67 protein-coding genes and 1 other RNA gene (1 of these 68 cut by a window edge) are annotated in these 84,862 nt (G+C 69.7%); 39 read left to right on the top strand and 29 right to left on the bottom strand.

Annotated features, from left to right (window positions below; genetic code table 11):
- Positions 1-486 precede the first annotated feature (486 nt).
- From WC326_11265 to WC326_11240, 6 genes are all read left to right on the top strand, one after another.
- The gene (locus WC326_11265; GenBank protein ID MFA7331638.1) at positions 487-1,101 is read left to right on the top strand and encodes a superoxide dismutase; all 615 of its coding nucleotides are present in this window, start codon (positions 487-489) and stop codon (positions 1,099-1,101) included.
- Positions 1,102-1,414: 313 nt separating this feature from the next.
- On the top strand, positions 1,415-1,771 hold the full coding sequence (locus WC326_11260; GenBank protein MFA7331637.1) for a DMT family protein: 357 nt from the start codon (positions 1,415-1,417) through the stop codon (positions 1,769-1,771).
- Between the two features lie 24 nt (positions 1,772-1,795).
- Positions 1,796-3,160 (top strand): dihydroorotase, encoded by a 1,365-nt coding sequence (locus WC326_11255; GenBank protein ID MFA7331636.1) that lies wholly within the window; start codon positions 1,796-1,798, stop codon positions 3,158-3,160.
- A gap of 73 nt (positions 3,161-3,233) precedes the next feature.
- A complete protein-coding gene (gene aspA, locus WC326_11250; GenBank protein ID MFA7331635.1) occupies positions 3,234-5,093 on the top strand; it encodes an aspartate ammonia-lyase in 1,860 nt (619 codons plus the stop codon).
- Positions 5,094-5,312: 219 nt separating this feature from the next.
- Positions 5,313-5,906 (top strand): CDP-diacylglycerol--glycerol-3-phosphate 3-phosphatidyltransferase, encoded by a 594-nt coding sequence (pgsA, locus tag WC326_11245; protein ID MFA7331634.1) that lies wholly within the window; start codon positions 5,313-5,315, stop codon positions 5,904-5,906.
- A complete protein-coding gene (locus WC326_11240) occupies positions 5,903-6,712 on the top strand; it encodes an HAD-IIB family hydrolase (GenBank protein ID MFA7331633.1) in 810 nt (269 codons plus the stop codon). Before pgsA ends, WC326_11240 begins: the two co-directional genes overlap by 4 nt.
- Before the next feature lie 148 nt (positions 6,713-6,860).
- Here WC326_11240 and mtgA read toward each other — a convergent pair whose 3' ends face one another.
- The 15 genes from mtgA to WC326_11165 form a co-directional block, all read right to left on the bottom strand.
- Complete coding sequence (mtgA, locus tag WC326_11235) at positions 6,861-7,598, bottom strand: monofunctional biosynthetic peptidoglycan transglycosylase (protein ID MFA7331632.1); 738 nt, start codon at positions 7,596-7,598, stop codon at positions 6,861-6,863.
- The gene (locus WC326_11230) at positions 7,595-11,263 is read right to left on the bottom strand and encodes a DUF294 nucleotidyltransferase-like domain-containing protein (protein MFA7331631.1); all 3,669 of its coding nucleotides are present in this window, start codon (positions 11,261-11,263) and stop codon (positions 7,595-7,597) included. Before WC326_11230 ends, mtgA begins: the two co-directional genes overlap by 4 nt.
- A 120-nt stretch (positions 11,264-11,383) precedes the next feature.
- On the bottom strand, positions 11,384-13,291 hold the full coding sequence (locus WC326_11225) for a cation acetate symporter (GenBank protein ID MFA7331630.1): 1,908 nt from the start codon (positions 13,289-13,291) through the stop codon (positions 11,384-11,386).
- Entirely contained in the window at positions 13,291-13,575 is a 285-nt protein-coding gene (locus tag WC326_11220; protein MFA7331629.1) for a DUF485 domain-containing protein, read from the bottom strand. Before WC326_11220 ends, WC326_11225 begins: the two co-directional genes overlap by 1 nt.
- A 297-nt stretch (positions 13,576-13,872) precedes the next feature.
- On the bottom strand, positions 13,873-16,968 hold the full coding sequence (locus WC326_11215) for an efflux RND transporter permease subunit (protein MFA7331628.1): 3,096 nt from the start codon (positions 16,966-16,968) through the stop codon (positions 13,873-13,875).
- Complete coding sequence (locus WC326_11210) at positions 16,965-18,128, bottom strand: efflux RND transporter periplasmic adaptor subunit (GenBank protein ID MFA7331627.1); 1,164 nt, start codon at positions 18,126-18,128, stop codon at positions 16,965-16,967. Before WC326_11210 ends, WC326_11215 begins: the two co-directional genes overlap by 4 nt.
- Positions 18,125-19,465 (bottom strand): TolC family protein, encoded by a 1,341-nt coding sequence (locus WC326_11205; protein ID MFA7331626.1) that lies wholly within the window; start codon positions 19,463-19,465, stop codon positions 18,125-18,127. Before WC326_11205 ends, WC326_11210 begins: the two co-directional genes overlap by 4 nt.
- A 107-nt stretch (positions 19,466-19,572) precedes the next feature.
- Positions 19,573-20,388, bottom strand: a complete 816-nt coding sequence (gene blaOXA / locus WC326_11200) for a class D beta-lactamase (protein ID MFA7331625.1) — start codon at positions 20,386-20,388, stop codon at positions 19,573-19,575.
- Between the two features lie 2 nt (positions 20,389-20,390).
- The gene (locus WC326_11195; GenBank protein MFA7331624.1) at positions 20,391-20,855 is read right to left on the bottom strand and encodes a nuclear transport factor 2 family protein; all 465 of its coding nucleotides are present in this window, start codon (positions 20,853-20,855) and stop codon (positions 20,391-20,393) included.
- A gap of 384 nt (positions 20,856-21,239) precedes the next feature.
- Positions 21,240-21,740, bottom strand: coding sequence for a DinB family protein (locus WC326_11190; GenBank protein MFA7331623.1), 501 nt, complete (start codon positions 21,738-21,740; stop codon positions 21,240-21,242).
- 640 nt (positions 21,741-22,380) lie between these two features.
- Positions 22,381-24,783 (bottom strand): sodium-translocating pyrophosphatase, encoded by a 2,403-nt coding sequence (locus WC326_11185; protein ID MFA7331622.1) that lies wholly within the window; start codon positions 24,781-24,783, stop codon positions 22,381-22,383.
- 355 nt (positions 24,784-25,138) lie between these two features.
- Positions 25,139-25,357: a hypothetical protein gene (locus WC326_11180; GenBank protein MFA7331621.1), complete on the bottom strand. Its 219-nt coding sequence runs from the start codon at positions 25,355-25,357 to the stop codon at positions 25,139-25,141.
- Between the two features lie 31 nt (positions 25,358-25,388).
- Positions 25,389-25,595 carry a hypothetical protein gene (locus tag WC326_11175; GenBank protein MFA7331620.1) on the bottom strand — a complete coding sequence of 69 codons (207 nt, stop codon included), beginning with the start codon at positions 25,593-25,595 and terminating at the stop codon, positions 25,389-25,391.
- A gap of 66 nt (positions 25,596-25,661) precedes the next feature.
- Complete coding sequence (locus WC326_11170; GenBank protein ID MFA7331619.1) at positions 25,662-27,809, bottom strand: hypothetical protein; 2,148 nt, start codon at positions 27,807-27,809, stop codon at positions 25,662-25,664.
- A 48-nt stretch (positions 27,810-27,857) separates the two neighbouring features.
- Positions 27,858-30,317: a hypothetical protein gene (locus WC326_11165; GenBank protein MFA7331618.1), complete on the bottom strand. Its 2,460-nt coding sequence runs from the start codon at positions 30,315-30,317 to the stop codon at positions 27,858-27,860.
- Positions 30,318-30,425: 108 nt separating this feature from the next.
- Between WC326_11165 and ssrA the strand changes: the two genes are divergently transcribed.
- Both ssrA and WC326_11155 read left to right on the top strand, forming a co-directional pair.
- Positions 30,426-30,781: a transfer-messenger RNA gene (gene ssrA / locus WC326_11160) on the top strand.
- Positions 30,782-30,910: 129 nt separating this feature from the next.
- Positions 30,911-32,740 carry an inositol monophosphatase family protein gene (locus WC326_11155; protein ID MFA7331617.1) on the top strand — a complete coding sequence of 610 codons (1,830 nt, stop codon included), beginning with the start codon at positions 30,911-30,913 and terminating at the stop codon, positions 32,738-32,740.
- Between the two features lie 82 nt (positions 32,741-32,822).
- Here WC326_11155 and WC326_11150 read toward each other — a convergent pair whose 3' ends face one another.
- A complete protein-coding gene (locus WC326_11150; protein ID MFA7331616.1) occupies positions 32,823-33,197 on the bottom strand; it encodes a PAS domain-containing protein in 375 nt (124 codons plus the stop codon).
- A 119-nt stretch (positions 33,198-33,316) separates the two neighbouring features.
- On the opposite strand from WC326_11150, the gene WC326_11145 reads away from it, so the two are divergent.
- From WC326_11145 to WC326_11135, 3 genes are read left to right on the top strand one after another with little or no spacing between them, the layout of a single operon-like run.
- Positions 33,317-33,790, top strand: a complete 474-nt coding sequence (locus tag WC326_11145) for a peroxiredoxin (GenBank protein MFA7331615.1) — start codon at positions 33,317-33,319, stop codon at positions 33,788-33,790.
- 7 nt (positions 33,791-33,797) lie between these two features.
- The gene (mutM, locus tag WC326_11140) at positions 33,798-34,607 is read left to right on the top strand and encodes a bifunctional DNA-formamidopyrimidine glycosylase/DNA-(apurinic or apyrimidinic site) lyase (protein ID MFA7331614.1); all 810 of its coding nucleotides are present in this window, start codon (positions 33,798-33,800) and stop codon (positions 34,605-34,607) included.
- A gap of 45 nt (positions 34,608-34,652) precedes the next feature.
- A complete protein-coding gene (locus WC326_11135; GenBank protein MFA7331613.1) occupies positions 34,653-35,669 on the top strand; it encodes a GntG family PLP-dependent aldolase in 1,017 nt (338 codons plus the stop codon).
- A 73-nt stretch (positions 35,670-35,742) separates the two neighbouring features.
- On the opposite strand, the gene WC326_11130 is transcribed toward WC326_11135, so the two are convergent.
- The 4 genes from WC326_11130 to WC326_11115 all read right to left on the bottom strand — a co-directional run bounded on the left by WC326_11130 (position 35,743) and on the right by WC326_11115 (position 41,360).
- Complete coding sequence (locus WC326_11130; protein ID MFA7331612.1) at positions 35,743-37,467, bottom strand: methyl-accepting chemotaxis protein; 1,725 nt, start codon at positions 37,465-37,467, stop codon at positions 35,743-35,745.
- A gap of 73 nt (positions 37,468-37,540) precedes the next feature.
- The gene (locus WC326_11125; protein ID MFA7331611.1) at positions 37,541-38,035 is read right to left on the bottom strand and encodes a hypothetical protein; all 495 of its coding nucleotides are present in this window, start codon (positions 38,033-38,035) and stop codon (positions 37,541-37,543) included.
- A 526-nt stretch (positions 38,036-38,561) separates the two neighbouring features.
- Positions 38,562-39,632: a branched-chain amino acid aminotransferase gene (locus WC326_11120; protein MFA7331610.1), complete on the bottom strand. Its 1,071-nt coding sequence runs from the start codon at positions 39,630-39,632 to the stop codon at positions 38,562-38,564.
- A 228-nt stretch (positions 39,633-39,860) separates the two neighbouring features.
- Entirely contained in the window at positions 39,861-41,360 is a 1,500-nt protein-coding gene (locus WC326_11115; GenBank protein MFA7331609.1) for a carboxypeptidase M32, read from the bottom strand.
- Positions 41,361-41,602: 242 nt separating this feature from the next.
- On the opposite strand from WC326_11115, the gene WC326_11110 reads away from it, so the two are divergent.
- Positions 41,603-42,370, top strand: a complete 768-nt coding sequence (locus tag WC326_11110; GenBank protein ID MFA7331608.1) for an SDR family NAD(P)-dependent oxidoreductase — start codon at positions 41,603-41,605, stop codon at positions 42,368-42,370.
- Positions 42,367-43,590, top strand: coding sequence for an RsmB/NOP family class I SAM-dependent RNA methyltransferase (locus WC326_11105; GenBank protein ID MFA7331607.1), 1,224 nt, complete (start codon positions 42,367-42,369; stop codon positions 43,588-43,590). The genes WC326_11110 and WC326_11105 overlap by 4 nt, the downstream gene beginning before the upstream one ends.
- Positions 43,591-43,603: 13 nt before the next feature.
- Here the strand turns inward: WC326_11105 and WC326_11100 are convergent, their stop codons facing one another.
- Positions 43,604-44,356 (bottom strand): hypothetical protein, encoded by a 753-nt coding sequence (locus WC326_11100; GenBank protein MFA7331606.1) that lies wholly within the window; start codon positions 44,354-44,356, stop codon positions 43,604-43,606.
- 86 nt (positions 44,357-44,442) lie between these two features.
- Between WC326_11100 and WC326_11095 the strand changes: the two genes are divergently transcribed.
- From WC326_11095 to WC326_11055, 9 genes are all read left to right on the top strand, one after another.
- Positions 44,443-45,156, top strand: a complete 714-nt coding sequence (locus tag WC326_11095) for a YggS family pyridoxal phosphate-dependent enzyme (GenBank protein ID MFA7331605.1) — start codon at positions 44,443-44,445, stop codon at positions 45,154-45,156.
- Positions 45,156-45,398, top strand: a complete 243-nt coding sequence (locus WC326_11090) for a YggT family protein (GenBank protein ID MFA7331604.1) — start codon at positions 45,156-45,158, stop codon at positions 45,396-45,398. Before WC326_11095 ends, WC326_11090 begins: the two co-directional genes overlap by 1 nt.
- A 12-nt stretch (positions 45,399-45,410) precedes the next feature.
- Complete coding sequence (locus WC326_11085; protein ID MFA7331603.1) at positions 45,411-45,923, top strand: DivIVA domain-containing protein; 513 nt, start codon at positions 45,411-45,413, stop codon at positions 45,921-45,923.
- Positions 45,924-45,927: 4 nt separating this feature from the next.
- Positions 45,928-46,755, top strand: a complete 828-nt coding sequence (locus tag WC326_11080) for a purine-nucleoside phosphorylase (GenBank protein ID MFA7331602.1) — start codon at positions 45,928-45,930, stop codon at positions 46,753-46,755.
- Between the two features lie 14 nt (positions 46,756-46,769).
- On the top strand, positions 46,770-49,931 hold the full coding sequence (gene ileS, locus WC326_11075) for an isoleucine--tRNA ligase (GenBank protein ID MFA7331601.1): 3,162 nt from the start codon (positions 46,770-46,772) through the stop codon (positions 49,929-49,931).
- Between the two features lie 34 nt (positions 49,932-49,965).
- On the top strand, positions 49,966-50,346 hold the full coding sequence (locus tag WC326_11070) for a TraR/DksA family transcriptional regulator (GenBank protein ID MFA7331600.1): 381 nt from the start codon (positions 49,966-49,968) through the stop codon (positions 50,344-50,346).
- 13 nt (positions 50,347-50,359) lie between these two features.
- On the top strand, positions 50,360-50,926 hold the full coding sequence (locus WC326_11065) for a signal peptidase II (GenBank protein MFA7331599.1): 567 nt from the start codon (positions 50,360-50,362) through the stop codon (positions 50,924-50,926).
- Complete coding sequence (locus WC326_11060) at positions 50,923-52,113, top strand: RluA family pseudouridine synthase (protein MFA7331598.1); 1,191 nt, start codon at positions 50,923-50,925, stop codon at positions 52,111-52,113. Before WC326_11065 ends, WC326_11060 begins: the two co-directional genes overlap by 4 nt.
- Positions 52,114-52,198: 85 nt before the next feature.
- A complete protein-coding gene (locus WC326_11055; protein MFA7331597.1) occupies positions 52,199-52,969 on the top strand; it encodes an NYN domain-containing protein in 771 nt (256 codons plus the stop codon).
- A gap of 475 nt (positions 52,970-53,444) precedes the next feature.
- On the opposite strand, the gene WC326_11050 is transcribed toward WC326_11055, so the two are convergent.
- Both WC326_11050 and WC326_11045 read right to left on the bottom strand, forming a co-directional pair.
- Entirely contained in the window at positions 53,445-54,884 is a 1,440-nt protein-coding gene (locus tag WC326_11050) for a hypothetical protein (GenBank protein MFA7331596.1), read from the bottom strand.
- 204 nt (positions 54,885-55,088) lie between these two features.
- Positions 55,089-55,403 (bottom strand): hypothetical protein, encoded by a 315-nt coding sequence (locus WC326_11045; protein ID MFA7331595.1) that lies wholly within the window; start codon positions 55,401-55,403, stop codon positions 55,089-55,091.
- Between the two features lie 337 nt (positions 55,404-55,740).
- On the opposite strand from WC326_11045, the gene WC326_11040 reads away from it, so the two are divergent.
- A complete protein-coding gene (locus WC326_11040) occupies positions 55,741-56,628 on the top strand; it encodes a DnaJ domain-containing protein (protein ID MFA7331594.1) in 888 nt (295 codons plus the stop codon).
- A gap of 36 nt (positions 56,629-56,664) precedes the next feature.
- Here WC326_11040 and WC326_11035 read toward each other — a convergent pair whose 3' ends face one another.
- Entirely contained in the window at positions 56,665-56,967 is a 303-nt protein-coding gene (locus WC326_11035) for a hypothetical protein (GenBank protein ID MFA7331593.1), read from the bottom strand.
- Positions 56,968-57,143: 176 nt separating this feature from the next.
- Between WC326_11035 and WC326_11030 the strand changes: the two genes are divergently transcribed.
- The 6 genes from WC326_11030 to lon all read left to right on the top strand — a co-directional run bounded on the left by WC326_11030 (position 57,144) and on the right by lon (position 64,824).
- The gene (locus WC326_11030; GenBank protein ID MFA7331592.1) at positions 57,144-58,580 is read left to right on the top strand and encodes a sigma-54 dependent transcriptional regulator; all 1,437 of its coding nucleotides are present in this window, start codon (positions 57,144-57,146) and stop codon (positions 58,578-58,580) included.
- 74 nt (positions 58,581-58,654) lie between these two features.
- Entirely contained in the window at positions 58,655-59,923 is a 1,269-nt protein-coding gene (locus WC326_11025; protein ID MFA7331591.1) for a response regulator, read from the top strand.
- The gene (locus tag WC326_11020) at positions 59,920-60,840 is read left to right on the top strand and encodes an HDOD domain-containing protein (GenBank protein ID MFA7331590.1); all 921 of its coding nucleotides are present in this window, start codon (positions 59,920-59,922) and stop codon (positions 60,838-60,840) included. Before WC326_11025 ends, WC326_11020 begins: the two co-directional genes overlap by 4 nt.
- An 82-nt stretch (positions 60,841-60,922) precedes the next feature.
- Positions 60,923-61,891, top strand: a complete 969-nt coding sequence (locus WC326_11015; GenBank protein MFA7331589.1) for a tRNA-dihydrouridine synthase family protein — start codon at positions 60,923-60,925, stop codon at positions 61,889-61,891.
- Between the two features lie 120 nt (positions 61,892-62,011).
- Complete coding sequence (locus WC326_11010; protein ID MFA7331588.1) at positions 62,012-62,455, top strand: Hsp20/alpha crystallin family protein; 444 nt, start codon at positions 62,012-62,014, stop codon at positions 62,453-62,455.
- The gene (gene lon, locus WC326_11005; GenBank protein MFA7331587.1) at positions 62,452-64,824 is read left to right on the top strand and encodes an endopeptidase La; all 2,373 of its coding nucleotides are present in this window, start codon (positions 62,452-62,454) and stop codon (positions 64,822-64,824) included. The genes WC326_11010 and lon overlap by 4 nt, the downstream gene beginning before the upstream one ends.
- A gap of 80 nt (positions 64,825-64,904) precedes the next feature.
- Here the strand turns inward: lon and WC326_11000 are convergent, their stop codons facing one another.
- From WC326_11000 to WC326_10980, 5 genes are all read right to left on the bottom strand, one after another.
- Complete coding sequence (locus WC326_11000; protein ID MFA7331586.1) at positions 64,905-67,568, bottom strand: ATP-binding protein; 2,664 nt, start codon at positions 67,566-67,568, stop codon at positions 64,905-64,907.
- Between the two features lie 343 nt (positions 67,569-67,911).
- A complete protein-coding gene (gene metG / locus WC326_10995) occupies positions 67,912-69,861 on the bottom strand; it encodes a methionine--tRNA ligase (GenBank protein MFA7331585.1) in 1,950 nt (649 codons plus the stop codon).
- Positions 69,862-69,919: 58 nt separating this feature from the next.
- Entirely contained in the window at positions 69,920-71,035 is a 1,116-nt protein-coding gene (gene ricT / locus WC326_10990) for a regulatory iron-sulfur-containing complex subunit RicT (protein MFA7331584.1), read from the bottom strand.
- Entirely contained in the window at positions 71,032-72,216 is a 1,185-nt protein-coding gene (locus WC326_10985) for a hypothetical protein (protein ID MFA7331583.1), read from the bottom strand. Before WC326_10985 ends, ricT begins: the two co-directional genes overlap by 4 nt.
- A gap of 180 nt (positions 72,217-72,396) precedes the next feature.
- A complete protein-coding gene (locus WC326_10980; protein MFA7331582.1) occupies positions 72,397-73,836 on the bottom strand; it encodes a peptidoglycan DD-metalloendopeptidase family protein in 1,440 nt (479 codons plus the stop codon).
- A 68-nt stretch (positions 73,837-73,904) separates the two neighbouring features.
- On the opposite strand from WC326_10980, the gene gcvT reads away from it, so the two are divergent.
- The 10 genes from gcvT to WC326_10930 form a co-directional block, all read left to right on the top strand.
- Entirely contained in the window at positions 73,905-75,008 is a 1,104-nt protein-coding gene (gene gcvT, locus WC326_10975) for a glycine cleavage system aminomethyltransferase GcvT (protein ID MFA7331581.1), read from the top strand.
- Complete coding sequence (locus WC326_10970) at positions 74,999-75,823, top strand: 2-phosphosulfolactate phosphatase (protein ID MFA7331580.1); 825 nt, start codon at positions 74,999-75,001, stop codon at positions 75,821-75,823. Before gcvT ends, WC326_10970 begins: the two co-directional genes overlap by 10 nt.
- Positions 75,820-78,231, top strand: a complete 2,412-nt coding sequence (locus WC326_10965) for a DNA translocase FtsK (GenBank protein ID MFA7331579.1) — start codon at positions 75,820-75,822, stop codon at positions 78,229-78,231. Before WC326_10970 ends, WC326_10965 begins: the two co-directional genes overlap by 4 nt.
- Positions 78,228-78,881: an outer membrane lipoprotein carrier protein LolA gene (locus WC326_10960; GenBank protein ID MFA7331578.1), complete on the top strand. Its 654-nt coding sequence runs from the start codon at positions 78,228-78,230 to the stop codon at positions 78,879-78,881. Before WC326_10965 ends, WC326_10960 begins: the two co-directional genes overlap by 4 nt.
- Positions 78,868-79,983 (top strand): lysylphosphatidylglycerol synthase transmembrane domain-containing protein, encoded by a 1,116-nt coding sequence (locus WC326_10955; protein MFA7331577.1) that lies wholly within the window; start codon positions 78,868-78,870, stop codon positions 79,981-79,983. The genes WC326_10960 and WC326_10955 overlap by 14 nt, the downstream gene beginning before the upstream one ends.
- Positions 79,980-82,319 carry a polysaccharide biosynthesis tyrosine autokinase gene (locus WC326_10950; protein MFA7331576.1) on the top strand — a complete coding sequence of 780 codons (2,340 nt, stop codon included), beginning with the start codon at positions 79,980-79,982 and terminating at the stop codon, positions 82,317-82,319. The genes WC326_10955 and WC326_10950 overlap by 4 nt, the downstream gene beginning before the upstream one ends.
- Positions 82,320-82,341: 22 nt before the next feature.
- On the top strand, positions 82,342-83,229 hold the full coding sequence (gene ispE, locus WC326_10945) for a 4-(cytidine 5'-diphospho)-2-C-methyl-D-erythritol kinase (GenBank protein MFA7331575.1): 888 nt from the start codon (positions 82,342-82,344) through the stop codon (positions 83,227-83,229).
- Between the two features lie 22 nt (positions 83,230-83,251).
- On the top strand, positions 83,252-83,557 hold the full coding sequence (locus WC326_10940; protein MFA7331574.1) for a SpoVG family protein: 306 nt from the start codon (positions 83,252-83,254) through the stop codon (positions 83,555-83,557).
- A 72-nt stretch (positions 83,558-83,629) separates the two neighbouring features.
- Complete coding sequence (locus WC326_10935; protein MFA7331573.1) at positions 83,630-84,562, top strand: ribose-phosphate pyrophosphokinase; 933 nt, start codon at positions 83,630-83,632, stop codon at positions 84,560-84,562.
- 29 nt (positions 84,563-84,591) lie between these two features.
- Positions 84,592-84,862, top strand: partial view of a 50S ribosomal protein L25 gene (locus WC326_10930; protein ID MFA7331572.1) — the start only. It continues 281 nt past the right edge of the window; only the first 271 of its 552 coding nucleotides appear in the window; it begins with the start codon at positions 84,592-84,594; its stop codon lies off the right edge, out of view.

Genomic DNA, 84,862 nt, shown 5'->3' with positions numbered 1-84,862 from the left:
GCCAGGTCGGTGCCAGGCCGGTGCCAGGTCGGTGCCAGGACGGTGCCAGGTCGGTGCCAGGTCGGTGCCAGGCCAGTGCCAGACCGGTGCCAGGCCGGTGCCAGGTCGATGCCAGGTCGGTGCCAGGCCGGTGCCAGGTCGGTGCCAGAGTACGCATTCAACACAGAGTCACGGAGACACAGAGATGGATCTTTATGAGAACGTTTGATGATCGCTATTTAGTCAGTTATATATAATGACAAGGCAAGAAGTAATTATTAACTGATTAGACATCAAATCAGATAGTAATTCAGCATAAAATCTCTTCTGGCAACTGTGCCTCTGTGTCTCTGTGTTGACTCACCTCCCCCCTCACGAGAAACAAGACGAAATTCGTCCGCAAACTTCTTGTTCTGCCAGCCAAACTTTGATACTCTTGCGCCCGAGTCCCGCGCCGGCGATTGGCGCGGACGGTGATTGGCCATTGTTCAAGAGGAGAGCGCCTGCATGTTCACCCTGCCTGACCTGAGATACGATTTCAGCGCCCTGGAGCCCTACATCGACGGGCGCACCATGGAGATCCACCATGGCAAGCACCACGCGGCCTACGTGGCCAACCTGAATGCGGCGCTGGAGGCGGCGGGGAGCGGCGCGGCGGGCCAAAGCCTGGAGGAGCTGTTGGGCAAGCTGGGCCAAATCCCCGAGGCCCAGCGCACGGCCGTGCGCAACAACGGCGGCGGCCATTGGAACCACAGCCTGTTCTGGAACCTCATGTGCGCGGGCGGCAACGACGGGATCAGCGCCGATCTGGCGACGGCCCTGGAGCGCGATCTGGGCGGACCCGCCGCTTTCCGCGAGGCCTTCGCCAAGGCGGCCACCACGCGTTTCGGCAGCGGCTGGGCCTGGCTGGTGGTGGACCAGGGCAAGTTGAAAGTGCTGAGCACGCCCAACCAGGACAATCCCCTGATGGACGCCAGCGGCACGCCCATCCTGGCCCTGGACGTCTGGGAGCACGCCTACTATCTCAAGTATCAAAACCGGCGCCCGGAATACATCGAGAACTGGTGGAAGGTGGTGGACTGGTCGGAGGTCTCCCGCCTGTACCGGAGCGCCCTGGCGTAAGCAAGGACCTCCTGTCTGGCGCGGTCGGAGTCGCGACTGGCCGCGCATCTTGTCTCTTTGCTGGTGCGGAGCGGGTCGTCCTCGGACGGCCCGCTCTCGTTTTTGGCGAGTGTGTTGGGGGGGAAGCAACACAGAGACACAGAGGCACAGAGTCTGATTAGGAGAGTCATCCGCCCGGTCACAAACCAACTCTCAATGTCTCTGTGCCTCTGTGTCTCTGTGGTGAGTTCTGCGGTGGGTTCCCCGTCTTCTGCCAAGGTTTGCGGGCCGGGGCGCATGCGCCACATTGCCTGCGGCACTGGAGGGAGACGGGATGAGCATGATCTGGCGAAGCATCGGCCTGCTGGCGCTGAGCAACATCTTCATGACCTTTGCTTGGTACGCCCACCTGAAGAACCTCAGCCACAAGCCTTGGATCGTGGCCGCGCTGCTGAGCTGGGGAATCGCGCTGTTCGAGTACCTGCTGCAGGTGCCGGCCAATCGCATCGGCCACCAGGTGCTCAGCGTTCCGCAGTTGAAAATCCTCCAGGAGGTCATCACGCTGACGGTCTTCGTGCCCTTCTCGCTGTTCTACCTGAAAGAGCCCGTCAAGCTGGACTACCTCTGGGCCGCCCTCTGCATCCTGGGCGCCGTGTTCTTCATGTTCCGCGAGCGGCTGTTCAGCGCCTGAGGCCGCGCAATTTCCGGAGTCACCATGCCCGATCTCCACGGACAGGACCTGTTGCTCAGCGGCCGCCAGATCTGGCTGGACGGCGCGCTGCAGCCCGCCGAGCTGGAGGTGCGCGCCGGCCGCGTGATCCGTGTCGGCCGGCCGGGCGAAGGAGCGGCTACCGACCTGCCGCGGCTGGAACTGGGGGATCTCTGGGTGCTGCCCGGGCTGGTGGACACCCAGGTGCACTTCCGCGAGCCGGGTCACCCGGAGAAGGAAGACCTGGAGAGTGGCAGCCGCGCGGCGGTGGCCGGCGGGATGACGGCCTTCCTGGAAATGCCCAACACCAAGCCCCTCACCATCACGGCCGAGACGCTGGCGGACAAGGTGGCCCGTGCCACCCAGCGCTGCTGGTGCGACTTCGGCTTCTTCATGGGCGCCTCGCCCGAGAACGTGGAGCAGTTGGCGGAACTGGAGCGGTTGCCCGGCTGCTGCGGCGTGAAGATCTTCATGGGTTCCTCCACGGGCGCGCTGCTGCTGCCCGACGACGACGGCCTGCGGCGGGCCCTCGCCCACGGTGTCTCACGCGTGTCCGTGCACGCGGAGGACGAGCCGCGCCTGAAGGCACTGAAGGCCGCCCATTCGGAGGCGGACCACCCGCGCTGGCATCCCGTGCTGCGCGATCCCGAGAGTGCCCGGCTGGCCGTGGCCCGGCTGCTGGCCGCCTCGGAGGCGACTGGCCGGCCCGTGCACATCCTGCACATGAACAGCGCCGAAGAGATGGACCTGCTGCGCGCCCTGCCCGCGGGCGTGCTGGGTGGGCGGGTCACGGCCGAATTGACTCCCCAGCACCTGCTGCTGGCCGCGCCGGACTGCTATGAGGAACTGGGCTGGCGGGCGGTGATGAACCCGCCGATCCGCGAGGAGCGGCACCGGGCGGCGCTCTGGCAGGCCTTCCAGGACGGGTTGATCCACGTGCTGGGCAGCGATCACGCGCCGCACACGCGGACCCAGAAAGCCCTGCCCTACCCGGGCGCGCCCAGCGGCATGCCGGGCACGGAAACCCTGCTGCCCCTCCTGTTGGATCAGGTGCTGCGGGGTGCCATCGGCCTGGAGCGTTTGGTGGCCGTGCTGGGGGAAGGCCCCGCCCGGGCCTTCGGAATGGAGGGCAAGGGTCGCATCGAGCCGGGCGCGCGGGGCGATTTCACCGTGCTGGACCCGGCCGCCGAGTGGGTCTTGGATGAGGAGAACCTGCAGAGCCGCTGCGGCTGGAGCTCCTTCCACGGCCGGCGGCTGCGCGGCCGCGTCTCACGCACCATCATCCGCGGCCGCGTGGTCTACGCGGAGGGCGCCCTGCTGGGGCCGCCCCGGGGCGCGCCACTGGTCTTTGCCCATGGCGCTGAAGCCTGAGCTTGGCTCCGCCGTTCCAAGCGGCGGGCAGGCAACCTGATCTACTGATGCAACTTTTGTTGGAGACCGAGCCATGACTGAATTGCTGCAACGCAACGAGATATTCCAGGTGCTCACGCCCGAGGAAGCCGTGCTGCTGGCCGCCCTGCTCAAGGAGGAGCGCCTGCACGCCGGCGACGTGGTTTTCCGGCAGGGCGAGAAGCGCCGGCGCCTGATCCTGGTGCAGAGCGGGGCCATCCGGGTAAGCGAGCGCACGCCCCGGGGCGAGCAGGTGCTGGTCACCTACCACGCCGGCCACTTCCTGGGCGAGGCGGCGCTGCTGGACGACACGCCGCACAGCACCACGGCGACGGCCGCGCTGGATTCGGTGCTGCTCACGCTGGAGCGCGGGCGGTTCCAGGAATTCCTGGAGGGACATCCGCAGCTGGCCGCCAGGGTGCTGGGACAGGTGGCCCGCGTGGTGTTCGGGCGCATGAAGCTCGGGCTGGCCGCGGCGGGCGGGGCCGCCCAGTACCGCACCGGCGCCGTGCGCGTGGAACACGACCTGCTGGGGGACCGCGAGGTGCCGCGCGACGTGTATTACGGCGTGCAGACCCTGCGGGCGCTGGAGAACTTCGACATCACGGGGATCCCCCTGCACCACTTCCCCTTTTTCATCAAGGCGCTGGCCATGGTGAAAAAGGCCGCGGCCCAGGCCAACACGCGGCTGGGCCTGCTGCCGGAGGACCTCTCCACCGCGATCCAGCAGGCGTGCGACGAGATCATCGACGGCCAGCTCCACAACCAGTTCGTGGTGGACATGGTGCAGGGCGGGGCGGGCACCAGCACCAACATGAACGCCAACGAGGTGATCGCCAACCGCGCGCTGGAGCTGCTGGGCGAGGAGATGGGCTGTCACACGCGCCTGCACCCCAACGACCACGTCAACCTCTCCCAGAGCACCAACGACGCCTATCCCACCGCCATCCACCTGGCCATGCTGCTCAGCGTGCGGCCCCTGGTCTCGGAGATGGAGGAACTGGTGGAGGCCCTGCGGGCCAAGGCGCGGGAGTTCTCGCGGGTCATCAAGATGGGCCGCACCCAGCTGCAGGACGCAGTGCCCATGACCCTGGGGCAGGAGTTCGCCGCCTGGGCCCAGTCGGTCGAGGAGGACATCGACCGCCTGAAGGAAAACGCCCTGCTCTTCCTGGAAGTGAACCTGGGCGGCACGGCCATCGGCACGGGCATCTGCGCCGATCCCTCCTATCCGCGGGAGGCCATCAAGGCCCTGCGCCGGGTGTCGGGCTTTGAGTTCATCCTGGCCAAGGACCTGGTGGAGGCCTCCAGCGACACGGGCAGCCTGCTGATCTTCAGCGGCATTCTGAAGCGCGTGGCCGTCAAGACCAGCAAGATCTGCAACGACCTGCGCCTGCTCTCCAGCGGCCCGCGCTGCGGCTTCGGGGAGATCAACCTGCCGGCGCGTCAGCCGGGCAGCAGCATCATGCCCGGCAAGGTCAACCCGGTGATCCCCGAGGTGATGAATCAGGTGGCCTTCCAGGTGATCGGCAACGATTTGACCGTGACCATGGCCGCCGAGGCGGGCCAGCTGGAGCTGAACGTGATGGAGCCGGTCATCGTGTTCAACCTCTTCCAGAGCATGAGCATGCTCGAACGGGGCTTCCGCACGCTGCGCCGCTTCTGCGTGGAGGGGATCACGGCCAACGAGGAGCGCTGCCGCAGCCTGGTGGACAACTCCATCGGGATCGTGACAGCCCTGCTGCCCTGGATCGGCTACACGGCGGCCACCACGGTGGCGCGCCGGGCGCAGGAGTCGGGCATTCCGGTGCGCGACATCGTGCTTGAGATGGGCCTGCTCTCCCCGGCAGAGCTGGAGGACGTGCTGCAGCCCGAGCGGATGGTGGCCCCGGTGCGGCTCTCGGCGGACCGCGGCTGATCTCTCTCATGCTGAATCTCAACACAGAGGCACAGAGGCACAGAGGCACAGAGATTGAACTGGATCAAGTCAGGAAATCGTTGAGCGGCGTTTGATCAATCCATAATGATCTCTGTGTCTCTGTGCCTCTGTGTTCTTTGGTTCCCCTCTCCGGAGGGCGCAGGTTGCACCCGGGCCGGGATTGTTCGATTTTTGGGCGGTCACACAAGGAAGCTCTCCATGACCCTCGCCAACTGGCTGACCTCCGTGCGCCTGCTGCTCAGTCCCGTGTTCGTCCTCGTCTTTCTTCAGGAGGGACTGTGGGCGCGCATCGCGGCGCTGGCCATCGTGGTGGTGTCGGAGTTGACGGACGCCTTCGACGGCCACTTGGCCCGCTCCCGGGGCGAGGTGACAGATTTCGGCAAGCTGCTGGATCCCCTGGCCGACTCCGTCAGCCGGATCAGCGTGTTCGTGGCCTTCCTGGTGCAGGGCCTGATTCCCTGGTGGATGCTGGTGGTCTTCATCTACCGGGACAGCCTGATCAGCACCATGCGCACGGTCTGCGCCTATCGCGGCGAAGTGGTGGCTGCGCGCTCCAGCGGTAAGATCAAGGCCATCATCCAGGCCACGGCGATCATCACCATCCTGGTGGGCCGCATCGCCAGCGCGCTGTTTCCAAGCCTGCTGCCCGAGCCCCTGCTGAACCAGATCGCCTGGTGGCTGGTGTTGGTGGCGGCCGTTTACACCTTCTACTCCCTCTACGAGTACCTCTCCGCCAACTGGGACATCGTCTCCAGCGCCGGGCGCGGCAAGCCGAGGCGCGAGGCGGCGTGACCGGGCGTCTGAAACCCCTGGTCCACTGGCCGGGGGAACTGGCCCGCGGGCTCAAGGTCCTGTTCACCGACATCGACGACACGGTCTCCAGCGAGGGCCGCATTCCGGCGGAGGCCTACGCAGCGCTCTGGCAGGCCCGGGAGTGCGGCTTGCGCGTGGTCCCCGTCACCGGCCGACCGGCGGGCTGGTGCGACTTGATCGGCCGGATGTGGCCCGTGGACGGAGTGATCGGCGAAAACGGCGGCCTGGTCTTTCGGATGGAACACGGCCGGCTGGCCCACCACTTCCTCTACGACGACGCCACCCGGGCCGGCTTCCGGGCCCGCCTGGAAGCCGTGCGGGCGGAGATCCTGCGCCGCGTGCCGGGCGCGGGCATCGCCAGCGACCAGGCCTACCGCGAATACGACCTGGCCGTGGACTTCTGCGAGGACGTGCCGCGGCTGCCCCTGCAAGAGGCCCAGCGCATCCAGGCCATCTTCGAGGAGCACGGCGCCACGGCCAAGATCAGCTCCATCCACGTGAACGGCTGGTTCGGGGATTTCGACAAGGTGCGCGCCGCGCGCGCCTACCTGCGGGACTTCCTGGACCTGGATCCCGAGCGCGACCGCGAGTGCTGTGCGTTCTGCGGGGACAGCCCCAACGACGAGCCCATGTTCGGCTGGCTGGAGGAGACCAGCGTGGGGGTGGCCAACCTGCGCGACTTCCTGCAGCTGGTCCAGCGCCAGCCGGCCTTCCTCACCCAGGCCCGCAGCGGCGCGGGCTTCGCCGAGTTCGTCGCGCGCCTTGCGGAGCTGCGGGGATCCTGAGAATCTCTCTCAACACAGAGTCACAGAGGCACAGAGAATTTTTGGTGGATTTGTCCGCCGGCCTCAATTCTCTGGATCACGCGCTGTCCTTGTCAATCCCTCCCACTGTGTCTCTGTGTCTCCGTGGTGAGAATCCACTCCATCGGCGTCAGGGGGCGAGGTCGCCCAGGAAGGCGGGGCCGCCCAGCCGGCCCATCTGCCACTGGATCCAGGCGGCCCGCTCCTGGACGTAGGGTCCCGGGCGCGCCGCCGAGTACCGGCGCGGCGAGGGCAGCACGGCGGCCAGCCGCGCGGCCTGGGAGCGCGAGACCCGCTCGGGACTCGTGCGCAGCAGGTGGCGCGAGGCCGCGCCCACCCCGTAGACGCCGTCGCCGAACTGGGCGATGTTGAGGTAGACCTCCAGGATCCGCCGCTTGGGCCAGGCCAGTTCGAGCACCACGGTGATCCCGGCCTCCAGCCCCTTGCGCAGCCAGTTGCGGCCCGGCCAGAGGAAGAGGTTCTTGGCCACCTGCTGGCTCAGCGTGCTGGCCCCGCGGATCCGGCGGCTGCGACCGTTGTGCTGCAGGGCCTTGCCGATGGACTCCAGGTCGAAGCCCCAGTGGTCGGGGAAGCGCTGGTCCTCCGCGGCGATCACGGCCAGGGGCAGCTGGGCGGACATGTCGTCCAGGTCCACCCACTGATAGCGCAGCGGCGGTGCGTCCTCCCGGAACAGGCCTTCCACCCGGCGCTGGAGCATGATGGAGCTGGTGGGCGGCGGGGCCCAGCGCAGCACCAGCACGAGCAGCAGCAGCAGGGCCGTCAGGGCCCCCAGCACGTAGAGGGTCCGGCGCAGCCAGCGCCGCGCCCAGTCCAGCCGTCCGCCGGCCGGCTTCCGTTCTTGTCTCACGCCATCCCCAGGAAATCGTAACTGGTCTTCTTGCGCAGGTTCCCCAGCAGCGTGAAGAAGCGCTTGAGCAGGGCCTCCTCGGGCGCGCTCCACTCCTGGGGTGTGATCAGGTTCGATGGATCCCGGCCCTCCAGCACGGCCGCCGTCTGCCGGGAGAGGCGCAGCCGCAGGATCTCCTCGTAGTCCTGCGCCAATTGCGAGTGGCTCTCCTGGCTCAGGCCGCCCAGCTCGTGCAGCCGGGCCAGCCGGTCCAGCGTGTGGGTCTCCTCGAGGCCGTGCTTGAGCGCGTAGAGGCGCCCCGTGTTGACCACGGGCAGCAGGGCCTCCTTCAGGTCCAGGGCCCGGACCCCTGCCGGCGTGGTGGCGGCGAGCAGCAGGTTGCCGCGCAATCCCAGCGCCGGCTTGCCCAGCAGCGTGTTCTGGGCCAGGTGCAGCAGGAAGGGCGGATGCTGGCGGATCTCGTCCAGCACGAAACGGCGCAGTTCGTGGGCCAGGGCGGGATCGCCGCCCACGGCACGGAAATCGAAGGCGATGTTCAAGTCGAGCAGCTCCTGGGGGCCGGCCTCGCGGATCCAGCGCGAGAAGCGCGCGCGCCAGTCCGCGGCGGACTGGTTCCAGCGCGGCTGGGAGGCCATCACGCCACCCGTGCACTCGCGGTAGCCGGCCGTGGCCAGTCCGGCGCAGACCCGGCGGCCCAGCTCCAGGAAGTAGGCGGCGCAGGCCTCGCGTTCGTCGGCGGGCGGATCCTCGTAGAGCAGGCCGTTGTCCTGGTCGGTGAGCAGCGTCTGCTCCTGGCGGCCCTCGCTGCCCATGGCCAGGAAGACGAAGCGCGCCGGCGGCGGGCCCATCTGCTCCACTGCCAGGGCCAGCAGGCGCTGGAGCGCGCCGTCCGCCACGCTGCTGATCAGGCGGTTGATGGCCCGCATGCGCGTGCCCGAGACCAGCAGGGCCTGGACCAGCCGGGGCAGGCGGCCCACGGCCTCGGCCAGCTCCGCGGCGTCGGCGGCCTGGCTCAGCGAGTGGGTCAGGATCACGGCGCTGTAGTGGCGGAAGTGCACCAGGTTGCGGTCGCGCAGCACGCCCGCCAGCCGGCCCGCGTCGTCCAAGGCCACCAGGTGGCCGATGTGCCGGTTCTGCATCTGCAGGATGGCCTCGTAGACCAGGGCGTGGACGGAGATGGTGGCCAGCGGCGCGCTCATGATCTCGCGCACGGGCCGCGAGGCCTCCAGTCGTCCAGCGGTGACCCGGGCGCGGAAGTCGCGGTCCGTCACCAGCCCGATGGGCTCGCCCTGCTCCGTCACCACCACCAGGGCGCTGGACTCCGCCAGACTCATGCGCTGGGCGGCCTCGGCGATGGAGCGCCCCGGCGTGAGCGCAGGCACGGGCCGCACGGCGGGCGTGACCGGCTCCTGCAGGTAGAAGAGCGAACTCTGCAGCTGGCCGATGAGCTCTTCGCGCCGGGCTTCCTCGCGCACCTGCTCGCTCAGATCCTCGAGCACGCCGTCGCAGACCGTCCGGCCCTCCTCGCGCACCAGCACGGCGAAGAGCCGCACCTCGGCGCGCGAGCCGTCGGCGCGGCGCAGGGCCAGCCGCGGCCACTCGGCGCTCTCCTCGCGCTCCAGGCGCTCCACCAGCTCGCGCCGGACCGGCTCCTCGGCCACGTGTTCCAGCCAGTCCACGCCGTCCACGGCGGCCTCGGGTTCCAGGCCCAGCAGGCGGCGCATGGCCGGGTTGGCCTCCAGCAGGAGCGCGCCGTCCTGCCAGGCGCTGCGGAAAACGCCCATCCGGATGGAGCGAGTGAGCTTGCGGTAGTGCCCGCGGCTGCGGCGCAGCGCGGCGGCCAATTCCTTGTGGCGGCCGATGTCCCGGGCCACCAGGATGAATCCGCGCCGGCCCTCGAAGGCGATGGGCGAGGCGGAGAGCAGGACCTCGGCGTGTCCGCCGTCCGGTCGCTTCAGCCGCGCCTCGCCGCCCGGGGGGACGGCGCCGCCCTGCAACAGCGCTTCCAGCCACTCCAGGGCGCGCCGGTCGGCCGGGCGGTCGTCGGCGAACAGATCGCGCACGTGCCGGCCGGCCAGTTCGCCCACGCCCGCTCCGCAGAGCTGTTCCATGGGCCGGTTGGCATAGGCGCAGTCCCCGTCCAGCACCATCAGCGTGCCTTCGCTGCCGGCCTCCGCCAGGGAGCGGTACTTCTCGCGGCTGCTCTTGAGCTCGCGCTCAGCCCGGGCCCGGCGGGTCTCCAGGGCCAGGCTTTGGCGCATCACGTAGAGCATCAGCAGGCCCACCAGGGCGGCGATGAGCAGCGTGATCCAGACCAGCCGGCCGCGGACCCGGGCCATCTCGGCCTGCACGTCCTGGGTGTAGATGCCCGTGCCGATCACCCAGCCCCAGGGCCGGAAGGCCTGCACGTAGGAGAGCTTGGGGACGATCTGACCGGGGTTGTCCTTCCACTGCCAGTCGTATTCCACGTAGCCGGCGTCGCGCTCGCGCACGGCCTCCACGAACTCCACGAACACACGCCGGCCGTGGGGGTCGCGGAAGTCCGAGACGTCGCAGCCGTTCAGGTCCGTGCGCCAGGGGTGCATGATCATCACGGGACGCAGGTCGGTGATCCAGAAGTAGTCCTTGCCCTCCGGCCCGTAGCGCAGCCGCTCGATGCGGCCGGCGGCCTCCCGGCGGGCGCGCCCCGGCTCCAGGTGCCCCGTGGCGGCCTCGTCCGCGTACTCCTGCAGGATGCTGGCCGCCGTGCGCGTCAGCTCGCGGATGGTCTCCTTCTTCCGCTCCAGCAGCTGGGCCTCCATCATGGGGATGAAGACGCCGAAGATGGCCAAGAGGAAGAGCACGCCGGCCAGCGCCGCGGGCAGCCCGATGTGGAGCAGGAAGCCGCGCCAGTTGCGCTCGCCGTCCGGGGATTTCCGGCCCCGGCCCACGCGCAGGAAATCGCGGCCCGCCCAGCCCAGCACGCGCGCCAGGGGCAGCCAGGCTTCCTCGGGCAGCTCCAGGCCCGGGGCGGGGGCGCCCAGGCCGCTGCCCGGACCGTGATAATCGCTGCCGCCGCTCACCAGCAGATCGTGCTGCGCGGCCAGCCCGGCCAGCTCCGCGCGGGTCGCCTCGTCGTAACTGAGGTAGTGGGCCTCCAGCCCGTCCAGGCCGCAGGCCTTCCAGTCGGGCAGGCGGGCCGCCAGCTCCTCGAGTCCGGCCAGCCCGGCCAGCGGGTGGGCGGCGAAGGTCAGCCCGCCGGCCTCGCGCACCAGCCTGCAGACGGTCTCCAGGGGCAGCGCACCCTGACCAGGTCCCAGGGCGACGGCGCCCGGCTGCCGGCCGCCGCGCAGCGCGCCGGCCACCTGGGCCACGTGCGGATGCCGGTTGGAGTCCAGCGCCTGCAGCAGGGCCGGGTTGCGCTCGTCGAAGCGGTAGGCCAGCACGTGCAGGGTGCCGGCGGGGGTCAGGGCGTCGATCTCCGCGCCGCTGACCACGTGGATGCCGCGGGGCTCCAGGGCGCCGCGGAAGCGCTCCAGGCCGGCGACGGTGTTGTGGTCGGTGAGGGCCGCGTAGCGCACGCCGGCCTCCGCCAGCTCCTCCGCCAGCTGCTCGGGCGAGAGCACGCCGTCGCTGAAGGAGCTGTGGCAGTGCAGGTCGATGCGCCAGGCGCGTGCCGGACTCATGCGGGATCCTCCGGGTGTGTGCGGGGCCAACTTCGGAAACCACGGGGTCACCCAGCCCGCAAAGGGCCGGCGCAGCTCGCAGACCGCGCCGGCCCTTACGATGTCACACGGGTCCTGCGACTAGTGTTCCACCCCCGTCGTGGTGCGCGTGGTCAGCAGCGAGACCACGATCAGGGCCAGGAAACTCAGCGGGATGGAGATCACGCCGGGGTTGTCCAGCGGGAAGGGGGCGGTGGCCGGGTCCAGTCCGTACTTCTCGTACAGGCTGGGGGAGAAGAGGATCAGGCCCACCGAGCTTACGATGCCCACCGTGATGCCCGCGGTGATCCCCTTGGCCGTGGTGCGTTTCCAGAACAGCATCATCAGGATGGCCGGCAGGTTGGCGCTGGCCGCCACGGCGAAGGCCAGACCCACCAGGAAGGAGACGTTCATGCCTTTGAACAGGATGCCCAGCATGATGGCCAAGAGTCCCACGGCGAAGGCGGCCACTTTGCCGGCGTGGACCTTCTGCGTCTCGTTCATGTTGCGGCCCGCGTAGCGGTCCATCAGGTCGTGGGCCACGGCGCCCGAGGCGGCGATGATCAGCCCGCTCACGGTGCCCAGCACGGTGGAGAAGGCGATGGCCGAGATGACCGCGAAGAGCAGTTCGCCGAAGGAGCGCGCCAGGAGCGGCGCCGACATGTTGTTGTCCAGCGGATTCACCACGCCGCTGGTCATGGCGCCCAGGCCCATGTAGAGCGTCAGCACGTAGAAGGCGCCGATGGCCGCGATGGCCACGATGGTGGACTTGCGCGCCGAGGTGGGGCTGGGAACCGTGTAGTAGCGAATGAGGATGTGGGGCAGCGCGGCGGTGCCGAAGAAGAGGGCCAGCATCAGCGAGATGAAGTCCAGCCTCTCCAGCGGAGTGCCTTCCACCTTGAACTTGAGGCCGGGTCGCATCACGCGGTTGCCCGGAGTCTCCTGGGGGTAGATCACCTTGACCTTGGCGCCGTCCTCCGCCGTGAAGGAGACATCCTTCCAGCGGCGCACCACGGTCTCCTTGTCCGACATCAGCGAGAGATACTCGAGGGGACCCACCGGGCCGGTCAGCGCCGCCCCGCCCGTGCGGCCGGCCACGCGGACCAGATTGCCCACCTGGCGCAGTTTGTTCTCCGGCGAGGCGGGCGCGCCGTTGATCACGTGCGTGCCGTCGGCGCCCTTGGCCTCCCACTGGGCCTGGGTCAGCGTCACAGCGGCACCGTCGCCCTCCTCCACGTGCCACCAGCCTTCGCCGGCGGGGCCGGCAAGGCGCACGAAGCGCGCCTTCTTCACCACGGCGCTCTCCAGCACGGCGTAGGTGCTGTCCAGGGGCAGCACGCCGTCACCGGCCAGCGTGGCCTGCAGCACGGCGGGCTCCACGAAGGGCACCTTGCCGCCCTGGTCGGGGGCCGGGTTGAATCCGCGCACCAGCACGGCGATCACCAGCGCCAGGGAGAAGACCACCAGCAGGGCGCCCTTGATGAACTGCACGTAGGTGGTGGAGGTCATGCCGGCGGTGGCCACGATGGTGATCACGATGGCACCGACCATGATCACGCCCCAGGCGTGGGGGATGCCCAGCAGGGGCTCCACCAGCACGCCGGCGCCCACCATCTGCGGGATCAGGTAGAAGATCGAGACGATCAGCGTGCTGATGGCCGCGGCCAGTTTGATCCCGCGGGAGTCGAACTTGGCGTCCAGCGCGTCGGTGAACGTGTACTTGCCCAGCCGCTTCATGGGCTCGGCCACGATGAACAGCGCCACGATCCAGCCGGCCAGGTAGCCGATGGAATAGAGGAAGCCGTCGTAGCCGGCGGTGGCGATCATGCCGCAGATGCCCAGGAAGGACGCGGCGCTTAAGTAGTCGCCGGCGAAAGCGATGCCGTTCACCGACCAGTGGATGGTGCCGCCGGCCGCGTAGTAGGCGCTGGCCGAGGTCGTGCGACGGGCGAGCCAGAACGAGAGCCCCAGCACGCTGGCCACGAAGACGAGGAAGACCGTGATCGCCATCAGTTCCTCCCCTCTTTGGACGCCAGCAGCCGCTCGCGCACGGAGCAGACCCGGTCGTAGACCAGCGCCAGCACCAGGGCCACCAGGATCAGACCCATGCCGTAGACCACCGCCAGGTTGAGCCCGGCGAAGACCGTGTGCTCCATGGCCAGGGGGTCGGCGATGTTGATGGCCACGAACCCGACGTAGATCAGGGCGTAGACGGCGAACATCCAGACGCCCAGGCGGGCCTTGAAGGCGGAGCTTGGATCCTTGCCCGTGGGGGCAGCCGGTTTGTGCAGCATGGAGACCTCCCTGTCCTGGTTGACGGCGCGAGTGTATTGGGTGAAGACAATTGGTGAATCGGGGCGTCACACGACGCCGCCGGGAACGGGTGCTGGAAATCCATTGTGACAAGCGAACGGCGCGGATCGGCCGATTACAGCCGAATCGCGTTCAGCACCAAAATAGGAGAGGCATCCCCGGGCGACAACGGAATTTTGCGGCGCCGACATCACGCCCGGACAGCAGGACGGGGAGCGGACGCGAGGCTCTGCGCCCTGCGTCCGCTCCCCGGCAGGGGTCGCGAATGACTCGATGGACTACGCCCCGGGCGGTGTGGGCGGCAACTTTGCCAGCCAGCGTCGGCGGCGCCACTCGCGGACCCCGTCCAGCCACTGGTCGGCCTTCAGGTGGAAGGCCGGCACCACCAGCAGGCTGAGCGCCGTGGAGACCGCGAGACCCGTCAGGATGCCGATGGCCATGGGCGAGCGGATCTCCGAGCCCGGGCCCAGACCCAGGGCCGAGGGCAGCGCGGCCATCATGGTGGCCGTGCTCGTCATCAGGATGGGCCGCAGACGCTTGGGTCCGGCTTCCAGCAGGGCGTCCCGGGCCGCCAGTCCACGCGCCTGGGCCTGGCGCGCGTAGTCCACCAGGATGATGGAGTTCTTCTTGACGATGCCCAGCAGCAGCAGCAGGCCGATCATCGAGAAGATGTTCAGGCTCTTGCCCGCCAGCCAGAGCCCGCCCGCCGCGCCCGCCACGGAGAGCGGCAGGATGGTGAGCACGGTGACGGGGTGCAGCAGGGAGTTGAACTGCGAGGCCAGCACCATGTAGGCCACGGCGATGCCCAGGAAGAGCGTCATCAGCAGGCTGCCCATGGATTCCTTGAAGGCCACGCTGGCTCCACCCAGCACCAGCCGGTGCCCGCCGGGCAGGTCGCGGCCCATTTCCTCCACCGCGGCCAGCACCTCCTGCTGGGCGTGGCCGGGCGCCACGTTGGCCGTGATGGTGATGGCGCGCTCGCGGTCCCGGCGCGTGATGGCCTGGAGGGCGGGGCGCTCCTCGGTGACCACCACGCTGGAGAGCGGCACCAGCTCGCCGGCCGCTGTGCGGACCCGCAGGCGCATCAAGTCCTCGGGGCGCGAGCGCTGGCCGGCCAGCAGGCGCATGCGCACGTCCAGGCGCCGGCCGCCCTCGCTGTACTTGCCCACCCGCAGGCCGCCCACCAGCGCGTTGATGGCGCCGGCCACGTCCTCCACGGGAATGCCCAGGTCGGCGCAGCGCGCCCGGTCCGGTGTGACACGCAGCTCGGGCATGCCCACCTGGTAGTCCGTGTCCACGTCCACGGCCAGGCCACTGGCCTCCAACTCCTTCTTCAGGCCGCCTGAGACGAGCACCAGGTCGTCCCAGTCCGAGCCGCGCACGGAGAATTCGATGGGGAAGCCGCGCCGGGCCGTGAAGCCCTGCTGGCTGGGGTCCTGCACCATGGCGCGCACACCGGGGATGGAGTTGAGCTCCTTGCGCAGCACGCCGGCGAAGTCCAGGTGCGTGAAGGTCCGCTCCCCGGGTTCCACCAGCGTCACGAACAGGAAGGCCGAGTTCACCTGGCCGGAGCCCATCCCGCCCACCACGCCGAAACAGCGCAGCACCTCGGGGTGGGCCAGCACGCGCGCCTCCACCTTGGTCATCAGCTGGTCGGTCTCGTTGATGTTGGCGCCCACGGCGGTCTGCACGCGGACCATCAGGCGGCTCTGGTCCTGGGTGGGGACGAACTCACCGGGCAGGGATCGCAGCACGGCGATGGCGCCCACGGTGAGCAGCAGCGCGCCCACGAGCACCTTGCCCGGGTGGGTCAGCACGTGGCCCAGGGTGGTGTGATACGCGCGCTCGATGCGCGAGAAGACGCGGTCCGCGAGCCGTCCCACGCCGCCGCGGCCCTCGCGGCTGGTGTCCAGCAGCTGGGCGCAGCGGGCCGGGGCCAGGGTGACGGCCTCCACGTAGCTGAACAGCACGGCCACGCAGAGCGTGACGCCGAACTGCATGAAGAAGCGCCCCACCACGCCCTTCATGAAGATCACGGGCAGGAAGATGGCCACCACGGCGATGGTGGCGGAGAGCGCCGCGAAGGTGATCTCCGCCGTGCCCTCGCGGGCGGCCGTGACCTTGTCCTTGCCCATCTCCCCGTGCCGGAAGATGTTCTCCATGACCATGATGGCGTCATCCACCACGATGCCCACCGCCAGCGCCATGGCCAGCAGCGTGAAGGTGTTGAAGGTGTAACCGAGGAAGTAGATCACGGCCACGGTCCCCAGCAGGGACATGGGAATGGCCAGGATCACGTTGAGCGTGCTGGAGAGCGAACCCAGGAAGATCCAGCAGACCAGCGCCGTGAGCAGCACGGAGAGCACCAGCTCGAACTGGATCTCGTGGACCGAGTCCGCGATGAACTGGGTGGAGTCGAAGTTGATGGCCAGTTCCATGCCCTCGGGCAGGGTGGTCTGCAGCTGGGCCATGGCGGTCTTGACATGGGCGGCCACCTCCACGGCGTTGGCGCCCCGCTGTTTGCGGATGCCCAGTCCCATGGCGGGCTGGCCGTTGACCCGGGCCATGCTGCGCACATCCTCGAAGCCGTCCTCCACCAGCGCCACGTCGCGCAGGTAAACGGGCGTGCCGCGCTGGTTGCCCACTTCCAAGTTGCGGAAGGACTCCAGGTCCAGGGCCTCGCCCAGCACGCGCACGTTGATCTCGCGGCCCTCGGTCTCCAGGCGGCCGGCGGGCAGCTCCACGTGGCCGGCCTGCAGGGCGCGCGTCACCTCGCCCACCGTGAGGCCGCGTTCGTCCAGCCGCTCGCCGTCCAGCCAGATGCGCACGTTGCGCTCCAGGTAGCCGCCCATGGTGATCTCGCCCACGCCGGGCAGGGTCTGGAGCTTCTCTTTGACCTGGTAACGCGCGATGTCGGTCAGCCGCTGGCGCGGGAAGGGACCGGAGAGTCCCAGCCAGAGGATGGGCTGGTCCTCGGGGTTGGTCTTGGAGACGGTGGCCGGGTCCATGTCCCGGGGCAGGCGGCGCTGGGACTGCGCGATGCGCGTCTGCACGTCCTGCAGCGCCAGGTCCACGTCGCGCTCCATGGCCAGCTCCAAAGTGAGGCTGGCGCCGCCCTGGCGGGCCGAAGAGGTGATGGACTGCACGCCCTCCACCTGCACCAGGGCCTCTTCGAGCACCTCCACCACCTCGCTTTCCATCGACTCGGGCGAGGCGCCCTCCCAGGACAGCGAGACGCTGATGGTGGGGAAGTCCACGTCGGGGAACTGGCTGATCCCGATGCGCCGGCCCGCCACCAGGCCGAAGAGCACGGTGGCGGAGATCATCATCCAGGCCAGCACCGGTTTGCGGATGCAGATCTCGGTGAGGTTCATGGCTTGACCTTCTCTCCCGCTCCGGGCTTGGCGCCCGCCGGGCCGCCGCCGGGCTTGCCGCCGCCCACGCGCACGGCGGATCCGTCCCGCAGGGCCTCGGCGCCGCGCACCACCAGACTCTCCGCCGGCGCCAGGCCGCTGCGCACCTCCACCAGGCCCTCGGCCGTGCGCAGGCCCAGCTCGAGCACGCGCTCCTGGGCCTTGCCGTTCTTGATCACATAGGCCAGGAAGCCGCGCTCGCTGGGCCGCACGGCGGTCTGCGGAATCACCGGGCTGTTGGCGCTGGACCCCACGGGCACGCTGATCTCGGCGAAGGAGCCAGGCCGCAGGGCGGGATCCGGGCGCAGGACCTCGGCGGTCACGTCCACCATGCGCGTGTCCTCCCGGGCGGACTCCGCCACGTGCACCAGGCGCGCCTGCCCACCGCCGGGCTGGTTGCGGACCTGGAAGCGGGCCACCAATCCGGGGCGCAGGCGCGAGGCCTCGCCCTCCGGGACCTGGAAGCGCAGCAGCAGCGGCTCGCGCCGCACCAGCGTGGCCAGCAGGGCGCCGGGCTGCACGTAGCGGCCGGTCTGCACGTCGCGGGTCTGGATGGCCCCGGCGAAGGGCGCGCAGGCGCGCGAATCGTCGGCGTTGCGGACCGTCTGGGCCAGGGTGGCCTCGCGGGAGCGCAGCTCGGCCTTGGCCGTTGCCACGCGCGTGCGCCAGCTCTCCACCTCTTCGCCGGCGATCAGCCCGGGATTGCGGTCGTTGGCGCCGTCCCGGCGGTTCAACCCCGCCTCGGCCTCGGCCAGCGCCGCCCGCGCCTTCTCCAGGGCCGCGGACGCCTCCTCCACCAGCAGGCGGTAGCGCTCGGGCTCGATCTCCACCAGCGGCTGGCCGGCCGCCACCACCTGGCCCTCGCGGAACAACACGCGCTCCACGGCGCCGGGCACGCGCGCCGTGATCTGCACGATCTCGAAGGCCTCGATGGAGCCCACGGCACTCACCAGGTATTCCACCTGCTGGCCGCTCACCAGGCTTACGTCAACGGGCATGGGCTGGGCGCCGCGCTTGCCGCCGGCGGGCGCGGCCGCCTCCTTGCCCCCCCGGGAACAGGCCACGGACAGCAACAGGGCCAGCAGGCCCACGGCCAGGCGGGCCGGGATCATGCGCATCATTCTTTCATCTCCTTCCCGTCATCCTCCAAGGGTCCCAGCCCGCGCACGGCGCGCAGATCCAGCCAGGCCAGCGCCTGGGAAACCTGGGCCCGGGTGCGTTCCACCTCCGCCTCGAAGAGCTGGACGGCGGCGTCCGTGGCCTCCAGCGCGCGGATCAGGCCCTGGCGATAGAGTTCGGTGCTTTCCTCGGAATTGCGCCGCGCGGCCCGCACGGCCGCCTCGGCGCGAGTCAGGCCCGCCTGGGCGCTCTCCAGCGCCGTGCGCGAGAGCTGCAGTTCCACGTCCAACTGGCGCTCGAGCCAGTCCGCGCGCAGGCGGGCGGAGCGCTCCAGGGCCCGGCGCTCGCCGTACTGGGCCAGGCGCAGACCGCCGTCGAAGACGGACCAGCCCAGGCTGAGGCCCCAGTTCCAGTGCTCGTCGGCCGCCCCGAAGTCTTCGGACTCGTCGGTCCAGGTGCCGGCGCCCACGCTGAGGTCGGGCACCCAGCGGGTCAGCGGCTCGCGGGCGGCGGAGCGCGCGGCCAGGGCGCGCTCGCGAGCAGCGCCCAGGTCGGGCCGCAGGGCCAAGGCTGTGTCACGCGAGTCGGGGGCGGGCACTTGGGCCGAAAGGATCAGCAGTTCTTCCGGCGTGGCCAGCGAGTCCGACTCCAACGGACCGGTGAGCGACTCCAGGCGCAGCAGGCCGCTGCGGGCCTGGCCTCGGGCCTGCACCCACTCGCGCTCGGCGCTGGCCAACTCCAGCTCGGCGCGGGTCAGATCGTTGCTGCCCACCAATCCGGCCTCGCGCCGCACCTGGATCTCCGCCAATGAGCGACGGGCCAGTTCCAGGCGTTCTGCGGCGGCCCGGGCCACCTGATGCAGGCTGTAGGCGTCCAGGAAGGCGGCGGCGCTCTCGAAGGCCAGCGCGCGCAATTCCGAGCGCTCGTCCAGCGCGGCGGCCCGGCTGCTGTGCCGGGCCTGGCCCACCAACGGCAGCGCCTGGGCGTCGAAGAGCAGCTGGCTGGCGCCCGCCCGGGCCTCCCAACCCTCGTAGCTGGAACTGCCCGAGGCGCCGCCTTCGCTGGCGTATTCGCTGCGTTCCAGGTCCAGACGCAGGCTGGGCAGCAGGACGGACCAGGCCTGGCCCACCCGTGCGGAGGCGGCCCGGCGCTCGGCCCGGGCGATGGCCGCGCGTTCGTGGTGCTCCACGGCGGCCTGGACGGCCTGTTCCAGGCTGAGGGAGGCTGCGACCTGCGCGGGCAGGGCGGCGGCCAGTCCGAGCGTGAGAAAAAGCCCCACACGGGGCCAGCAGGAGCGGCAGGGCGCGGGGCGCCCGGCTCGGTCGGATCTGGTTGTCATGGATGATCCCGGATTACTCTCGACGGGGCCAAGGTAGCACCGCGGACGCTGGGCGCCCGCGGCGGACGCGGCGCGAGCGCGGGGTGTGAAATCTTGAGCACCCGGGCTCAGCGCCCGGGCGGCGGCAGCTCTCCCAGGCCGGCCAGGGCGCGGCGGACCAGTTCCTGGCGCAGCGGCAGGTCGGCCTCGCCGCGCAGGTCCAGGTTGAGGGCGAAAACCAGCGTGCGCCCCTCGCGCTCCAGCCAGCCCACCCACCAGCCGTGGCCGGGTTCGATACGGGCGGCCCAGCCCGTCTTGGCGTGCAGCACGTAGTCCGGCGTGGCCTCCACGATCAGCGCTTCGCGCAGGATGCGCTGGCTGCGCTCCGAGAGCGGCAACTCCAGCCGGGCCAGCCGGGCCAGGAAGCGCACCTGCTCCACGGGGGAGATGGCCAAGGCGCCGTCCAGCCAGAAGTGGTCGACGCCGCCGCCGCAGTCGGCGTTGCCGTAGTCCAGCGAGTCCAGCCAGAGGCGCAGTCGACTCTCGCCGATCCGCCGGGCGAAATCCTGATAGACGGGCACGGATGAAACGGACAGCGCGCTGCGCAGCGTGTGGTCGCGGTTCCAGCCGGCGATGGGATGTGTCACGCCGTCCCAGGGGAGGACCTGGCGCTCGTCGCGCAGCACGCCGGTCTCCAGCGCGATCAGGCTGTTGGGAATCTTGAAGGTGGAGGCGGGCAGCCGGCGCTCCCGGGCCCGGACGGTGTCGCTGGCCAGCCAGTGGCCGCTCTCCAGTTCCTGCATCACCAGGGTTCCCGTCACGCCGGCCGCGCGGAAGAGCGCCAGCCAGTCCGGGCGCAGCTCGGGCGTCCAGGGCTCGGCGGCCCGCAACCCAAGGGCACAGCCACCCAGCAGCAGGAGCAGGAGTAGGAGCAGGTGTTTCACGCTCACTCCCCTTCCGGCGGACAGACGGGCCCGCCCTTGTCGAAGACCACGCGCCAGCGGCCGTCGGCCTCTTTGCGCCAGATGGACTGGAAGGTGGCGATGACCCGGCCATCGGGGTCGCGGACGGGTCCGCTGCTCAGGGCCAGCCCGCCGGAGTCCAGCGCCTCCACGGTCTCGGGCTCCCAGCTGAAGGGCGGCTGCGGGTCCTGGAAGAAGGGCTCCCAGCCCGCCACCACGGCGGCGCGTCCGCGCAGCAGCGTGCGGCCGAAGAAGAGGGCCTCTGCGGAGACGAACCCGGCAAAGGCCGAGAGATCGCGCGCGGCCATGCTGGCGGCGAAGGCCGTCTCGGCGGCCCGCACCTCCACGACCGCCCGCGCGGCGAGGTCGGGCGCCGCGCCGCCCTCCGGCTCGCCCGCCCGGGCACAGAGCGCGCCGGCGAGCAGCAGTCCCAGTTGCCAGTGGTTCATGTTCGGCCTCCGTTACTGGTGGGGCAACTTGATCTCTGGCCTGACTCAAGCGTTCTCAACACAGGGACACAGAGGCACAGAGTTTGAGAGTAGGCCTTGGTCGAGGCCGAATCGTCCTGGGGTCCAAGGTGCGCACGAAGTATGGAAGACTCAAAGACGAACTGTGTCACGTGAGGTGAAGGCCGCCGGTCTGACCGCCCGTGGCTGACCGCCCGTGGCTGACCGCCCGTGGCTGAACATAAACCTGGGTGGATGGCAGCGACCGAAAGATGCTTCACCACAGAGACACAGAGGCACAGTCGAAGCAGCATTTGGATTGGATTCGCAGACGAAGAATACTCGTTCACTACCTGGCTGTGTCTCTGTGCCCCTGTGGTGAGTCCGTTAGACACGCTCGTCGGCGCTGGGGCCGTAGATGCTGGGCAGCGGCGCATCCGTCATGCGCAGGTACACGCTGAGCTGTCCCCGGTGGTGAATCAGGTGGCTGAGGATCATCCCGCGCCAGGCTTGCTGTCGCGGCTGCGTGAAGATGATCCGCTCGCCCATGCTCAGCGTCCAGCTGGTGCGGAGCTGTTCGTCGCTCTGTGCGCTGAGGGCCGTGCGCAGGGCACCCACGTTGGCGTCGAACCGCTCCAAGGCCTCGGCCACGCTCGTCAGGGCCACGTTCCGGGGGCCGCCGTCGGCAGGCAGGGCGAAGGATTCGGTGTTGAAGATGGTCCCGCCCCAGAGCGGAATGCTCAGGATGTGCGTGGCCAGCTCGGCCAACGTCCAGGACTTGGGGTGTGGCCGCCAGTCCAGCTTGTCCTCCGGCAGGCGCTCCAGCATGCGGCGCGTGCTGGCCATCTCGTGCTCGAACTCGGGCAGCAAGGTCTCGACGAGGCTCATGGTCGCGTCCTTCAACTGAAAATGGTGGATGAATCGGCGGCAACATAAGGATGCTCGGCGCCTTCAACACAGGGACGCAGAGGCAGCACGGGTGAGTTGATTCACCACAGAAGCACAGTGGCACAGTGGCACAGGGTTTTGGATTTGGCCTTGGTCGGATCCAGATCGTCCTATGGTCCACTATGTGCACGAAGTCTCGAAGACAAATCGTGTCACGTGTGGTGAAGGCCTTCAGGCCTGAACCAATGAATGGGTGTAGTCCGAAGGACGAACCAACTACAATCGGACCAGGACTCACATGGTTCGGCCGTCTGTCCGACGCCCGCCGCGAGGCGGGCTAGTTACGGCCGCTGAAAAGAGCGCCTCTTTGGTTCCACCTTTCTGGCGCCAGCAGAAAGGTGGAAAACAAGGCTCCCGGCAAGTCACCGGGACGAGCCACGGGATCCCAGCTTTCGCTGGGATGACAGTCATTTTGCCATGGGATCCCCCGGTCAAGCCGGGGGATGACGGCTTGCGAGAATCCTGACCGGCCGTCCCCCATCCCGACCTTCCCGCTGAAGGGGGAAGCAGCTGCCCGAGCTGCCGGGATGACAGGTCTGGGAAAAAGAAAGGGGGCCTTTCGGCCCCCCTTGTCGAAGACTCAGCTGCCGATGCGCATCTTGTAGAAACTGCGCCAGACGAAGACCAGCGAGATGGCGAAGAAGATCGCCGCCAGGCTGAAGCGCAGCCCCTGGCCGAGATTGATCGCCAACTCCACGGCCAGCAGACCGAAGAGGGTGGTGAACTTGATCACCGGGTTCATGGCCACGGAGGACGTGTCCTTGAAGGGGTCGCCCACTGTGTCACCGATCACGACGGCGTCGTGCAGGGGCGTGCCCTTGGCCTTCATGTCGGTCTCGACGATCTTCTTGGCGTTGTCCCAGGCGCCGCCGGCATTGGCCATGAAGATGGCTTGGTAGAGGCCGAACAGGGCGATGGAAATCAGGTAGCCGATGAAGAAGTACTCGTCCAGGCAGGCGAAGGCCAGGGTGGAGAAGAAGACCGTCAGGAAGATGTTGAACATGCCCTTCTGCGCGTACTGCGTGCAGATGGCCACCACCTTCTTGGAGTCCTCCACGTTGGCCTTGGTGGCCCCGGTGTCCAGCTTGATGTTGCGCTTGATGAACTCCACCGCGCGGTAGGCGCCCGTGGAGACGGCCTGGGTGCTGGCCCCCGTGAACCAGTAGATCACGGCGCCGCCCATCACCAGACCCAGCAGGAAGGGCGCGTTCAAGAGCGAGAACATCCCGGCCACGCTGTCCAGCGCTTCCTGGGTGATGTCCATCCCCTCCGGCAGACCCGTCACTTTGCGGGCCAGCAGCACGATGATCGAGAAGATCAGGGTCGTGGCGCCCACCACGGCGGTGCCAATGAGCACGGGCTTGGCCGTGGCCTTGAAGGTGTTGCCCGCGCCGTCGTTCTCCTCGAGGAAGTCCTTGGCCACCTCGAAGTCCGGCTTGAAGCCGAAGTCCTTTTGGATGTTGGCTTCGATGCCCGGGATGGTTTCGATGGTTGAGAGCTCGTAGACCGACTGGGCGTTGTCTGTCACCGGGCCGTAGGAATCCACGGCAATGGTCACCGGGCCCATGCCCAGGAAGCCGAAGGCCACCAGACCGAAGGCGAAGATCGCCGGGGCCACCATGATGGCTGCCAGACCCGTGGAGGCCACGGCGTAGGCCGCGCCCATCAGGATCAGGATGGCCAGGCCCAGCCAGTACGCGCTGAAGTTGCCCGCCACGAAGCCCGAGAGGATGCCCAGGCTGGCGCCGCCCTCTTCGGCGGACTTGACCACTTCCTTCACGTGGGCCGACGAGGTGGAGGTGAAGACCTTGACCAACTCGGGGATGATGGCGCCCGCCAGGGTGCCGCAGGTGATGATGGTGGCCAGCTTCCACCAGAGCGTGCCGTCGCCCAGGGAGGCGATCAGCAGGTAGCTGATCAGGTAGGTCATGCCGATGGAGATGGCGGAGGTCAGCCAGACCAGGCTGGTGAGCGGCGCCTCGAAGTCCATCTTCTTGGCCTCGCCGTAGCGGGCCTTGGCGACCGTCTCGTTGATGTAGTACGAGGCCACGCTGGTGATGATCATCATCACGCGCATGGCGAAGATCCAGACCAGCAGATCGACGCGGAAGGTCTCCTGCACGGCCAGCAGGATGAAGGAGATCAGCGCCACGCCGGTGACGCCGTAGGTCTCGAAGCCGTCGGCCGTGGGGCCCACGCTGTCGCCCGCGTTGTCGCCCGTGCAGTCGGCGATCACGCCCGGGTTGCGCGCGTCGTCCTCCTTGATCTTGAAGACGATCTTCATCAGGTCGCTGCCGATGTCGGCGATCTTGGTGAAGATGCCGCCCGCGATGCGCAGCGCGGCCGCGCCCAGGGACTCGCCGATGGCGAAGCCGATGAAGCAGACGCCGGCCAGGTGCCCGGGCACGAAGAGCAGGATGGCGAGCATGATCAGCAGTTCGATGGAGATCAGCAGCGTGCCGATGGAGATGCCGGCCTTCAGCGGAATGGCGTAGACGGGATAGGGCTTGCCCTTCAGGCTGGCGAAGGCCGTGCGGCTGTTGGCGAAGGTGTTCACGCGGATGCCGAACCAGGCCACGCCGTAAGAGCCGGCGATGCCCACCAGGCTGAAGGCCAGGATGATGATCACGTTGCGCAGGACTTCGCCCGATGTGTCACCGATGGGATTGAGCGCGCCGAAGTAGACGGCGATGATCGCGCCGATGAAGCCCCAGAGCAGCATGATGAACTTGCCCTGCGTCACCAGGTAGGTCTTGCAGGTCTCGTAGATCAGCTCCGAGATCTCCTTCATCGAGGAGTGCACGGGCATGCTCTTCAACTGGTTGTAGACGAACCAGCCGAACAGGCAGCCCAGGGCGCAGATGATCAGGCCCAGGCCCAGCAGGCCCGTTCCGCTGATGCCGCCCAGGTAGGTGTGGCCGCTCAGGTCGGGCACCATCAGGTCCGCTTCGCTGGCCAGCGCCAGCGCGGGACTGGCGCCCATCAGGAGTAGTCGGGTCCAGGCTCTTGCGTTCACGCTTCGTGTCCTCCTTGCCCATGTTTGATGCGTTGTGAGCGGGTTCGGGAGCGGCCCGGCGCAGGCGCAGGCCTCGGTCGCCCGGCGTGGCAAAAGGAAACCGCGGAAGGCCGCGAGCCGCGGCTTCTGAAAAGCGGTGGGCGATGGCTGCCAAATCCTTGCGACGCGGCTGGGACGCCACAAGAAGTCGCTTTTCCCCTTTCAAAGCAATCAGATCGCACGCGAATGGCGGCTCAGGACGGCGATCCGGGCACGGGACGAGGCGGGTGGACCGGGGAATCCCGGCCGCCGGCGCAGGGCGGTGCGTCGAGTCGCGCGGGGTTCAGGGAGTCAGCCAGATGGCGTAATAGATCACGTAGAACCAGGAGAAGATGCCGTGCAGGATGGCCCAGAGCAGGGACTTGTTCAGGCTCCAGGAGATGGTCACCGCCAGGGCCGTGCCCAGGCCGATGCCCGCCTTGGCCGCGCCGCCGCCGCGGTTCCAACGCGAGCGGCAGGCCTCGCCGCGGGAGACTTCGACGTGGATGGTGTCGTCGCTCATGAGACCTCCGGTTTCGGCCGAAGCGGCCGGGTCAATGCTCGAGTTTCCAGGCCACTGCCCCCAGCAGCAGGCTGATCGCCACCAGCAGCAGCGCGTTGGGGACGAAGTAGGGCATCAGCATCAGGGCCACGCCGCCGATGGTGGGCACCCACTCTTTCTTCCGGCGGCCGTATCCGAACCAGAACATGCCCACCACGCTGACCAACAGCTTCCAGAGCAGGGGAAAGGGCAGCTCCATGGGTCTCCTCGCTCCGGCCGCGGGCCGGGCGGGTTGTGTGTCACGCAGCGCGCGGTCCCGGACCCGTCAACGCACCAGCAACAATTTGCGGCTTGCGCTGCGATCCCCAAGCTCCAGCCGGGCGAAATACAGGCCGCTGGGCCAGCCCTCCGCGCCCAGCTGCTGGCGGTGCGTCCCGGCGGCCAGGGGCCCCAGCTCGCGGCGCCAGCGCTCGCGGCCCGCCACGTCGTGCACGGTCAGGCGGGCGGTGGGCGCGGCCCGCTCCAGGGTGAAGGCGAGCTGCGTCGCCGGGTTGAAGGGATTGGGCGCGGCCACCAACTCCAATCTGCCGGGCCGCTGGGGGCCTGGGTCGACGCCGATCTCCCAGACCACCTCCAGGCGCAGCAGGTCGCCGTTCTCCAGGCCCAGCAGGGCGTGTCCGCAACTGCCCGTGCTGAGGCAGCGGGCCACGGCCAGCGGGGCGGCGGGCAGCGGCACCTCTCCCCAACAGCTCAGCGAACCTGAGTGATCCATGAACTCGAAGACCTCGTGGGGGTCGCGCGTCGCCGCCACGCCGTAGCCGGTGGTGGAGCAGGTGCTGACGACGCCCGCGCGCCAGACGGAGTCCGTCACCTCATAGGCGCCGGCGGCGTCGGGTTGCAGCCAATAGAGCGCGCCCGCTGCCGCCGCCACCCCGTCGCCCCAGGAACAGGCGGAGAGGTCGAGCACCGGCCCGCCCAGCTGGAGCACGCCTGCCAGGACGGGCTGGCCCAGGTTCGTGGCGTCCACGTCGAAGAGGCGGCCGTCGGCGCAGCCCACCAGCAGGTGGCGGCCCGCCCACTCGGCGCAGAGCGGCTCGGCAGCCAGGGGAATGGTGCCGTGGTGCAGCAGGAACCACGGGTTGCGGTTGGCCTGCTTGAGGGCCACGAAGGCGTCGGGCGTGACGTAGGCGATGAGGTCGTCGGGGCCCCAGGCCAACAGCTTGACGGGGTCGGTGGGATGGATGCCGCGCAGCTGCACGCCGCCGTCCGTCTCCTCGTAGAAGCGCAGGCCCGCGCCGTAGCGGCAGCCGGCGAACAGGAGCGGTTGCTCGTTCCAATGGCGCCAGGCGATGTCGCCGCCGTCCACGGGCAGGGGCAGCGCCACGTCAGCGGTCTCGATGGGCCCGGGATCCCAACCCCAACTCCAGTCCCAGTGAATGCGTCGGAAGCCCTGGCCCCCGTCCAGGCACCAGAAGGACGGTTCGTGGGGATCCACATGGGGAATGGAGAGCAGGCGGGGCCGCGTGGCGTGGCGGGCCAGCAGGTCCAGGCGCGGGGCGCCGGCCTCCTGGCGCAGCACGTGCAGGCTGACACCAGCGGCCCCCTCGGCCACCAGCAGGCTGTCGTTCCGCAGAGTCAGGCGCCGGGCGGATTCCACCGTGCGCCAGCGGCTCAGCAACAGGGGCTGGTTGACGTCGGACAGGTCCGCCAGCGCCAGCCCGCTGTCCCCGCAAGCCAGCACGAAGAGGCCGTCGCGCCAGACCGCAGCATCGTACACGGGCAGGCCCGCGGACCAAGCCGGCCCAACCGTGGGAGAAGAGGGCTCGTCCACGTTCACGGCGCGCAGTCCGTCGTCGCCCAGGCAGGCGGCCAGCCGCCCGCCGCCGCCCGCCAGCCGCGACACGCCGGGCAGCGCCGCGCGGCCCAGCGGCTGGGGCGGATTGCCCAGATCCACGCCGCGCAGGCTGTCGGCGTCCGTCCACCACGCGCCACCCGTGACGCAGAGGGCTGTCGGTGTGTGGGGCAGGCCGCCTGACCACGGCATCAGACCCGGATCCGCCAGGTCCAGACGCCCGTGCCAGAGCATGCTGTGCGTGGCGGCCACCAGCAGGTCGCCTTCCTGGGCCAGCGCTTGGAAACCCGCCTGCAGGGCCACGGGAGTCTCCCCGCCGCGCTCACGCACACGCAGCATTCCCGGCCCGGTCAACACGGCATTCAGCCGGCTGCCCGCCGCCAGCTCCACGCTTTCGGCCTCCACTTCCTGCCGCTGTTCCATAAGCAGGCCGCCCAAGGGATCCTGGCCCAGCCAGCGCAGGTCCCCTTCGCCCAGCAGACAGGGTGCGCCGGCCTGCCAGCCCACGACCCGCACGTCCACGCCGGGCAGCGTGCCGACGATCTCCACGGCCCGGGCGGGCGCGACCAAGGCCAGGGCCGCCAGGGCGGCGAAGGCCGGCAGCGGGTGATGACGTCTCATGTCGCGCCTTCCAGGTTGCGGGCCGTGTAACACGGCGGTCGATTCCACTCAGTCCAGCTTGATCCGCGCCACCAGCGAGGCGCCGGGCGCCACCTCCAGGCCCGTCAGCTCCGCCGGGTCCAGGGGCAGCACGAACTGTTCCTCCTGCGCCGTGGCCCGCAGGCTGTAGGCCGTGAAGCCCTGGGCTGTGCGGGTCAGCACGGGCAGCACGGTGGAGGGCGCCGGGGGCGCGCTCCAGCCCACGCGCAGGGCCAGCCGCGGGCCTTCCGCCGTCTCCACCCGGCCCGTGCGCACGCGGATCTCCGGCACGACGGACTCGCGCCACTGCCCGTCCAGCCAGGCCCAGAGGGCGCGGGCGTCGCCGAAGCCGCTGCTCTCCAGCAGATCGTTGGCCACCAGGAAATCGGCCAGCGCGCGTTTCACTTCCTGCAGCGGCTCGCGCGGACTGAGGGGCTCGCGCAGGCGCAGCGCCAGTTCGCGCAGGCAGAGCCGGTAGGCGCCGTCCTCCAGGCTCCGCGGATCGCGCAGCCGCCAGCGCAGGTGCTCCAGCAGCAGGGCGAAGCGCCAGGCCAGCAGGTCCTGGGTCTCGGCCGAGTGCCAGCCGCCCTCGGCCCGCTCGCCCAGCGCGGGCAGACTGGCGAACGCGTTGGGACGGAAGAGCGAGAGTTGCCGGTTGAGGGCCGCCTGGCGCAGGCGGCGCGCCCGCGGCGCCCCCTGACGCTCCTCCAGCAGCAGCAGGGCGCAGGCCCGGGCCGCGCCGTGGCGGATCCAGCGCGGCGAGGCCGCGGCCTCCGCCGGTCCCGGCCGCCACCAGCCGCGGCAGAGGATCTCCAGCCGCGCCAGACGGGCCTCCGCCGTGGCCTCGCGCAGCTCGCGCGCGCCAATCTCCAGCGGCTCGTCCGGGGCCAGATCATGGCCCAGCAGCTGATCCTCCTCCTCGCGGCGGTCGGCCGGATTCCCCGTGCGCTCCAGCAGCAGGACGGGCTCCGGCGCCGGCCCCAGCCAGGCTTCCAGCCGCGCGGCGGCGTCCGCCAGCTCCGTCAGCACCTGCTCCTCGCCCAGGATGCCCAGGCTGAGCGTGTCCTGCCCCTGGCTGAGGTCCACGGGTTCGGCGGGGTCCTCGTGCCCCGGCGTGCGCACCTCGCGCTCCCGCGGTAGGTCCAGGTTCTCGATCCCGGCGGTCTGGCGGCGCACGCGGGCCGGCTGCGGCACCTGAAAGGCCGCCCGCTGGCGCAGGGGCGTCCAGCAGAGGGCCGCGCCGCCGCCCAGCGGCAGCAGGTCGCGGGTCTCGGGCAGCAGGCGCTGGGGAGCCAGGGCGTCCAGCCGGGTCGGCGCGGGCGCCAGGCTGTCCGGCCAGGCGGGCAGCAGGTGGCCGGGATCCAGCAGCCGAGCGGGCCGGGCGGCTTCCCACCAGGGCAGGCGGGGAAACCAGTTGCCGCGCACGGCGTGGCGGGAGCCCGGCGCCTCGGCCGTCACCAGCGCGGCCGGGCTGTCGCCCTGCAGGCGCAGGAGGGTGGCCCCCGGCAGAGCTTCCAGCAGCAGCCAGGGGCCGGGGTTGGCCGAGCCGGCGCGCCGGTTGTGGGCGGCGGGCCGGCGCGTGCCGTCGGGCAGCGACCACTCGGCCGTCGTCAGGCGGGCCGCCGGGTCCAGCAACAGCCAGAGCGGTTCCACCCGCGGCGGTCCGATCAGCTCCAGTGTCCAGTGCAGGCGGCCGCCCCGCCGCTCCAGCTCCAGGACCAGACTGTCCACGGCCAGCGCGGGCGTGGCCAGGGTGGGCGGCAGCCAGGCGGGGTCCCGGGGCGGGGCCAGGGAATCTCCCCGGCAGCGCAGAACGCCGCTCAGGGGCACATGCAGGCTGCTGCCCGAGTGCAGCGAGCGCTGCCAGCGGGCGGCGTCCCCCTGCCGCTCCCAGAGCAGGCCGTCGGGCTCGGCCAGCAGCCAGCCTGGCTCCGTGCCGACGGGGGCGTGCAGCAGCGGATGATCCGGATGAAGCCGTCCCAGGGCCCGCTGCACGTCGAATCCAGGCAAGGCTAGAAAGGGCAGGCGGGGCTTGAGCGGGCGCCAGTCCAGCGTGGCCAGCTGGGGCGGCAGCTCCGCGCAGAGCCAGCTGACCTGCCGCAGCCGCTTGTCCTCCGCGTGCCGTCCCAGGGCGGCCCGGGCGGCCAGGGTTTCCAGCTCACCGGGCTGCGCCGGGTCCAGCCGGCCCCGGCCGCTCAGCTCCACCACGAAGAGGCTGTCGCCGTCCACCAGCAGCGGCAGCACGCGGCAGACGCCGCGCTCCCAGGCCAGGGTTCCCAACTGGAAGGGGAGGACCAGATCCTGCACCGGGGCGCGCCGGGCCCGGACGGGCTCGCGCAGGTCGGCCAGGGCGCGCTCCCAATCGTCCAGCACGCCGGCCCGGGCCGTGCCCCAGAGCGCCAGCAGGAGGACCAGCCAGCCCCGGGTTCGCGCCGGCACCAGGATTCGGTGGGACCATGAGTGCGGAAAAACGGGGTGGGTGCGGTTCATGCGGGGACTCCCTGGAATGGCGTGCCGCAGCAAGATGAGCGCCGGGTCCGGATGATGCAAGCAAATGCCGGTCGGTTAGCGGCGGATTCCCTATGTTGCCGGCCATTCGGGGACGTTCGTGGGATTCGACGGGATGGTCGGGACCCCGGGCTGCATGTCGTGGACGCGCCGGAGCCCCACGTTAAAAGTTTCGGCAACAACATAATCGGCAACGATTACGCTCTCGCCGCCTAGTAACTAGGCAGCCGAAGACCCTGAGCCTGCTCACGGCCCAGGGACCCTTCGTCATCTTGTGAGCTGGCCCCAAGGATGTGGTTGAGTCGGCGGGGCGAGATCTTTCAACCTGGGGGCGCCGCAGCGTGATCGTTCGCGTCGGCGTCCCAAGATCAAACAACGATCTACACATGTAGAAGCCCAGGGAAGCGCTGTTTCGGACGAGGGTTCAACTCCCTCCGTCTCCATGAACCCGGATGAGGCCGGCCTGCGGGCCGGCCTTTTTTGTCACACGCGACCGCACCGGCACTCGCTTTTGTGTCCATCACTTCAGGCCCAGCCGCCACAGCTACGGGCCCGCGACCAGTTCGGGAGTTTCCATGTCCCTTAGCGCACGTGAACTGGAGGTCCGCCTGGCGGCGGCCCGCGAGGCCGCCACGGAGGCGGCGCGCCAGCTCTGGGTGGAGTACCATCGCCCGGGCGGGCCGCGGGGCGCGGGCAGCCACGCCGACGTGGACGAGGAGGTGGAGGCGCGCATCCAGGAGATCCTGGGCCGGCATTGCCCGGGGGACGGCTGCCTGGGCGAGGAGCTGCACGCCCGCGTGCTCGGGGACGGGCCGCGCGTGGGCGGCCACCTGTGGATCGTGGATCCCAACGACGGCACCTCGCCCTACCTGAAGGGCTGCCGCGGCTCGGCGGTCTCCATCGGGCTGGTGGAGGAGGGGCGACCCGTGCTGGGCGTCGTCATGGCCTGGGACGGACCGGAGGGGGTGGGCGAGCAGCTGGCCTGGCGGGCCGGCGGACCCCTGCTGCGCAACGGCGTGGAGACGAGCCGGGAGTGGCCCGCCGGTGGGGAGGGCGCGCTGGCCCTGGTCTCCCACGAGGCCGACCGCAAGAACTCGCTGGCCAACGCCCAGGCCGTGGCGCCGCTGCGCTACGTGACCCTGCCCAGCATCGCGCTGCGCATGGCCCTGGTGGCCGCAGGCGAGGGCGACGTGACGGTCTCGCTGGGCGGGCCGGAATCCTGGGATCTGGCCGGCGGGCACGCCCTGCTGCTGGCGGTGGGCGGGGAGCTGGTGAACGGCGCCGGGGAACCCATCCGCTACGGGGCGGACGGGAGCTGCAACAACGACGGCCGGGCCTTTGGTGGGGCGCCCGCCCTGGTGCGCGAGCTGGCCGCCCGGGACTGGAGCGGCGTGGGCGCGCGGACCCCGGCGGAAGCGGGTCTGGACCTGGCCTTCCCCGTGGCGCGGGCCGTGCGTCCGGACTGGGGCCGCCTGCGGCGCGCCCAGGGCTGCCTGCTGGGGCTGCTGGCCGGGGACTCGCTGGGCGGGCTGGTGGAGTTCCGCGACCCGGCCTGGATCCGCGAGAACTTCCCCGCGGGCCTGCGCGAGCTGGAGGACGGCGGCCAGTGGAACACGCTGGCCGGCCAGCCCACTGACGACGGCGAGATGGCCCTGCACCTGGCGCGCACCCTGGTGCGGGACGGCGTCTTCACACCCGAGGCTGTGCTGGAATCCTACCGCAGCTGGCTGCACTCGGGCCCCTTCGACGTGGGAACCACCACGCGGCTGGGGCTGACGGCGCGTCCCGACGCCCAGAGCCAGGCCAACGGGGCCCTGATGCGCGTCGCGCCGCTGGGCATCTTCGTGGCGGGACAGCCGCGGGAGCGGGCCGAAGAGTGGGCCTCCCAGGACGCGGGCCTGACCCATCCGCATCCGGTCTGCCGCCAGGCCTCGGCGCTGTTCGCCGGGGCCGTCGCCTCCGCCGTGAGCCGGGGCCACGGGCCGGAGCGGATCTACGCCGGCCTGCTGGGCCGCGCCGCCGCGCTGGGCGTGGACACCTCGCTCCTGGAGGTCCTGCGCGCGGCTCGCACGGCGCCGCCCGCGGACTACCACTCCCAGATGGGGTGGGTGCTGGTGGCCTTCCAGAACGCAGTCTGGCAGCTGCTGCACGCCCCCAGCCTGGAGGAGGCCCTGGTGGACACGGTGGGGCGCGGCGGCGACACGGACACCAACGCGGCCATCGCGGGCGCGCTGCTGGGGGCCGTCCACGGCCTGGACGCGCTGCCGGCCCGCTGGCGTCTGCGCCTGATGGCCTGTCGGCCGTTGCCGGGATTGGCGGAGGTGGAGCATCCGCGGCCCCGGGCCTGCTGGCCGGTGGACGCCCTGGTGCTGGCCGAGCGGCTGCTGACGGCCGCCCGGGGCTGATGAGAGGAATGGCTCACCACAGAGTCACAGAGGCACAGAGCCAAGGGATGGATCGGCGTCGGCGGGGTGGGGGCGGAGTGAATCAGGTGGAAGACGCGCTGTCACCCCGATCCTCGTGGAACACGAAGACTGTGCCGCAGCGGAAACTCCCCTGATAGAGCGGCGAAACGCTGACCCGGCGCTCCAGGGTCTCCCCCCAGCGGGCCCGCAGGCGGCAGGGCTGGTTGACCAGGCACTCGCCGGAGTGGAGGAGTTCCTGCCAGACGGTGTCCGCCAGCACGCCTTCCGGGTCCAGGATCTCCTGCACGGGCTGGCTCACCGCCTCCCAGAGCGGCCAGCCGATCAGGCGCTCGGCCGCGGGATTCATGTACTGCACCATGCCGGTGGCGTCGCTGGCCAGGACGGGTTCCATCAGGTGGTCCAGGATGGCCCGGTGGAATTGCATCCGATCCAACATGCGCCTCCCCCCTCGTTGGGAATCAGGCCCGGCGCCGGGGAAGGGCGCCGCGCGGCTTCTCGCTTCACGCTGCATGAATCGACAAGTTGCAGCCGGATCTCAAGTGGAAGGGAAAGAAAATGGCCTTGACGCCCGGTGAACCCGTGCCTGGATTCCTGCTGGAGGACGAAGGTCAGCTGCCGCTGCGGCCGGAGGACTTTCGCGGCCGCTGGTGGGTCTGCTACGCCTACCCCAAGGACAACACCCCCGGCTGTACGCAGGAGGCGCGGGACTTCAGCGGCCTGCTGGAGGAGTTCCGGGCCCTGGGGGCCGAGGTCGTGGGCGTCAGTCCGGACAAGCCCGCCAGCCACCGCAAGTTCATCGACGGGCAGGGCCTGGGGCTGCGTTTGCTCAGCGACCCGGAGCACGTCCTGCTGGAGCCCTGGGGCGCCTGGGGCCTGAAGAAGTTCATGGGACGCGAGTACCAGGGCGTCAAGCGCAGCACGTGGCTGGTGGACCCCGCGGGCCGGCTGGCCGAGGTCTGGACGGACGTCAAGGTCAAGGGCCACGCCGAGGCCGTGCTGGCCAGCCTGCGCGCCCGGCTGGGCCGCTGAGGTCGCCGTGCCCGAGTTGCCCGAAGTCGAGACCGTCGCGCGACAGCTGGACCGGGTCCTGCCCGGCCGGATCCTGCGCGGCCTGCAGGTGCGGGACCCCAAGCTGGCCCACCTGGAGTCCTTGGCCGGCAGCCTGGGCGGCGCCCGGTTGGGGCGGATCCGGCGCAGTGGCAAGCGCGTGATCCTGCCGCTGGAGGACGAAGGGTCCGTCCGGGGCTGGCTGGCCGTGCACCTGCGCATGACCGGACGCCTGCTGCTGGTGGAGGAGGGCGCAGCCGAGCCCGCTCCCGCCCGCCTCTGCCTGGAGCTGGACCGGGGCCGGCTGCTGTTCGCGGACACGCGCCGCTTCGGCACGGTGGATTGGCTTACCCGGCCCGCCGAACTGGCCCCGCCGGGGCTGGATCCCTTCGACCCCGCCTGCACGCCCACCGCCCTGGCGGAGCTGGCCCGCGCGGCCCGCGCCCCGCTCAAGAGCTGGCTGCTGGACCAAAAGCGCGTCTGCGGGCTGGGCAACATCTACGTCTGCGAGATCCTGCACGCCTGCCGCCTCTCGCCCTGGCGCGCGGCGGGCAGCCTGGAGCCGGCGCAGTGGCGGCTCCTGCACCGGGAGATGCGGCGCATCCTGCGCCTGGCCATCGAGAACTGCGGCACCACCTTCTCGGACTTCCAGGACAGCCGCGGGCTGGAGGGCTCCTTCGGCCGGATGCTGCAGGTCTACGGCCGCGCCGGGGCGGCCTGCCCGCGCTGCGGCGCCGTGGTGCAACGCGAGACCCAGGCCCAGCGCGGCAGCTGGTGGTGCCCGGGCTGCCAGGAATAGCCTGGTTCAGCGCCGGGCGCGGCCCGGCCGGTCAAGGAGAAACGGATGGAGACACTGGACTTCCGCTCGGACACGCTGACCCGGCCGGATGAGGGCATGCGGCGCGCCATGGCCGCCGCCGAGGTGGGCGACGACGTCTTCGGCGAGGACCCCACCGTCCGCCGGCTGGAGGAGCGGGTGGCCGCGCTGTTCGGGCACGAGGCGGCCCTGCTCACGCCCAGCGGCACCATGTCCAACCTGATCGCCGTGGGCCTGCACTGCGCCCGCGGCGAGGAGGCCGTGCTGGAGCGGCGCACCCACACCTTCTTCCACGAGGCGGGTGGCATGTCCGCGTTGATGAACGTGCTGCCGTGGGTGGTGGATTGTCCGGAGGGCTGGCTCACGCCGGAGGCGCTGGACGGGGCCATCCGCGCGGACAACGTGCACTTTCCCCGCACCCGGCTGGCCATCGTGGAGAACACGGCCAACCTGGCCGGCGGCCGCGTGGTGCCTGTGGACGTGCTGACCCGCCTGCGGGGCATCTGTCGGGAGCGCGGCCTGGCCCTGCACCTGGACGGGGCGCGGATCTGGAACGCGGCCGTGGCCGCGAACCTGGCGCTGAGCGAGTACGGCGCGCTGGCGGACACTCTCAGCTGCAGCCTTGCCAAAGGCCTGGGCTGCCCGGTGGGCAGCCTGCTGGTGGGGGACCGGGAGCGGATCGACGGGGCCCGGCGGCTGCGCAAGATGCTGGGCGGCGGCATGCGCCAGGCCGGCGTGCTGGCCGCGGCGGGACTCTACGCGCTGGACCACTGGCTGCCGCGTCTGGCCGAGGACCACGAGCGGGCGCGCCAGGTGGCCCTGACCCTGCGCTGCCTGCTGGACGAATCCGTCGTCGTGCAGGAGCCCGAGAGCAACATGGTGCTGTTGCACACGGGCGAGCCCGCGCTGACGAAACACCTGCTGGCGGAGTGGGAGCGACGCGGCGTCCGCGCCCTGGCGCTGGGGGAGACGCGGATCCGGTTGGTCACCCACCACGACCTGCCACCGGACATCGGCTTCCAGCTGGAGGCCCGGCTGGGCTGACATAAAGACGCCCGGCCTGTGACTCCCCAGGGGAGCGGCCGGGCGCCGACTGCCTCGAATGTTGGCGGAGCGCTCAGATCCGGAAGCGCCGGACGGCCTCCGTCAGGCCCGCCGAGATCCGGCCCAGGCGCGTGGCCGCGTCCTGCAGTTCCTGGGCGCCCGCCGTGGTGCCCTCGGCCCCCTGGACCACCACGTCCACGCCGGTGGCGATGGAGCGCGAGCCGTCCGCCGCGCTGGTCAGGCTTTGGTTGATCTCCGAGGTGGTCACGGCCTGTTCCTCCACCGCGCCGGCGATGGTGGTCTGGATCGAACTCACCCGCGTGATGGCCTCGTTGATGCGGGCGATGGCCGCCACCGCCTGGGCCGTGTCCTGCTGGATCACGGCGATGCGCGAGCCGATGGCCTCCGTGGCCCGGGCGGTCTCCTTGGCCAGTTCCTTCACCTCGTTGGCCACCACGGCGAAGCCCCGGCCCGCGTCGCCGGCCCGGGCGGCCTCGATGGTCGCGTTCAAGGCCAGCAGGTTGGTCTGCTCGGCGATGGAGGTGATCACCTTCACTACCTCGCCGATCTCGCGGCTGCTCTCGCCCAGCTTGTCCACGGTGACGTTGGCCTGGTCGGCCAGCTGGACGGCGCTGGCGGCCGTGTTGGCCGCGTCCGTGGAGCTGCGGGCGATTTCGTTGATGGAGGCGCCCATCTCCTCGGTGGCCGTGGCCACGCTCTGGATGTGCTGGTCCACCATTTGGGTCTGTCCGGCCATCTGGCCGGCCCGCTGGGCGCTGGCCCGCGCCTCCCCCAGCATCTTGGTCGAAACCCGGGTCAGATCCGTGGCCGCGCCAGCCAGGGTCTCCCCGTCGCCGGCCAGCCCCTTCATCAATTCGCGCAGCCTGCCCACCGTGGTGTTGAAGCCCTGGGTCAAGCGGCCGATGGCGTCCTCGCGCTCGGCCTGCAGGTGCTGCGTCAGGTCGCCCTCGGCGAAGCGCTGCATGGCACCCAGCAGGACCTCCACGCTGCGGTTGAGGTAGGCCTGCTGCTCCTCCAGGCTTTGCATGGAACCGCGGATCTTGCCCAGCATGAGGTTGAAGGTCTCCGCCAGCTGGCCGATCTCGTCCCGGCTTTGGACCTGGGCCTCCACGCTGAAATCCCCCTCCACCACGCGGCGCGCCGCGGCATCCAGCTCCTGCAGCGGCCGGACGATGCGCCGGATGATCAGCGCGAACAGGAGCATGCCCACGGTCATCCCGCAGAGGGCCACGAAGAGCGTGACCGCCCGGAGCAGCAGGATGTCCCGGGCCATGTCCTCGCTGGACTGCTCGAGCACCACGCGGCCCAGGGGCTGGCCCTCGCTGAACAGGGCCATCACCGAGATGTTGTGGCCGGGCCGCTCCAGCACCACGAAGGGTTCCGCGGGACTCAGCGGCGCATCCAGGGCGCCCCGCAGGGCGCTGGGGTCGAAGTCGTCGCCCGCCCGCTTGTACACGGCGAAGGGCGTGCCGTCCGCCTGGAAGACCGCCGTGGCGTGGATGGACTCGGCGGCTTCGAGGCTGCCCAGCCGCTCCATCACGGCGCTGCTGTCCCCGAAGACCAGGCCCGTTTCCACGCCCTGGGCCAGCATGCGCGTGACGATCTCCAGCTGGCCGTGGGCCTGTTTCTCCAACTGCCAGCGCTGCACGGCCGGAAAGAAGACCACCATGAAGACGGCCGTCATGCCCAGGAGCAACAGGTTGATCCGGAACAGCTTCTGGCGGATGCGCAGGTCGTCGAAATTCCGGCTCATCAAACGGAGGAGCAACGTCATCATCAAACCCTTCCCTCAAGCCCGGGCCGGCGAGCGCCGGTGCTCCGGGCCGCTGTTTCCCAACGCGGCTGGACGATCAGCGGATGATCTTGGCCAGTCCCAGCACCTGGCTGTCGATGCTGTGGCCGCAGGCCGTGTAGGCCGACAGGCTGACCAGCAGCTTGGGTTTGGCGTCCACCATGCCCACCCCGACGGCCACGCGGTTCTGTTCCACGGCGCTGCGCGTCCCGCACAGGCTGAGCACGCCGCCGGGCAGCTTGCCCGCCGCGCTCTCCGCGCCCGGACAGAAGTAGGCCACCTTGGCGCCGGCCAGCGCTCCGGGCAGAGCGCCCACCTCGCAGACCACAGGCTTGAAGCCCGCCCCCTTGAACGCGCCGGCCAGGGCGTTGGCGGTCTTGGCGTCGCCGCTGTGCACGACCAGCACCGCGCAGTGTTCGGCGTCGGGGAGGGTGGAATCGAACTTGAGCACCTTTTTCAAGATGGAGACCTGCAGGTCGACGGGGACTTCCAGGGCCGCCAGCGCCAGAATGGGGAGCAGCAGCAGGGGCAGGAGCTTCAGGATATGTCTCATGAGGGCCTCCAAGTTCACGGGAGAACATATCGGCCCTGGGACTGGGGGAGTTTAGGAGTGGCTGGATGGAGTTCAATAAGTGAAAGGTTTTTAACGGAAGCCGTGCTTGAATCGCTGCTTTGGCGACGGATCGGGACAGGCCCGTTGCCCATCCCGGCACTGGCCGGGGCCTACGATTGCCACCTTTCTGCTGGCGCCAGAAAGGTGGCGCCAAAGAGGCGCTTTTTCTCACTCGCCAGAGTCAGCCCGCCTCCCGGCGGGCTTCCGCTGGCGGCAGCGGCTCCTTCCTGTCTCCGCGTAGTTGGTTCGCCCTTCGGGCTTCACCCAGGTTCTGGTTCAGCGCTGCGCGCTTCACCTCGCCCAGCCCGGCCACTTCCGCCTGATTTGGGAAAGCAGAGATCGGGTGAACCATCCCAACGGAGGATTCGCCAGCGAGCTTAGTTCGGCTGGAAGCCAGAACTCCCTGGTCATGACCGTAGAGTGAAAAAGGGGGCCGCGGCCCCCTGTCGTTCCTTGTGAGACGCGGTTAGCAGACCTCGACGACCCAGCCGAAGGGATCCGCCAACTCGCCGTACTGGATGCCCGTGATGGTGTCGTAGAGCTTCTGGGCCATGGGGCCGATCTGCTTGCCGTTGATCTGGATCGTCTCGTTGTTGTACTGGATCTCCCCGACCGGGCTGATCACCGCGGCCGTACCCGTGCCGAAGACCTCCTCGAGCTCACCGGAATGGGAGGCCTCGAAGAGCTGCTGGATGCTCACCCGCTGCTCGTGGACGGGCGTGCCCCAGGAGCGGCAGAGGTCGATCACGCTCATACGCGTGATGCCCGAGAGGATGGTGTCGCCATCCAGCGGCGGGGTGTAGAGTTCGCCGTTGATCTTGAAGAAGATGTTCATGGTGCCCACTTCTTCGATGTACTTGTGCTCCGTGGCGTCCAGCCAGAGCACCTGGGTGAAGCCCTTCTCCTTGGCGCGCTTGGCCGGCAGCAGGCTGGCGGCGTAGTTGGCCGGGGTCTTGGCCATGCCCAGACCGCCCTTGGCGGCGCGGCTGTGGTGCTGGGCGACGTGCAGGCTGACGGGCTTCATGCCTTCGGCGTAGTAGGCGGCCACCGGGCTGAGCAGGACGATCAGGCGGAAGCTCTGGCTGGACTGCACGCCCAGGATGTTGTCCATGGCGATGACGAAGGGCCGGACGTAGAGGCTGTGGCCGCGCTCGGCGGGCACGAAGTCGCGCTCTTCGCGGATCAGCTGGGTCAAACCGGCCAGCACCACGTCCTCGGCGATTTCCGGGATGCAGAGGGCGCGGCAGGAGCGGTTCAGGCGGGAGGCGTGGCGGTCCGGCCGGAAGAGCACGATCCGGCCGTTGGACTGGCGGAAGGCCTTCAAGCCCTCGAACACGGCCTGGCCGTAATGGAAGGTCATGTTGGCCGGCGAAATGGCCATCGGCTCGTTGGGTTCGATGCGCGGGCTGTGCCAGGCGCCGTCGCTGTAGTCCATCACGAACATGTGGTCCGTGAAGTAGACCCCGAAGCGCAGGTTGCTGTAGTCGATGCTGTCCCTGCGGCTGGTGGCGATCCGGGTGACGGGAAATGCTCCCATGCGGTCCTCCTTTATCCTGAAGTCTGCCGGGATGGCAGCCCGCGGCCCCGCTTCGGGACTCTTGCGGCGAGCGGCAATGTGTTAAAAATTCGGCGGCCCTCCCGGGGTGGAGCAGCGCCGGGGAGAATTCCCCAGCGGCCACTGGCCGGCGGGTCGTGTGTGATAGATCAGATTGATGGGCAATCTGATCCATCATGGTGCTCGTCAAACTCCCGGGGTTGGGGCGGGCTACTCCAGGCCGTAGATCTCGCCGTACTTCTCCCGCACGTACTGCAGGAAGGGTTGGGGGGAGAGCTCGCGTCCGGTGGCCTGGCGCAGGATCTCCGCCGGGTCCAGGGAGCGGCCGTGGCGGTAGACCTTGTCCGTCAGCCAGTCCTTCAGCGGAGCCAGCCGGCCGGAGGAGATCTGCTCGTCCAGGTCGGGCAGCTCGGCGCGGGCCTGGTTGAAGATCATCACGCCGTAGAGGTTGCCCAGGGCGTAGGTGGGGAAGTAGCCGACGGAGGCGTCCGCCCAGTGCATGTCCTGCATGCAGCCCTCGGCCACCGTGGGCGGGGTGAGGCCCAGGGTGTCGCGCATCTTTTGGTTCCAGGCCTCGGGCAGGTCGCGGACGGCCAACCGGCCGGAGAGCAGCTCCAGCTCCAGCTCGAAGCGCACGAAGATGTGCAGGCTGTAGGTGACCTCGTCGGCCTCGATGCGGATCAGGCTGGGCTTGACCCGGTTGATGGCCTCGTGGAAGCGCTGGAAGCCCACGCCCTCCAGCTGGGCCGGGAAGCGGTGCTTGACCTCGCCGAACCAGCGGTTCCAGAAGGGCCGGGAGCGGCCCACCAGGTTCTCCCACAGGCGGCTCTGGCTCTCGTGGATGCCCAGGCTGCTGCCCTGGGCCAGCGGTCCGCGGTCGAAGGCGGGGTTGATGTTCTGCTCGTAGAGGGCGTGTCCGCCCTCGTGCAGGCTGCCGAACAGGCCGGCGCGGAAATCGCACTCGTGGATGCGCGTGGTCACCCGCACGTCGGGGATGCCGAAGCCCGTGGTGAAGGGGTGCGGGCTCTTGTCCTGCCGGCCGTGGGCGAAGTCGTAGCCCATGGCGCCGAGAATCTCCACGGTGAAGTCCCACTGGGCCTGGGGATCGAAGGCCTGGTAGAGGAAGGCGTCGTCCACGCGCCCGGCGCGCTCGAAGAGCTGGCGCGCCAGCGGCACCAGCCCCGCGCCCAGCTCGGCGAAGATGGTCTGCAGGCGGCTGGTGAGCAGGCCGGGTTCGTAGCGGTTGAGCAGCGCGTCGTAGGGCTGCTCGGGATACCCCAGGGCGTCGGCCTCCTCGCGCACGATGGCGAAGATCTCCTCCAGGTGGGGCCGGTAGGCGTCGAAATTGTTGAGGGGTTTGTTGATCATCCAGCTGTCCAGGGCCCGTCCGGTGGCCTCGGACTTGCGCTGGACCAGCTCGCCGGGGAGGCGCAGGGCCTGGTCCAGGTCGCGCCGGGTCACCACCACCAGCCGGGCGTCCAGGGGCTCCAGCTCGCCCAGCCGGGCCTCCAGGGCGCTCACCAGCTCCGAGGTCTCCGGCGCAGCCAGCCACTCGTGGGAGAGACGCTGGAGCGTGGCCATCTGGCGCACGCGGGGTTCCAGGCCGCCCCGGGGCATGTAGGTGTGCTGATCCCAGCCCAGCAGGGCCTGCGCGGAATCCAGATCGTTGATGGTGGCCAGCCGGGCCTTGAGGCGCTTGAGCGTGTCCATGAGGAACCTCGTTGTGTTGCCGGGCTGCAAGGTAAGGATCGGCAGGGCTGGAGGGCTGGGGTTTCAGGGGTTTCAACACAGAGACACGGAGGCACAGCGGTGGAGCGGAGGAAGCTTGTGTCACGGATGGACCTGCGGACCGCCCCGGGTCCAGTTTGGTGATGGGAGTCCTGCCGGAGTGGCCGTCCTGGGGAGCTGGCGCCGGTTTTGCCTCATTGTCTTCAGCAACGAAGGAGACCCTGATGGCGATCGCCCTGGTCACCGGCGCCTCAGCCGGCATTGGACGCGAGATCTGCAGAGTGCTGGCCGAACAAGGCCTGGACATCGTGGCTCTGGCCCGGCGCGCGGAGCGGCTGGAGAGTCTGGGTGGCGAGATCCGCGCCCTGGGGCGGCGCTTTCTGCCGTTGGCCCTGGACCTGACCGACCGCGCGGCCCTGGCCGCCCTGCCGGACCGGCTGCCGGCGGAGTGGGCCGCGGTGGACCTGCTGGTGAACAACGCCGGGCTGGCCCTGGGCGTGGATCCGCTCCAGAGCGGGAATCCCGCCGAGTGGGACCAGGTGCTGGACACCAACGTGCGCGCCCTGCTGACGCTGATCCGCCACTTCGTGCCGGGCATGGTGGCCCGCGGGCGCGGGCAGGTGATCAACCTGGGCAGCGTGGCCGGGCGCCAGTCCTATCCCGGCGGCGCCGTCTACTGCGCCAGCAAGGCCGCCGAGCTGGCCCTCAGCCGCGCCCTGGCGATGGATCTGGTCAACACGCCCGTGCGGGTCTGCAGCGTCGATCCCGGGCTGGTGGAGACGGAATTTTCCGTGGTGCGCTTCCGCGGCGACGCGGCCCGGGCGGCCCAGGTCTACCAGGACATCCAGCCGCTGACGCCCCGCGACGTGGCCGAGGCCGTGGGCTGGGTGGCCGGCCGGCCCGCGCACGTGCAGGTCAGCGAGCTGGTGCTGCTGCCCACCTGCCAGGCCAGCGCGTATCACGTCCACCGCGGTCCCTTCCCCGGCGCGTGAAAGCGCCACGACCCCAGTACTCCGGCGCCCGCTTCGGGCGGCGCCCGGCCCCCGCGCCCGGCCGCGAGCAGAAGCTGGCGGCCTGGCTGCGCGAGTTGGCGCAGTCCGTCGAACGCGGCCAGCGACCCGACCTGGAGCTCTCGCGCCTGCTGCGGCGCGACCAGCCCGAACCGGCCCTGCGCCGCCGGCTGGTGGCGGCCTCGGCGGCCTGGTTCCGCTGGTCGTCCTGGCTGGGAGCCGCGGCGGATCCCCTGCGCGATCTGGCGCGCGCCACGCGGCTGGAGGAGCTGGCGGGTGGGGAGGACGGACCGGAGGCCGCGCTGCGGGAACTGGAGGCGACGGCCGGCGAAGCGCTGAGCGCGGCCGCCCACCTGCCCGGCTGGCTGCGCGCGGGCTTGCCCGCCGGACTGGACGCCGAGGGCCTGGCGCGGGCCTTCCTGCGTCCGCCCTCGCTCTGGTTGCGGGCTGTCGCTGAGGAGCAATTGCGCGAGGGGCTGGGCGATCTGGCTGCCGGACTGGAGGCGCACGCCCGGCTGGCCGGCGCTTGGCGGCTCCGGACGCGCGAGGACCTCTACGACACGCCGGGCTTCCGGCAGGGCCACTTCGTGTTGCAGGACCCGGCCAGTCAGGCCATCGGGGCCGTCTGCCAGGCGCAACCGGGCGAGCACTGGCTGGACCTCTGCGCCGGCGCGGGCGGCAAGAGCCTGCAGCTGGCGGCCGCCATGGCGGGCAAGGGGCTGGTGCACGCCTTCGACATACACCTGGGCCGGCTGGAGGAATTGAAGCGCCGCGCCCGCCGTCAGGGCGTCTTCAACCTGCAGACCCGGGCCTGGGACGGCCACGTCCTGCCCGCGCTGCCCCGGCTGGACGGCGTGCTGGTGGACGCGCCCTGCACCAACAGCGGCACGCTGCGCCGCAACCCCGACCTCTGGCGGCGCCGGGCCCCGGACCTGGCCGGCCTGGCCGAGCTGCAGGACAGCCTGCTGGATCAGGGCGCGCGCCAGCTGCGGCCCGGCGGCCGGCTGGTCTACGCCACCTGCAGCGTGCTGGAAGTGGAGAACGAGGCGCGGGTGGCGGCCTTTCTTGCGCGGCAGCCCGGGTTCCGCCCGCTGGACTTCGAGAATCCGCTGGACGGCCGGCCGGCGCCGGGCCGGCTGCGGGTCAGCCCGCTGGACGGCGACCAGGACGGCACCTTCATGGCGATCTTCCGCAAGGAGTGACGCGGACCGGCGCTCAGCCCTCGGCCAGGGTGCTGCCGCCCTCGTCGCGCAACCGGAAGTAGAGCAGCGTGCCCAGGATGCCCTGGAAGGGCCCGAGCAGTCCCATTCCCAGCAGGTAGGGCACCCACTGCACCCAGCCCGGCTCCTGCTGGGTCAGCAGGCTGCGCAAGGTGGGCAGGGCCAGCAGGACCTGGAGCAGCGCCAAGAAGAGCAGCAGCAGGGCCACGGCCAGCGGGCGGCGCCGCACCAGCCGGGTGCTGGCCCCCAGGCTGCGCAGCGGATCCTGTCCCTCCAACAGCAGGACCTGGGCCGCCACGGCGTAGAAGAGCGAGGCCGCCAGGACCAGCAGCACGCCCGGCACGGCCAGCAGGGGAATGGCCGCAGCCCAGCCCCGGGCCGTCAGCCAGGGCGCCGCGCCACTCACCAGCAGCCAGCCGGACAGTCCCAGCAAGGGCACGATCAGGGCCAGGGTGGCCAGCCCGAAGGCCCGGCGGACGCTCTGGAAGCCGCCCAGGAAGTCCTCGCGCGTGGGCCTTTCCTGCAGCAGGACGCTGCGGGTGGCCAGGATCAGGCCACCGGCCAGCGGCCCCTCCACAGCCAGCGTGAGCACCAGGCCCACCAGGGGCAGTTGGCCCACCGCGAGGCCGGCCAGCAACATGAACAGGCCGTAGAGCAGGAAGGCCGGGGACTCCAGGCTCCAGGTCTCCATGGCCTGGCGCAGCAGCGGCCGCAGCAGCGGCGGGCGGCGGGCGAAGGGGCTTTTCATCAATCATTTCCCCGTCTGTTGGTCGGCGGAGCGGATTCCCGCACGCCCTCTCCCTATATTAGCGCGTTCTATTGTGAACTGGGCACGTGCGCACAGACGCCGAACATGTCGCCACCCGGCTGGCGGCCATCCAGACCCGCATCGAAGCCGCCCGGCGGGAGGCGGAGCCCTCGGTGCGGGCCGACCGGGTGCGGGTGGTGGCGGTGACCAAGTACCTGGACGCCGAGCAGATGCTGGAGCTGCGGGCCGCCGGGTTGGAGCTGTTCGGCGAGAATCGCGCCCAGGCCGCGTTGACCAAGCTGGAGGCCTTCGCCGATCAGCCGGCGGAGCGGCGGCCGCTGGAGTGGCACTTCATCGGCACGCTGCAGGGCAACAAGGTGCGGCAGGTGGTGGGGCGCTTCCAGCTGATCCACAGCGTGGACCGGCTGGAACTGGCCGAGGAGCTGTCCCGGGAGGCCGGGAGGCGCGGACTGGTCCAGCCCGTGCTGCTGCAGGTAAACGTCTCCGGCGAGGCCAGCAAGCACGGCTTCACGGAGGCCGGGCTGACGGAGCTCTGGCCGCGGCTGGGCCGCCTGCCGGGCCTGCGCCTGGACGGCTTGATGGGCATGGCTGCGGCGGAGGGCGACGCGGGCGCGGAGTTCCGCCGCTTGCGCCGGTTGCGGGACCGGCTGGATCCGGAGCGCGGGCGGCTGCGCGAACTTTCGATGGGCATGAGCGGGGACTTTGAGGAGGCGGTCCGCGAGGGCGCCTCCCTGGTGCGCATCGGTACGTATCTCTTCAGCGAGGAAGCGGGGACCTGATGGACGAGCTGATCACCCTGGCGGCGCAGATCTACATCCTGATCATCATCGCGGCGGCCATCGTCAGTTGGATCGAGGTGGACCGGCAGCATCCGCTGGTCCAGTTCCTCCACAAGGCCACCGAGCCCGTGTTCCAGCGCATCCGCGAGCTGGTGCCGCCCATCAACGGGCTGGACCTCTCGCCGCTGTTCGCCCTGCTGCTGGTCAAGCTGGCCGAGAAACTGCTGAACCTGCTGCTCTAGGAACCGGGACCCATGAAGTACACGTCGAACGACATCCGCGGGGCGACCTTCAGCCGCCGCCTGCGGGGCGCGGACGAGGCCGAGCTGCGGGCCTTCCTGGACGGCGTGGCCGGCCAGCTGGAGCAGCTGGAGCGCGAGTTCTCCGCCTCCCAGGCCCGCTGCGCCCAGCTGGAGCGCGAACTGGAGCGCTACCGCAGCCTGGACCAGGGGCTGCGTGACACATTGCTGGAGGTGAAGACCACCAGCGAAGGCGCCCGGGAGGCGGCCCGCAAGGAGGCCGAGCTGATCGTGCGCGAGGCCGAGTTCAAGGCCGGTCAATTGTTGGCCGGCGGCCGCGAGGAGCAGCGCCGCCTGCGCTCCGATCTGGAGACGCTGCGCGAGCGCCGGGACAGTTTCACGCGGCGGATCCGCCACCTGTTGGAGCAGCAGCTGGAACTGGTGGACTTGTTGTCGCAGAGCGAACCGTCGGCGGACGCGCCGGCCGACCAGGAGGAACACCGTGCCGGACCCCCGTCCGACCTTTGAGCAGATGCGCGAATGCGCCGAGTACCTGAAGTCCTGGCTGGGCGCCCACGCGCCGCGCACGCTGGTGATCCTGGGCACGGGCCTGGGCGCGCTGGCCCGCGAGGCGGAGATCCTGGCCCGGCTGGAGTACGAGGAGATCCCCCACTTCCCCGTCAGCACCGTGGAGAGCCACCACGGCCGGCTGCTGCTGGCGCGCCTGGCGCCGGACACGGCGCCCGTGCTGGTGATGCAGGGGCGCTTCCACTACTACGAGGGGTGGAGCATGCAGCAGATCACCTTTCCCGTGCGGGTCTGCGGCCTGCTGGGGGTGGACCTGCTGGTGGTCTCCAACGCCTGCGGCTGCGTGAATCCGCAGTTCCGCAAGGGCCGGTTGATGGTGATGGAGGATCACATCAACCTGCTGGGCGACAACCCGCTCATCGGCGCCAACCTGGATGAGCTGGGTCCGCGCTTCCCCGACATGAGCGCGCCCTATGACCGCGGGCTGATCGCCCTGACCGAGGAGCTGGCCCTGGCGGCGCGCATTCCCCTGCACAAGGGCGTCTACGCCGCTGTGGCCGGACCCAACCTGGAGACCCGGGCTGAGTACCGCTTCCTGCGCGCCGTGGGCGCCGACGTGGTGGGCATGAGCACGGTGCCCGAGGTGATCGTCGCGCGGCACCAGGGCATGCGCGTGCTGGGCTTCTCCATCATCACGGACGAGGGCTTTCCCGAGGCCCTGCAGCCCGTGCGGCTGGACGAGATCCTGGCCGCCGCCGCCCTGGTGGAGCCGCAACTGACCAAGCTGGTGCGCGCCGTTCTGCGCCGCCTGGCCCCTTCCCCCGCCGCCTGAAGCCTGGAGTCCCCGTGAGCCGATTCGATCCCATCCCGCCCAACGTGAGCTTCCCCGCCCTGGAACTGGAGACCCTCCGCTTCTGGGAGGAGCGCGGGATCTTCCGCCGCAGCCTGGAGCAGCGCGCCGCCGCCCCCGACTGGGTGTTCTACGACGGCCCTCCCGGCACCAACGGCTCGCCGCACATGGGCCACATGCTGCACTCGGCCCTCAAGGACCTCTGGCCGCGCTACAAGAGCATGAAGGGCTTCCGCGTGCTGCGCCGGGCCGGCTGGGACACGCACGGGCTGCCCGTCGAGCTGGCCACGGAGAAGGCGCTGGGCCTGGCCGACAAGAGCGAGATCCCGGGCTACGGCGTGGAGGCCTTCCAGGGCAAGTGCCGGGAGACCGTGCAGCGCTTCAAGGCGGAGTGGGAGCAGAGCATCCGGCGCATCGGGCGCTTCGTGGACCTCGAGGACAACTACGCCACACTGACCCCCGACTACATCCAGAGCGACTGGTGGGTGATCCGGCAGATCTGGGACAAGGGCCTGCTCTACCGCGACGTGAAGATCATGCCCTACTGCGCGCGCTGCGGAACCAGCCTGTCCAACCACGAGGTGGCCCAGGGCTACAAGGACGTCACGGACCTGACCCTCACCGCGCGCTTCCGCCTCAAGGGCGAGGACTCCACCTACTTCCTGGCCTGGACCACCACGCCCTGGACCCTGCTGGGCAACGTGGCGCTGGCCCTGGGGCCGGAGGTGGAGTACGCCTTCGTCCGCCGCGGCGGCGACGTGCTGATCCTGGCCGTGGACCGGCTGGAGGCCGTGCTGGGCGAGGGTCCGCACGAGGTGCTGCGCCGGGTGCCCGGCCAGCAGCTGGAGGGCCTGGAGTACGAGCCGCTCTGGGACTTCTTCCAGGGACCGGACGCCGAGGGCCGCACGCCCCACTTCACCGTCGCCGACGCCTACGTCACCGCGGCGGAGGGCACGGGCATCGTGCACCTGGCGCTCTACGGCGAGGACGACTTCCGGCTGATCCGCGCCAACAACCTGCCCCGCGTGCAGCACGTGGACGACACGGGCCACTTCACGCCGGCCTGCGGGGACTACGCCGGCCGCTATTTCAAGGCCCCGGGCCTGGACGTGGAGATCATCCGCGACCTGGCCGGGCGCGGCCTGCTGCACGACAAGCACCGCCACGAGCACAGCTATCCGCACTGCTACAAGTGCGAGAACCCGCTCATGTATCACGCCAAGCCGTCCTGGTTCATCCGGACCACGGCCGTGCGCGAGGACATGCTGCGGGCCAACCGCGAGATCAACTGGATCCCGGCCAGCGCGGGCGAGGGTCGCTTCGGCGCCTGGCTGGAGAACAACGTGGACTGGGCGGTCTCCCGGGAGCGCTACTGGGGAAGCCCGCTGCCCATCTGGACCTGCGAGGAGGCCGGCGGCTGCGGACACAAGCTCTGCGTGGAGAGCCTGGCCGACCTGCAGGCCCACTGCGCCGAGCCCATCGGGACGGACTTCGATCCGCACATCCCGTGGATCGACGCGCTCGCCGTCGCCTGCCCGGCCTGCGGTCGGCCCATGAAGCGCGAGCCCTACGTGCTGGACTGCTGGTTCAACGCCGGCCTGATGCCCTGGGGCCAGTTCGGCTACCCGGCCACGCCGGGCTCCCGCGAGCGCTTCGCCAGCCAGTACCCGGCGGACTTCATCAGCGAGGGCCTGGACCAGACCCGCGGCTGGTTCTACACCATGCTGGCCGTCTCCACGATCCTCACCGGCACCAGCAGCTACCGCAACGTGATCTGCACGGGCCTGGTGGGCGACAAGGACGGCCGCAAGATGTCCAAGACGCTGGGGAACGTGATCCACCCGGCGGCGGTCATCGAGGCCTACGGCGCCGACGCCGTGCGCTGGACCTTCTACAACAGCCATCCCTGGAACTCCAAGCGCTACAGCGAGGAGGTGATCCGGGACGCCGTGAAGGAGATCCTGCTGCCCTACTGGAACATCTACTCCTTCTTCACGACCTACGCCAACCTGGACGGCTGGACGCCGGGCGCCGGCCTGAGCGAGCCCAAGAGCGAGCTGGACCGCTGGATCCTCTCCGCCACGGAGCGGCTCAACGAGCGCGTGAGCACGGCCCTGGACGCCTTCGAGGTGTTCACGGCCAGCGAGGCCATCGTGGACCACCTGGACGAGCTGTCCAACTGGTACATCCGCCGCAGCCGGGCGCGCTTCTGGAAGAGCGCGGACGACGACGACAAGCGCCGGGCCTACGACACGCTCTACCGCTGCCTGGGTGACCTGACCCGCATGCTGGCGCCCTTCCTGCCCTTCGTGACGGAGCACGTGCACCAGCACCTGCTGCGCCTGGCGGAGCCCGGGCTGCCGGAGTCCGTCCACCTTTGCGACTGGCCGGCCCTGGAGCAGGGGTGGCGCGATCCGCTGCTGGAGCGCGAGATGGACCTGGTCTACCACGCGGTGAAACTGGGCCGCACGCTGCGCTCCCAGCACCAGCTCAAGACCCGCCAGCCGCTGGCCAAGATGCTGGTGGTGGTGGGCCGCGAAGAGGACGACGGCTGCCTGCGCCGGATGGCCGAGCTGATCCGCGAGGAGCTCAACGTGCGCGACATCGAGATCAGCCGCGACGAGCACGAGCTGGTGGAGATCACGGTGAAGCCCAATTTCCGCACCCTGGGCAAGCGCTTCGGCGGGTCCATGAAGGAGGCCGCCGAGATCATCGGGGCCTGGGGCATGGCGGAGATCAGCGAGCTGGAGCACGGCCAGCTGCTGGACGTGCTGGGCCAGGAGGTGCGGCTGGAGGACCTGCTGATCCAGCGCACGGAGCGCGAGGGCCTGAAGGTCATCACCGAGCACGGCTTCACCATCGCGCTGGACACGGAGCTGACCCCCGACCTGCTGCTGGAGGGGCTGGCCCGCGAATTGATCAACCGCGTGCAGAATCTGCGCAAGGACAGCGGGCTGGAGATCAGCGACCGCATCGAACTGCTGCTCCTGGACGGCCCGGAACTGCGCGAGTTGCTGGCGGTCCACGGGGAGCGCGTGGCCCGGGAAACCCTGGCCGTGGACATCCGGCTCGTCAATGACGATACTCAGGAGCAGCTCAAAGACGTTACGTTGAACGAGGTGCGCACCGCCGTGGGCTTGCGACGGGCGGAGCGCTGAGGGTGGGTTGCCGGCAGGCGACAGGGAGGGTATGATGTCCCAGAACCAGTACTACACGACGGAGCAGCTCGAGGCCTTCCGGGAGATCCTGCTGGAGAAGCGTCGGGAAGCGTTGGAGGAATTGGACTACTGCAAGAAGGAGCTGGAGGAGGGTCTCTCCCAGGCCTCCGGCGACACCAGCACCTATTCCTTCCACATGGCCGACCAGGGCACGGACGCCCAGGAGCAGGAGAAGACCTTCATGTTCGCCTCGCGCCAGGGGAAGTTCCTGCAGACCGTGGACGCCGCCCTGGAGCGCATCGAGAAGGGCCGCTACGGAGTGTGTTCCGTCTGCAGCGGAAAGATCGACGAGGGTCGCCTGCGCATCGTGCCCACCGCCAAACTCTGCATCCACTGCAAAACCCCGGAAGAATAGTCGGAGTCGTCCCATCACACGCAGTCGAGCCCTTTGGATCCTTGGTGGCTGTTTCGTCAGCGACCAGCTTCTCAAGCTGGCCGTGCGCTCCTCCCTGTCCCCCGGGGAATCCGTCCGTGTGCTGGGGGAATTCCTGCGCTTCAGCCACGTGGAGAACCGCGCCGGCGTGATGGGCATCTCGCTGTTGCCCATGTGGGCGCTCACGCTGCTCAGCCTGCCCGCCGTGCTGTTCATGGGCTGGTGGCTCTGGCGCCAGCTGCCCTCGCAGGGCTGGCTGGCCCGCCTGCTGCCCTGGATCCTGGGCGGCGCCGCGGGGAACCTCTGGGACCGCGTGGTGCGGCACCGGGTCACTGACATGTTCGACGTGGACATCCCCGATGTGCACGTGCCGGCCTTCCAGCTGCTGGGTCTGCGCTTCGACGGCCTGTACCTGGAGCGTTGGTGGGTCTTCAACCTGGCGGACAGCTTCATTTTCGTCTGCATGATCTGGTTGCTGATCCTGGGCTTCACGGGCCGGTTGGAAGACGACACGGCCGCCGCGCCGGAGCCGGCGGAACCCGCCGACGGGAGTCAGGGGTGAGCCCGCGGGGCCGGGCATCCTTCGTGCGCTACGTCGCTTCGGGCCGCGCGCCCGTCCAGCCGGACGAGACGACGGTGGAGGAGATCCGCTTGACCATCGGCGCCAACCAGAGTCTGGAGCGCGTGGACCTCTGGCTGGCCCGCCAGATCCGCTTCGTCTCACGCACCTTCATCCAGCACATCATCGAGGAGGGCATGGTCCTGGCGGACGGCCAGCCCGTCGCCAAGCCCAGCCAGCGCATCGGCCCGGGGGACGAGTTGCTGGTGCGCGTGCCGCGGCGGCCGCGGCCGCAGATCCTGGCGGAGGACATCCCGCTCAGCGTCGTGCACGAGGATGAGCACCTGATGGTGATCGACAAGCCCACGGGCATGGTGGTGCATCCGGCGCGGGGAAATTTCAGCGGCACGCTGGTCAACGCGCTGATGAGCTACCTGGACGACCTGCCCGAGGAGGCCGGCGAGGAGTTCCGCCCGGGCATCGTTCACCGGCTGGATCGTGACACAACGGGACTGATGGTGATCGGCAAGACGCCCGAGGCCGTGCGCGAGCTGAGCCGCATGTTCCACGACCGGGAGATCCACCGCATCTACCGGGCGCTGGTCTGGGGAAGTCCGCGCCAGCTGCAGGGCACGGTGACCACGGGCATCGGGCGCGATCCGCGGGACCGGCTGAAGATGGCCGTGCTCGCGGAGCCCCTGGGCCGCCACGCCGTGACCCACTACAAGACCACGGCGCGCTTCGACTTCCTGTCCCTGCTGGAACTGAAACTGGAGACCGGGCGCACGCACCAGATCCGCGTCCACCTGCTGCATCTGGGGCACCCGGTCTTCGGCGACGCGGACTACGGCGGCCGCGACCCGCGCCGGGCCGGCTTCACGGGAGACCGCCAGAGTCGGGCCCACCGCTACCTGGATCTGATCCAGCGCCAGGCCCTCCACAGCTGGCGGATGGGCTTCCGTCATCCCATCGGCGGGCAGGAGCTGGAGTTCGAAGCCCCCTTGCCGCCGGACATGGCCGCCGTGTTGCAGGGCGAATCCCTGCAGGCCGGCCACGTGCCGGTCTCCTCAAGTTCGGCCTGGACCTGGGCGGAGGGCCACCACGGCCTGCCCGATTCCGGCCGGGCCCCGCTGCCGGACCCGGAACGGCCCAGCGAGAACCGCATCCGGGCGCGTCGCGGCCGCGTGTGAGCCGCCGGCCGCGCGCCCCTTGGCCCGCGGCACCCATTCTGTCGGCCCGGAAATCCCGCGGCCACCCATTGGAAGGAACCCAACCATGAATTTGAACCAGCGCAACCTGGCCCTCTACATCGACTTCGACAACATCGCCATCGGCTTCAAATCCAAGAACGGCGCCAAGCTGGACATCCGCATGGTGCTCAACCGCCTGCTGGAGAAGGGGCGGATCATCACCAAGCGCGCCTACGCCGACTGGCACTTCTACAGCAAGTACAAGGACGAGCTGCACGCCCATGGCATCGAGCTGATCGAGATCCCCAAGCGCAGCATGACGGGCAAGAACAGCGCGGACATCCGCCTGGTGGTGGACGCCATCGACCTGTGTCACACCAATCCGCACATCGACACCTTCGTGATCTTCTCCGGCGACAGCGACTTCAGTCCGCTGGTGAGCAAGCTGCGGGAGAACAACAAGACCATCATCGGCGTGGGCATGCGCGAGAGCAGTTCCAACCTGCTGGTGGACAACTGCGACGAATTCCTCTTCTACGAGAACCTGGGCGCCGAGGTGCAGCGCCAGGAGAGCACGCTGGGCAAGACCATCCCCAAGGACAAGCTGCCCAGCATGAAGCAGCTGGTTTCCGCCGTCAACGCGCTGCTGCGCGAGGACACGGAGGTGCTGCTGGCCAGCCTGGTCAAGGACACCATCAAGCGCAAGAACCCCTCCTTCAGCGAGAGCAGCCTGGGCTACGCCAACTTCGGCGAGTTCCTGGAAGACGCGGCGCGCTTCGACATCCTGGAGGTCACCCGCGACAAGACCCGCGGCGGCACCTGGGTGGTGACCAAGCTCAAGGGCCTCACCAAGTAGGTCGCGGGGTCTCCACTCTCACCACGAAGAACTTGAAGGGCGGAGAAGAACACGAAGAATTTTTGGGGGACTGGCGCCGAGCGGTGCTGGTCCCCCCTTTTCATGGTTGGTTGTGCAGCGTAGCGCCGGGCTCACCACTTGTTTGAACTACGTGATGCACGCCCCCATCCCGACCTTCCCCCGCCTTGCGGGGGAAGGAGCTGCACTGACCCATTGGACACCGCCAGTTGATCGTGAGGAAAGGAGCTGGTTATTCAGCACGAAATCTCCTTTTAGTGGAGTTGCTGCGCGGCGATAACCACTCAACTCATTCATCGTGTGCTTCTCCGACCTTCGTGATCTTCGTGTCCAAGTGAGAGTGTGACACAGAGTGAGGGGACTGCCACCGCGCGGCGACAGTCCCCTTAACTCGTCTTCGTGCTCTTCCCGGACCTTCGTGATCTCCGTGTCCAAGTGGGTGAATCCCGCGAGAGATCTAGCGCAGCTGGAAGACGGTCTCCACCAGGAAGGTGCGGTCGCTCTCGGCGTCGCCGTGGATCTCGCCGTCGCCGTCGCGGTCGGCGTAGGTGGTGCGCCAGTCCAGGCGCATCACGGCGCCGGGCGCCAGCTCGTAGCCGATGCGGTAGCCGTGGATGGTCTGCGGTGTCTTCAGGTCGAAGAGCGACTCGGCGCCCACCTGGGTGTAGTAGGCGGACAGCTCCTTGAGCTTGGGCACCTTGGCCATGTTCAGACCGGCGTCGGCCCAGAGGCTGTTCCAGTCGTCCACGTTGCCGTCGTCGGGCTTCATGGTGTTCCAGGCGACGTTGGCCGTGATGATGTTGAAGAGCGAGAGGCGCGCGTCGGCGTAGAGGCCCTTCATGGCCGGCGCGTTCTTCAGCAGTTCCTCCTTGGTGAACAGGCTGTCGCCGAAGAGCTGGGTGCGCTCCACGTCATAGGTGCGGTTGAAGAAATCGCCGATGAACTGCTCGCCCCAGACCCGGTACTCGGCGCCGGCTGTGAGCCAGTTGAAGGGCCGCCAGGAGACGCCCGGCGCCCAGCCGCTGCCGTAGCCCGTGAACTTGGCCACCTGGAAATAGGCGTCGAGCTTGGGCAGGATCTCGTAGCTCAGGTCTGCGCCCATGGCCTGCAGACTCTCCTCGGCCTTGCTGTAGTCGATGGGCGGCTGGGTCAGCCACTCGTCGCCCGGATAGCCGGCGGACTGGCGCATGCGCTCCCAGAGGTCGGGGTTGGAGGCCAGCTCCGTCTGCAACTCGTGCCAGGTGTCGTATTCCGCGCCGTCGTCGTGGTCGGCGTAGCGGTCCAGTTGGTCGGGCACGTCGTCCTCGTCCACGTCGGCCATCCCGGCGTAGAGGTTGCCGTCCTGCACGAAGGAGGCGCCCACCCGCAGTTTGCCGATCACCGGATAGCTGGCGCGCAGGCCCAGCAGGCCCGGGCTGTCCAGCTCGCGGAAATTGGCCAGGAAGCCCTCGATCTGCGGCTTGCCGATGCGGATGTCGAATTCGCCGCCCACCCGGCGGATGGACGGGTACTGCACGCTGTTGGCGTAGTGCCGGACCAGCATGCCGTAACCCAGGGTCACGTCGTCCAGGGAGCCGGCCTTGAGGTAGAGCGGATCGCCCTTATGCGCCCAGCGCAGGTAGTAGATCTTGTCGATCAGGTCCTTGCCCTCGTCCCAGTCCGACTTGCGGATCTTGCCGTCCTGGTCGAAGAACAGGGTCAGGTCCAGGGCGATGCCCAGTTTGCCGATGGGGATCTCGGGGCGCAGGGCGATTTGGGTCCAGGTCTGGCCGTCCATGGTGACGGCGCCGATTCCCATGGCCGCGCCCCAGCTGTCGCCCGCCGGGGCCGGGGCGGCGTCCTGGGCCAGCAGGGGCAGGACCCCGCCGAGCAGCGGAAGCAACCAAGTGTGTCTCATCATGGCCTCGCGATTTGTCCGCCTAGTGTGTGACAGGCGGCAAGATACCTCACGGTGGACTCAATGCGAAGCCGCGCGGTGCTGGGCCGCGGGGGCCGGGCGGGCGGGAAAAACGCAAGCTGCCGCAGGAGCAGCCACCTTGGGGAAGGGGCCGATCGCGCGGCAGGTCGCGGGTGTCACATCAATCGAATCGAAGGGGTCTTGTCAGAAGCTGATGTTCCAAAGGCGGTCCATCAGGCGCTCGCTGATCTGCTCGGCCAGTTCGCGCTGGAAGTAGCGGCCCTCGTCCACCTTGGCGAAGATCTCCACCAGGCGGCTGTCCTTCTCCTGGTCCAGCAGGGGCTGCTGTTTGGCGCGGGGGTTCACCGGGATGCGCACCAGGTGGCGCAGGTCGTCCCGTTCCTCCCGCACGGCCTGCAGCCGGGCTTCCAGGGTGCGCTTCTGCAGTTTGAACCGGCGCAGGGCGCTGGACAATTGCTGGGGGTCGGTCGTCGTGGGGGCGAGCGTGCTGCGGACCATTTTTCCTCCTGCTGCTTTGGCGAAGAAGCGTAAGTGCAAGGTCCGTGCCAGCAATTCGAAACTTCGGAAGTTCCAGGTTTGGCTGGTGGTCAAGTGCAAGAAAGCCAACAGGATCGCTGCGCGGACAAGCGCCGCCCAGCCGGGCCGCGCGGCGCGTTCAGCCGGGCCGGGACCCCCCGGCCCCCGGGAGTGACACCCAGGCGTAGCAGCCTTGCCCCGAAATGCGGCCAAGCCTGCCGCTTACGGCCCGCGGCGCCCGTGCCGGGGCTGAACCCTGCCCCCCCGCTTGCCGATCACTACGTTGCGGCCCGGGCTGATCTCCATCCACGGAAGGACGATGGGCGAACCCTTTCGCGACTACTATCAACTGTTGGGCGTGGAGGCCTTCGCTGGCGCGGAGGAGTTGAAGCGCGCCTGGCATCGGCTGGCCAAGCAGCTCCATCCGGATCGCAATCCGGAGGATCCGCTGGCCGAGCAGCGCTTCAAGCAGGTGCAGGCGGCCTACCGCACCCTGACGGAGCCCGAGTTGCGCGTGCGCTACGACGAGATCTACTCGCGCCGCAGCCGGCGCGCCCGGCCCACCACGCCTCCGCCCAAGCGCGGCCAGACGGACAACCCGGCGGGCCCGCGGCCCGGGATGGGCAGTCCGCCGCCTCCGCCGCCGGAGGAGCGCGCCCGGCCCCGGGAGACCCTGCGGCCCCAGCCCGGCGCGGATCTGCGCATGGTGGTCCAACTGCCGCTGGAGCGCTTCACCGGCGGCGGACGGCTGAGCATCCAGCCGCTGGGCCAGTCGCCCTTCGAACTCACTCTGCCCCTGAACCTGCTGGTGGGCGACGAGCTGGTGGTCCCCGGCCGCGGGGCGCCTGGCCGGCACGGTGGCGCGTCCGGTCGCCTGATCGTGGAGATCCGGCCCCAACTGCCCGAGGGGTGCCGGCTGGAGGGCACGGATCTGGTGCTGGAGCTGGAGCTGGACGCCCTGCTGCTGATGACGGGCGGCACGGCCCTGCTGAAGCATCCCGCCGGCCGGAGCCTGGAATTGCGGCTGCCCGCGGGTGCCCAGGTGGGGCAGCGCCTGCGGTTGCGCGGCCAGGGCCTGCAGGACCGCCAGGGCCGGGGCGATCTGGTGGTGGAAGTGAAGGTGCGGATCCGCCCGGCCACGGGCTTCCGCACCCGGCGGCTGGCGGAGAAGCTGCGGCGGCTGCTGAACGACGGGGCCGAGGACTGAGCCGGCGTATGGCGCCGGCCCCCTGAGCAGGCGGGCTCAGCCGAAGAGCTTACTCGAGAGCGGATAGCGCCGGATGATCCACAAATAGGCCAGGTGGTAGACGGGCCAGATCAGGTTGTAGGCCAGCACTTCCGCCAGCAACCCCAGTCGGTGGCTGCCCGTTCGCAGCTCCACCCACTCGTGCAGCGCCAGTCCCGGGACCATCCAACTGGGGAAGATGTCGGCGATCCAGATCTCGTCGGGTTCGCCCGTGACGCTGTCCACCCCGGGCATGCCGGAGCCCGGCACGCCGTAGCAGTGGAAGCGATAGGGGTTCCAGGCGAACACGCGGATGACCATGAGGCAATGTCGGCAAGCCCGGGCGGCATCTTCAACCGGATTGCGCGCGGAGGGCGCCCTGGCTACATTGATGCGCCGCTTCAGCCCGCCCCGCCGCTCCGGGCGGCGCCCTTCCCGGGGAAGCGGAACAGGCCAGGTCCGAACGACTCCTTTTTCCTGGGAGACCCCCCCCGATCATGACGGCGCCACGCTTGAGCATCCTGGTGGTGGACGACGAGCGCGCCGTGCGCGAAGTGGTCGGCGACCTCCTGCGGGAGATGGGCCACGTCGTGGTCCTGGCCGGGGACGGCGAAGAGGCGCTGCGCAAGCTGGACGAGCAGGATTTCCAGCTGGTGCTCTCCGACGTGCGCATGCCCCGGCTGGACGGCCTGCAACTGCTGGACGCGGTGATCGAGCGCCATCCCGGCACGCGCATCCTGCTGTTCACCGGCTACGGGACCATCCAGGACGCCGTGGCGGCGATCAAGCGCGGCGCCATGGGCTACATCACCAAGCCGGTGGACTTTCCCGCCCTGATGGAGGAGATCACCCGACTGGCCCACGACCTCAGCCTGACCTCCTCGGGCGCCCAGTTGATGAACGAGATGCTGCGCCGGCACCAGGAGGGCCTGCCCCTCAGCCGCAACCGGCGCATGAACAACCTGGTGCAGCTCACGGTGAGCCGGATCGCTGAATCCCAGGCCAGCGTGCTGATCACCGGGGAATCCGGCACGGGCAAGGAGCTGATGGCGGCGCTGATCCACCGCTTCTCGCCGCGCCGGGACGGTCCCTTCGTCAAGCTCAGCGCCGCGGCCATTCCCGAGAGCCTGCTGGAGAGCGAGCTCTTCGGGCACGTCAAGGGCGCCTTCACCGGAGCCGTGCGCGACCGGCGGGGCCGGGTGGCGGAGGCTGACGGCGGCACGCTCTTCCTGGACGAGATCGGCGAGATCCGGCCGGCCCTGCAGGCCAAGCTGCTGCGCGTGCTGCAGGAACGCGAGTTCGAACCCGTGGGCAGCACGCGCACCTGCCGCGTGGACCTGCGCCTGATCACGGCCACCAACCGCGACCTGCCCGCCGAGATCGCCGCCGGCAACTTCCGCCCCGACCTCTACTACCGGCTGAACGTGCTGGACATCCACCTGCCGCCGCTGCGCGAGCGCCGGGAGGATCTGCCCGAATTGGTGGACTTCATCCTGGAGCGTCTCTGCCGCCGGGCGGAGCGTCCGCTGCCCCGGCCCACGGAGGCCCTGCTGGCCCGGCTGGCGGAGCTGGACTGGCCGGGCAACATCCGCGAGCTGGAGAACGTGCTCGAGCGCTGTCTGCTGCTGGGCCGGGACGAGGAACTGGACCTGAGCCACCTGCCCGAGGAGTACCGGCAGAACGCCCGCCCGGGCCGCGTCGTCCCGGGCTCGCTGGCGTCGCTGGCCCAGCTGACCCTGGACGAGGCCCGCGAGCACTTCGAGCACGAACTGCTGCTCCAGGTGCTGGAGGAGGAGTGCGGCAACGTCTCGGCCTGCGCGCGCCGGTTGGGAATTGCCCGGAAGAACTTGCAGATCAAGTTGAAACGCCTGGGCATCGAAGCGCTGGGCTTTCGCGCGGGGCGGGAATCCGGCCGGCCGCTGCCGGAGCGCTGAAGGTCCGCCTCCGGGTTGCCGATACCTCCTGTCGTCCCCTATGTCACCACGCTTGAAGCAGGATCAGATTGACAGTGGCACAAACACGGATCTATCTCATCAGCAGCGACGCCGCCTGGGCGGACCGGATGGCCGGCCTGGTCCACGACGAAGGGCTGGGGAAGGCGATGTTTTTTCCGGTGGGCAAGGGCGCCCTGGCCGCCTACCGCGAGGCGCAGCCCGAAGTGGTGATCTTCGACCTGCGCCAGGAGAGGCGCGACGTCACCGTGGCCCTGACCATGATCCGCGAGATTTTCCCGCGCATGGCGACGGGGGGCGTGGTGGTGATCGGCGCGGCGGACCCGGCGGACCGGGAGTCCCTGCGCCAGGAACGCGAACAACTCAACCGCATCCAACTGGCCGAGTACCTGCCGCGCAACACGCCCGAGGACTTCCTGCTGGAGCGCCTGCACGCCCTCAAGCAGCGGGCGGAGGAATTCCTGCGCCAGGATACACCGGCTCCGGCCCACCGCGAGTCGCCGGAACCCTTCATCCCCGAGGCGCCCGTCGCGCCGCGTCCGGCCCCCGTGCGGACGGCGCCGCCCCCGGCCCCCGGCGAACCCGTTCCCTGTCTGGTGAAGGTGCTGCTCAGCCGCGCGGACCTGCAGGCGAACCTGCTGCAGGACCTGGCGGACCTGGGCGCCGAGCCGCTGGTGGTGGACGACTCGCGCAACGTCGCCGCGCTGGGCGCGCTGCCGGATTTCCTCATCGTGGACGGCGGGAGCGCCGAGCAGCACGCCAGTTTCCTGACCCAGCTGCGCCGCCAGTATCCCGGCTTGCGGATCATCCAGCTGCCCGACGAGGGCGACAAGTCCCTGCGCCGCCTCTCCAAGGACATCAGCGCCCTGCTGACGCCCGCCAGCGCGCCCCACGGCGGGCAGGACCAGGTGGCCCAGGCCATCCGCCGGCGCGTGCTGCCCGACGAGAGTCCGGGAGCGGTGCCCATCCTGCTGCTGGTGGAGGATGAGCAGAACATCCGCGAGCTGACCGCGCACTATCTGCTGTTGCAGGGCTACGAGGTCTACCAGGCCGAGGACGGCCAGGAGGCCATGACGGTCTTCCGGGCGCGCACGCCGGACATGATCCTCAGCGACGTCTACATGCCGCGCATGAACGGATTCAAGCTCCTGCTGGAGGTCAAGAACTGGGCGCCGGACCTGCCCATGCTGATGATGACCGGCTACAGTTCCGCGACCCAGGTGCTCAACACCTCGAAATACCGCAACGTGACCTTCCTGCCCAAACCCTTCCGCTTGAGCGAGCTGGGAGAGCGCATCCGGGCCATGCTGGGAGCGATCCGATGATCGAGAGCCGCAAGCTGGACCACGAGCGCCGCCAGCGGATCCTGGAGCGCATCTCCACGCTGGACACCCTGCCCTCGCTGCCCCGGGTGGTGTCCGAGATGCTGCGCCTGCTGGCGGAGGACGACTACAGCATGGAAGAGCTGATGGAGCTGGTCCAGCAGGATCCGGCCCTGACGGCGCGCGTGCTGAAACTGGCCAACAGCGCCATCTACGGGCGGCCGCGGCAGATCGACAGCCTGCAGCAGGCCATGGTGATCCTGGGCGGCAAGGAGCTGCACCGGCTGGTCACCACCATCTCCGTGATGCGCTCCTTCGACGACATCTTCGCCAAGGACCGCATCCTGGACAAGGAACTCTTCTGGTCGCACTCCGTGGGCACGGGGGAACTCACCCACCGGGTGGCCAGCTACTTCAACCTGGAATTCCGCGGGGTGGACTTCACGGCCGGCCTGCTCCACGACGTGGGCAAGGTGGTGCTGGACCAGCATTTCCACGCCGAGTTCCGGGACTGCCTGGAACTGACCAACCGCCGCGGGCTGCCGCTCTTCGAGGCCGAGACCAAGCTGCTGGGGCTGGATCACGCCGAGGTGGGCGCCGTGCTGGCCGCCAAGTGGGAGCTGCCCGACAGCCTGCGCTCGGCCATCCGCAACCACCACTGCATGGATTCCAAGGACCCCCACGCGCTGCTGGTGGCCTGCGTGCGCCTGGCCAACCACCTGGTGAAGGACGAGGCCATGAGCTGCCTGGGCGAGGACAACCTCTGGCAGATCGAGATGGACCCGGCCTGGCAGATCCTCAGCGAGGCCCGGCACCAGCAGGAGATGCAGGAGCGCACCTCCGCCCTGGAACAGATCCGCGAAGGCATCCAGGCCGCCCGGGACCGCGTGCGCAGCCTGGTGGGCGAGATCACGCGCTGACGTGTTCGTGCCGAACGCCAAGCAACCCAGGGCCGCCCGCGCGGCCCTTCCTCATTCCGGCGGCGGCCTGTTACCTTGGGCCATGCACCCTCCGCTTGTCCTGCGATCCCCCTATCTGCTGGCCCCCATGGCGGGCTTCACCACGTCCGGCGTGCGCCGTCTGCTGCTGGAGCAGGGCGCGGGCGCGGCCAGCACCGGCCTGGTGGACGCCGAGGGTCTGGCCCGTCAATCCCCGGGGAGCCTGCGCCGCGCCGCGCGGGAGGCCGCGCCGGGCCCGCAGATTCTCCAGCTCTTCGCCAACCAGCCCGAGATCCTGAGGCAGGCCGCGGCCCTGGCCGCGCCGCTGGGCTTCCAGGGCGTGGAACTCAACCTGGGTTGTCCGGCCGCGCCGCTGGTGGCCCGGGGCTGCGGCGGGGCGCTGCTGGGCCGTTGGCCCGAGCTGCGCGAGCTGCTCATGGTGCTGCGCGATGCCTCCGGTCTGCCGGCCGGGATCAAGTGCCGCAGCGGCCAGCTGCCCGGCGACGGGCAGTTCCTGATCCTGCACGAACTGGCCGCCGAGGCGGGGCTGGACTGGTTCTGCCTGCATCCGCGCTCGCTGTCGGGGGCCTATGTAGAACAGCCGGACTGGAGCCTGCTGGACCACCTGCCGGCCGGCGGACCGCGGCTCTGGGCCGTGGGCGATCTGCGCACGGCGGCGGAGGCCCAGGCCGCCCTGGCCGCGCACCCGGGCCTCGAGGCCGTGCTGATCGGGCGGGCCGCCCTGACCCTGCCCTGGATCTTCCGCCTCTGCCGGGGCGAGGCGGCCCCGGCCCCGCGGGAAGGGGCCGAGCTGCTGGCCGCGCTGCTGCGCTCGCTGGTGGCGGATCTGGACTGGCAGGAGGCGCGCCGCCTGCTGCCCGGGCTGCTGGGACACCTGGGGCTGCCCGCCGACGAGGCCGCCGCCTTCCGGCTGGCCGACCGGCGCCGGCTGCCCGAGTGGATCGATCTGCTGGAGCGGCAGCTGGCCGAGGGACCGCCGCCGCCCATCACAGGCAATCCCTTCCTGCGCTGATGGCGGGAAGCGCGGGCCGGGATTGAATCTCCGGCCCTTTCACGCCGATCATGATTGCTGCCGCCGGGACGACTCCGCGGCGGGGACGGGTTCCGGACCATCAGCCAGACAGGAGCTGACATGCACGTCTTTGATCGCCGACAATTGGAGCAGATGCGCGGCATGAATCCGGAGCTCGAGCGGAGATTCAAGCAGTTGCTGGCGGGACACGACGAGACCAGCGAGAGCGGCGGCGCCTTCGTGCCGGCCGCCGACGTGGTGATGGGCCGCGGCGAGCTGGTGGTGGTGATGGAACTGGCCGGCCTCAAGCGGGAGGACATCCGCCTGGGCGCCGGCGAGGGCGAACTGGTGATCCAGGGCACGCGCCGCGAGCCGGTGGAGTTCGAGAAGGACCGCTACCTGACCCTCGAGATCCCCGTCGGCGAGTTCGAGCGGCGCATCCAGCTGCCCGCGGGCCTGCTGATGGATCAGGTGGCGGCCCAGTATCGCGACGGCTTCCTGGTGGTCCGCATCCCGCGGCAGGACGGCGGCGTGGTGGACTGGAGCGAGGAGGACGGGCAGTGAGAACCGAGTTGCCGGAAGCCGTGGAGAGCAAGACCCCGGTCGTCATCCCCGAGATCCTGCACCTGTTGCCGGTCACGGACGTGGTGGTCTTCCCGGGCGTGATCCTGCCCCACGTGATCAACGATCCGCGCCAGATCCACGCCGTGCAGGAGGTGCTGCGCGGCGACCGCCTGCTGGCGATCTTCCTCAAGCAGGAGAACGACGAGAACGGCCGCCTGGCCCCGGTGGGCAGCGCGGCCCAGATCCTCAAGATGTTCAGCGTGCCCGACGGCTCGATGGGCCTGCTCCTGCAGGGCGTGGGCCGCCTGAGTTTCCGCGAGGTGGTTTCGCGCAGCCCCAATCTGCTGGTGCGCGTGGAGCGTCACACGGAGGACCTGCGGACCAACGTGCGCACGGAGAGCTACCGCAAGGCCCTGCTCAAGGCCTTCGACGACTACTGCCAACTCAACACCTGGGTGGGCGAGGATTTGCGCCAGTCCCTGCGCTCCGTCAAGGATCTGGGCCGGCTGGCGGACCTGGTCAGCGCCAACCTCAACTTCAGCGTGGAGGATCGCCAGCGCGTGCTGGGCGAGCTCAACGTGGGCGAGCGGGCCAAGACGGCGCTCAAGCTGCTGCGCCGCGAGGTGGAACTGGCCGAGCTCTCGCGCAAGATCCAGGACGACCTGGCCAACGCCATGGACCGCAACCAGAAGGAATACTACCTGCGCGAGCAGCTCAAGGTGATCCGCCACGAGCTGGGCGAGGACGAGGACGCCCAGGTGGAGCTGGAGGAGCTGCGCCGGCGCTTCGCGGCCGAGGACCTGCCCGCGCCCGTGCGCGAGGCCGGCCAGCGCGAGGTGCGCCGGCTGGGCCGGATGAACACGGCCTCCGCCGAGTACGGCGTGGCCCGGACCTACGTGGATTGGCTGGCCCAGTTCCCGTGGAACGAGCGCGACCGTGACCGGCATGACGTGGGCCGCGCCCGGCGCGTGCTGGACCGCGACCACTTCGGCCTGGAGGCGGTCAAGGAGCGGATCCTCGAGTACATCGCCGTGCGCAAGTTGACCGGCGGCGGGCGCAAGAGCCCGATCCTCTGCTTCGTGGGCCCGCCCGGCGTGGGCAAGACCAGCCTGGGCAAGTCCATCGCCGAGTCCCTGGGCCGCCGCTTCGTGCGCCTGGCGCTGGGCGGCGTGCACGACGAGAGCGAGATCCGCGGCCATCGCCGCACCTACGTGGGCTCCATGCCCGGGCGCATCGTGCAGAAGCTGCGCGAGACCGGCTGCATGAACCCGGTCTTCATGCTGGACGAGATCGACAAGCTGGGCGCGGACGTCAAGGGCGACCCCTCCGCCGCGCTGCTGGAAGTGCTGGATCCGGCCCAGAACCACACCTTCGCCGACCACTACCTGGAAGTGCCCGTGGACCTGAGCCAGGTGATGTTCATCGCCACGGCCAATCAGCTGGAGCGGATTCCCAGCCCGCTGCGCGACCGGATGGAGATCATCCAGCTGCCCGGCTACCTGCCCACGGAGAAACTCGAGATCGCCCGGCGCTACCTGGTGCCGCGCCAGCTGGAGGCCTCGGGCCTGGACAAGTCGCAGTTGTCCTTCCAGCCGGAGGGCCTGCGCGTGATCATCGACGAGTATACGCGAGAGGCCGGCGTGCGCCAGCTGGAGCAGCGCGTGGGCTCCGTGGCGCGCAAAGTGGCGCGCCGGGTGGCCGAGGGCGAGGCGCTGCGCCTGCGCGCGGGTCGCGCCACGGTGCGCGAACTGCTGGGCAACAAGCGCATCCTGCCCGAGACGGCCAACCGGGCCCCGGAGATCGGCGTGGCCACGGGCATGGCCTGGACGCCCTTCGGCGGCGCGCTGATGTTCATCGAGGCCACGGCCATGCCGGGCAACGGCGGGCTGCGCCTGACGGGCAGCCTGGGCGAAGTGATGCGCGAATCCGGCGAGATCGCGCTCAGCTTCATCCGCAGCCACGCCGACGAACTGGGCGTGCCCGCGGACTTCAACCGCGGCACGGACCTGCACCTGCATTTCCCCGAGGGCTCCACGCCCAAGGACGGACCTTCGGCGGGCGTGGCCATCGCGGCCTGCCTGGTCAGCCTGCTCAGCGGGCGGCCGCTGCGCCACGACGTGGCCATGACCGGCGAGCTGAGCCTGCGCGGCAAGGTGCTGCCCATCGGCGGCCTGCGCGAGAAGGTGATGGCCGCGCATCGCGCGGGGATCCGCGTGATCCTGGCGCCGCGGGACAACTTGAAGGACGTGGAGGAGATCCCGGAGGAGATCCGCGCGGAGCTGGAGATCCACGGCCTGGACCGCGTGGAACAGGCTCTGGAACTGGTGCTGCTGCCTGCGGCGGACGCCAGGGCCGGCCGGCAGCGCTGAGGCCGGGCGAACGGACACGACACGAAACGGGCGGCCTGGGCCGCCCGTTTGCTTTGCAGGAGGAGCGCCGGTCCGGGGGATCAGCGCAGGGCCTCGGCCACCAGCGTGGACAGCGAGGCGATGGAGAAGGGTTTCTCGATGAAGCCCTTTACGCCGGGCAGCTCGAGCAACCCGCCCTGTTGGGAGCGCGTGTAGCCCGAGCAGAAGATCACGTGCGGATCCGGCCGGAGGCCGCGCAGCTCCTGGAGCAGCTCCACGCCGGACATGCCGGGCATCAGCACGTCCAGGAAGTACAGGTCGGCCGCGGCGGGCTCGTGTCTCACGGCCTCCAGGACCTCCTGCCCGGTCTCGAAGGTCCGCACCTTGTAATGCAGGCTCTCCAGGATGCGGCGCAGCATGTCGCGCAGCACGGGGTCGTCGTCCACCACCCAGATCTGCGCCGTGGGGGAATCGCCGGCGCGCCGGGCGGGCGTGCTGGACTCGGCTCCCTCCGCCCGCGGGATCGGGAAGTGCAGGCGGATGCGCGTGCCGAAGCCCACCCGGGACTGGATCTCCACCCGGCCGCCGTGGCGCTGGAGGATGGCGTAGACCATGGCCAGGCCCAGGCCGCTGCCCTGGCCCTTGGCCTTGGTGGTGAAGAAGGGATCGAAGACCCGGGGCAGCATGTCCTCGGGGATGCCCGCCCCCGTGTCCTGGATCTCGAATTCCAGCCAGGGTCCGCCCACGGCCGCCTCCCCGCCGCCCGGGCCCTCGGCCTCCAGGTGGCGCAGCCGCGTGCGCACGCTGATCACGCCGCTCTCGCCCGTGGCGTCCACGGCGTTGAGCAGCACGTTGAGCAGCGCCTGGCCCACCTGCAGCGGGTCGGCCAGGATCCGCGGCAGGCCCGCGGTGAACTCCTCCTCCAGCCGCACGCCCGGCTTGAGGCCGCGCCGGAACAGGTCCAGGGTCTGGGTCACCACCGGATTGGGATCGATCAGCTCCAGCGTGTCGTTGTCGCGCCGGGCGAAGCCCAGCAGCTGGCGCGTGAGCTGGGCGGCCATCCCCACGGAGCGCTCGATGGTGTCCAGCGGCTCGTCCGCCTCGGGGTGGCGCTCCAACTGGCGGCGCAGGAACTGGGTGTTGCCCAGGATGCCCGAGAGGATGTTGTTGAAGTCGTGCGCCAGTCCGCTGGCCAGGCTGCCCACCGAGTCCATCTTCTGGGACTGGATGAGCTGGTTGCGCAGGGCGCGGCGCTCGCTGACGTCCTCCAGCAGGAAGACCACGTCCGTCAACACGCCGGCCTGGTTGCTCACGGGCACGGTGGTGGCGGAGATGTGCCTGATGGTGGAATCGTCGAACAGCGAGGGCGGCAGGGCCAGCTCCTCGATGCGTCCGCTCTCCCGGCGCAGGGTCTGGATCCAGAGGGCATGCAGCTCGGGAATGTCCCGCAGGAGCCGGTTGAACACGTGCTCCCCGCGAACCTCCCCGTCCGGCAGGCCCAGCAGGCGCGCGAAGACCGGGTTGTGGTGACGCACCCGGCCACCGGGCTCGAGGATCACCAGCCCCACCGGCAGCTGGGCCAGCAGGTTCTCCAGGAAGACCAGGCGGCCCTGGTTCTCCAGCTCCAGCCGCCGCCGATCCGTGTCGTCCGCCAGGCTGCCCTCGATGGCCTCGCCTCCGGGCGTGTGGCTGGCGGAGATGCGGAGCTCCAGCATGCGGCCGTCCGTGCTCAGCGTGGTGGCGTGGGCCTCCACCACCGAACCGTCCCGGCTCAACTGCTCCAGGAAGGCCTGGCAGGCCCGCTCGCTGCCCCAGATCCGGCGCGAATCCACCGGATCCTCGGGCCCCAGGCCCAGCACGCGCCGCAGGTAGGGGTTGGCAGCCTCCACCACCCCGTCCAGGCTGAGGCGGAACAGGCCGATGCCCGCGTTCTCCACCAGCGAGCGGTAGCGCGCTTCGGAGTCGGCGATGCGCCGCACCAGCTCGACCTGGGCCAGCAGGGCCGCGGCCTGACCGGCCAGGATGCTGATGATCTCCAGGTCGCTTTCGGAGAAGGGCCGCTCCAGCGGACGCGTGATGGTGATGGCGCCCAGCACGCGGTCCCCGGCGCTGAGCGGCACGCTCATCAGGACTTCGCTGACCTCTTCCGGCGTGCCCGGCACCTGGACCACCAGCTCGCTGCTCTCGGGATCGTTGACGATGGCCGCGCGGCCGGTCTGCACCACGTGGCCCGTCAGACCCGTGCCCAGCGGGATCTCGAAAGTCATGGTGACGTCCGAGTAGTTGGGGTCGTCGGTGAAGAGCGGGATCAGGCGGTCGCCGTCCGCGTGCAGGCCGTAGATGGTGGTGTCGTTGGCGGCCACCAGGTTGTGGCTGGCCCGGGTGATCTCCTGCATGATCTGCTGGATGTCGGAGGCGCCGGCCATCTTGCGCGAGATGTCCAGCACGGTCTGCAGCCGCTCGGCCAGTTCCCGGCTGTCCGGGCGGCCGCGCTCCTCCATCCGCACCAGCAGGTCGTCGCCCTCCGCTAGCACGGTGCAGTTCACGTCCAGCGGGCCGCTGTCCCGCAGGAGCTGGCAGAGTTGGAGCTCCCCGGCGTGGGGCGGCGGCTGCAGCAGCGTCGCGACGTCCAGTCCGGCGAGCTCCTCGGCCCCGCGGCCGATCAGCTCGTGAAAGCGCGGGCTGGACAGGGTGACGCGCCCGGACTTCAGCAGCAGGACGGCTTGTCCGCCCCGCAGAATCGCCTCGTGAAGCAGGTTGCCCACAGCTGTCCTTTCTGGAGCCTCGCTCCCCGGTAGCGCTTGATCAGGGCTTTCAACGCGCCAAGTCTTCGCGTCTTTCTTTGCTGGCTCAAAGAAAGACGCCCAAAGAAAGAGCCTTTTCTCAACGGCCAGAGTCAGGCCACCTCGCGGTGGCCTTCCGCTGGCCGGAGTTTGGGCTTCCTGCAACCGCGTAGTTGGTTCCGGACGGCCGGTCAGGCCTGACGCCGTCACCACCAGGTTTTGGTTCAGGCCTGCGGCCTTCACCTCACCAAACAGACGCAATCTTGGTCTTTATGACTCTTCGACTCTGTGTCTCTGTGCCTCTGTGGTGGAGGGTCGAGTCGGGCTAGCCGATGGGCGTGCCCGGCGGGACGTCCCCGGGGTTCACCAGCGCGAGCCCGTTCGGCCCTTTGGCGGCCAGCAGCATGCCCCGGCTGACGATGCCGCGGATCTTCGCGGGTTCGAGATTGCGGACCACGCAGATCATCCGGCCGGGCAGCCCCTCCGGCGCGTGGTCCAGCGCGATGCCCGCCACGATCTGGCGCGGCTCGGCGTCGCCGCAGTCGATCTCCAGCCGCAGCAGCTTGTCCGCGCCGCTGACGCGCTCCGCCGTGAGGATCCGCGCCGCCACCAGCTTGGCGCGGCCGAACTCGGCGAAGCCGATCAGGCCCTCGTCCGCCGCCGGAGTCGAGGCCGGCGCGGCGGCCGGCGCGGCCACCGCGGCCGGCACCGGCGCGCTCGGTGCCGCGAGCCCGGGCACGGGCGCCAGGGCGGCCAGAAAGACCTCCTCGTCGATGCGCGGGACCAGCGGGTCGCCGTGCTGGATCCGGCGCACGCCGATCTCGTGCCAGGCCAGGTCCGCCAGGGTCGGCGTGCCCGGGATGCCCAGGCGCTCCAGCAACCGGGCGCAGAGCTCGGGCATCACCGGGGCAAGCAGGCAGGCCGTCAGGCGCAGCACCTCGGCCATGTCGGCCAGGACCGGGCCGGCGGCGGCCCGATCGGCCTTGACCAGCTTCCAAGGCGCGGTCTGCTCCATCCACTGGTTGCCCAGTTTGAGCAGGCCGAAGACCTGGTCCACGATTCCGTAGAGATCGCCGCGCTGCAGCTGGGCGGGCAGCCCGGCCAGCAGGGCCTCGGCGGAGCGGCGCAGGACTCCCTCTCCCGTGCCGCCCTGGGCCGGGGGCAGCTGCCCGTCGAAATGCCGCGCCGCGAGATTTGTCACACGGCTCAGCAGGTTGCCCAGGTCGTTGGCCAGGTCCGTGTTGATCCGCTTCACCAGCAGCTCGGGGCCGAAGGACGAGTCGTTCCAGGGCACCATCTCGCGGATCAGGAAGAAGCGGAAGGCGTCCACGCCCACCCGGTCGATGAGGTCCAGCGGCTGCACCACGTTGCCCACCGACTTGGACATCTTCTGGTCGCCCACCAGCCACCAGCCGTGGATCAGGAAGCTGCGCGGCTGCTCGAGGCCCAGGGCGTGCAGCAGCGTCGGCCAGTAGACGCAGTGCGTGGTGAGGATGTCCTTGCCGATGAGGTGCAGGTCCGCCGGCCAGTGCCGGTCGAAGCCCGCCTGATCGTGGCCCAGGCCCACTCCGCTGACATAGTTGAGCAGCGCGTCCACCCAGACGTAACACACGTAGTCGCGGTCGAAGGGCAGCTCGATGCCCCAGCTCATGCGCTCCTTGTTGCGCGAGATGCAGAGGTCGCGCAGCGGCTGGCGCAGGAAGCCCAGCACCTCGTTGCGCCGGCTCTGGGGCAGGATGAAGTCCGGGTGGCCTTCGATGTGGGCGATCAGCCACTCCTGGAAGGCCGACATGCGGAAGTACCAATTGCGTTCCTTGAGCAGCTCCGTCGGCCGCCCGCACTCCGGACAGTTGCCGTCCTGCAGATCCTTCTCGGTGAAGAAGCGCTCGCAGGGCACGCAGTACTGGCCCTCGTAGTCCGCCGCGTAGAGGTGGCCCTCGTCGTGCAGGCGCTGCAGCATGGCGCTCACCAGCGCCACGTGGGTCTCGTCCGTGGTGCGGATGTAGTGGCTGTAGTCGACGTTCAGGCGCTGCCAGAGTTCGCGGAAGCGGACGGACATGCGGTCGCAGAGCTCCTGGGGGCTCACGCCCTGGCGCTGGGCGGCCTCCAACACCTTCTGGCCGTGCTCGTCGTCCCCCGTCAGGAAGAAGGCCTCGCGCCCCAGCAGTCGGTGGTAGCGCGTGAAGACGTCCGCCAGCACCGTGGTGTAGGCGTGGCCCAGGTGCAGGTCGCTGTTGACGTAGTAGATCGGCGTGGTGATGTAGAACGGCTTCACGGAATCTCCTTGCCCCTCCCAGGGGCAGGGCCGGGACGGGGTGCATGGCTTCGGTTGCTCAGGCGCCTTCGCCCGGTTTGCGGTTGCGCCGCCCGCCGCGCCGGCCGCGCCGCCGCTTGCGGGCCTCGTCGTCCGGACCGGCGGGCGCGCCGCCCTCCGGGCTGCCGGCCTCGGCGGGCTCGTCGGCGGACTCCGCGTCCCCGTCCTCCTCGTCGTCGGGCTCCGCCGCCGGCGCCTCGCGCTGCGGTTCGCGCGCTGTCTCACGCGGGGGCTTGGCGGAGGCCACCAGCACGCCGGGGACGGCTGGTTCCTCGGCGCTGACGCCCTCGCGGTGACAGGCGCCCTCGCAGTGGTTCTCCGCCGCGTCGAAATCCATCAGGCGCAGCAGGTCCTCGCGGGAGACGGACTCCAGCTCGCCCGTGCTGTAGCGGATCAGCACGTCCTCGTTGAAGATGTCGATCTTCTCGATGAAGACGGCGCCGCGCAGGGTCTCCACGGCCCGCTCCAGCGGCGGATAGCGCTTCAGCTCCTCACGGTAGAAGTCCAGCTCGTAGCGCAGGCAGCACTTCAGCCGCCCGCAGTTGCCGGAGAGTTTCACCGGATTGAGGGGCAGGTTCTGCTCCTTGGCCATGCTGGTGGTGACGGGGTCGAAGCGCGAGAGCCAGGTGCTACAGCACTGGCGCTGGCCGCAGGGGCCGAAGCCGCCGAACTTGCGCGCCTCGTCCCGGGCGCCGATCTGGCGCAGTTCGATGCGCGTGCGCAGCTCGCCCGCCAGGTCCCGCACCAGGGTGCGGAAGTCCACCCGGCCCTCCGCCGTGAAGAAGAAGGTGACCTTCTTCCCGTCCAGCTGATACTCGACGTTGATCACTTTCATGGGCAGGCTGTGGTCGGTCACCAGGCGGCGGCAGACCTCTTCGGCGCGGTTCTCGCGCTGCAGGTTGCGGCGCTTGCGCTGGAAATCGTGGGGGCTGGCCTTGCGCACGATGGTGCGCACCTGGTCGCGCTCCTCCTCCTGGGAAATGCGGTCCACCTCGCTGACCTGGATCACGCGTCCCAGGTCCTCGCCCTTTTCGGCGTTGACGATCACGTGATCGCCCAGTTTGACGGGAAAGCCCATCGGGTTGGTGAAGGCCGCCCGGCGGTTGCCCTTGAATTGGATCTCGAAGAAGTTCATGCCGTCTGCTTTCTGCCATGCGCCACGCATTCCCGGCGCAGGAAGTGCGCCAGGGTGAGCAGCAGGGTGTAGGTGTGTGCGTTGCGCTCGCACAGGCGCTGCGCCTCGCTGAGCTGCTCCAGCACCACGTCGGGCCGCTTGAGGCCGACACGGGCGGAAAAGCGCTCCAGATCGTCGAACTGGTCCGCGTGGAAGACGCGCTCCTGGGCCTCGGGACCCAGGCGGCGCACCAACTCCGCGTCCAGCAGCCAGGTCTGCAGGTCGCCCAGGAAGCGCCGCAGGCGCTCCCGGTTGCGGGCCGCGTCCATGGCTGTGATGCGCTGGAACAGGCCGTCGCTGTGCGCGGCCAGCACGTCCCGCAGGAAGCCCGCTGGTTGCCAGACGTCCTCCTCGTCGCCCGCGCCACGCTCCTCGGCCAGCTTGAGGGCCCGGCCCGGATTCCCGCCGGCCAACTGGGCCAGCTCGCGGGGGGACAGTCCGGAGGCCGTCGCGGCGCCGCGCTCCTCCAGCCACTCGGCCAGGCGGTCCAGGGGCACGGGGCGCAGGTTCAGGCTCTGGCAGCGGCTGCGGATGGTGGGCAGCAGGGTCTCGGGCTGCTGGGTGCAGAGCAGCAGGATGAGCTGCTCGGGCGGTTCCTCCAGCAGTTTGAGCAGGGCGTTCTGGGTCTGCACGCCCATGCGCTCGGCCTCCACCACGATGGCCACCCGGTGGCGGCCCTCAAAGGGCCGCAGGGCGGCCCACTTTTTCAGGTAGCGCGCCTGGGCCACCTGGATCTGGCGATGCCGGACGGACTCGGACTCCTTGTCCCGCTCGAAGTCCGGGCGCGGCGGCAAGAGGGGATTGGCGGCCCAGGCCGCCAGGGCTGCCACGTACTTGTCCGCGAAGTGGACGGCCGGATCCACCTCCTCCTGGCCCGGCGGCAGGCTGGGCAGGGGCATCACCACATAGAGATCGGGATGGTCCAGCAGGCGCGATTTACGGCAGCCGGGACAGGCCTCGCAGGGTTCCGGGCCGCCCTGCTGGCAGAGCAGAATCCGGGCCAGGGCCCAGGCGGCCGCCTCGCTGCCCAGGCCTTCCTCCCCCTGGAAGATCAGGGCATGCGCCAACTGGTCGCGCTGGACGGCGCGCCGCAGGCTGCGCAAGAGGATGTCCTGGCCCACCAGGCTGGCGGCGTCCGGCATGGAAACTCCCGATTTCGAGGGCGAAAGGTAGCGAAAAGAGTCCCGCCTCCCGGAGGATGGCCACCCCGGGGTCCGGACTGCGGCGCGAAGGCGAGCTCCCCATCGTTGGAGGAACGGAGGACTGGACAATCGGGCCAAGTGGTGTCAGGCACCGTGCCAGAGCACGCCGCTGATCGGTAGCTAGCGCGCCAGCCAGAGCTTGGGATCCTGAGGCTGCCGGCCCTGCCAGAGTTCGAAGTGCAGAGCGCCCTGCTCGGCGGAATCGAAGCGGCCGGCGCGGCCCAGCGCCTGGCCGGCGCTCACCGCCTGGCCTTCGCGCACCTGGACCTCGTCCAGCTTGGCGTAAACCGTCCAGCTGTCGCCGCCGTGACTGAGCAGCAGCGTGTTGCCGAAGCCCGGCACCCAGGTGAGCTTCTCCACCCGGCCGGCGTGGACGGACTTCACCGCGGCGCCGGGCGCGCAGCTGTAATCCACGCCCGGGTTGTCCAGCACCGTGCCCAGGGTCGGGTCCGGGCGGGCTCCGAAGGGTCGGCTGATGCGTCCGCTCACGGGTTGGGGCAGCCGACCCTTGGCTGCGAGCAGACCCTTGCCTGTCATGGATTTTGCCTGCACGTCCTCGGCCGCCGAACGGGCGGGCGGCGGGCTGGCCGAGGATCTGGCGGTGGGTTTGGGGGTCGGGGTTGGCGCGGGCGGGGGATCCTGCGCGCCGGCCGCGCCCAGCCGGCTGCTCACCGCCTGCTGGCGGCGGGATTCGCTCTCCCGGCGGGTCTCGCGCTCCTGCCAGCCGCGCTGCAGGGTCTCCACCTGGCGCCCCACTTCCTGTCCAGCCTGGCGCAGCCGCTCCGCCTGGGCGGCGGCCAGCTCCTTGTCCTGGCGCAGGGAGCGCAGCAGTCGGCCCTGCTCGGTCTGCTCATGTTCCAGCCGCTGCAGTTCCGCCTGGGCCTCCAGGCGCGCCGTGCGCGTGCGCCGGCCGTCGCGCTCCAGATTCGCCAGATGCCGCGCGCCCCGGGCGCTGGCCTCGTCGCCGGCCTGTTGCAGCTGACCGAGTTGCGCGTCCAGCGCCTGCAGCGTGGCCAGCCGCCGCTCCAGACCCCGACCCAGCCAGGGGAGACGGCGCAGGCTGCGGGCCGCGGCGGGCGGGGAGGCCGATTGGAACAGCAGGGCCAGGGGATCCAGCCGGCGCAAGGGAAAGAGCCGCCGAGCCAGGGCGGCGGCCTCGGAGCGCACCCGGGCGCGCTCGCCGCCGGTGGCCGTGCGGCGCTGGCCCAGGCTGTCCAGCTGCACGCGCAGGGCGGCCAGTTCCTCCTGTTGGAGAGTTTGGGAGGTCTCCAGCAACAGCAGCTCCTGTTCCAGCTGCCGGCGCAGCCGCCGCCGGGCCGCGCCGCGCTCTTCCAACTGGTCCAGGCGAGCCAAGCCGGCCTGCTCCTGGCCCTCCAGGCGACCCAGGCGCTCGCGCTGGCTGGACTGCTCCTTAGCCAGGCTGTCCAGCCGCGAGCGGGTGTCGTCCAGGCGGGTGGCGGCCCAGGGCTGGAGCGGGTGGACGCCCAGCGCCAGCAGCGCCGCCAGGAGGGTCGCGACGCTGCCCAGGCGGCTGCGGAAGGGGGTGTCGCGCCAGGTCATGGCCGGAATATCGCAACCCATTGGTTACATTGACGGCACGTTCCAACCCCAATCCATGAGGCACATAGATGAGCGCCAAACTCACAGCTCTCAACGACCGGCACCTGGCCTGCGGCGCCAAAATGGTCGATTTCGCGGGCTATCGCATGCCCATCCAATACGGTTCCATGCTCGAGGAGCACATGGCCGTGCGCCGCAAGGGCGGCGTGTTCGACGTCTCCCACATGGGCGAGTTCTTCGTGGAGGGCCCGGACGCCGAGGCCTTCCTGGACTCCGTCACCGTGAACAACGTGGCCGCCCTGGCCCACGGCCAGGTCCAGTACTCCGCGCTGCCCACCCCGGAGGGCGGCATCGTGGACGACCTGCTGGTCCACCGCATCGACGACACGCACTTCCTGCTGGTGGTGAACGCCTCCAACCGCGACAAGGATTGGGCCTGGCTGAACCAGCACAAGAGCGGGGACGTGACCCTCACCGACCGCTCGGACGAGTACAGCCTGCTGGCCGTCCAGGGGCGCGAAGCCTACCAGCTGGTGCTGGAGCTGGCCGACCAGGACCTCTCCGACCTGCCCTATTACTGGTTCCGGATGGGCAGTCTGCGGGGGATCCCGCTGATCCTGGCCCGCACGGGCTACACGGGGGAGCGCGGCTTCGAGTTGTACGTGAAGAACGAGCAGGCCGTGGCCCTCTGGGACATCCTGCTGCCGGAACTGGAGAAGCGCGGCATGGGGCCGGTGGGCCTGGGGGCCCGCGACAGCCTGCGGCTCGAGATGAAGTTCGCGTTGTATGGGAATGACATCGACGGCAGCACCAGCACGCTGGAAGCGGACCTGGGCTGGATCACCAAGCTCAAGAAGGGCCGGGATTTCCTCGGCCGCGACCTGCTGCTGCGCCAGAAGGCCGAGGGTCTGACCCGTCGGCTGATGGGCTTCGAGATGACCGGGCGGGGCATCGCGCGGCACGGCCAGGCCTGCTACCTGGACGGCACGCGCATCGGCACCGTGACCTCGGGCGGCCACAGTCCCGTGCTGGGCAAGGCCATCGGCATGGTCTACCTCGATCTGCCCCACGACAAGCTGGGCCTGGAGTTCGAAGTGGACTTGAACGGCAAGCGCAGCGCGGCGCGGGTGGTGGGCACGCCCTTCGTGGAACTGGACGTGCCGTGCCGCTAAGCATCGACCTGTACTTCACCTTTCCGCAGAAAAGCAGCACCTGGCGGGGAGCGAACGTCGTCCTGATCGACGTGCTGCGCTCCACCACCTCCATCTGCCACGGCATGGCGGCGGGCTGCTCGCGCATCCTGCCCGCCGCGGACCTGGGGGAGGTCACCGAGCTGGTGGAATCCCTGGGCCGCTCGCGCGTGCTGCTGGGCGGCGAGAAGGACGCCCGGCGCATTCCGGGCTTCGATCTGGGCAACAGCCCGGCCGAGTACGCCGATCCGCGGCTCAAGGGCCAGACCGTGGTCATGCTCACGGGCAACGGCACGGTGGCCCTGGCGCGCCTGCGGCACCAGCGCGTGGTGGCGATCGCCGCCCTGGTGAACCTGGGGGCGACGGCCCGCTGGCTGGCCCGGCAGGAAGGCGACGTGGTGATCATCTGCTCGGGCAACCGCGAGCAGTTCTGCCTGGAGGACGCGCTCTGCGGCGGCCTGCTGGTCCGCCGCCTGCTGGACGCCTGGCCGGAGCGCGAGCCGCTGCTGAACGACGCCGCCCGGGTGGGCCTGGCGCTGGCGGAGCGCTACGGCGCGGATCCGCGCGCCGGCCTGGAGGAATCCACCCACGGGCGCGGCCTGCAGTCCCTGGGCTTCGGGGCGGACCTGGAGCGCTGCGCGCGGGTGGACGAACTGGACCTGGTGCCCTTCTACCACGACGAGCAGATCACCCTGCGCCCGCCGGCGCCGGAGGTGGAGGAGGACGAGACCGCCGCGGTCGGGGAGATCCAGGGGTCCTCCGGGGCGGAGCAACGGGAGAATCAGGAGACGGCGTGACGGCACGGACGCACGGACCATCCCCCGTGACCCGGCGGGTCCTGACCGGGCTGGCCCTGCTGGGGCTCAGTCTGCTCCTGCTGATCTCCGTCCTGTTCGCGCGGGAAGGCCTGGACTATCCCGGCGACCACCTGCTCTCCCACTTCGGCTACTGGACCTCTTACGCGCTGATCAACTTCGGCCTGGGCCACATCTGGTCCGTCAGCCTGCCCATCCTGCTGGGACTGCTGGCCTGGACCCTGATCCAGGAAGGCGAGACGCGCCGCCTGTGGAAGTTCGGCGCCAAGCTCTTCCTGCTGGCCATGGCGGGCGCCCTCAGCCAGGGCTCCATCGCCCGGGTGAGCGGCCTGCACAGCGCCGAGGCCGGCGGCGGCTGGATCTCCGGCGCCTGGCTGGCCGTGCTGATCAACCAGATGGTGGAGTCCACCGGCGCGGTGGGGCTGTTCATCAGCCTGGCCACCTTCGACCTGCTGGTGCTGGCCGTGGTCTTCCGCTGGCATCCCGGACCCCTGCTGGCCCGGCTGGCCGCCGGGTTGCAAGGTCTGTTCCCCACCCTTTTGGGCGCCTGGCGCCGGCGGGCCCTGCGCCGCCAGCTGCTGGAGGAGTCCCGCCGCAAGGAAGCCGCCCGCCTGGAGCAGGAACGCAAGCGCGCCGGCCGGACCCCGCCCGCGTTCGTTCCTGAGCCGACCCCGCCCGAGCCGCCCGCACCGGCGCCCGCCGCCGCCCCCGGTCTGCCCCTGTTCGAAGAGCCCGCCGACGAGGACGGCCGCTCGGGCGACGAGCCGCCGCTCTGGCGCCGACCGCCCGGCGGGGGGGACGAGGGCGAATTCGAGATCACCCAGGAGGTGGTGGAGCGCGAGCTGCGCTTCCGGGCGGAGGGCAAGGCGGCGGAGTTCCGCTACACGCCGCCCCCGGTGGATCTGCTGGCCGATCCGCCCGCCGACGAGTACCACGTCACCGAAGAGGACCTGCGGGCCAACTCCGAGGCGCTGGTGAGCTGCCTGAAGGACTTCAACGTCGAAGCCCGCGTCGTGCACGTCCATCCCGGCCCGGTCATCACGCGCTACGACCTGGAGCCCGCCCCGGGCGTCAAGGTGAGCCGCATTGTGGCCTTGGCGGACGACCTGGCCATGAAACTCAAGGCCGAGCGGATCCGCATCATCGCGCCGGTGCCGGGCAAAGGCGCCGTGGGCATCGAGCTGCCCAACAAGATGCGCAACACGGTGTTCATGAAGTCCATCGTCAACACGGAGAAGTTCATCCGCGCCGCCAGCCCGCTCACCGTGGCCCTGGGCAAGACCAGCTCGGGCGAGGCCGCCGTGGCCGACCTGCGCAGCATGCCCCACGTGCTGGTGGCCGGGCAGACGGGCTCGGGCAAGAGCGTCTGCGTGAACGGGATCATCTGCAGCATCCTGCTGCGCGCGCTGCCCACCGAGGTGCAGTTCGTGATGGTGGACCCCAAGATGATCGAGCTCTCCGACTACCGGCGCATCGCCGACCACTTCCTGGCGGGCATGGACGGCGTGGAGGGCGAGGTGGTGACGGACCCCCAGGACGCCGTCCGCGTGATGGCCTCGCTGGAAGTGGAAATGGACAACCGCTACCGCTACTTAAGCCTGACGGGCTACCGCTCGATCCAGGAGTTCAACGAGGCGCTGGAGTCCGGCGAAGTGGGCCGGCGGCTGGAGGCCGGCGACCTGACCCTGCCCGGCCGGCAGGACCGCATGCCGGACAAGATGGTCTACCTGGTGGTGATCATCGACGAGCTGGCGGACCTGATGATGACCGCGGGCAAGGAGATCGAAGTCTCCATCGCGCGGCTGGCCCAGAAGGCGCGCGCCGTGGGCATCCACTTGGTGGTGGCCACCCAGCGGCCCAGCGTGGACGTGCTCACCGGGCTGATCAAGGCCAACTTTCCGGCGCGCATCGCCTTCGCCGTGCGCCAGAAGGTGGACAGCAAGACGATCATCGACTGCATGGGCGCCGACCAGCTGCTGGGGCGGGGCGACATGCTCTACCTGGCCTCGGGCTCGCCCGAGCCCGTCCGCATGCACAACTGCCTGATCTCGGGCAAGGAGATCCGCGCGCTGCTGGACCACATCCGCAAGCAGAGCCGGGATTTCCCCAAGTTCCGGCTGCCCACCAGCAGCGAGGTGGAGAGCACGCGTCCCACCAGCGCCGAGTCCGCCACCCGGGACGAGCTGTTCTGGGAGGCCGCCGAGCAGGTGATCCTCTCCCAGCAGGGGTCGGTCTCCGTTCTGCAGCGGCGCCTGCGCATCGGGCACAGCCGGGCCAGCCGGCTCATCGACGAGCTGGAGCTGGCCGGCGTCGTGGGACCCTTCGACGGATCCAAGGCCAGGCAGGTCCTGGTGGACATGAGTTGGCTTGAGGAGCAACGCAGCCTGTGACACGCCATCTGTTGATCCTCCTGTTGTGGATCCTGTCCGCCCAGGCCGGCGAGGGCGACCGCCTGCTCTCCCAAGTCCGCAAGCAGTTCGAGGCCCGGGGATTGTGGGAGATCCAATTCACCCAGGAACTGATCTCGCCCATGGACCACGACACCAACCGCAGCGCGGGCCGGCTGCTGGCCTGTCCGGGGGGCGCCTTCCGCGTGGACCTGGAGGGCCTGCACCTGCTCAGCGACGGCCAGAACCTCTGGCGCTGGGAGACCGGCGGCAGCCAGGTGCTGCTGGAGCGCCCGGGCCAAAGTCCCGACGTGCTGCTGCCCCACCAGTTGCTGATCCTGCTCGAAGAGCGCTTCCGCGTGACCGCGCTGAAGGCCGAAGGTCCCCGGCGCAAGCGCCTGCAGCTGGCGCCCAAGACCAGCTCGGAATACATGCGCGAGATCGTGCTGGTGCTGGCCCAGGAGGGCGGGCAGTGGTGGCCGGCGGACATGGCCTTTTCGGACTTCTCCGACACGCGCTTCCGCTTCCTGGTGAAGAGCCGCCGCTCCTGGCCCGACCGCAGCCCGCGCAAAGGCGAGCTGACCTTCCGCCAGCCCGCCGGGATGGAACTCATCGATCTGCGCGCCCCGGGAGCGGCCCATGCGACGCCATAGCGCCCTGGCCGTCCTGATCTCGCTGTTCTTCCTCTATTTGTTCGCCTTCCAGCCCCAGCCCGGCGCCTGGTTCCACGGCAGCCTGGATTGGCGCGCGGCCTTCTTCAGCAGCCGCGTGGATTGGCCCCAGGTGGGCCGCCTGCTGCTGGACCTGCGGCCGCTGCCCTTCCTGGGGGCCTTGCTCTGCCTGGTGCTCTCCCTGGTGATCCGGGCCTGGCGCTGGCGTGTGATCAGCGGCCCGCTGGACCGCGTGCCTCTCGTGCGGATGTTCCACCTGACCAACCTGGGCTACATGGCCAACAACCTGCTGCCTATGCGGCTGGGCGAGGTGCTGCGGGCCGGCGCCCTCAGCGCGCGCAGCCGGATTCCCATGGCCGGGGCCCTGGCCACCATCGTGCTGGAGCGCGTGCTGGACATGGCCGGCGCGCTGGGCGTGCTGCTGCTGATGCTGCTGCTCCAGGGCGAGCTGTTCGCCGTCGGGACCGCCGGCAGCGAGGACGGGCTGGCCATGCTCTCGCGCTTTCGGGGCCTGCTGCCGCTGCTGGGCGGCGTGACCTGCCTGGGACTCGGCCTGCTGGCCGGGCTGGTGATCTGGCGCCAGCGCTTCCTGGACCGGGTGGAGGGCCTGCTGCTGCGCTTTCTGCCCCGCAAGGTGGCCAACCGCCTCTGCGGGCTGTTCCACAGTTTCGCCCGGGGCCTGGAGATCCTGCGCTCGCCCTGGGAGGCCCTCCTGCTGCTGGTTCTCACCGGGCTGCTGAACGCGTGCTACCTTGCCTCCCTGGGGGCCATGATCCACGCTTATCACCTGGGAGACGTGCTGCCGGCTTTCCACGCGGCGCCGGTGGCCTCCCTGCTGCTCCTCCTGGTCTTCGTCAGTCTGGGTTACATGATCCCCGCCGCGCCCGGCGCCTTCGGCACCGTGCAGTACTTCACGGCGCTGGCCATGGGCCTGCTGGGGGCGGGAACGGAGCAGGCCATGAGTTTTGCCCTGGGCAACCATTTGATCACCTGGCTGCTGCTGACGCTGCTGGGCCTGCTGGCGCTGCCCCTGCTCCGGTTGAGTTTTGCCGATCTCATGCAATGGAAGGAGAAGGGGGCTTGAAATCCTCCCGCCAATCCCACGGTGCCGTGTCCCCGGATGAGGACGCGAGCCAGATCGACCTGGGCGAGATCTACCGCATCCTCTACGCGGGCCGCTGGTTCGTGCTGGGCGCCCTGCTGGCCGGACTGCTGGTCGCCCTGCTGATCAACTCGCGCATGACCTACGTCTATCGCGCCCAGGCCACGGCCATGGTGGTCTCCAACAGTCCCTGGGAAGCCGGCCTGTCGCTGGACGGAACGGGCTCGGTGGCCAGTTTCAGCGTGGCCGACCAGCTGCGCATTTTGGAGAGCCGGCGTCTGGCCCGGGACGTGGTCCAGGTGGTGCGCGACGGCGCCTACGCGGACCGGCTGGGCGTGCTGGGCTACCCGAACCGCCCCAAGGCCTACTCCGAGGACGAAGCCATCGGCTGGCTGCTGGAGCGGCTCAGCGTCAAGCAGGTGCAGAACTCCAACGTGGTGGCGATCAGCGTGGAGGCCGCCACGGGGTTCGAGGCCGCCTATCTGGCCAACACCGTCGCCGAGCGCTTCTACCGGCAGAACCAGGAGTTCAGCCGGGCCGAGTACAACGAGCTGGCCACCTTCCTCAAGGATCAGTTGGACCAGGTCACCCTGCGCCTGCAGACGGCGGAGAGCTCGCTGACCACCTTCAAGGAAGGTTCGCGCCTCTCGGCCCTGGATGTGGAGACTGCCACCATCGTCCAGCAGAGCGCCAACGCCCAGACCGAGCTCAGCCGGATCAACCTGGAACTGCAGTCCAACGAGGTCTCGCTGGAAAATCTGCGCCGCCAGTACAGCCAGGGCCAGAGCAGCCTGGTGGACGACGTGGAGAATCTCTCCACGGCCACCATCGAGCAGTTGAGCAAGGAGATCGCGGACAAGCAGACGCAGATCGCCAACATCCGCGCCCGGGCCGAGGCGGGCTGGGAGAACTACGTCACGCGCCTGGAAGACGAGCTGCGCAAGGTCAAGACCGCCATGAAGGAGGAGACCAACAAACTCTCCGCCAGCGAGATGAAGAGCTCGGACCCCCTGGGCACCATGCAACAGATCTACGAGCGGATTATCGACCTGGACGTGGAGAACCTGGCGCTGCGGGCCGCCCGCGAGGCCCAGGGCAAGGTGGTGGCGGATTTCGAGGTGCGGCTGGGGCAGCTGCCCGAGGCCGGGCGCGAGTACGTGCGCTTCACGCGCGACGTGGAGATCAACGAGAAGCTCTACCGCCTGCTGATGGAGAAGTACCAGGAGAACCAGGCCGTGGCCGCCGGGATGATCGGCAACGTGCGCCTGCTGGATTCGGCCGAGGTGCCCGGCCAGCCCATCCGCCCGGACAAGCGCCTGAACCTGGTGCTGGGCCTGTTGCTGGGCCTGCTGCTCGGCGTGGGCATCAGTTTCATCTACCACCTGTTCGACACGCGCATCGTGACGCCGGAGGACCTGCGCCGGGCGGGCCTGCAGATGCTGGGGGCCGTGCCCACCATCAACGTGCGGCGCCTGGAGCGCGCCCTGCGCCACAAGGCCGGGCACGACCTGCGCGAAGAGGACGTCTGGAAGATCAAGCGCAAACTGATCACCCACTTCAGTCCCAAGTCGCCCATCAGCGAGGCCTACCGCTCCCTGCGCACCACGCTGTTGATGCGCCTGGAGCAGGAGAAGCGCGGGCCCCAGGCGGGCAGCGGGCTGGCGCCGGCGATCATCGTCACCTCCAGCACGACCCAGGAGGGCAAGAGCCTCACCAGCGCCAACCTGGCCGTCACCCTGGCCCAGACGGGGCGGCGCACGCTGGTGATCGACGCGGACATGCGCCGGCCCACGGCGCACAAGAACTTCGGCCTGGAGCGCAACATCGGCCTGTCGGGCCTGCTTTCCGGCAACCAGGCCGCGGCGGGCACGGTCTCGGACACGGACATCGAGAATCTCTACGTGCTCAGCGCCGGCCCCATTCCGCCCAATCCCGCCGAGTTGCTGGCCAGCGACGCCATGGTGCGGCTGGTGGAGTGGGCGCGCCGGGAGTACGACTTCGTGGTCATCGACACGCCGCCCGTGGTGCCCGTGACGGACCCCACCATCCTCTCGCGGCTGGTGGACGCCGTGATCCTGGTGGTGCGCAGCAATTCCAGCCACCGCCGGGAATTGACCGAAGCGCTGAACCGGCTGGAGAGCAGCGAGGGCGCCGTCCTGGGGGCCGTGCTCAACGACTACGACCTGAAGCGCGTCTACGGCAGCTACTATTACTACTACCACTACTACAACCGCTACTACTACTACGGCGACCAGAAGCGCGGCAGCCGCAAGGAAGTGCCGGGTGCGCGGCGGCGGCGCAGCAAGGTGCCCGTCTGAGGCTGGCGGCGGCGGAGGGGAGATGGGGCAGGAATGGCTGGAGGGCCGGGCTCCGGCCAAGCTCAACCTGGGGCTGCGGATCCTGGGCCGGCGGCCCGACGGCTTCCACGAGCTGGAGTCGGTGTTCGTCCCGCTGGAGCTGCACGACACGCTGCGCCTGCGCCCGGCGGAGCGCGACCTCTTCCGCTGCAGCGACCCCGCCCTGCCCGCCGGAGCGGACAACCTCGTCCTGAAAGCCCTCGCGGCCTGGCGGACGGCCGCCCGCGCCGCCGGTCTGCCGGGGGCCGACCAGCCGGTGGAGCTGGAGCTCCACAAGCGCATCCCCGCCGGGGCCGGGTTGGGCGGCGGCAGCAGCGACGCCGCGGCCTGCCTCAAGCTGCTCAACGCCTGCTTCGCCCCCGGACTGGAATTGTCCCAATTGCAGAATCTCTGCTTGACCCTCGGAAGCGATGTTCCGTTCTTCCTGTCGGCCGATTGGGCGCATGTCACCGGGCGCGGAGAGGTGTTGACCCCCCTGGCGCCCCTGTTCGAGGACGTGGTGGTCCTGGTCTGGCCCGGCCTGCATGTCTCCACGGCGTGGGCCTACTCCTGCTTGTCCGCTTCATTGACAAAGCAGGGGCTCTACGCTAGTTTCCAAGGTTCCCATGGATTCATTCCGGATCCTGGGGATGCGGCGGGTTGGCCGGGCAACGATTTCGAGTCCGTGGTCTTCGCCGCGTTTCCGGTTTTGGCAGGGTTGAAGCAAATCCTGCGGAAATCCGGGGCCCGCTACGCCGCCATGTCGGGGAGCGGGTCCGCGCTTTACGGACTCTTTGACAGCGTGCAGTCGGCTTCGCGTGCCACACAGCAACTGGAGACCATGGTTCCGGTCGTCCTGCTGACTCGTCCAGCCAGCGCAGTCTCCCCATAGCCGGGAGGCGGAAAGGGGCTCCATGAGAATCACCGAAGTCAACGTGAATCTGCGAGATGAGGAGCGGCTGAAAGCCTTTGTCAACATCACCTTCGACGATGTCTTCGTGATCCGGGGATTGAAGGTGATCGAAGGCCAGCGGGGGGTGTTCGTGTGCATGCCCAGTCGTCGGATGGACGACGGCAGCCACCGGGACATCGCGCACCCGATCAGCAACGAATTCCGGCAGGAAATCGAAGAACAGGTTTTGGCGGCGTACCACCGACTGGCGTCTGGTCAGGCGCCTCCGCCCTCCGGGACGGAGACGGCAGCGGAATCCGGCGCATAGCCGCCGGGACATGCGTTTCGAGCGGCCGTTCGGGGTGGACGGCCGGGAACCTGTGCAGGTGAAGGTGGTCGCGTGACGGAACTGCGCATCTTCTCCGGCGAGATCTCCCGGAGTCTGGCGGTGAAAATCGCCCATTCCCTGGGAGTTCCCCTGGGCGACGTGGATCTGCGGCGCTTCTCGGACGGCGAGTTGTACGTCAAGTACCAGGACAACATCCGCGGTGCCGACGTCTTCCTGGTCCAGTCCACCCTGGCGCCCGCCGACAATCTGATGCAGTTGCTGCTGATGCTGGACGCGGCCAAGCGGGCCAGCGCCCGGCGCATCACCTGCGTCATCCCGTACTTCGGCTACGCCCGGCAGGACCGCAAGGACCAGCCGCGCGTGTCCATCGCGGCCAAGCTGGTGGCGGACCTGTTGACCACCGCCGGGGCCGACCGGGTGCTGACCATGGACCTGCACGCCGAGCAGATCCAGGGCTTCTTCAACATTCCCTTCGACCACTTGTATGGTCGGGCGGTGTTGCTGCCCCATCTGGAGTCGCTCCAGCTGGAGCAGCCCACGGTGCTGGCGCCGGACATCGGCTCCGTGAAGATGGCGCGGGCCTATGCCAAGCGCCTGAGCGCCGAGCTGGCCATCGTGGACAAGCGGCGGCCGGCGCCCAACGTGGCCGAGGTGATGAACCTGATCGGCGACGTGCGCGACCGCAACGTGATCATCGTGGACGACATGGCCGACACGGCCGGCACGATGACCCAGAGCGTCAAGGTGGCCATGAACCTGGGCGCGCTCAGCGTCACCTGCGCCTGCACGCACGCGCTGCTCTCGGGGCAGGCCGTGGAGCGCATCAACGCGGCGCCGCTGCGCGAGATCATTGTGACGGATACGATTCCCTTCCGGGAGGACCTGGGCGTGGAGAAGCTGCGCGTGCTGAGCGTGGCGCCCATTTTCGCCGAGGCCATCCGGATGATTCATGACGAACGGTCCATCGCGACCCTGTTCGGCTGACAAGAGCAATACAAGTACAGGAGAGATCCATGGGTGCCATTACCCTTGAAGCCCTGAATCGCGATCGCCTTGGCAAGGGCGGCGCCCGGACCACCCGTCGCGGCGAACTGGTGCCCGTGGTGGTCTACGGCAAGAACCTCGAAACCCGGCACCTGTCGGTGAAGGCCCACGCCCTCGAGATGGCCCTGCAGCACCACGCCCGCGTGGTGGAGCTGAAGACGGCCGACGGCGCGCTCCACAACTGCCTGATCCGCGACATCCAGCGCCACCCCGTCTCCGAGGCCGTGCTGCACGTGGACT

Source organism: Candidatus Delongbacteria bacterium, assembly GCA_041675285.1.
Taxonomy (GTDB): Bacteria; CAIWAD01; CAIWAD01; order CAIWAD01; family CAIWAD01; genus CAIWAD01.
Note: the sequence above shows the minus strand (reverse complement) of the source record. Positions and strands in the feature narration are given on the sequence as shown.

Excerpts from the sequence above, each read along its gene's own strand:
- WC326_11085 (MFA7331603.1), top strand. The coding sequence starts at position 45,411 with ATGAAGTACACGTCGAACGACATCCGCGGGGCGACCTTCAGCCGCCGC.
- WC326_11210 (MFA7331627.1), bottom strand. The coding sequence starts at position 18,128 with ATGATGCGCATGATCCCGGCCCGCCTGGCCGTGGGCCTGCTGGCCCTG.
- WC326_11080 (MFA7331602.1), top strand. The coding sequence starts at position 45,928 with ATGCGCGAATGCGCCGAGTACCTGAAGTCCTGGCTGGGCGCCCACGCG.
- WC326_11130 (MFA7331612.1), bottom strand. The coding sequence starts at position 37,467 with ATGATGACGTTGCTCCTCCGTTTGATGAGCCGGAATTTCGACGACCTG.
- WC326_10985 (MFA7331583.1), bottom strand. The coding sequence starts at position 72,216 with ATGCCGGACGCCGCCAGCCTGGTGGGCCAGGACATCCTCTTGCGCAGC.
- pgsA (MFA7331634.1), top strand. The coding sequence starts at position 5,313 with ATGACCCTCGCCAACTGGCTGACCTCCGTGCGCCTGCTGCTCAGTCCC.
- WC326_10980 (MFA7331582.1), bottom strand. The coding sequence starts at position 73,836 with ATGACCTGGCGCGACACCCCCTTCCGCAGCCGCCTGGGCAGCGTCGCG.
- WC326_11185 (MFA7331622.1), bottom strand. The coding sequence starts at position 24,783 with ATGGGCGCCAGTCCCGCGCTGGCGCTGGCCAGCGAAGCGGACCTGATG.
- WC326_11180 (MFA7331621.1), bottom strand. The coding sequence starts at position 25,357 with ATGAGCGACGACACCATCCACGTCGAAGTCTCCCGCGGCGAGGCCTGC.
- WC326_11110 (MFA7331608.1), top strand. The coding sequence starts at position 41,603 with ATGGCGATCGCCCTGGTCACCGGCGCCTCAGCCGGCATTGGACGCGAG.
- WC326_11265 (MFA7331638.1), top strand. The coding sequence starts at position 487 with ATGTTCACCCTGCCTGACCTGAGATACGATTTCAGCGCCCTGGAGCCC.
- WC326_11145 (MFA7331615.1), top strand. The coding sequence starts at position 33,317 with ATGGCCTTGACGCCCGGTGAACCCGTGCCTGGATTCCTGCTGGAGGAC.
- WC326_11115 (MFA7331609.1), bottom strand. The coding sequence starts at position 41,360 with ATGGACACGCTCAAGCGCCTCAAGGCCCGGCTGGCCACCATCAACGAT.
- ricT (MFA7331584.1), bottom strand. The coding sequence starts at position 71,035 with ATGAACTTCTTCGAGATCCAATTCAAGGGCAACCGCCGGGCGGCCTTC.
- WC326_10955 (MFA7331577.1), top strand. The coding sequence starts at position 78,868 with ATGCGACGCCATAGCGCCCTGGCCGTCCTGATCTCGCTGTTCTTCCTC.
- WC326_11125 (MFA7331611.1), bottom strand. The coding sequence starts at position 38,035 with ATGAGACATATCCTGAAGCTCCTGCCCCTGCTGCTGCTCCCCATTCTG.
- WC326_11030 (MFA7331592.1), top strand. The coding sequence starts at position 57,144 with ATGACGGCGCCACGCTTGAGCATCCTGGTGGTGGACGACGAGCGCGCC.
- WC326_11135 (MFA7331613.1), top strand. The coding sequence starts at position 34,653 with ATGGAGACACTGGACTTCCGCTCGGACACGCTGACCCGGCCGGATGAG.
- WC326_11090 (MFA7331604.1), top strand. The coding sequence starts at position 45,156 with ATGGACGAGCTGATCACCCTGGCGGCGCAGATCTACATCCTGATCATC.
- WC326_11225 (MFA7331630.1), bottom strand. The coding sequence starts at position 13,291 with ATGGCGATCACGGTCTTCCTCGTCTTCGTGGCCAGCGTGCTGGGGCTC.
- WC326_11205 (MFA7331626.1), bottom strand. The coding sequence starts at position 19,465 with ATGACAACCAGATCCGACCGAGCCGGGCGCCCCGCGCCCTGCCGCTCC.
- WC326_11230 (MFA7331631.1), bottom strand. The coding sequence starts at position 11,263 with ATGAGTCCGGCACGCGCCTGGCGCATCGACCTGCACTGCCACAGCTCC.
- WC326_11050 (MFA7331596.1), bottom strand. The coding sequence starts at position 54,884 with ATGAGACACACTTGGTTGCTTCCGCTGCTCGGCGGGGTCCTGCCCCTG.
- WC326_11215 (MFA7331628.1), bottom strand. The coding sequence starts at position 16,968 with ATGAACCTCACCGAGATCTGCATCCGCAAACCGGTGCTGGCCTGGATG.
- WC326_11255 (MFA7331636.1), top strand. The coding sequence starts at position 1,796 with ATGCCCGATCTCCACGGACAGGACCTGTTGCTCAGCGGCCGCCAGATC.
- WC326_11195 (MFA7331624.1), bottom strand. The coding sequence starts at position 20,855 with ATGAACCACTGGCAACTGGGACTGCTGCTCGCCGGCGCGCTCTGTGCC.
- WC326_11020 (MFA7331590.1), top strand. The coding sequence starts at position 59,920 with ATGATCGAGAGCCGCAAGCTGGACCACGAGCGCCGCCAGCGGATCCTG.
- WC326_11220 (MFA7331629.1), bottom strand. The coding sequence starts at position 13,575 with ATGCTGCACAAACCGGCTGCCCCCACGGGCAAGGATCCAAGCTCCGCC.
- aspA (MFA7331635.1), top strand. The coding sequence starts at position 3,234 with ATGACTGAATTGCTGCAACGCAACGAGATATTCCAGGTGCTCACGCCC.
- WC326_11260 (MFA7331637.1), top strand. The coding sequence starts at position 1,415 with ATGAGCATGATCTGGCGAAGCATCGGCCTGCTGGCGCTGAGCAACATC.
- WC326_11035 (MFA7331593.1), bottom strand. The coding sequence starts at position 56,967 with ATGGTCATCCGCGTGTTCGCCTGGAACCCCTATCGCTTCCACTGCTAC.
- WC326_11055 (MFA7331597.1), top strand. The coding sequence starts at position 52,199 with ATGAATTTGAACCAGCGCAACCTGGCCCTCTACATCGACTTCGACAAC.
- WC326_11070 (MFA7331600.1), top strand. The coding sequence starts at position 49,966 with ATGTCCCAGAACCAGTACTACACGACGGAGCAGCTCGAGGCCTTCCGG.
- WC326_11010 (MFA7331588.1), top strand. The coding sequence starts at position 62,012 with ATGCACGTCTTTGATCGCCGACAATTGGAGCAGATGCGCGGCATGAAT.
- WC326_11175 (MFA7331620.1), bottom strand. The coding sequence starts at position 25,595 with ATGGAGCTGCCCTTTCCCCTGCTCTGGAAGCTGTTGGTCAGCGTGGTG.
- WC326_11155 (MFA7331617.1), top strand. The coding sequence starts at position 30,911 with ATGTCCCTTAGCGCACGTGAACTGGAGGTCCGCCTGGCGGCGGCCCGC.
- WC326_10940 (MFA7331574.1), top strand. The coding sequence starts at position 83,252 with ATGAGAATCACCGAAGTCAACGTGAATCTGCGAGATGAGGAGCGGCTG.
- WC326_11040 (MFA7331594.1), top strand. The coding sequence starts at position 55,741 with ATGGGCGAACCCTTTCGCGACTACTATCAACTGTTGGGCGTGGAGGCC.
- WC326_11165 (MFA7331618.1), bottom strand. The coding sequence starts at position 30,317 with ATGAACCGCACCCACCCCGTTTTTCCGCACTCATGGTCCCACCGAATC.
- gcvT (MFA7331581.1), top strand. The coding sequence starts at position 73,905 with ATGAGCGCCAAACTCACAGCTCTCAACGACCGGCACCTGGCCTGCGGC.
- WC326_11045 (MFA7331595.1), bottom strand. The coding sequence starts at position 55,403 with ATGGTCCGCAGCACGCTCGCCCCCACGACGACCGACCCCCAGCAATTG.
- WC326_11100 (MFA7331606.1), bottom strand. The coding sequence starts at position 44,356 with ATGAAAAGCCCCTTCGCCCGCCGCCCGCCGCTGCTGCGGCCGCTGCTG.
- WC326_11015 (MFA7331589.1), top strand. The coding sequence starts at position 60,923 with ATGCACCCTCCGCTTGTCCTGCGATCCCCCTATCTGCTGGCCCCCATG.
- WC326_11170 (MFA7331619.1), bottom strand. The coding sequence starts at position 27,809 with ATGAGACGTCATCACCCGCTGCCGGCCTTCGCCGCCCTGGCGGCCCTG.
- WC326_11150 (MFA7331616.1), bottom strand. The coding sequence starts at position 33,197 with ATGTTGGATCGGATGCAATTCCACCGGGCCATCCTGGACCACCTGATG.
- WC326_11120 (MFA7331610.1), bottom strand. The coding sequence starts at position 39,632 with ATGGGAGCATTTCCCGTCACCCGGATCGCCACCAGCCGCAGGGACAGC.
- WC326_11190 (MFA7331623.1), bottom strand. The coding sequence starts at position 21,740 with ATGAGCCTCGTCGAGACCTTGCTGCCCGAGTTCGAGCACGAGATGGCC.
- ispE (MFA7331575.1), top strand. The coding sequence starts at position 82,342 with ATGGGGCAGGAATGGCTGGAGGGCCGGGCTCCGGCCAAGCTCAACCTG.